Raw genomic sequence first — 113,226 nt, forward strand, 5'->3', positions numbered from 1 at the left:
CGGCAGCAGGCCGGACAGGTCGGCGCGCAGGCCGGAGGCGGCCACCCGGCCGGACCCGACGGCGTCTGCCCAGCTCAACTGTCCGCTGACCATCGCCAGCCAGGTGGCGGCGTCGCACTCGATGACGTTCGGCGGAGTGCCGCGGGTATGCCGCGGGCCTTCAACGCACTGCGTGACGCCGAACGGCGGAACCCGGACCTCCACAGAATTTCCGGGTGCCCGGGCGGTGACCTCCTCCAGGGAGTAGCGGACCGCCGTCGCAAGCGTGGCGCGCGGGACCGCGGTGCCGGGCTGCTGGCTGGCGGAATCCGGGCCAGGGGCTTGGGCCGCCTGCCATGCCGCGAGTGCTGCCCGGCCCTCGTCGACCGCTATTCGGCGTCGTTGAACAGCCATTGACTTGCCTCCTGACTCGCGCCGCGCCGACGCAACTGGTCCGCTGCGGATGGCCGCCAACCGCAGCCTCTTTCCACCCTACGTCACCGAAGAATTCACGGTGTGTTGAGACTTCTTGACAATTTTTCCGCTATCTCGGCCGTGAAATCGAGTAGTCCTCCGCTAGGTGCGTCCAAGTAATTCCCCGGGAAAATACAAGTACGATCGTCCGCTATTCACGTAGGCAAATCCCTAGCGAGCCGAGCCGCAGCAAGCCCATGCTCGAAGTGTGCCAAGCCGGAGAAACGGCAGCAAACGGACGGCGCGGAAGAGTCCAAGGGGCGGATCGTCGTGCGCGGCACAGGATATCTGGCCGGAAGAAACGGCAGTCAAATGCATCCGAACACCATTGGGGGTCATTAGCTTTTAGCGTCCCTTTTCTCTTGCGCAGCACAGTGAAGGTCCGATGATGCGTTCTTTGAATATCCCGCAGAATCAAACCCAAACAACATTCGACTGGTCCAGCCTCAGCGATTTCTACACCCAGGCAACACCGTATTTTCCGGTGGCAATCGCCGGGGCCATTGTCTGGGGCCTGTGGCTGTACCGCTTCATTCTCTCCCACCGGGCTCGCCCGTATGTGACTGATTTCGAGGCCACCACCTCGGTGATCGTCCCCTCATTCCATGAGGATCCCGACATCCTGATGAGCGCGCTGGAATCCTGGCGGCAACAGCGGCCCACCGAGATCATCATCGTGCTCGACGTCGAGGATCTCGAGGCGTACCGACGGATTGTCGCCCTGGGGGACAAGACGATCCGGCCGGTACTGTTCCATCACGTGGGCAAGCGGTCAGCGCTTGGAGCCGGGGTGCGGCTCGCGCAGTACGACATCTTGGTGCTCACGGACTCGGACACCTGGTGGATGCCGGGCCTGCTCCGGAATGTCCAGATGCCATTTGCGGACCCCATGGTGGGCGCCGTGGGCACGCACCAGAACGTTTACCAGCGGGACACAAGCATCTGGCGGCGGTTGGCGGACTGGATGGTCGATCTGCGGTACCTGGACTATGTGCCGGCGATGGGCAAAGCCGGGGCGGTGCCATGCATCTCGGGGCGTACCGCCGTCTACCGCCGGGACGCCGTTGTGCTGGTTCTGGACAATTTGGAAAATGAGTACTTCATGGGCCGCCGCTGCATCTCCGGCGACGACGGACGCCTGACCTGGCTGGTGCTGGCCTCCGGGTACAAGACGGTCCACCAGTCCACCGCGCGGGCGCTGTCGATGTTTCCCTCGAGCTTCGGAGCTTTCGTCAAGCAGCGTGTCCGCTGGAGCCGGAACTCGTACCGGTGCTACCTGACGGCGATCGCCATGGGTTGGCTGTGGCGTGTCCCGTTCATCACCAAGGTGACAGTGCTGCAGATCCTGCTGACCCCGGTGACCATGGGGCTGACCGTCTTCTACCTTGTCTTCAACCGGCTGGACCCCACTCCGCTGGGTTTCACGGCCGCGGCCTGCTGGCTGTTGCTGGGCCGGGGGATCCGCGGTATCTCCCATTTGCGCCGTGAGCCGAAGGACATCCTGATCCTTCCGGTTATGGCCCTGATCGTGATCCTCGTTGCCCTGCCCATCAAGGTCTATGCCTTTGCGACGATGAACAAGCAGGGCTGGCTGACCCGGCACGCGGACCAGACCGGCGGCGACGGCCAGGATGCCAAGACCGTGACGCCGGGGGCGGTCCCGTCATGAGACCCACCAGGCAGGGCCTGCTGGTCGTCCTTGCCGCCGTGCTGCTCGCGGGGTCAGGCACGCTCATTCTCCAGGCCGACAGGCTGTGGAACCAGCGGCCGCCGGATCCGGTCGGCCGGAACGAGATTGCCGCCAACGGCAACGTCCAGGGAGACATCTACCCGGGGGATCCGGTCCTGGAGGCGCAGCTCGTCGAGCGGGAGGACGAACGGCTCATCTACGTCCGGGCCGTCGCCTCGGCGGCCCGGTGGCGGGTGGAGGGGCTGTCCGGCGCCTACCGCCTGCGCACCGGCTCCGGCTACACGCTGGTCCTGCCGGCACGGCCCGAACCATACACCGTGGCCGATCTCGCGATGCTCACGCCCATGGCCTTCACCCGGCAGGGGGACGCCTCCTATCTCCTGTCCGAGAGTATTGTCGTCCTCCCCGGGGCCAACCTGTCCCTGCTCGCGCCGGACGGCCCGGAGGGGCTCGACATCCGGCTAGAGAGTACACCGGAGAACTTCGTTTCCATCGTCACCCTGGGCGGCTCCCTCACCGTGGCCGGTTCGGAGACGGCGGACGTTCGCCTCACCAGCTGGGACAGCGCCGAGCAGGCCGTTGACACGCGAACCGCCGACGGCCGAGCCTATGTCCGTATCCTGGGCGGGCATGCCTCCCTGGCCCGTGCCAACATTTCCAACCTGGGGTTCTGGAGCGGCAACACCGGAGGACTTTCACTGACCGGAACGGACGACGTCGCGGCCTTCCAAAGCGGTCCGCCCGCCGCGGAGCAGGCCGCAGAGTCAGCCGCCGGGGCAGCGCGCGTGCTGCCCGAGGAAGCGCTGGCCGCCTGGGCCGCCCGGACGGCGCAGGACTACAGCGTGGTGACTGCCGGCATCGACGATGTCACCGTCGACGGCAACGCGTTCGGCCTGTTCGTCTCCAACGCCCGGGACATCGTGATTGAGGACTCGGCCATCAGCGGAAGCCTCGTGGACGGCCTGGTCCTGCACCGTGCCGTCACGGACGCGCAGATCACCCGGACCCGCTCATCGGACAACGCGGTGGACGGCTTCTCGGTTGCCAGTTCCGCCACCCGCGTCCTGCTGGAGGGAGTGACGGCGGAGCGCAACGGCCGCAACGGCATTTCGCTCGACGGCCGGCCCCTCGCGGACGGGCCCAACGCCGTCGGGACGGCAGTAAAGGCCTATGGCGGCAACCGGGTGGCCGAAAGCACCGTGTCGGGCAATGCCCGGTACGGGATTGAGCTCAGCGGGGGCAGCAATCTGGCCATCGAGAGCAACCTGTTTGCCGGCAACGAGGTGGGAGTGGTGGTCAACCACGGCGCCGGCGGTGTGGGCATCAGCCGCAACAATTTCACGAACCAGCGGCTCCAGGCTGTAGCGGTCCGGGACGCCGGTGCCTCGGCTGCTGTGTACGGGAACACCATCAGCGGCGGGGATACCGGGATCTATGTCCGGAACGCGAAAGCGGACATCACCTCGAATGACCTGGTGGCGGTGTCAAACCATGGCATCACTCTGGTGGGGGACGTGGGCGGCACCGTCATCGCGGGCAATACCGTGGCCGGCGAGGGCAGCACGGCCATCCGGGCCGAGGAGTCCAGCGGTGCAGCCATTTTCGGGAACAACCTTTTGGGCTGGGCACCGGCCTACACCGTGGACAAGGCGGTCGGCTCCGTCTTCCAGCCGCTCAGCCTGGTCTGGATCGTGCTCGGCAGCCTGCTGCTGGTCACCGCCGTGGTCCGGAGGAAACGGACGGCGCTGATCCAGAGCCCCTATGCGGAACGTGTACCGCTGACCACTCTCAGCAAGGGATTCGCGGTCCCCGAAGACCTCGCCGGACAGCGGCGATGAGACCGCTGCAGGCTCCGGTCCGCCTGCTGGCCCTTGCCATGCTGACGGTTCTGGTGATCGGGGCAGTGGTCTGGCTCGCCGTCAACGCCGGCTCCGGCGGCGGTGAGGGCGGGCCCGGCGCCGGCGTCGGAACCGTGCCGCCGGGGCCGACGGAGGCCACAGCGCCGCCGGGCAGTGCTCCGCCGGGCACTGCGCCGGCAGCCGGCGGCGACTGCCCGCCGGCCACGGTCACCGTGGCCAGTGCAGCGGAACTGCAGGCGGCCCTCGCCAGCCCGGGGCCCGGAACGGTGATCAGGCTCAGCGAAGGCATCTATACGGGCAACTTCACCGCCACCGGGGATGGGGCCGAGGGCCGGCCGGTAACCCTCTGCGGCACCGGCGGCAGCATCCTCGACGGCGGCCAACTCGATGACGGCTACGTCCTTCACCTGGACCAGGCGTCGCACTGGGTGCTCCAGGGCTTCGCCGTGCGCAACGGACAAAAGGGCGTGATGGTCGACGAATCGACGCACAGCGTGCTGCGTGGCCTCACTGTCAGCAATACCGGTGATGAGGCCATCCATTTGCGCAGGTTCAGCACCGACAACATGGTGCTGGGAAATGCGATCAGCGACACCGGGCTGCGGAAAACGAAATTCGGCGAAGGGATTTATATCGGGACGGCGGAAAGCAACTGGTGCGATATCAGCGGCTGCCTGCCGGACCAGAGCGACCGCAACGTGGTCGCGGGAAATGACATCTCCGGCACGTCCGCGGAGTCCGTGGACATCAAGGAAGGAACATCCGGTGGCACCCTTCGTGACAACCGCTTCGACGGGTCCAGCATCGTCGGGGCCGACTCCTGGGTGGACGTGAAAGGCAATGATTGGATGATTGAGAACAATTCCGGGCGGAACTCGCCGCGGGACGGGTTTCAGACCCACGAAATTGTTGATGGCTGGGGAACCGGAAACGTGTTCCGGAACAACTCGGCCGAGCTGAATGGTCCGGGCTTCGGCTACTCGCTGACACCGGTGCTCGGCAACGTCGTCGAATGCAGCAACAGAGCCTCTCAAACGGGGAAGGGCGTCTCCAACGAGCCCTGCAGGACCGTCTAGAGGAAACGGCCGGGCGCGATTCACCGGCCACCCGCTCAGGTGCTTCCCATAGGAGAGAGAAACCAATGTGCGCCCTTCCGTCGTCCCCGATGCCCGCTCCGAGGATCACCGTCGTCGGCACCGGGTACCTCGGCGCGACGCACGCCATCTGCATGGCCATCATGGGCTTCGAGGTGCTCGGTGCCGACATCGACCCGAACAAGATCGAGCTGCTGCGGGACGGCCGGGTCCCGTTCTTCGAGCCCGGACTGCCGGAGAAGCTTGGCCAGGCACTGGCCTCCGGCCGACTGCGCTTCACGACCGACTTCGACGAGGTGGCGCACTTCGGGGACGTCCACTTCCTCTGCGTTGGCACCCCGCAGGCGGCAGGGTCCGGAGCCGCGGACCTGGGCTACGTCGAAGCAGCCTTCACCACCCTGGCGGCGCGCATTGCGCGCAGGGCCCTGCTCGTCGGCAAGTCCACCGTTCCGATCGGCACGGCCGCCCGGCTTACCCGCATGATCAGGGAGATTTCGCCGATCGGTTCCGAACTGGAGCTCGCGTGGAACCCCGAATTCCTTCGCGAGGGATTTGCCGTGCAGGACACCCTGCATCCGGACCGGCTGGTCTTCGGGGTCGAGTCCGAGTGGGCGGAATCCCAGCTTCGGGCGGTGTACGCCCCGATCCTCGGCACCGGCACCCCGTTGATCGTGGCGGACCTGGCCACCTCGGAACTGGTCAAGGTGGCGGCAAATTCCTTCCTGGCCACGAAGATCTCCTTTATCAACGCCATGGCCGAAGTCTGCGAAGCCACCGGCGCCGATGTGAGCCTGCTGGCCCAGGCACTGAGCCTTGACGACCGCATCGGCCGGCGGTTCCTCCAACCCGGCCTGGGATTCGGCGGCGGCTGCCTGCCCAAGGACATTCGGGCCTTCCGCCACCGCGCCGAGGAGCTGGGCGTGGGCCAGGCCGTCAGCTTCCTGGGCGAGGTGGATGCGATCAACAACCGCCGGCGCGTCCGCACGGTGGACCTGATCCGGGAACTCGCCGGCGGGAACCTCGCCGGCGTGCGGGTGGCGGCCCTCGGGGCGGCTTTCAAGCCGAACTCCGACGATGTGCGTGATGCCCCGGCGCTCGACGTGGCCCGGCTCCTGTACCTGGAGGGCGCGGTCGTGACCGTCTACGACCCCGAAGCCAATGCCAACGCCCACCGGCTCTACCCGGACCTCAACTATGCCGGTTCGATGGCGGAAGCCGTGGCCCAGGCTGATGTGGTGGCGCTGCTCACCGAATGGGAGGAGTTCCGGCAAGCTGACCCGGACTACCTCGCCGGGCTGGTCCGCCAGCGCCTCATCGTCGACGGACGGCATGCCCTCGATGCCAGCGACTACACCTCGAAAGGCTGGGAATACCGTGCCCTGGGCCACCCCTACCAGGCGCGGACGGTGCCGCTCCTGGAGGACGCACGAGACAGCGCCGCCGGCGATCCGGCCTGATCCGCCGTCCCCGGCCGCCGGCCGCGGTCAGGGCGTACACGGGACATTGGCCAGTCCGCGGCCCGCAGCGCTGGACTGGCACCGGACGGAGTTGCCCAGGCCCCCGGACTGGATCCAGACTTCGTAACCCGGCACGCCGCCCAGCACGGTATTGCCGGCGAAGACGTTGTCCCGGCCCCAGCCGTCCAGGACGTTGTGGACCTGCAGGGCGTCGAGCTTGGTTGTTGACCCGGAGTTGCCGGTCACGGTGTAGCCGTTGCCCTTGACGTCCACCCAGGAGTCGGCGGAGTTGTCGCCGGAGAGTCCCGCCTCGGAAAAGCTGTTTCCGGTGATCCTGCCGCCGGCGGTGCCTTCCTTGATGTCGATCCCCTCAGCGGAGGTGCGGGAGATGCGGTTGTTGCTGATCAGGACCCGGTCCGAACGGTCGGGGGTCGTGCCGGACCCCATCACCGTGTCCCAGTTGCTTTTGGCGCTGCCCACGTAGATGCCCTCCCCGAAGCCGGGCTGGGCCAGGCCGGTGTCGTGGATTTCGGAGTCCTGGATGGTGCAGTCGGTGCTGTTGGTGCGGAAGTGCACCGCCTCGCTGCCGATTTCACCGACGTCGAGCCGGTTCAGGACGGTGTGCGCGGATCCGTCCAGGACGATTCCCTTGGCGGACTTCGCAACGGACAGTCCCGCTACGTTCCAGTAGCTGCCGGTGATGTGCAGCCCGTAGCCGGATGTGAGGGATCCGGAGCTGAGCACAGCCGCGCGGGAGCCGGTCAGGGTGATGGGGGCCGCCTCGGTGCCGGTCGCAGCGGCCACGAACTTGCCGGTGTAGGCGCCGTCCTTGACCTGGATGGTCTGCCCCGGCTCTGCGGCCGCGAGGGCTGCGGCCAACCCGGCGGAGGTGGACACGGTCACGACGGCGGCCGGCATGGATGCTGCGGGCGGCGGGGGCGGCGCCGGCGGCGGGGGCGGCGGGGGCGTAGTGGGTGACGGCGCAGCGTCCGGCGCGGTGGCGGCGCCGGACGGGCCGGTTCCCTCGGCCGGCGTCGGGGGCTGCTGGGACTGGGCGGGGGCTGTCCGGGCGGCGGGCAGCGCGGCCGGGGAATCTCCGGACGAAGGCACCGTGGCGAGCACCACCAGCGTCAGGCCGGCGGCCAGCAGCGGCCAGAGCCGCGGCGCCCGGGGCGGGCCGGCAATCACCATGCTGCTCCCTTCGGTAGCAGGGGCCCGGACGTGTCAGCCGGAGTGCGACGTCGGTCTATCCAGACTGCCCGAGCCGCCGGCAGTAGTCCAGCAGACAGTCCGCGGACGTCCGCGCCGTCAGTCGAGCAGCGCCGAGACGGCGTGGCCGAGGCGGATTTTGCCCACCGGCCGGCCGCCGCCGAGCACGGGGGTGACGACTTTGTCCAGCACACTGGCCACTTCCGGGATGTCGACGGCGCCGGCGGCCGCCAGCAGGGTCAGCCCGACGAGCGTGGTGGCCCGGATGTTGCCGTCGAGGACCTTGATGGCGACGGAGGCGCCCGTGGGGGTGGCCATCACCAGCACGCCCTCGGCGCCGATCTTGGCGAGGATGCCCAGGTCGTCCATGACGATCGTGTTGCACTCGCCCTTGCCCTGCACCGCCCACGGGTAGTCCAGCATCGAGGTGGTGATCGTGGCGGCGCGGGCGTTGGAGTTCTTGTCCCCGGGGGCCTTGGCCAATTTGGAGAAGGCCCGGGCCAGTCCCGTCAGGGAGACCGCAGCCACGGGGGCGCCGCAGCCGTCGATGCCCAGGTGGGCGATGCTTTCGCCGGAGTACTCCTCGATCACGGACCGGATCCGCTGCTGCAGCGGGTGGTTGGGCTCGAGGTAGCTGTGGGTGTCCCAGCCGTTCTCGGTGCAGGCCCAGAGAAATGCGGCGTGCTTTCCGGAGCAGTTGAAGGCGAGCTTGGTTTTGCCCCGCTCGGAGCGCACCAGCCAGTTCCGCGCGGTCTCGTCCTCGGGCCAGGCCGCCGGGCACTGGAGCTGCTCCTCCGTGACGCCGGCCGCTTTGAGCATCCCCGCGACGACGTCCATGTGGTCCAGCGAGCCGACGTGGCTGCCGCAGGCAATTGCTGCCTGCGCGCCGCGCAGGGGGACGCCGGCTTGCATGGCGGCGAGGGCCTGCAGCGGCTTGAGCGTGGACCTGGCGTAGATCGGGGTGGTGACGTCGCCCAGTTCGGTGACAACGCTGCCGTCCCCGGCGATCAGGAGGGCGGAGCCGATGTGCCGGGACTCCACAAAGCCGCTGCGTTCAACGACGGCCAGTTCGACGGCGGACTCGACGGTGAAGGTGGCATGCGAATTGAGGGGCATGCAGCAATTCTAAGGTGTCCGGTGGGGATACCCCGGTTATTCCACGGTCACCATCATTGACTGCCAGCCCGAGGCGCCGTCGGGCACCGGGTCCGCACGCCGGTCGGTCTGGACCTCGCCGGTGCCGTCCGTGGCGCGGGCCTTGATGTAGTGCGGGCCCGGCGTGGCCTCCCAGTCGAAGGACCACTGCCGCCAGGTGATGAGGGAGGCTTCGTCGGAGAGTACCGCCGCGGTCCAGGGCCCGTTGTCGATCTGCACCTCAACTTTGGTGATGCCGCGGGTCTGGGCCCAGGCGGTGCCGCCGATCGCGACCCGCCCGGCCGGGACCTTGGCGAAGGATTTCGGGACTTCCACCCGGGCCATCGTCTTGATCGGGCCGCGCTCGGACCAGCCGCGCTGCGTCCAGTAGGCCTTGCTGTCCGCGAAACGGGTGACCTCGAGGTCCACGACCCATTTCGTGGCGGACACGAACCCGTACAGGCCGGGGACCACCATGCGCACCGGGTACCCGTGTTCCAGCGGCAGGGCCTCGCCGTTCATGCCGATCGCCAGCATCGCGTCGCGGTCGTCCTGGAGGACCTCGAGCGGGGTCGAGGCGCTGAAGCCGTCGATCGAGGTGGAGAGCACCATGTCCGCGCCGTCCTGGGGTCCGGCCATCTGGAGCACGTCGCGGATGGGCATGCCCAGCCATTTGGCGTTGCCGGCCAGGTTTCCGCCGACGGGGTTGGACACGCAGGTCAGTGCGACGTGGGATTCGATCAGCTTCGCGTCGACCAGGTCCTGGAACGTGAGCCGGACCTCGCGCTCGACCATGCCGTGGACGCGCAGCTCCCAGTCCTGGACATTGATTTCGGGCACGCTCAGGGCGGTGTCAATGCGGTAGAAGTCGTTGTTGGGCGTCAGCCACGGCGTGACCCCCGGGGCACCGGACTGCACTCCGGCGGGGACCCTCGGGGCCGGTTTCGCCGGCATCGGGAGCTGCAGGGCGTCGCGGGCCTGGGCCACGTTGCTGCGGGCCGCGCTGAGCAGGCGTCCGCCGGTCGCGGCGATGACTGAGGCCGCGGCGGTGACGCCGCTCGCAGCGAAAAAGGCGCGGCGGCTGGTGGCGGGACGGTCCGGGTCCGGGGTGGCCAGGTCCGAGTCCGGACCGGGCCACGGCTGGCTCCGCCGCAGTCTCGTGACCAGGAAGCGGAGCGCGATGAGCCCGGCCGCGGTGCCGCTCAGCGAGGGAATCGCATCCAGCGGCTTCACCCCGGCCCGGGTCACCACGCTCGCCACGATCACGGCCCCCATCAGCAGCACACCTGCGACGCCGAGGACCCACTTGCGGTACGCCACGACGCCCAGGACGCAGGCGAGCAGCACGATGGTGACGGCCATGCCGACGAACAGCGCCAGCTTGTCGTTGGTGCCGAAGGTGGCGATCGCGAAATCCTTCATCCACGACGGCGTGAAGTCGATGAAGGTCGAGCCGAGGGCGATCACCGGCGTCGCCCGCGCTGTGAAGAACGCGCCGACCAGTTCGGTGGCGGACAGGACGACGGCGGCCGCCACCACGCCGGCCAGCGCGGCAAGGGCGGTGGTACCGGCCGGCTGCTGGGCGCCGGTGTCTGCGCCGGGCTGCGTGCGGGCGGGCTTCCCCGGAGTGATTTCTTCCGGGCGGGGCGTCTGCGTGCTGGGCTTCTCCATGTCTGGTCTTCGTTGCGGCGCGGCCCCCGGATGGCCTCCCCGGGGGGACATGCCCTCCGCTGGGGTGGAGGGTTGGACATGGTGGCACTATGTCCCGTGGCCGCGGCAGGGGCTGGGCATGTCCCGTGGCGGCGGGGGCTGGCTTGGGGGGACATGCCCTCCGCTGGGGTGGAGGGTTGGACATGGTGGCAGTATGTCCTGTGGCCGCGGCAAGGGCTGGGCATGTGCCGGGGTGGAGGGTTGGGCCGAGGCCGAGTTCGTACGCCGCGCCCGCGATACCGGCCTGCTCATCCGCCCGCGGTACGCGAAGAACACCACCGACGTTATGGTCGGCTACGCCGTGAAATACCCATTATCGGCGTTTCCGCGCTTTTCGCGCTTATGTACATTTCAGCGCAAAACGTCTAAAGTTTGGTCATGAGTGAGATGACTGTGACTGACGCGCGGAAGCGGTTGTCTGAGGCAGTCGATACCGCGCGGGTGAGCCATGAACCGGTGTACCTGCTGCGCCGGGGTCGCCGCGTGGCGGCACTGATCGATGCCGAGGATCTCGCCACCCTGATCGAGGCCGCCGAGGATCTGGCGGACCTCCGCGCCGCGAACGCGGCGCGGACCGAAATGGAGGACACCGGCGAGGGTCCGGTGCCGTGGGAGGAAGTCAAGGCGGAACTGGGCCTGGTGTGAGTTATGCCGTGCAGGTCGCGCCGGCCGCCCTCCGGCAGTTGCGCAAGCTCCCGCCTGACGCCCGACGGCGGATCCAGGCCGCCATCGAACTACTGGCAGAGTCTCCGCGCCCGCCGGGGGCAATGAAGCTCTCCGGAAGCAGCGGCGAATGGCGTGTCCGAACGGGCGATTACCGGATCATCTACGAGATCCGGGACGCGCAGCTGATCGTCCTGGTGGTCGCCCTGGGCCACCGTCGGGACATCTACCAGCACTAGTAAGTAATAGACGACCCCGGCGCGTCAGGTGCTGTCAGGCTGCCTTGGACCAGCCGGCGAGGGCGCGGTTCACAGCATCATGGTCCAGAGAGTCCGGGTCGTACGGTTCTTCGGTACCCTCGACGTCGGCGACCCACTCTGGTCGAGCCAAAGGTCCAACAAAGGTCACGGATACGGTGGCCTCCATGCCACTTGCAGAATCCGGAGTGGACATCATCACGCTCGCCGGTCGGTGACACAACTATCACTTGAAAGGGCTTGCTGGCGTGGAGCGAATGATGGTTCACTCCTAGGGGTAAACGCATGTTCACAACGGTCGCTAACCCGCCCCACAGCTGAAAGCCGGAGATGCCGCGTTCCATAGCCATGACACCAGGACGGCCGTCCGCCTCCGCCATCACCGCAGTTCTGGCGCTCAGCGGCACCTTGGTTGCCCTGATGCAAACCCTGGTGGTTCCGCTGCTGCCGGATTTCCCCGGGATCCTGGGCGTAACGGCCGATGACGCTTCCTGGCTGGTGACGTCCACCTTGCTCGCCAGCGCCATTGCAACGCCCATCGTCTCCCGCAGCGCGGACATGTACGGCAAACGCAAGATGATGGTGGTGTGCCTGGCCATCATGGTGGCAGGTTCGGTGCTGGCGGCTGTGGGCGGTTCGTTCGTGTGGCTGATCATCGGGCGGACGCTCCAGGGCGTTGCCTCAGCCCTGATTCCGGTGGGCATCAGCATCATGCGCGATGAGCTGCCTAAGGAGAAGATGGGATCGGCGGTGGCATTGATGAGCGCCACCCTGGGCATCGGCAGTGCCATGGGTCTGCCTCTCGCTGGAGTCCTGTACGAAAGCCTGGGATGGGCCTCGATATTTTGGGTTTCCGCAGCCGCCGGCACGCTGCTGCTCGTTGCCGTGGTGCTGGTGGTCCCTGAGTCCAAGATCCGCACGCCGGGCCGCTTCGACTTTGCAGGCGCGCTGGTGTTGTCCGCGGCGTTGGCTGCCCTGTTGCTGGCCATCTCCAAAGGAGGCTCCTGGGGCTGGGGTTCGGAACCAGTGCTGCTTCTTTTCCTCAGCGCTGCGATACTGCTGGCCGTATGGGTCCCCTATGAGCTCAAGGTCAGCCAGCCGATGGTTGACCTGCGGACCTCGGCCCGCCGCCCCGTGCTGATGACCAACCTGGCGTCGCTGCTCATCGGCTTCGCCATGTTCGCCAACATGCTCCTGACCACCCAGCAGCTGCAGCTGCCCGCCTCCACCGGCTACGGTTTCGAGCTGAGCGTGATCACTGCCGGCCTGTGCATGGTCCCGTCCGGGCTCGCCATGGTGTTGTTCGCCCCCATTTCCGGGCGCATCATCCGGGTTTTCGGCGGGAAGACTGCTCTGATGACCGGGGCATCCGTCATGATTGTGGGCTACGTGGGCCGCGTCTTCTTCTACGACTCAATAATGTGGGTGATCATCGGTTCAACGGTGGTGAGCGTGGGCACAGCCATTGCATACGCGTCCATGCCGACACTGATCATGGGCGCGGTACCCATCACCGAAACTGCCTCCGCCAACGGGCTGAACAGCCTGGTCCGCTCCATCGGCACGTCGACATCGAGCGCCGCGGTGGCCGCTGTCCTCACTTCCGTCACCATCACGATCGGGGCCGAGAGCCTGCCGGCCTTCGAAGCCTTCGCCGATGTCTTCTGGATGGCCGCCCTGGCGGCGGCCGCTTCGATGCTGGCCGCGGTTTTCATCCCACGAGCCCCTGCCATCCAACGCCCGCCCTCGGCCGCCGCCGGCGAGCTCGTGGTTCAAGGACGCGTCCTGACCCCCGACCACCGCCCCCTCACTCCCGCCGTCGTCACCGTCCTCCACACCGGCGGCGAGCCGGTGGACTGGAGCCGCGTGGACACAGAGGGAAACTACTCCGTGGCCCTCCCCGGCGCGGGCAAATACCTCATGGTGGCCAACGCAGCCGGTTGGACGCCCACGGCCGAAGTCTTCGAGTTCGACGGCCGCACTCTGGAGCACAACTTCCTGCTGCAGGACCGGCTGACGATCCGCGGCACAATACGCGCGGGCGGCAAAACCATCGCCGGCGCGGCAGTGACCCTGCTGGAAGCCGGCGGCGGCCACGTTGCCACCACGCGGACGGACGACGACGGGGCGTATGCCTTCCCGCTGCCCCCCGCAGGCCGCTACGTCGTCACCATGCTTCATCCCTTGACGGAGCAAGCGATGGCGCAGAAGCTCGCGGTCGACAACGCCTCCGTCACCCTGGACCTCGCCGCGCCGCCTGCTGGCGCAAACTCCGATGAGCCGGTGGGAGCGTGAGCAGCCCGAGCCACGAAGCAATCCTCCGCTCGGCTTCCTACCTCTTCGGGGAACGCGGATACCGCGCGGTAACCGTGCGGGACATTGCAGCTAAGGCGGGCGTTTCGGCAGCTTTGGTCATAAAACAGTTTCGTTCCAAGGAAAAACTCTTTGCCGCCGTGCAGCCGGACGAGTCGACGCTCGCCGAACTGGACCTCCCGACGTCAGAGCTCGGCAGAGCCCTGGTGTTCCGCGTGCTGATGCGCCGCGAACGCGGGCTGCAGGAACCCTGGGCCACCATCCCGTTCGCGGTGCTGGAAGCGCCCAGCCCGGACGCTGCCCGGGCAGACATACGTGAGCGCTACCTAGCTGCCATCGCCGGCCTTATCGGAGACCGCTCGGCCGACCGCCGCTTCGCATCCACAGTGATCACACTGATGATCGGCTTCGGCGAGAGCATCCGCACCCTGGGCCTGTACGACGGCTGGAATTTTGACGACCTGGCGTCGCATTACGGAGCAGTCGTGCAGACCCAGATCGACGCCTGCATGGCGGCGACGTTAGCCTTGCAGCGTTCCCGCGTGGAGTGAGGATTTGAGAGGCGGACAAGATTGCATCAGACGAGTTATCACCTTATGGCCTGACGTAGCGGCCGCTATCGGTGCCTTGGAAGTCCCATGAAGCAGGGGAGGATGCGGCACTTGGGGGATTGCTGTTGTGGATCAGGCCGCCTGAGGAGTCACGACTTCCAAAGGGGCGGCATTGTCGGGGGCGAGGATGCTCAGCCTGTAGTCGGACTGGAGCGGATCGACACGGGCAGGCAGATGGTGGGACCGCGAGCAGGTCCGGAGTTCTTCCAACGCGTCGGGCTCGATCCGGGCCAGGGTCATATCGAGCTCCAGGGTCATGCCCGCAGTGAGCGAGTTGGCGCGCTTCATCACGTCGTACAGGCCGCGGACGCTCTTGGAAGTGACATGGCCCTGCGCGGAAACCTGGGCCGTTGCGCACTCGAGGTCCACCCGGACCAGTACTCGAAGCTTGTCTGTCGTCACGAAGTCTCTCCGCTCTAAGTCGGGTGCCACGACGCTGTGGCGCCCCGGACAACCATAGACTAAATGTGATCCAAGCAACACCTGCCGGTGTTGGTTTTGTGCCGCGACCCCGGATGTGGCCAGCCTGCCCCGATCCTTCTCCTCACACTGACCGGGATGCGGATCGGACAGCGTGCTTCTAAGCGGGGCCGGGACGGACAGTCGACTCCCTCGACCCTGATGCGACCACATCCTTCGACTGTCATAACGGCCGCTACCGGCCTATTGAAACGGATTCACGGACTTTGGTAGAAACAGACTTCCCCAGCCGGCTGCGAATGTTGGCGCCTGATCGAGGATGCTCCGGCGGCCGGCGTGCGTGCCGGGCTGGAAGTCCGGTCCGTTTGCGATAAATACCGGTTGGGCCCGTGCCATGGCGCGGGGACATGCCCTCCGCCGGGGTGGAGGGGTGGACATGGTGGCACCATGTCCTGTGGCCGCGGCAGGGGCTGGGCATGTCCCGTGGTGGTCACAGCTTAGGAGCCTGCCGGGTCCACAAAGTACCCTTGGGAACTGTGAAGGTACTAGTAATTGGCCCCGGCGGCCGCGAACACGCCATTGTCCGATCCCTGCTTGCTGACCCGAACGTGTCCGAGGTCCACGCGGCGCCGGGCAACGCCGGCATCGGCAAACTGGTCCCGACACACGCCATCGACGCGAATGATCCCGACGCCGTCGCGGCCCTGGCCACCAAGCTGGCCGTTGACCTCGTGGTTGTTGGCCCCGAGGCGCCGCTTGCCGCCGGGGTGTCCGACGCCGTCCGCGCCGCCGGCATCCCCGTGTTCGGCCCGAGCAAGGCCGCGGCCCAGCTCGAGGCCTCCAAGGCCTTCGCCAAGGAAGTCATGGCCGAGGCCGGTGTCCCCACGGCCATGGCCCGCGTGGCCGCCACCGCCGAGGAAGCCTCCGACGCGCTCGACACCTTCGGTGCCCCCTACGTGGTCAAGGACGACGGACTCGCCGCCGGCAAGGGCGTGGTTGTCACCAACAACCGGGACGAGGCGCTGGCGCACGCGCAGAGCTGCTTCGATGCCGGCGGCACGGTCGTGATCGAGGAATTCCTCGACGGGCCCGAGGTGTCCGTGTTTGTCCTCTGCGACGGCCGCAACACCGTGGCGCTCTCCCCGGCGCAGGACTTCAAACGGATCTTCGACAACGACGAGGGCCCCAACACCGGCGGCATGGGTGCCTACACGCCGCTGGAATGGGCACCCGAAGGCCTCGTCCAGGAAGTCCTCGACCGTGTCGCCCAGCCCACGGTCAACCAGATGGCGCACCGCGGCACCCCGTTTGTCGGTGTGCTGTTCGTCGGACTGGCGCTGACCTCCCGCGGCACCCGCGTGATCGAATTCAACGTCCGCTTCGGCGACCCGGAGACCCAGGCCGTCCTCGCCCGCCTCAAGACCCCCCTCGGCGGGCTGCTGATGGCGGCTGCCAAGGGCGAACTGGACAAGGTCCAGCCGCTGCGCTGGTCCAGGGAGACCGCGGTCGCCGTCGTCGTCGCCGCCGAAAACTATCCGGACACGCCGCGGACCGGCGACCGGATCCGCGGGCTCAAGAAAGTTGAGTCGATCGAGGGCGTCCACGTGATCCACGCCGGCACCAAGCTCGACGACGAAGGCAAGGTTGTCTCCGCCGGCGGCCGTGTCCTCGCCGTGGTGGCGCTGGGCACCGACCTCGTCGAGGCCCGGGAACGGGCCTACGACGGCGTCGAACTCGTCCAGCTGGACGGCGGCCAGTTCCGCACCGACATCGGGGGCAAGGCGGCCCGCGGCGAGATCAAGGTGAAGACGCCCGGCGCCCCCGCCGCCACGAAAGCGAAGGCCTGAGCATGCGCACCCCTGATTCCTCCGTGCCGGAAACCCCGGACGCCGCTGGACCGGCCGCGTCCGCGCCGAAGGCCGGCCTGGACACCGCGACGCTGGACCTTCCCGGCTGGACGCACATCTACTCCGGGAAAGTCCGTGACCTGTATGTCCCGGCGGACCCGTCGATCACCGAGCGCATCGGCCAGGAGTGTGTCCTCGTCGTCGCCAGCGACCGGATCAGCGCCTACGACCATGTCCTCGCCAGTGAGATCCCGGACAAGGGCCGCATCCTGACCCAGCTGAGCCTGTGGTGGTTCGAGCAGCTTGGCGTGGAGCACCACGTGCTGGCGTCCACAATAGAGGCCGGCGTGCCCGCGGCCGTCGCGGGCCGGGCAATGATCTGCAAGAAGCTGGATATGTTCCCGGTCGAATGCATCGCCCGCGGCTACCTCACCGGCTCCGGGCTCCTCGAGTACCGGCAGTCCGGCACCGTCTGCAGCATCCCCCTGCCGGACGGCCTCGTGGACGGGTCCCGGCTTCAGGAGGCCATCTTCACCCCCTCCGCGAAAGCCGAAGTGGGCGAGCACGACGAGAACATCACCTACGGCGCCGTCGTGGAGACCGTCGGCGAGGACATCGCCTCCCGGCTGCGCGAGCTCACCCTGGCGATCTACACCAGGGCCGAGGAGATCGCGCGCGGCCGCGGCATCATCCTCGCCGACACCAAGGTGGAATTCGGCTTCGACGCCGCCACCGGCGTCATCACGCTCGGGGATGAGGTGCTCACGCCGGATTCTTCACGGTTCTGGGACGCCTCCACCTACGAGCCGGGCAAGTCCCAGCCCTCCTATGACAAGCAGTACGTCCGCGACTGGCTGACCTCGGCCGAATCCGGCTGGGACAAGTCCTCGGACCTGCCGCCGCCGGCGCTGCCGGCCGACGTCGTCGCCCGCACCCGCAGCCGCTACGTGGAGGCCTACGAGAAACTCACCGGGCGCCCGTTCGGCCCGGTCTCCGCGGAGCAGACCGCTTAGGGGCCGGTTGAGGCGGCTGCCTGCGCGCGGCGCTGCGCCAGCCGGATTTCCAGCACGGCGTCCATTGACTGCTGGACCCGGTCCGAGGCGCCGGCCGCGCTGAATTCCCGCTGCGCTTCCTCCAGGTAGACGAGGGCCTCGTCGGATTCGCCGGCGGCCTTGAGCGCCTTGCCGAGCAGCAGGGCCACCTCGCCGGCGACGTGTTTGGCGAGGGCGTCCTTTTCGGCGTGGATCTCGCGCAGTTTCTGGATTGCGGCGACGATGTCGCCGGTGAGGTAGAGCCAGCGCGCGCGGATGAACGCCACCTCGAGCTGGTCCGTCTTGTTGCCCCCCACAATGGAGAGCGCCAGTTCGGCACGTTCGATCGAGGTCAGCGTCTCGGGCTCGACGATCCCGGAGGACAACCGGACGGCGGCCGAGGCTTTGTTAAACCGGGCCCAGAGGTCAATGTCGTTCGCGGGGGAGAGCAGCTGCGCCGCCCGCTCGTGGTACTTGATGCCCTCCTGGTAGTCGTGGCGCATGAAAGCGACGTTGCCGATCACCCAGGCGACCTCGCCGGCGAGCTGGGTCATCGAATGGTCATCCATCTGCGCGTTCATGTCCTGACAGTACTTCCAGGCCTCATCGAGCCGGCCGCTTTCGGCCAGCGCACCGATCAGGGCGCGCAGCGCGCCAATAATCAGGGTGGATCCCTTGGGCAGTTCGGCGCAGAGCCGCACTGCTTCCTGCGCATGCCCGACGGCGATAGCCAGCTGGCCCTGGCCATGGCACACGGCCGCGAGCATCTGTCTGGCACGAACCCCCAGGCCCGCCGACTCGGCGGCCATCGGGTGGTCCAGCAGGCGCTGCACCAGCTCCTGGCATTCCTTTAGCTGTCCCTGCTTCATCAGGCACTCCGCCTGCATGTAGCTCATGTTCCACCAGGCGCTGGTGTTCTTAGCCTCCAGGGCGATCTGGGCCGCAGCCCGCGCGTGGCTCGCCGCCAGCTGGTAATCCCGCAGGTCCCAGGCCTGGCGGGCGTAGAGGCCAGCCAGCACGTATTCGGCGTCGCTCACGGACACCGGCTGGCTCCATGCTTCCAGGGCCTTGGGGGCGAGTTCCAGCCGCCGCGCCAGCTCCTCAATCACATCCGCGGTTGGCTCGCGGCGTCCAGTTTCCAACAGTGAGATGTAGCTGGGCGAGTACAGGTCGCGGCCAAGTTCCGCCTGCGTAAGGCCGCGTTCCAGCCGTTCTGCTCGGAGTTTTTCCCCGAATCCGTTCCCCACGGAAGCCTCCTAATTCCGGACAGTCTTTGTACTAAATGCTTGACAGTCTCTGTGGAAGCCATTTTACAATGTATGTCAACAAGGGCTCTGCTGGCTTTGTAAAGTGTCCGACTCGTGTTTCCGACTCGTATTGAGGAACCCACATGATCAAGAAGATTGCAGCTTCTGTCGCCTTGGCCGGGGCGCTGGCCCTTTCCGCGGCGGCTCCCGCAGTCCTGTCTGTACATGCCATTGGTAACTGGCCGGATCCCATGGGCGCCACACTGGCGATCGGCAACTGGCCGGATCCCATGAGTTCCAACCAGGGAAGCCTCTCGGCCATTGGGAACTGGCCGGACCCGATGACGTACTCCACCAACATCGGCAACTGGCCGGATCCGATGTAAACGAAGCGGGCGCAAAGAAAGAGGACCTTCCAGCTGGAAGGTCCTCTTTCTTTATTGGTCGAGGTCCTTGCAGGTTACTCCAAGCAGGGCCTCCACAAAATGGATCAGCTCATGACGATCGCGGCTTGGATAGAGCGAATGGATGCTGGCCACATCAAGCCGCGCCCATCGCTATCTCCTCCAAAGACTCAGCGTTACCGCATCACCGATCGCTTCACGGTTGACGAGCTGGCCGAGCTTGTTGCCCGATACCAAGCCGGCGAGATGAGTACGACATTGGCTCGCGAAAACGGCATCGCGAAGTCAACCTTCCTTCGCCTCCTGGCCGAACATGGTGTGGGTGCTAGGCATCGTGGCTTGACGCCCGCCAAAGAGGAAGAGATTCTCCGCCTCCGGGGGCAGGGCATGATCATTCGGAAGATCGCCAAACAGGTTGGTTGCAGCTACGACACGGCCCGTATCTTCTTGCTAGGCGAGAAGGAACCTTGGCCTAGTTCTGCACATAGGTGACGAGGCGCTTATGCCAGCCATCGATGCGGGCGAGCTCCACCTCCATCTCATCAACAGTTGGTGCAACGAAATTAACTTCCTCGCTCTTGTCGTGGCGTGGGGCCCACTTGGAAACCTGACTGTATGCGCTCTGAAACTCGTCGTTATCCGCGGTAGTGATCTGCGCCAAGAGCTTGACCATCTTGGGGCGGACTTCAGTAGTTCCTCGATCAACAACTTTGCCAACGATGTCGTTTCGTACGATTCGTTCCCATGTTTCGGAGAGAAGGCCCGCCCAGAGTTGTACGCGATTCTCGTACTCTTCTGGCGTCATATCCTTTGCATCCTTCTTGAGCCTAGCCAAGTCTGTACGCAGGTCACCGATCCGCTTTTTCGCATCCTTTGCCTTCCAGGGATGTGTCTCCAGTACGCGACCAGGAACACGTGCATTGTCCTTGGCGATTGACCGCTCCTGTAGAGCTACCCCTGCTTCATCTGCAGCCCGGATGAGATCCCCTAGGAAAGTAAGGTCGTGGGTAAAGACAATGACTTGACGCTTCGAGGCTAGTGCGGCGATTCGCCGAGATACCTTCTCGCGCCGTCCATGGTCTAGTGAGTTGATGGGGTCGTCGAGGACAAGCGCAGACTCTGACTCATCGAAGTTAATCTCAGTGAAGAGGCCAGCGAGACCGAGTGCAGTCTGCTCACCCTCACTGAGCACGTCTCGAACAGTCTTAGTAGCGAGCGTGGCACCGAGCAAAGCCGGTTTATGACGAAGCTTTCCCTTGCCTCCGCCCTTATCGTCTAGCTTGACGTGTTCGAGACCCAGCCGGTCTGACTCGCGTGAGAACCGATCATTGACGACCTCGTTCACGTGCGTACGAGTCAGGGCAATCGACTGCTTGGTGATCGGCTGAGTCGAGATGGCATTCCGGATTGCCGTGATGTCCCGAGCCGTTCTTCGACGCTCTACATCCTTTTTCAGGGCCCCAGCGTGCTCGGCAAGGTCGATCTTATCCTTCAACTGCAGCTTGGCATGTGTCGCTGCTTTCAGTTGGGTCGCGAATGCCGTTTCGTCGACCTTTGCTGCACGTTCACGAACTGTGATCGCCTCCGCACGGAGGGCGCCCGAATCTACTGCGGCGAGTGCAACTGGTTGTTCCTCGGACTCACCACGAAGACGCTCGCCAATGCGCTTCTTTGCATCTGCGGCGGTATCGAGTGCTGCCCTAAGTTCGGAGGCAAGTTTAGGACTCTCTGCCTCCACGAAGGCCAAAGCGTTGGTGGTTTCTACGGTCACAACCTCAAGCTGCTTCAAGGCATCGACACTACGTTTCGCCAGGCCTTCGGCAGACTTGGCCTTCTTGGCGGTGTCATCATGCACGAACGCCTTGAAGCGGCCCAGCCTGTTAGCTGCGTCCGCTCCCAACTCCTGCTGACAGAGGGGGCACCTAGCATCGGTTTCGGTATGCGGGAAGTCATGGTCCGGGTACACCTCTGCTTGTGAGTATGCCTCAGCAGCCTCCCAAAGCGCTCGCCACGTTTCCGTGCCCACGCCGTCTAGTGGTTCTTCCGTGAAACTAGTCTTCGACGCCAAGTCTGCGGCCATGCGAAGCGATCGCGACGTGCTGAGCTTTTGCTCAATGTCCTGGCAAGCTTTCGGGCTGAGCAAGCCCTCTAGTGAGTCAAAGTGCTGTGCGAGGCTGTCTAGTCCTTTAGCCCCGTTAGCGAGGCGCGTCTTCTCCTTAGCCGGGTTGGTGGATAGTAGTCGCGCCTCGTTTTGTACGAGCGTAGCGAGTTCGGTCTCCGCATCGTCGGGCAGTTTTGTGGCTTCGTCGATCTGGTCATCAGTAGTGTCTGGACTGACAGAGGCTGCGAATAGCCCTGCGTTCGTCGAAGCTTGCAGTCCTGGAACTGCATACTTCGCCGTGTCGACTTTTCCAAGTTCGCAATCGACTGCCGCTCGAAGTGCGTCGGTTGCTGTAATGAGTTTGTCGAACAGGGTCAGTGCTGGTGGACGGTAGCTCAGCTCGGTGTCGTTAACAAGATAATGATCACCACAAGGCTCGTCGTGGAAGTGAACTTGCCGCAGTTCTGGATCTACATCGTCGGGCCATGCCAGCGAACGGTCTTGGCCGTTGACACGATAGGTGATTACAGCGGCTTGCTTTTTCGGTGCGCCAGGATTGAACGCGTTGGGTAGTATCTCGTCGCGATGCCTCGCCCCCACAACGTCCTTGACTAGGCGGGCATATCCAGACTTTCCGCTGCCATTATCACCGTAGATGACCGTGAGCCCTGTGCTGCCGAAGTTGAGGGTTCCTCCGTCGGCAAGAGCGTTGACGTTCAATAGCCCGCTCACACTCGTCAGCTCTACACGGGAGCCGGTGCTGGCTGAAGTTGGAAGATCCTTCACGACAAACGGCGCGGGAACTTGCAGCTCCTTTTTCCCCACGAGGTCCGATGCGAGCGACTCTACGAAGGCATCATCGACATCGTGGCCAGCAAGCAACTGGCCTGTAAGTACCTTCATCCAGCCAGATCGTGAGTTGAGCCAAGATACGATTTCTTCTTCAATTGCCGGCATTTATTTCCCCCAAGTTTCTATATTCGTTTTTTGCATTATTCGCTCACATCGTTCTGGGTGATCTTGCCGCTTAGCACCTCTTGAACCTCCTTCTCAAGGTTCGGGTTGCCATTTTCACCCAGCTCGTTCATGAAACGGACCGCATCCCGCTCGAGCTGTTCATCTCCGGCGCTCATTGCCCTGGCGATAACCATCGGCACAGCATTGCGGGTAAGGTCCCAAGCCGGCATACCCATGCCTTCTCGGTTCTTTAGCAGCACCTCTGTGGCCTCCAATGCTCCTCGCGGGTCCAAGTCAGCTGAGCCTGCGATCTGCTTGCCTAGCATGAAGCGTTCACCCGCCAGATCAGGATCGAGCTCTACCGCTTCCTTCAGTCGAGGCAGCCACCACGAAATTTCGAATTTGTCGCTCCTTACAAACCAGTAGAACTCGTTGAGCTCGTGTTTATCTCCCGGGTGCTCGCGGACATGTTGTACTCGCGCGTCCCAGAGGTCGGCGAACCGATCTCGGATCTTGTCATCAACAGCTTTGACGTGCATGAATGACCATGCGATGCGACCGACAGCAGCCCCCCGAACCTTGGGTTCTGCTGTACTGAAAAATGCTTGAGCGACGGGATCTTCAAGTGTCTTGTGGCCACGGATGATGGCGTCAACTACCCACTCACCGATGCGTTGCATTGGCTCAGACTGTCCCTGCCAACCTGCGATGAGAGGCTCGGGAGAGCTAATGGCCGCAATCATGGCCGGGGCCAAAAGGTCGTAAACGTCCGAGTGATAGTGATGAACTGCCATGGCCGTCGTCAGTGCAATTTGCTGGGAGGGGGATAGGCTGTCCGCAGATCCAAACAGCTCCGCAATTCTTGGTCTGAGCCAGTCGGGGTCAACATTCAGTAATCGTCCGAACTCCTGGCCGACGACCGCTCGTGAGGCGCCTCGCCTATCTACTCGCTCCAGTTCGCGCTCGAGAGCTGACTTTGCACTGGCATACCAGGCAGTCTCTTTGCCGTGCAAAACTAGATTGAGCAGGCCTCGCACCCGAGTTGGCCACTGCCAGTTGAGGGAGAGGGTAAGGGGATCCATGCCGCTGTCGGAATCGTCAGCATCGTAGTCCTCCCAAGCGCTTTCGCTATCTGTCTCAGTGATCAGGAGATGGGCAAAACGTTGCTGTGCCTCAGACGGTATGGATGGCGTCTCCCGTTTCTGGGCGAGTTCTTCAAGAAGGTCTACTGCCGCTCGTTTTGTGCTGATGAAGTCAGCGTCGTCATCGAAATTGCGGCCTTCTTGTGGAAATCGGGACGCGTCGCTGTGAACCAGCACTTGGTGGATCAGGTCTGCCGCGTATTGCCAGTCGAGCGCGATGCCTGCCTTTACGGATGCTTCCCAACCCTGGAGGGTGGCGCGTAGGTAGGTAGGCCGTAACTTGTCGACAAGGCCTTCAACCCCATCGAGGGCCCTCGGATTCGTTGTGATTAGCGCTGAGAGTTCCCGTCCTTGACCTTCGTGTGATGGTCGGGGCCCCCACTTATCGCCAGTGTCCTGCCAGCTTGAAAGATGCGCCACGAGCTCAGCAGGACTCATGACGGACATCTCGTCCTGAGAAATTGGGCTGTTTGGTCCGGTCCAACTCGTCATTTTGTTCAAAGCAGCTAGAGGTGAATCGATAACTCCGCGTTTTGCATCGAGCTCCTCCAATGCAACCTTGAGCGCAGCCGGTAATGCCTCATTGCCAACCGCAGAGAGCCACCGATGCTTCCAAGTGTCAACCACATCATCAATTCGTCTGTCCAGGTCCTCGGGAGATTCATCTTCACCTATCTGTAGGCGTTCTCGCAGCTGCTCTCTGCTTAGAGGCCCTGCAGCGATGAATTCGGTAAGTGGATCTAGTGCGGACGGCGAGAGCGGTGCCACTTCACGCGCAAGTTCGCCGAATTCAATTCGACACGACTCATCCTGAAACTTCTTATCCGCGACAAGCTCTGCGGCGACGGCTAGGAGCTCATCGGTTTCAGCCTCAGGCTGAGCACTGGTATGTCGGAGGGCTTCCGTAGCCGCATAGAGGGTGATCTTGCGAGCAAGATTCATAGGACTTTTAGCTAGGGTGGCCGCCGCTGTCCTCGGATTCCGTACCATCGCAGCAGATGCCAGGTCTCGGACTGCGTCAATCAGCGAGTGCTCAATGGAAGGGTAGTGGTCACTTCTAGCACGGATCGATTCGCGCGATATGTCTGTCATATCGAACGTATCGGTAAACCGCTTCGACTGACGTTCGTATTCTTCCAGCCACGGTAGGACGGTCTTAAGGCCGTCGTCTCCAAGAGCCTCAACGACGCGCGGTAAGCCGTCTTGGTACCAGTAGTCGTCTAGTGCGAGGGCTGGCTTGTGGTTCTCGGATTCAGTGGGCCGAAACAGGAAATTGGCCATCCACTTGCCAGCCTTTAACTGCCCGCCCTGAAGTAAGTTGACTGCGAAACCGACCATATCGCGAGGGTCAATGCGCCAGCCGAATCCGCTTTCACCCCACGATTTCACTATCGGTTTGAGCCTTACCGCTTCGGCAGCTGGTACTGAAGCACCGATCGTAAATATGGCTCGGCGCACCCACGCATTGTTGCTACCAGAAAGTTTGAGTAGAACTTCAACAACTGCCCTGGGCGCTTTAGGTGCGACTCGAATGAGATAGTCAATTTCAGGCCAATAATGATCCGCAACGAGACCTTCGCCGGTTTTTTCCGGCTCGGGCGGGTTATCGAACATACCGGCAGTCGCTAGGGGCTCTACCCACATCGGATTTTTTAGTCGCTCAAAGAACACCCGACGAAGTGATGGGGTCGGTATGCGGCGCAAGACCTCGTTTACCTGCTCTGGGCTGGGTGTCTTATGCTCTGCCATTACTCGGTTTCCTCATCCACGTTGTTGATCTCGGCCAATAGGTCCTCGATCGCGTGGAGGTTCTCAAAGAAGAGGGCGCTTCGCACTTCGATGACGTCCTCAACGATACGAATCATTGCTAGAAGATCTTCGTCACTTGGGAGTGGTCTTTCCTGATCGTGATTACGGTCGAGGTGAGTCCAGCTCAGAAAGAACTGGTAAGCGGCAAGCCACTGCCCGATTGCCGGGTGGTTAGCGTCTGAGTCTCCCGTCACCAGTGCTGCAGTATTGGCGCGGTTGCGTCCCTCTTCTTGGGTAACAGCGCTGACGAGAGATGCGAGCACACGCGCGACTGCTCGCGGAACTGGCACAAGATCTTGATCGAGTCTTAGGTCGGCGTCTGGGTGTGCAGCCAGTAGCCCCGGAAGTTGCTTCATCAAGGAGCCGGATGACGGATTCGGCCGGTCGATGGATATGTCCGACATGACGGCGGGGAGGCCAGACATTAGCTCGCGCATGCAGTGACAAATGGTCGAAATCCGTGCGGACTCGCAACCGTGCACGGCCTCCTCGGCAGTTAGAGTCAGAGCCGTTCGGTACATGCCCGCCAGTCTGGGGCTCCGGTTGACGAGAGCCTCCAGAACACGTTCCTGACGCTCATCCATCAGGCCCCCATCCTGCACTATTCGCGACCTCCATCGCTCAGACCAAAGAACCGCTCGAAGAAGGCGCCTAGCTTCTCAAGCACACGCTGCTTCTTCTCACCATGGCCCCCCGTGGCTGAGAATCGGGAGACCGGAGGCAGTACTTTTGTGATCGCCGTACCGGTCGTCTGGATACTGCCGTCGCGGAAGGCGGTATCGACAAACACCCGGGTTTCGTCTGGGCGCAGGCCTTCAGACTCGATGATGGCATCGAGTTCGGTTTCTCGGCGTCCGGCGATGAACGCGCGCCATTCCTCGTCAACTTCTCCGGTAATGGAGACAGAATCGACGAACGCTTCGATGAGATCCTTCTTGTTACGCAGGCTCGGGCTGGCATCGATGGCACGCGTAATCTCGGCCCTGATTTCTTTGTCATCGCCGTCACCACGCTGATCACGATATTTCTGAACGAGCATGAGGATGTAGTCGACGTTGATCTCAACCTGCTTGATGAGCTCGATCTCAAAGACGACATCATCATTTATCGACTCCTTGTCCGAGTCCTTGTCACGGCGGAACTCTGCGTAAAGGTCAAGGTAAACGCTGCGGTAGTCCTGGCCTTGTCGAACCGTCAGAATCTCTTGGCCGGCAAAGTCGTCAAAAGACGTCAGGATGTTCTGGAGTCGAAGGATGGTGCCGAAGAGGGCGATAAACGCCTTCTGTGCCGCCTCGCCAACGATCGGCGTACCGAGCGGGAAGTTATCCAACAACTCAGTGACCTTGTCGGCGTACTCGTCGTAGTACTCGCCGTATGGCTTGAGGATCACGATGCCCTGGGCATTCTTGTTACCAAAGAGCGCGATGGCGTCGTTGGTCTCTTCCTCGAGATCGCGGAAGGTGATGATGTTGCCGTAGGTCTTGACTGAGTTGAGGATGCGGTTTGTTCGCGAATACGCCTGGATGAGACCATGCGCCCGCAGGTTCTTGTCAACGAACAACGTGTTTAGCGTCGTGGCGTCGAAGCCGGTGAGGAACATGTTTACGACGATGACGACGTCGATCTCTCGCTGCTTGAGGCGCAGCGAGAGATCCTTGTAGTAGTTCTGGAACTTGTCAGCAGACGTGTCAAAGCTGGTGCCGAACATGTCGTTGTAGTCCTGGATTGCATCCTCCAGGAAGTCGCGCGACGATGCATCGAGTGCGGTTGTTTCGAAGCCCTCCTCGTCGAGTGCGCCGTCCTCTACTGCTTCGTTCGCTGCGTAGGAGTAGATAAGACCAACTTTTAGCTGACGAGCCGGCGGGAGGTCACGTTGCTGTATGAAGAACTGATTGTAGTAGCGTTTGGCGGCCTCAATCGAGGCGGTCGCAAATAGCGCATTGAAACCATGCACGCGCTTGCCAGCGAGCGAGTAGTGCTGAGCTCGCTTAGTCTTCTGGTCGAAGTGCTCAAGTATGTAGGCGGTGACCTGCCGCAGCCGCTCCGGTGCAAGCAGGGCCTGTTCCGTGTCGATGGCGGACACCTGTTTGTCTGTGAGACCTTCCGGGAGCTTGATGGTGTTGACGTAGTCGATACGGAACGGCAGAACATTCTTATCGGTGATCGCGTCGACGATCGTGTAGGTGTGCAACTTGTCGCCAAAAGCCTGCTCGGTAGTCTTTAGCTGCGGGTTACCACCGCTGCCGGCATTTGCGGCGAAAATTGGCGTGCCGGTGAATCCGAAGAGGTTATATCGCTTGAACGCCTTAGTGATCGCGGTATGCATATCGCCGAACTGTGAACGGTGGCATTCGTCGAAGATGATCACAACATGACCGGAGTAGATCTCGTGGCCCGTGTTCGCCTTGATGAACGTCGCAAGTTTCTGGATCGTTGTGATGATGATCTTTGCCTGGGGGTTCTCGAGCTGCTTCTTGAGCACTGACGTTGAAGTGTTCGAGTTGGCGGCGCCCTTCTCGAACCGGTCGTACTCGCGCATCGTCTGATAGTCGAGGTCCTTGCGGTCGACGACGAACAGCACCTTGTTTACGCTCGGGAGTTTAGACGCAAGCTGCGCGGTCTTGAAGCTCGTCAGTGTCTTGCCCGAGCCCGTGGTGTGCCATACATAGCCGCCCGCGGCGACGGAGCCCAGCTGCTTATAGTTGACGGAGATGTCGATCTTCTGCAAGATCCGCTCGGTGGCAACAATCTGGTAGGGCCGCATGACGAGCAGCATCCGGTCAGCGGTCAGGACGCAATACTTCGTGAGGATGTTCAGAAGGGTGTGCTTTGCGAAGAAGGTCTTAGCAAACGCCGTCAGGTCCTGGACCGGTTTGTTCTGAGCGTCGGCCCACCATGAGGTGAATTCAAATGAGTTTGACGTCTTACGCGCCTTCTTCAAGCCCGCTCCATCGGCCAAGTGCTGACGACGAGTCGTGTTGGAGTAATACTTCGTCAGCGTCCCGTTGCTGATGACGAACAGCTGAACGTACTCGAATAGGCCAGACCCAGCCCAAAAGCTGTCGCGCTGGTAGCGGTCGATCTGGTTGAACGCTTCGCGGATATCGACACCACGACGCTTCAGCTCGATGTGCACCATAGGAAGGCCGTTGACCAGTACGGTCACGTCGTAGCGCGTAGCGTGCTTTGCGCCGCCCTCATTCTGATCCATCTCGTACTGGTTGATGACTTGCAGTCGGTTGTTATGGATATTCGCCTTGTCGATCAAGCTGACGTTCTTCGTCGATCCATCGTCACGCTTTAAGAGCTGAACGTGGTCTTCCTGAAAGCGCAGGGTTTTCTCCGCTATGCCATCATTAGCGCCGATGATTCGCTCGCTGAAGAAGGTTTCCCATTCGCTGTCGCTAAATGTGATGCCGTTGAGTAATTCAAGCTGTGTGCGGAGGTTGGCAATCAGTTGCGGCTCGCTCGTGACTGGCAAGTACTCGTAGGCCTGAGACCGCAGGAGCTGGATAAATTCACGCTCTAGATCTGCCTCGGATTGATACGACGCTTCACTCGCGGCATCTGGTACATACTCGGCGACGACCGTGCTCTCGCTGCTGACAGCAATAGGGTCGTACTTGCGCGTCGTCACCTCACTCATGCCGTTTTCTCCCCGAACGTCAGCAGCTTGACGCGGTAGTGCTCGAACTGCTTGCGACGGGCAGCGATTTCCCCGGGAAGGACGACGCTAAGGTCGCCTATGAGCGCGTCTAGCTTATCGAGTACATCTACGATCTGCTCCTGCTTATCTAGCGATGGAATTGGAATGGAAACGGACCCCATTGCATTCGCCATTAACTTCGGGTTTCCCATCCCTGCACTAACGTAAGACTTTGCATGTTTCCCAAGCTGATGGTACAAGTACTTCGACGAAAGAAAATTAGGAGACTTCACTTTCAGCAGGCCACAAACATTCGTAATGCTGAACTGCTCATCATTGTGGTAAAAAACGGAGCCTGCATTTGCGCCATCTGTGGTCCATGTTACAGACTCGAAATCATATTCGAATGTATCCACGTAACCGAAAATACCCCGATTTTGAGTCTGAGACGAATACACGGGAAAGGTGCCCTGATGATCACGCAAGTAATTCTTCGAGATGACCCGCCCGCGAGATATGTCGCAAACATCTCTTAGGGTGAAGGAGGGGACAGTGTCATCGAAGGATAGAAGCGAATCGCGGTAGTGGGATAGCTGTTGCTGCCGAGCCTCCAATTCAGCCTCCAATTCAGCTTCCAATTCTTCTTCCAACTCGCTGAATTTCTTCAAGATGTTCACAATCTCCCGCTGTACCTCCATAGGTGGCACTGGTACAGGATATTTGAGAATCGCATCTTTGCTGCCGCGAGGCATCTTCGCACCCTTGGCGTGCTGCATGTTGTACGCAAAAAAGTTATCGGAAGATAGCACTTGGTAGAGAAACTCGGGGAGGAAGAGGTCCCGATACTCGTCAGAAATGCGTATGGCTAGTACGTCGCCGCTACAACCGCCTATTCCCGTGGCCAACCAGATCTTCTTTAGATATGGGCGGATGTTGCCAATGAGAATGTCACCGGTCTCATAGCGCGTCAGGCGTGCCGTGTTGGGAAGGTAGGTTGCATCGGTCTTGCCGCCCTTGTTTGACAGCAAGTTATCAACACCGATGAAGTTCGTCTCATCGAGCTTGTGTGCATCTATCCGGGTGTCGGAGTAGGAGGCCACCTGCGACAGCAATACGTGGTTCACCCCGTTAGGAGCCAGATCCACAATCAGATCGTCAATCCGACTCACGACAGGTCTTCCAGGTCGGCCACGATCGCATCTATTGATTCACGGAGCTCGTGCTGACGTGCGACAATGCGGGCAATCTCGGCATTTAGCTCGGTGAGGTCGATCACCTCGCGCGTATCCTCCCCATCGACATGGGAAGAGACCGTGATGTTGTAGTTATTTTGAGCGATTTCCTCATTAGAGACGAGGCGCGAGAAGTGCTCAGCATTTCCTCGGGCAGTGTAAGCATCGAGAATTTTCTGCTGGTTGTCGTCGGTGAGCTTGTTCTTGTTTCCACCGCGAACGGACTCATCGGAAGCGTCGATAAAAAGAACCGAGTTGTCCTTCTTTGACTTCTTCAGCACGATGATGCAGGTCGCGATTGTCGTCCCGAAGAAGAGGTCCGGTGGAAGCTGGATCACGGCGTCGACGTAGTTATTGTCGATCAGGTATTTGCGGATCTTCTGCTCGGCTCCGCCGCGGTAAAGCACTCCTGGGAACTCAACGATCGCGGCTGTCCCGTTTACGGCTAGCCAGGACAGAATATGCATCGTAAAGGCCAGGTCAGCTTTCGACTTCGGCGCCAAGACGCCGGCTGGTGCGAAGCGAGGGTCGTTGATGAGGAGCGGGTTGCTGTCCCCATCCCACCTGATTGAGTAAGGCGGATTGGAGACGATCGCGTCGAATGGCTCGTCGTCCCAATGGGCGGGGTCGATCAGTGTGTCGCCGTGGGCGAGGTTGAACTGCTCGTAGTTTATGTCGTGTAGGAACATGTTAATTCGCGCGAGGTTGTATGTGGTCAGGTTGATTTCCTGGCCGTAGAATCCTTGGCGCACGTTCTCTTTGCCCAGCACTTTGGCGAACTTCAAAAGCAATGATCCCGAGCCGCAGGCAGGATCGTAGACCTTGTTCACCGATGTCTTGCCGACAACCGTGAGGCGGGCGAGCAACTCTGAGACCTCTTGGGGAGTGTAGTACTCACCCCCGGATTTGCCCGCAGCCGACGCATACATTTGCATCAGGTACTCATAGGCGTCACCGAAGGCATCGATCGTGTGGTCGGCAAAATTGCCCAACGTAAGATCACCGATCGCGTGGAGAAGCTTGACGAGTTTTTCATTTCGCTTAGCGACCGTATGGCCGAGCTTGCTTGAGTTGACGTCGAGGTCATCGAATAGACCCTTGAGGTCATCCTCGGCGTCAGTGCCGACGGCTGAGCCCTCGATGTTCTTGAAGACCTGCGCAAGCGTCTCGTTTAGGTTCTCGTCGTCCTCGGCCCGTTTACGTACGTTGGCAAAGAGTTCGGACGGGAGGATGTACACACCCTTCTCCGCGACTGTTTCTTTGCGTCCAAATTCAGCTTCGGAGTCCGCTAGCTTCGCGTAGTCGAAGTCCAGGTGACCAGCCTTCCGCTCGCCCTCGTTGATGTAGGCCGTGAGGTTCTCTGAGATGTAGCGGTAGAAGAGGATCCCGAGCACGTAGCTCTTGAAGTCCCAACCGTCGACGCTTCCGCGCAGGTCATTCGCGATCCGCCAGATCGTCTTGTGTAGCTCGGCGCGTTGCGCTTCCTTGGTTGTTCCAGCCATCTCGGTTTGTGTACTCCTTGCGCACGGCGCGCTTATGTTGGTCCCCCTGGGGCGATGCTCTCAACTTAGCAGCCGCCACTGACATTGCCGGGGAACAGCGCGGTGCCGTCCATGGCATTACGAGGGGGTGATTTGCGTCCTGGTGAGTCATCTCAAAACAAGGCGTATCATCTGCCTTATTTATAACACAATTTTAGATATAATTTAAGCTTCAACCTGCGTGTGCGTCCCCATAAATATGAATTGAAAGACCTACGTGAATTAGTTGACTGCGCCGCCAATAAATTACGTGACATATTCAAAGCCGAGGTCTCATTAGAAGCGATGAGCTTTGAAATATCAGCGACTCCAGGTGGCAAAGAAATTACCATTGCCACGCAATGCCATTAAAGAGGCCTCCATATAGGTCGCGATAGCTTGCACGAACGGTGCTGCCATCGTCGAATGTCAGGATGTTGCTCCGTGTGGGATCCCCCGGGCGTTCGAAGTGGGTGAGCCGCTCCACTCGCCAGATTATTGAGGGTTTAGCACCGAGAAAGATGGCTTCAAATGACGCGGTAAGGGTTCGCTCGTGGAATGCGCGACTCTCTTCGAGGATGACGCCTGGCTCTCCGTAGTCGGTATCCGGGGTGAGCGTGAACCGGAGGTCGTAGCTGTGACCACGCCGCATTGGCGTCTTGTGCCAGAACTGATGAGTAAAGCTGTTGCCGATCTCCTTGGTTCGCACAGTGAAGTCTCCTTCCGGAATCGGCTTACCCGGAAAGGAAGTGCTGATGGCGATGTAGTCGGCTTCGTCAAACGCGGCAAAGAACCGGTAGTGCTCGCGGGTCTCTTGCCATCGTCTGTCCTTGATGACCGTAATGACGTTTACTGCTTCTTGGACGACGCCATTGTGGAGTTCTGGCAAGCGGGCCGTGAGCGGTGAGGCCGGGTACCACCCTGTCAGCAGTTGGGCGCGAAGGCCCTCGAGTGCGGCGTCCTCGAGGGCCGCCACGGTGTCAGTTCCGCGGTTGATGAGGGCTCCGTAGTACTTCCGACGCTCCATGAGAGTCTTCAACTCGGCGGTCGCGGCAGAAAGCCCAAACGCAGCCAGCAATAGGTCGGGCGCAGGGTCATGCAGTGAGTTGATGGCGGACACGAAGCGCTCGCGCAGCCTTTCGAACGGTTCCTGGTCTCCGCCGAGGACGTGCCGAAGGGTACCCGCGTCTGCGATGCGCGTCGGCGTGAATCCTCGGTTCTTCCGCATGAAGAGCAGATCAGCATGGAGGTCCTCGATGGTTCCGCGAGGCCTACTCATGGTGGGCACCCCTGCTCATGAATCCTGCTTTCTCGGATTTTCCGTTTTTGTTCTGGTTTTCCCCGCTGCTCTACCGCAACTTCTAACTTTGAGGACAAGCCAACCACACCGGTTGGACACCACACTAAGGAAGGACGGTCATGACAGACCTCACTCCCCGCCCGGGCGGCAAGATCAGCCCCTTCAGCGCCCCGGAGGGGTTCTCGCGTTCCGAGGGCAAGTCTCTCCAGCGCCGCCAGAACGCCGAAGTGGCCAATGGCCTCGTCACGGCGGCGCGTGTCCAGGCCGCCGGCTATGTCGCCGCAACAGGTATGCACCTGACCGGCATGCTGAGCCGCGAGGCGCAGTTCCAGTCCGACGGCGACCCGCGCACATCGGAGCGGCTCAACTACATCGCAGATTCCTTCGCCGAGTACGCGGCGTGGGAAGTTCGCCGGTTCCAGCGGTAGCGGGGCAGCCATGAAGCACGAATTTGTAAATCCGTTGAAGCCCATTGGCTACGTGGAGCCCGAAGTGCTGCAGCACGAGACTGCTGTCCGTCTCTTTATCGGGCGGGTCGCGGCGCTGGTGGATGAGCTGGACTCCGTGGCAAGGACCGTCAAGGCTGACTCGCCCGCGACAGCGCGGCATTTGCGACTGGTTTCGCAGCAAATGTCGGCCATGGCTCTGACGGCGCTGGAAACTTGGCCGAAGGGGCCGCAGCGGTCATGACTGCCATCTTCTGGATTGCCGTCATGATCACCTGCGCAGCTTCCGTTGCTGCCGCATACCTCGTCGTTGCTGAGTACTGGCGCGACCGGACGGCCCACTCTCGGGATCAGATTTTCGACATCACCGAGGACGCTCACGAAACGGTTAGCCGCCTCGATGCGGCGTATCAACAAGCCCTGCGCGACATTCGCCGCCGACAGTAGCGGCTCGCCCTAACTTCGCTGGCTCGGCCGGCCCACTTCAAACATGCCTCTAGAAAGGGGTTATTTGTCATGCCCGAATCATTTACCTCAACGGAGCTGGTCGCAGCGCAAAAGCGACTCGCTGACTATGTCCTCGACCAGGCTCACAAGATTGAGCGCCGCCTGTACTTCGGGTGGGAGCCAGCCGGTGACGCGCCGGAAAAGTACAAGGATCTGTGCCATGCCTTTGCCGCCTCGCAGAAGGATGGACACCCGCTACCTGTCTCCAACGAGAACAGCAGCAGCGTGGTTTTCGGTTCACCAGACGTCAATATGGCCTACCGCTACGTTCACGATGTTGCCCACGTTGAACAGGGTTTGAGCTTTTCGTCGCCCGATGAGTTCGAACTGGCTCGCTGGCTGATGCGGCGATTCGAACGCGCAGGCTTCAGCCGAAATGACCTCGAATGGCATCTCTTCGAAGCTGACGCGCTAGGCCAAGTCATGTTCTATGCCGTCACGAAGCAGTACGTCGGGGACCAACTGCAGTTCGCACTCGACTGCGTGCGGCACGGTTTGAACACCGGCATTTACTTGGAAATGGAGCGCCAGCGGTGAGTGTCGATCCCGGTCCCAGATCATGGTTTGAGCGGGCGATTGGCGCGTGCATGTCGGTCCTGCTGGCCGTAGTGGCCCTCTACTGCGCGACTCAAGTCCTGCAATCGATCCTGCCGTTTCTGATCGCCTGCGTCGGTGTCGTTGCCATCATCTGGGCGGTATGGGCAGTCATCCAATACCGCCGAAACAGGTACTAAATCCATCGCCGCAACGCGGCAACTACAGCTCTTCCAGTCGGTGTTGTGGTTTGCGCAAACATGCTTGAACGTTCAACTTATTGAACGCATACTAAGCCTCAGACATCGTTCAATTTGTTGAACGTTTGCCGCAAATCACAACACCGAAGGAAGGAGGGAATCAACTATGTCTACTAGCAACAAACGTCCTAATCGGAGCCGCCAGGCGCGACCACGAAGGGACGGCCGGATCATCGTCAGGGGAGTCGAGCGCGATCGTCCTGACCTCCGAAAGCTGAGCCGCGCCGTCATCGCCATGGCTCAGGCGGAAGCCGAGCGGGAAGCCCAAATTCAGCACGAACAGAAAGACGTCAAGCGTACTTCGGAGGATACGAGCGATGAATAATTCCGAGCCCATCCTTCGACAATTGGTGTGGCAGGAGATTTTCTGGCCCCGCCCACTCGACGATGAGCAGGCCATCAACCTGCTACGCGTTTGGAGTTCGCAGAGTCACGCCCCGCAAATCATTCTGGAGGCCCGATCGGATAAACAGGGCATCCGCTACATCGTCGGCACGCAGCGACGGCATGCATCTGCTGTCCGCCGCGACATCGAACGTCTGGTCGTTGGAGCCATCGTTGTCGCCGATGAGGCTGACCGGCTACCGGCCCAGTCTGCCCGCCGGGTTTCCGTCAACACGCCTGCACAACCTCTGGAGCCTCGGTATCCGGAAGGTTCAACACGAGCTCTCTTGGCCAGCCTGACGGCGGTCCACGGAAATGAAAGCCTGGTGGTCCAGATCATATTGGGGCCAAGGTTCATACCTCAACTGACTCCTCATGCTGTTGCCCAAGTCGATCAGGGAATCACGTCGCTTATCCTCACTGGCGTGCAGCCGGAGCGGCGTCGGGCGATCAGCCGGCGAATCGAGGGAAAGCAAGGCGACCATGGCTTCGCTACCTTCGTTCGCATAGGAGTCAGCGCCTCCGAGGAAGATCGTCGGCGAGCCCTAATCAGCGGGGTGGTCAATGCATTTCGTTCGATGGTGGCCCCAGGGCTCCGCTTTCGTGTCCACCTTGATCAGACCCATAAGCTGAACAACCCTAGTCCAGAGTGGCCGCGCTTCGCTTCTGGCCAGCGACTGTCCGCCGTCGAGGTGGGAATGCTCAGCGCTTGGCCGGTTGGTGAGGGTAAGACTGCCTACCCGGGACAGCCGCCAGCTCATCCGCGGCAGATCCGACCCTCCTTTGCAGTGTCGGATGCAGATCGCATTGTGGGTCGGGCGACGGCCCCCGGTGCCAGCGATGCCCGGCTGGGCCTAGCACCAGAGGATAGCTGCCACCATCTGTGGACGATGGGACCGACCGGCGTGGGCAAGAGTTCCATGCTCCTATCGCTCATCATCGGTGACATGGAAGCTGGGCGCAGTTGTGTCGTCGTCGAGCCCAAAGACCTGATTCGCGATGTACTAAAGCACGTTCCCCTGGAGCGTCAGGCTGATGTCGTCCTTCTGGATCCGCTGGATGACTTGCCTGTGGGGATCAATCCACTCGATGGTCACGGGCGGAGTCCGGCTCTCGTTGCCGACCAGCTGTTCGGTACCTTCCATGCTCTTTACGGCGACCAGCTCGGGCCTCGAAGCTCGGACATCCTGCGGCACTCCCTCTTAGCACTCGCTCAGCGGGAGGACGCCAGCTTGGCCATGCTGCCCATTCTGCTCAATAACAGAAAGTTCCGGCAGTCGGTCACCCGCCAGATCGCGGGCGATGATCCATTTTCAGCCGGACCTTTCTGGCACTGGTACGACCAACTATCCCCGGAGGCCAGTGCGCAGGTGACGGCACCGCTGATGAATAAGCTGCGCCCGTTGCTTGATCCGCATCTTCGTCACGTTTTGGCACAGCCCACTCCACGTTTCAATCTTCGCCAAGTGCTGACGGAACGGAAGATTCTGCTCGTCCCACTCCAGAAAGGGGTGATCGGCCCCGAGGCTGCTCAACTGCTAGGAGCCATGGTTGTCGCGGAACTGTGGCAGGCCATCCAGGAGCGCGCCAGCATTGCCGCCAAGAACCGCCACCCGGTCATGATCTACCTCGATGAGGTGCAGGAGTACCTGCGTCTACCGACCGATATAGGCGATGCGCTGGCCACTTCGCGCAGTCTTGGCGCTGGGTTCCATGTGGCGCACCAGTACCTCGACCAATTGCCCCAAAGCATGCGCACGGCGTTCGAGGCCAACTGTCGATCCCGAGTCTTCTTTCAACTCGCATCCAGGGACGCCAAGGCGGCCGCCGCCATGGCACCTGGTCTTGAACCGGAAGACTTCATGGCGTTGCCGTCGCGTCACATCTACGCGCAGCTCGTCCGCAAGAGCGCGGTGACTGACTGGGCGTCCGGCGTCACTTTAGACATCCCGAAGCAGACCTCGTCACCGGACAAGATCCGGGCACTGAGCCGCAGCCAGTTCGGTCAATCAAAAGACGTCATCGAACGTGGGCTCCGAAGCATTCTGACTCCTTCTCCTGAAACTGGCGCAGCTGATGGTCGCCGTAGAAGGAGCCAGTCATGACTATCGAGCGAACTCTACCGACCGGCTACCCGCCCGCGTCGATGCTATCGAATGCATCTGCGCAGGTCAGCGAAGAATTAGCTCCAATTGGGGCGCCGAATACCGGTGCTGTACCTAGCACCGGAGCCCATACTGGCCCGCGAATAAGTCGGCGTCGCTTGAACGATATTGAAGGCCGGCTCAGTGAACGCGATCGCGCTGTCCTGTCGTCTGTGGAGCGCTATCGCTTCTTGACGGCACGTCACATTGAAACTTTGCATTTTGCAGAGCACGCGACAGCAGAATCGGGTGCTCGAACCTGCCGCCGAGTCTTGGCAAGACTACGAAGCCATCGCATTTTGGGCGTCCTAAATCGGCGGATCGGTGGTGTCCGGGCAGGTTCGGAGGGGCTGGTTTACTTCATCGATACAGCAGGGGAACGCATTCAACGGAACCAGGAGTCGACTCGCCGACGTAAGCGCTTCGACGAACCATCGTCGCGATTCCTTGATCACACTCTGGCCATAGCCGACGTTGCTGTCAGCATCATCGCCGTTGCATCCGAGTCGGGTGCAGAGGTCGTGAAGCTGGCTCCGGAGGGCGAGGCTCGTCGCCACTACACGGATCGCCTAGGTGTCGGTCAGGTGCTTCGACCAGACCTGTATGTTGAGCTCGCTGCCCATCCCGGGGATCAGGAAGTTGAGGCGTTCTTCGTTGAAGTGGACCTTGGTCACGAGAGCCTCCCTACCGTCCTCGGCAAGTGCCTGTTATACGAGGAATATCTCGAAACCGGCATCGAACAGCGTGAATTTGGCGGCTTTCCAAAGGTCGTCTGGGCGATGGATGCCTACCGCCCAAACGTGGCCGAGCGCCGCCGCCAGGCATTTCTGGCGGCAATGCAACGGAACGCTCGGGTGACCCCTGGGCTCTACCGCATCAGTGCCTTGGAGGAGGTTGCGGCTCAGCTCGTCCGGGAGGTTCGCCATGACTGAGCCGGTCAACATCCTGTACGTCGGGGACGCTTTAGACCAGCTCCGAAAGCTCCCGGCCGGGTCGGTGGACATGTGCCTGACGAGTCCACCGTACTTCCGATTGCGTGACTATGACGCCGACGGTCAGATAGGGCTCGAAGCAGATGTGGAGGCGTGGGCTGGCGTGATTCGGGCCGTTGCACGCGAGATTGATCGCGTATTAGTTCCGACTGGCACCTTCTGGCTTAATCTCGGTGATACGTACGCCAACCATCCTCGGCAAGGCGCGCCGTCCAAGAGCCTGCTTCTGGCACCGGAACGCGTAGCTCAGCTACTGCAGGAGGATGGATGGATAGTCCGCAACAAGATCATCTGGGCAAAGCCGAACCCGATGCCAACCAGCGTGCGCGATCGGCTGACGGCGGCCCATGAGGTGATCTACCTGTTCGCGAAGCAGGAACGCTACTACTTCGACCTCGACGCCATTCGCGTGCCGCATCGTTCGAAGCCTGGTCGCCCGCCTCGTGCCTCATCCCGCCGTCCCGCCAAGGAGGGGTGGCGGGGGCCGAACGCCGATTCGACGACGGGTCTCGCGGCCATGAAGGCTCGTGGAATTATCGGCCATCCGCTCGGCAAGAACCCTGGGGACGTGTGGACAATCGCCACGGCCGCTGGCAAGGGCAGTCACCACGCCACATTTCCTGAACCGCTTGCTATCCGATGTATTCAAGCCGGAACCCCCGAAGCACGTTGCATTATCTGCCGTGCCCCGTGGCGACGACCAATTCGCAGGCTAGGGCAGACCGCCACGCGCCTGGCACTTCAAGCGGGCTGCGGTCACGATGGTGATCCAGAGCCCGGCATCGTCCTTGACCCCTTCATCGGCAGTGGCTCGACCGCCGTCGTCGCAGAATCGCTCGGCCGCAATTGGTTGGGTATCGAGCTGAACCCCACCTTTGCCCGGGAAGCGCAAGATCGGATCACAGCAGCTCGTCCGCGTTCACCACCAAGCGCATAGTACGCGGACAGCTCGTCGGTGTACTGCTGCCGGTGACGAGGATTCCATCCCGGAATCTCGCCGGTCGCACACACCGAGGAGTTGTCATGACGAAACCCATCGCTGGCGAGGACCGCCAGAATACAGCAGGGGTGAAGACTCTTGCTGTCCGGCTCGAACCGGACGTTCACACGCAGCTGGTGCTTATCGCGCAGTTGCGGAGCAGCACCATCACGGACGAGATCAGAAAAGCCTTGGCGGCGCACATCGCCGGCATCAAGGAAAACACTGATCTGGCATCTCAAGCCGAATCCGCCATCGCGGAAATCGACCGGGAAGCTGCCGCCCGACGTGAGGCCATCGCCCATCTGTTCGGCAACGATCAGGAAGCGGCCAAGCCTCGCACGGCACGCGGACGCTAGTTCGAGTATCACCGGCAGGGACGGCGTGAGCAGCGCTCGATTGAGAGCGCCTCCGCCGTCCTTGCCACCCACCCATCTGCATAAGTGAAAGGAGGACATATGAACCACGAACAACTACCCGAGCCCACTCCGGAACGAGAGAAGCGCACGGCCCCTGCCATCTACGTCGCGTCGCTGGCTGACTATAACGACGGGCGACTGCTCGGCACCTGGATAGACGCCACTATAGGCGCGGACGCCATTTACGAGCAGATCTATGCCATGCTGGCGCAATCTCGTGAACCCGCGCCGGAAGAATGGGCCATCCATGACTACGAAGGCTTTGGCAGTAAGCAGCTCAGTGAGTTCGAACGTATCGAGGAAGTCGCTGCACTCGCCGAAGGCATCGCCAAATATGGTCCCGCCTTCGCTGCATGGGTGGACTACTCCGGCTTAGATGCCGAAGATTGGCACTACTTCGAGGAGGCCTACCTCGGCGAATACCCGACGCTGGAGGCTTACGCCGATCGGATCATCGATGACATGGGATGGCAGCAGGAAGTTGACGCGCACCTGCCAGAGTCGCTGAAGCCGTACGCCAAGATTGACGCGGAATCGATGGGGGAGGACTTGAGACTCAGCGGTGAGATTTACGTGATCGAATCTGACTCCGGAATCTACGTCTTCCATAGCCGTATTTGACCTTCCGGAATATTAGGAAGGCCTTCCTACCTTGACGAAGTTTCTGTTGTGGAATTCGCTTAAATCGTTGAAGGAATTGAACGATGGATTCATAATACAAACAGAAATTGGAGACAGAATAAATGCAGGAAAAAGACATTCAAGGCTTAGCCGAAACAATCCGGAAGCAGCGCCAGAAGCTGGGTCTTTCCGCGAGCGAAGTCGCCCGACAAGCTGGGGTCGCGAAGGGAACGATCACCCGGCTAGAGCTGGGACAGATTGCCAATCCCCGCATGGATAATCTTCGCGCCATCGCCGACGTCCTCCAGCTTCCACTGACCGACATCCTGGCCGAATCGAGCATGCTGCGCGGCTCTGACTTACCAACGCTCAATCCGTACCTGCGCACGAAATTCAAAGGTATGCCGGACAGCGCAGTGCGGGAGATTGAAGAGCACTTTCGCGACGTCGCCGCCCGGCACGGCATCAATATAAATACCGGCCCCGCACCCGGCGAGGACGAATAACCAACGACTTCTCAGAAAGGAGAAAGCCATGACCAACGAACATATCACCACATATATCGAACGGAGCGTCCTGGCTACTCTCCGCGCGCTCATCCCTAACCGAGAGGTTCGTTCCCACTCTGAGGCAAGGCAAGTGGCCGAGCACCAAGCTATCCGACTCTTGGAGCTGCACGGCATCGAGGACGGGCCAGTGCCGGTTGAATTCATCGCCGACCTGCCCAAGATTGAAATTGAGATGGTCGACGCTCCGGTCTCAGGGGCTAGCTTCTGGAACGGGAGCAATTGGATCATCCAGCTGAACAAGCATGAGAGTTACAGCCGTCAGCGGTTCACGCTCGCCCATGAGTACAAGCACATTGTCGACCACAATCGTGCCGACGCCCTATATATCGGAACCCGCGATGTATCTCCTGCCGAACAGGCCGAGCAAGCTGCCGACTACTTCGCCGGGTGCCTGCTCGTTCCTAAAAAGCTTCTCAAGCGCGCCTACTACGGTGGCATGCAGCGAACGGCCGATCTCGCAGCACACTTTCAAGTATCCGAAGCTGCGATGACCGTGCGACTGCGCCAAACAGGCATCGCCGAGCCCGCCCCGCGTTGCACACCCCGAAGCGCGCCGTTCTCCCGTTCATGGCAGTACCGCATGAATCACCGCACCCAAACACAAGGAGTATGACTATGACCATCGAGGAAATCGAGGCATTGAAACCGCGCAAGGCAGTTCTGTATCTACGCGTATCGAGCAAGAAGCAGACCGAAACAGCCATCGACATCGACAAGGATGGCAACTCAATAGCTACCCAGCGCGATATCTGCGGGCAGAAGGCAGTAGCCGTCAACGCCGACATCGTGGAGGAATTCGTGGAGCCAGGTGTGTCGGCGCAAACGATCGAGAAGCGCCCGGTCTTTCAGGCCTTGCTTAAGTTTTTGCAGGACCACCGAGACGTTGACTACGTCATCGTCTACGCTCGCTCACGCGCGTTTCGCAATTTCACTGACGCGGCCATCACGCGACGACATCTCGACAAGATGGGCGTGCGCTTGCTTTCCGCCCGTGAGGACTTCGGCGAAGGCACATACGCGGAAGCGATGGAAGCCGTCACCGACATCATGAACCAGGTGCAGAACCAGCTCAGCGGTGAAGACATCCGTATCAAAATGCGCAACAAGGCTATCAACGGCGGCACAGTCGGTAAGGCCAAGATTGGGTACCTCAACATCCGCAAGGATATCGACGGGCGCATGATCAACAGTGTCGGCCTGGATGAAACGAGAGCGCCGCTCGTGCTCAAGGCCTTTGAACTGTACGCCACCGGGAAATACTCCATCGAGCGGCTGGAGGCGACGATGGCGGACCTCGGATTGACGAGCCGTCGGACAGCTCGATACCCGGAGAAGCCAGTCTCCGCGAGCAGGCTGCATCAGATTCTCAAAGATCCTTACTACGTCGGTTATGTCGTCTACAAGGGGGATGCTTACCCGGGACGTCACGAGCCGATCATCGGACAAGACCTTTTCGATGAGGTCCAGGAGATCATGAGCTCGCGCAGTGGATCAGGCACCAGGGATCGCATTCATAATCACTTCCTCAAGGGGATGATCTACTGCGGCAAATGTCATCGGCAGGGTCGGGAAAGCCGCGTCATCTACACCCAGGCGAAAGGACGCGGAGGCACGGTGCACGAGTACTTCTTCTGTCGTGCTCGGCAGGAAGGAAAGTGCGATCTTCCGTATCTACCTGCCTATCTCGTCGAAGATAGTGTTGCCGAATCCTACGCTCAGCTCGTGCTGGACAAGGACTTCGCGGAGGACATTCGCGCCAGACTCGAAGAAGCCCTTGTTGGTGAACGGCAGGACATAAAGGAGATGTACGCGAAGTACAGGAATCAGCTCAAAGAAGTTGAGGCCAAGGAGAGCCGGCTCGTTGACATTGCGGCCGATGGCATCCTGCCGCAGTCGAAGGTCCGGGAGAAAATGCATGAGCTGCGTGTCCAACGTTCTCGCATCGAAGCCAGCCTGGCGAACATCGGCGAGCAGATCGCGGTAGGGGGTCAGCTTCTGGCCAAGGCGATTGATCAGATCGCCGACCCGAAGTCGTACTACGACAAGGCAACGGACAAGGTCCGACGCCTACTCAATGAATCCTTTTATCACCGCTTCTTTGTGGACCAGGAAGGCTCCGTAGGCACGGACCTCAATCAACCCTTTGCCGACATCTTCGCGGCCCAGGCGGCCTACCGGTCGATCCAACCCGCGTTGGCGATGTCCGTCCATGGATCGACCCAATCGTCCGAACAAGGGGCCATTTTGGGCGTTTCAGGCGTACTTTCCACCCAGTTCCCGGATACCAAAAATGGCGCCGATTTCTCGACGCCATCTCTGTTGTGTCAACTAAAGTCGATCTATTTGAACCATGGTTCAAATAAAGCGACTCTGGTCGGGATGACAGGATTTGAACCTGCGACCTCGTCGTCCCGAACGACGCGCGCTACCAAGCTGCGCCACATCCCGATCCGTTACTTCAAAAGCAACTTCACAAGAGTATCGGATGTCGGCCCGGATGCGAAATCGGGGTTCAGACCAGCGAATCCATCCACGCCCCGTGCAGCTGCGCGAAGCGGCCTCCGCCGCCGATCAGCTGGGCCGGGGTGCCGTCCTCGACGATCCGACCGTCGTGGACCACGAGGACCCGGTCCGCGGTCTCCACCGTGGACAGGCGGTGCGCGATGATGAGGGCGGTCCGGCCGGCGTCGCTGCCGGCACCCTTCAGCAGCCGCGCGAGGCCGGCCTGGACGAGCCGTTCGGAGGGGATGTCCAGCGAGGATGTGGCCTCGTCCAGGATCAGCACGGCAGGCCGGGCCAGGAAGGCCCGGGCGAAGCTGATCAGCTGGCGCTGCCCGGCGGACACCCGGCCGCCGCGCTTGTTGACGTCCGTGTCGTAGCCTTCGGGGAGCGCCCGGATGAACCCGTGCGCGCCCACCGCCGCGGCGGCAGCCTCGATCGCATCGCGGGAGGCCCCGGGCCGGCCGAGCGCGATGTTGTCCGCCACGGTGCCGCTGAACAGGAACGCCTCCTGGGTGACCATCACGACGTTCCGGCGCAGGTCCGCCGTCGCAAGCTCGCGCAGGTCAACGCCGTCGAGCGTGAGGGAGCCGGCCGAGACGTCGTAGAAGCGGGCGATCAGCTTGGCGAACGTGGACTTGCCGGCGCCGGTCTGGCCCACCAGCGCCACCGTCTGGCCGGCAGGGATGTGCAGGTCCATGGTGGGGATGACCACCGGGCCGTCGCCGTAGCGGAATTCGACGCCCTTGAAGTCGAGGGTTCCCTTCGCATCGTGCAGGGCCACCGGGTTCCCGGGCGGCCGGACGGTGGGGACCTCCTGCAGCAGCCCGGAGACCTTCTCCAGCGCCGTCTGGGCGCTCTGGAAGGAGTTGTAGAACATGGCCATCTGGTCCACGGGCTGGAAGAAGCGTTTGGCGGACAGGATCAGGGCCAGCAGCACGCCCACGGCGAGGTCACCGCTGAGCACCCGGAAACCGCCCAAGAGCAACACGACGGCGACGCAGACGTTGCCGATCAGCACCAGGCCGGGCTGGAAGATGCCGTTCAGGTTGATGGAGCGGACCGTTGCCCTGCGGTAGTCCTCGGCGAGGCCGGCATAGCGTGCGCCGTTTTCGGGTTCCCTGCGGAAGGCCTTGACCGCTCGGATGCCGGTCATGGTTTCGACGAAGTGCACGATCAGCCGGGCCGAGACGACCCGGGATTCGCGGAACGCGATCTGCGAGCGCTTCTGGTACCAGCGGGCCAGGAGGTACATCGGCACGCCGGCGGCCAGCAGCAGGAGCCCGCTGCGCCAGTCCAGGGCGAACACCGTCGCGGCGGTCAGCACCATAAACAGCATGCCGGAGGCCAGCGAGCTGATCCCGGAGTCCAGGAGTTCGCGCAGCGTCTCAAGATCCGAGGTCTGCCGGGCGATGATGCGCCCCGAGGTGTACTTTTCGTGGAAGTCCAGGCTGAGCCGCTGGGTGTGCCGGAAGACCCGGACCCGCAGGTCCAGCAGCATCGCCTGGCTCAGCCTCGCCGTCGACGTCACATACAGGGCGGTGAGGCCCGCCGTCGCGACGGCGGCCGCGAGGTAGGCGGCGCCGGTGAGCAGCAGCGGGAGGTTGTCGCCGGCGCTCACGGCGGGCAGGGCCCGGTCGATGCCGAAGGCGATCAGCGCCGGCCCCGCGACCCGAGCCGCCTGGGACAGCACGACGGCGGCAATGGTCAGCCAGAACCGCCGGCGGACCGGGCGGATGAGCGAACCGAGCAGGGCCAGGGAGCGGCGCCGGACGGCCTTGCTCTCGCTCCGGGACAGGTGTGCGTTGTCCTCGTTCGCGGTGCCGAAGGTTGTGCTGCTCATCGGGAGACCTCCTCGGCGCCGAGGCCTGACAGTTCCGAGTCCAGCAGATCGGAGTCAAGGTCGCGCGGCTCCGGATCGAGGCTGGCGATGACATGGCGGTAGTGACGGTTCGCCGCGAGCAGTTCGGTGTGCGTGCCGACCGCGGTGATCCGGCCGCCCTCCAGCAGTGCCACCCGGTCCGCCATTGCCACGGTGGACGGCCGGTGCGCCACGATCAGGGTCGTGGTGTCGGCGAGCACCTCCCGCAGCCTGGTCTCGATACGTTCCTCGGTGTGGACATCCAGGGCCGAGAGCGGGTCGTCCAGGACAAGGACACGGGGACGGGCGGCGATGGCACGGGCCAGGGCGATGCGCTGGCGCTGGCCGCCGGACAGGCTGAGCCCCTCCTCGCCGATCAGCGTGTCCGGGCCGTCCGGCAGCGAGTACGCGAAGTGGGCCTGGGCGACGTCGAGCGTCTGCTCAAAGGACGCCTCGCGTTCCTCGGCCGGCAGGCCGGCCGGGGCGCCGAGCATCACGTTCTCGCGGACCGAGCTGGAGAACAGCGTGGTGTCTTCAAACGCGACGGCGACAACCGTGCGGAGCTCCTCGACGCTGAACTCGCGCAGGTCCACCCCGTCAATGGTGATGGCCCCCTCGGTGACATCGTAGAGCCGGGGAACCAGCTGGAGCAGCGCACTCTTGCCGCTGCCCGTGATGCCCACCAGGGCCATGGTCTCGCCGGGCTCGACCGCCAGGCTGATGCCCTTGACGATCGGTTTGTCCGGGGCGTCCTCGTAGGCGAAGGTGACGCTGTTGAAGCTGAGGGCACCCTTCAGTTCGGCGGGGCGGCGCGGCTGTGCGGGGCTGGTGATGGTGTTCACCGAGTCCATTACCTCGAAGTGCCGGTCCAGCACGGACTTGGCGTTGAGCGCCATGGCCAGCAGCAAGCCGGAAAACTCGACCGGCGTGGCAATCACGGCGGCGGTGGCGAAGAACGCCACGAGGGCGCCGATGCTCAGCTCGCCGGTCGAGGCCAGCAGGACGCCGACGACGAGACCGGCACCGAGGGCCAGCTCGGGCAGGAGGGTGACGACCAGGCTGAAGGTGGCCAGGTGCTTGGCCTTGACGATCTCGGTCCGGCGGAGTTCCTCGGCCTGTCCGTTGAAGTTCTCCAGCGCCTCGCGGCTGCGGCCGAAGGCCTTGAGCACACGGATCCCGTGAACCGATTCCTCGACCGTGGTGGCGAGGTCACCGGCCTGGTCCTGGCTGCGGCGGGCCACCTTGCTGAAGCGGGTGCGGAAGCGGAAGCCATAGACCATGATCGGCACCGCGGCGGCGAGGAAGATCAGCGCGAGCTGCCAGCTCATCGTGAACATCACGACGACGCCGATCACCACGGTCAGGGTGGTGACCACGAGCATGATGGCGCCGAAGGCCATCCAGCGGCGCAGGAAGTTCAGGTCCGTCATGGCGCGGGAGAGCAGCTGGCCGGAGCCCCAGCGGTCGTGGAAGGAGACGGTCAGGTCCTGCAGATGGTCGTAGAGGGACACCCGCATCCGGGTCTCGACCGTGGTGGCGGGATTGATCACGAACTGCCGGCGCAGCGCCACGAGGCCGGCCTCGGTGACGCCGAGGCCCAGAATCACGAGGGAGGCGGTCCAGACCGCGTCCGCGCTGCCGCCGGGCCGGAGCGACTCGTTGACCAACACCCGCAGCACCTGGGGGATGGTCAGGGCCACCACGCTGGCGAGCAAGGCGCTGAGCAGCCCCATGACAAGCCGCGGAAGGATCGGCCGGACGTGGGGATAGAGACGGCTGATGGAGGAGAAAAATGAGGTCTGCTTGGCCATGCCCACTTCTTAAAACTCGGCTGCGAAGGTCGCACGCAGCCGGATGTCCTTTCCTGTAGCAACTACCCTAGGCCATCGGGTGACCTGGTTCACGTGCGGCGTGAGACATCCGCCGGCGCCGGGGGGACATGCCCACCCTCAGGCCCGGGACATGCCCACCCCTGGGCGCGGGGCATGGGCATAATGCCACTATGTCCAGCCGTGGAACCGGGGGGAGGGCATGTCCCGCGGTGGCCGGGGGCCGGACGGGGCGGCGCGGGCGGCCGGGCGGACTCAGGGGCGCGGCGTGAGCGTGAGCAGCACGGCCTCGGGCTTGCAGGCGATCCGGACCGGGGCAAAGCGTGAGGTGCCGATGCCGCCGGAGACGTTCACCGGCGTCGTGCGTCCCTTGCTGTCCCAGTCGTGCAGGCCCTGGGCGCGCCAGGTCGGCAGGTCGCAGTTGGCCACGAGGGCACCGAAGCCCGGGATGCAGATCTGGCCGCCGTGGGTGTGCCCGGCGAGCAGCAGGTCGGCGCCGTCCTCGGTGAAGTGGTCCAGGACGCGCTGGTACGGGGCGTGGATGACGGCGACGCGGAGGTGCGGTCTGCTGTCCTGGCCCTTGGTGCCCCGCGGCCAGCCGGCGTACCGTTCGAGGCCCAGGTGCGGATCATCGACGCCGGAGAAGTCAACGCGCAGGCCCCTGATGATCAGCGACTGGCAGCGGTTGGTCAGGTCCACCCAGCCGCCCATGCCAAAGCTGGCACGGAGCCGCGGCCAGTCCAGCTTGGCGGGGTCCTTGGGCCTTCTGGATGGTCCCAGGAAGTACGACGCCGGGTTCTTCAGCCGCGGGGCGAAGTAGTCGTTCGAGCCGGGGACGAAGACGCCCGGGAACTTCAGCAGCGGGCCCAGCGACTCCAGCAGGGGTTCCACCGCCTGGACGTGGCTGAGGTTGTCGCCGGTGTTGACCACCAGGTCCGGTTCCAGCCCGGCGAGCGAGGACAGCCACGCGGCCTTCCGGTGCTGTCCGGGCACGAAGTGGATGTCGCTCAGGTGCAGTACCCGGATCGGGCCGAAGCCGGCCGGGAGGATCGGCAGGGTCTCCTCGCGCAGGACGAACTGGTTCTTCTCCCACAGCCCGTATCCGGTGGCGGCGGCGCCCGTCACCGCGCCGGCGGCGGCCGCTACGGCGAAGCCGCGCCCGATGCTTCGGACGCGGCTTGCCAGCGGGGTGTTTCCGGTCACGGGTTGGGCTTGTCGCTGTTGCCGGGCTTGTCCGAGGACGTCGGCTCAGGGGCCGGACTGGTCGGCTCGGTCGTCGACTGCGTCGTCGGCCTGGGCGCCGGTGTGGGAGCGGGACCGTTCACCAGGTTCGACGGCGCGGCCGGGAACGGATCAGTGCCGTAGGCCGGCGCCACCTGGGTCATGTAGTTCGAGAACTGCGGGCCCGCGATCATGTAGCCGTCGATGGCCTTGTAGAACTGGCCGTTCAAGGTCAGGTTGCGTCCCGGACGGTCCTGGCCGCCCAGCGCATCGCCAAACCAGGACGCCGTTGCCAGGCCGCTGGTGAAGCCGACCACCCAGGTGGAGTTGTTCGGGTCATTGGTACCGGTCTTGGCGGCAATCGGGAAGCTGGTCCGGGTGGAGATCCGCGGCTTGATCAGGGAGCCGGAACCACGGTTCAGGACTTCCTGCAGCGCGAAGCTCACACCGCGGGCAACTTCCGGCTTGATTGCATCGCGGCAGCTTGTGGCCTGGGCCGGCAGCTGGGCGCCGCTCGCGTCGGTCACCGACTCAATGGCGATCGGCTCGCAGTACGTGCCGTCGTTGGCGAAGGTGGCGAACGCGCTGGCCATGGTCAGCGGCGAGGTCTGGGTCGCGCCGATCAGGTTGGACAGCCGCGTCATGGGAACGGGCTCGTTGGTCTGGCCCGCGTGGATTCCCGCGGCGTCGACGATTTTCTGGATGCCGCAGAGGTCAACCCCCGCCGCCGTGGCGAACGTCATCGTGTTGATGGAGTTCGCCAGGCCGTCAACGACGCTCATGTTCTTGTAGTAGCCCTCTTCGGCGTTCTGCAGGTCGTCGGCGGCGCCGAGCCGCTTTTCCGCCGTGTTGTAGGCGCCGTCCACCGGGGTGGGGCAGGTGTTCTTCCACCGGTAGTTCAGCGGGTACCGGCGGACGGACCCGTTCAAGACGGTGTTCATGGACTTGCCTTCATTGAGCCACGCGGCGAAGGTAAACGGCTTCATCGTGGAACCGGGCTGGAAGCCGCCCAGGCCGCCGAGGTCATTGCCCTGGGCGTCCCGCATGTCGACGTTGAAGTTGATGACGTTGTTGAACTTTCCTTCGGCCTCAAGGAACTGGGTGTTCTGGGCCATCGAGATGATCTTGCCCGAGCCCGGCTGCACGGACACCAGCGAGGCGCCCCACTTGTCCGGGTTCGCCCCGGCGGAGCCTTCAACCTGGGCCTGGGCCACGGCCTGGGCGTTCGGGTCCAGCGTGGTCTTGATGGTCAGGCCGCCGCGGAACACGGTCCGCTCGCGTTCCTTCGCGTCCGCGCCGTAGGCCGGGTTGTTCAGCAGCAGGTGCAGCACGTAGTCGCAGAAGTACGGGGCCGTCGTCGAGTAGGCGCAGCCCTGGCGCGCCGGCGTGACCTTTGTTTCCACCGGAGTGGCCACGGCGGCGTCGTACTCGGCCTGCTGGATCTTGCCCTGGGTCACCATGGACTGGAGCACCAGGTCGCGGCGTTCCTTGGCGTTCTCCGGGTTGTTGATCGGGTCGAAGAACGACGGGCTGTTGACCAGGCCGGCCAGCAGCGCGGCCTGCGGCAGGGTCAGGTCCTTGGCGGTGGTGCTGAAGAAGAATTTGGAGGCGGCCTCGATGCCGTAGGCGTCACGGTTGAAGAACACGATGTTGAGGTAGCCCTCGAGGATCTGTTCCTTGGTGAACTTTTTCTCCAGCGCGATGGCGAGCTTCATCTCCCGAAGTTTGTCGCCGACGCCCTTGTTGACGCCGTTCAGGAGGACCTGGTCGCTCTTGCCCTCGGCCTCGAGGGAGGAGTTGATGACGTTGTTCACGTACTGCTGGGTGATGGTCGACGCACCCTGCCGGTTGCCGCGGGCGGTGCTGACCAGGGCGCGCATGATGCCGGTGGTGTCCACACCGCCGTGCTCGTAGAAGCGGCTGTCCTCAATGGCGATGACCGCGTCCTTGATGTACGGAGACATCTGGTCGAGGGAAACCCTGGTGCGGTTCTCCGCGTAGAGGTTGGCGATCACGCTGCCGTCGGAGGCCAGGATCGACGTCGACTGGCTCGGCGGATCCACCTGCAGCTCGGCCGGCAGGGTCTCGAAAAACTTGATCGATCCGCTGGCGGAGCTGCCGGTGACAGCGGCCGCTGGGACCAGGAGCCCCGCCACCAGGACGCCACAAATGGCGCTCACGCCCAGGAAAAGAAAGATCTTTCCGAGGGTGGTGGCCGTGTCAAATAAAGGGTTCTTACCAGTCGCCATGTTTTCCACTTTACCGGCAACGACTAGGCTTTAGCTCATGACCAAATGGGAGTACGCCACGATTCCGCTCATTATCCACGCCACAAAGCAGATTTTGGACCAGTGGGGTGACGACGGCTGGGAGCTGGTCCAGGTTGTCCCCGGCCCCGATGGAAACGGCCTCGTTGCCTACCTGAAGCGGGAGAAGCAGTAGACATGAGCACCCCCGCATCTGCTGTTCCGGGCGCGTCCGCAGCGTCCGGAACTCCTGCCAACAGCAGCGCCGGAACCGGCGCGTCGTCCGCCGTCGAGCAGCGCCTCGCCGAGCTGGGCCTGGGCCTGCCCGAGGTGGCCGCGCCGGTGGCCGCCTACGTTCCCGCCGTGATCTCCGGGAACCACGTGTACACCTCCGGCCAGTTGCCGTTCATCGACGGCCAGCTTGAGGCGACCGGAAAGGTGTCCTCCGGCACCGAGGGCGCGTCGGACGAGGCCACGGTCTCACCGGAAGCGGCCAAGCAGTACGCCGCCGTGTGCGCCGTCAACGCCCTGGCCGCCGTAAAGAGTGTCATCGGGGACCTGGACCGGATCACGCGGATCGTCAAGGTTGTCGGCTTTGTGTCCTCGGACCCGTCCTTCACCGGCCAGCCTGGGGTCATCAACGGCGCGTCCGAACTGCTCGGCAAGGTTCTCGGCGACGCCGGCCAGCACGCAAGGTCCGCCGTCGGCGTGGCCGTACTCCCGCTCGACTCCCCGGTTGAAGTCGAACTGATCGTCGAATTCGCCTAGAGGGCAGGTCAGTTTCCCTTGCCTCAGTTAGCCCGACGCCTGTTTGCCCTTCCCTCGGATCTTGAGGGGGCGGCCCGCAGCTGGATTGAACACGGCGAGCGGACCCCCCGCAAGCCCCGCCTCGCTTCCTCGGTGGTGCTGCTGCGTGACTCGCCCACGGGTCTGGAGACCTGGCTGGGATACCGGCCCGGCTCGTCACCGCTGGGTGTTCTCGCCTTTCCGGGCGGATCCCTCGAGGCGTCCGACGACGACGCCGTCGGCTGGCTGGGCGCCCCGCCGCAGCATTGGGCCGAGCAGATGGGGACCGCCGACGTCGGGCTGGCCCGCCGCCATGTGGTGGGTGCCATCCGTGAACTGTTCGAGGAAACCGGCATCCTGCTGGCCGGACCGGACCTGTCCACCACAGTGGAGGCGACCTCCACGGCGGAGTGGATGCGGGCCCGGGTGGCGGTGGCGGAGCAGGAGAAGTCCTTCACCGAGGTGCTCGCCAAGCGCGGGCTCTCGGTGCGGACCGACCTGCTCAAGCCCCTGGTCAACTGGCTCAGCCCGGACTTCGCGCACCGCCGCTTCAACACCCGCTATTTCGCGGCGACGGTACCGATGAACCAGCAGCCGTCGCTGCTGGCGACCAAGGGTGTCTGGGGCCGCTGGGTCTGCGCCCGCAAGGTCATCGATGAACGGAACACCACTGCGCTCGGCGACGAGGTGGGCCAGGAGAACACGGTCGGGCGCACGCTGGGTGAGCTCCTCGTGCCCGGCTCCGAGATCATGCTCGAGAAGATGGCCGTGGCGAACGGCTGCATCGCCTACCTGAGCTACAAGCGCAAGGCCCACGTCTACCAGCCGAAGCTTGTCGAGGAACACGGCCAGCTGATGCTCGAGGTCGAGGCGGCCAAGACCGTCGCCGGAGACCCCCAGCGCGAACGCTGACCCCTGCTGGGCCCGCCCCGCCCCGCCCGCTGGACATGCCCAGCGCTGGCACGGACGGTTGGACATGATGGCCTTGTGTTCACTCCTTGACGCGACGGGTGGGCATGTCCCGTGGCCCGCGGGTTCGGGAACGAACATACCCTCCGCTCATCCCGTGCTGCCGCCGGACATGCCCAGCGCTGGCCCGCGCGGTTGGACATGATGGCCTTGTGTCCACTCCTTGGCCCGGGGACTGGGCATGTCCCGCGGGGGGAGCCCAGGCGCCGGGAACGCACATGCCCTCCGCTCATCTAATGCTTCCACCGGACATGCCCAGCGCTGGCCCGCGCGCTTGGACATGATGGCCTTGTGTCCACTCGCTGGCGCGGGGACTGAGCAAGTCCCGCGGGGGGAGCCGGGCGCCAGGCACGCTTAAACAAGGCACGCTTAAACACCGAAGGCCGGCACCGTTTTCACGGGGACGGCCTTCGGTGTGCTGCCAAACGGGCTTAGCGGGAGCGCTGGCGGAGGCGCTGCATGTCGAGGATGACGACGGCGCGGGCCTCCAGGCGCAGCCAGCCGCGCTGCACGAATTCGGCGAGGGCCTTGTTGACGGTTTCGCGGGATGCCCCGACCAGCTGGGCCAGTTCCTCCTGGGTCAGCTCGTGGGCCACCAGGACGCCGTCGGTCGCGGGACGGCCGAAGCGGTCCGCCAGATCCAGCAGCGCCTTGGCTACTCGGCCGGGAACGTCGGAGAAGACGAGGTCGGAAAGGGAATCGTTGGTGCGGCGCAGGCGGCGGGCCAGGGCCTGCAACAGCTGCGCGGAAACCTCCGGGCGGGTGCGCAGCAGGGCATTGAGGCTCTCGTTCTTCAGCCCGGCCAGGCGCGTTTCCGACACGGCCGTTGCCGTGGCCGTGCGCGGGCTCGGATCAAACAGGGCCATTTCGCCGAACAGCTCGCCCGGGCCTAGGATGGCGAGCAATGACTCCCGGCCGTCCGGGGACGTGCGTCCGAGCTTAACCTTGCCGGAGACGATGAAGTAGAGCTGGTCGCCCTGGTCGCCTTCCCGGAATACCGAGGCTCCGCGTGAGAGGTCCACTTCGGTGAGTTCGTCCGTCAGCAAACGGAACGCCTCGTCGTCGAGCGTGGCGAAAAGGGGTGCGCGGCGCAATACCTCGATATCCATGAAAACTCCTGACTAACTGTGTCGGCTGGGGCGCTTCAGCCATTGTTTCAGAATTTTGGAGCTTCTGTGACGCACTTGGCACCGAAACGCGGCAAACGTCGTGGTCGGGCGGGAGTATGCCCAGCTGCCGCCGCCGCCCGCGCTCGGCAAACTGTCAGCCGGCGCCGGTAGAATTGGGGCTTACCTGCCACTCAAGGAGCACTGGTGTTCGGCTTGACCATCTTGGACCTCGTGTTGATTCTGACGCTGCTGTCCTACCTGTTCCATGGCCTGCGCAACGGCTTCCTGGTCACCGTCGGCGGTATCGCCGGGTTTGCGGCAGGCGCCGTGGCCGCGTTCGTGTCCGTCCCGATTGTCAGCGGCCTCGTGGAGGACAGCGGCTGGCGCCTCACCGCGATCATCGCCACCACCGTGCTGCTGATGGTGCTGGGGCACGGGCTGGGCACAGCGATCGGCCGCCGCGTCCGCAGCGTGGTTAAGATCAGGCCGCTCCGGTCCATGGACCGGGTCGCCGGCGGAGGTGTCAACGTGGTGGTCTCCGCCCTGGTCATGTCGATGCTGGCGTTCAGCCTCGGTGCGCTCGGCGTTCCCTTCGTGTCCCAGCCGCTCGCCGATTCCAAGGTAATCCGTTTCATTGACGGTGTGACCCCCGTGCCGGTGAAAGCGTCGATGGCCGAGCTGCGGTCCGCCGTGATCGGCGGGGGCATCCCGACCCTGTTCGAGGGTATCGGCCAGGGCCAGCCGGTGGCTGTCCCGGATGCCAGCACTGACACTCCTGCCCTGAACAAGGCCGCGGCTTCGGTCCTGAAGATCGCCGGGACGGCCTACCAGTGCGGACAGAACCAGACCGGAACGGGTTTCGTGGTGTCGCCCGGCCGGGTTGTGACAAACGCCCATGTGGTCGCCGGCGTTCCCGAACCGGTCGTGGAGATCCCCGGCGGCGGCGCCCTGCCCGGGCGTGTAGTGTACTTCGACAGCCAGCATGACCTCGCCGTCGTGGCAGTGGACGGTCTCCGCGCCGCCCCGCTGCCGCTCAGCGCCGACCTGCCCGGCGGCAGTCCGGCCGCGTTCGCCGGCTACCCGCACGGCGGCCCGTTCCAGTCCAAACCCGCCACCGTGCAGGACATTGCGACCGTGCTGGTGCCGGACATCTACGGCAGCAACCCCGCCCCTGAGGACGTGTACCGAATTGCCGGGGACGTCCAGCCGGGCAACTCGGGCGGCCCGCTGCTGACCACCGACGGCCAGGTCGCGGGCGTGATCTTCGCCAAGGCCACGGAGGAAGCGTCGCTGGGCTACGCCATCACCATGACGGACCTGGGACCCGTGGCCGCCCAGGCCGCGGGCCTCGGCCGTGCCGTCTCCCCGGGCCAGTGCATCCAGAAATAGCAGAGCCGAAGGACCCGGCCCGGCAGCTTGGGGGGTGGCCGGCTAGAGCCATTCCAGGCTCTGGCCGTGCGGGCCGGTGATCGCGGCGGGCCGGCCGTTGTGCAGCAGCAGGAAACGGCCGCGGAGCCGGGAGTCGTCCATTTCGGGGACCACGCTGGAGCCATCCGGCTGGATGATTACTGTGTGCCCTTCGTTGGAGAGCCAGTGGCAGCCGCGTTCGGCGGCGAGCCGCGACATCGTGGCGCGGAACTGGTCCCTGGCCTCCGCGTCGAGGTAGCCCAGAACAGCGCTGTGGAAAACCACCAGCGTCGCGTCCGACGGCGCCTGCGCGGCGAGGGCGGGGAGCCGGTCATTGAGGTCCCCGGCCACCAGGAGCGGCGGTTCAGCCCGGGCGATGGCGATCGCCTGGCGCAGCCGTTCGCGGCGGAAGTCCTGCTCCGGCCAGACCAGCGCTTCGAGCCAGGCGACGTCGTCGGGATTCCCGACGTCGAGCGGGTTTAGGTCGATCCCGGCACGCCACACCACCTGCGGGAGTTCCGCCGGGAGCGGGACCGGGCCGGTGACCGCACAGCCCAGAACCGGGTAACTTCCGGGGGCAGCGCCGGCCGGGGCCAGCCGCGTGGCCTCGGCGCCGGCGTCGTACTCATAGCCGTAGCGGTCCGGAAAGAGGGCGAGCCCGGCGGAGGCCCCGACCTCGAGGAGCGCGAGCGGGCGCCCGTCGGCGGCGATCTGCGCCAGGGACGGCAGCAGGGTGGCGCAGCGCCCGGCCTCGTTGGTCTGGGTGGCGCGGCTGAGCACGATCCGCGAGACGTCGTCCCAGTGTGCGTCCAGGAACTCCCGGAAGTCCGGGTACGGGCTGATCCGTGCGCCAAGGAAGCGGGCGGCCGCGAGCATCAGCAGGGGCTGGCGCTTGGTGTACGGCCACTGGTCGATCCGCCGGATCAGCTCCGGGTCATCCGCGATGCGCACCGACCATTCCGCGTAACACGCGGAATTCCCCGGTGCGTCGACGGTGCCGAAGTGCCGGTACCACTCATCGGTGGCCGATTCCCCGGTGGCCGGTTCCCCGCCGCCGGGATCAGCGCCGCCGCGATCAACGGGGGACATGCTCAGTCCCGGCTGGCCTGCAGGCCGGCGAGATACTCGATTGCGAACCGGTAGCCCAGGATCCCTGCGCCGGCAATCACCGCCTTGCTGATGTCCGAGAGGTACGAATGGTGCCGGAACTCCTCGCGGGCATGGACATTCGTGATGTGGACCTCGACGGCGGGCAGTTGCACCGCGGAGATGGCGTCCCGGATGGCGACCGAGGTGTGCGTGTAGGCACCGGCGTTGATGACGATGCCGAGGGCCGTGCCGCGGGCGGCATGGATGGCGTCCACAAGCGCGCCCTCATGGTTCGACTGGAAACACTCGACGTCCAGACCGTGCGCGGCACCGGTGTCCTTGGCGAGCTGTTCGACGTCGGCCAGGGTGGCGGTCCCGTATTTCTCGGGTTCGCGCGTGCCGAGCAGGTTCAGGTTGGGTCCGTTGAGGACCAGGATGGTGCCGCGGCCGGCGCCGTCGGTGGTGGCTTCGCTCATGCCTGCCAATGTATCGCGTTGCGTTGCGGGCTGCGCCCCGGCCGCCGAAACGGCGCGCAGATGACAGCCCGGAGCAGCCCGCCGGCTCTGGAACGCACACGCTGCCCTGCCTAGACTGAAAGGACCATCGTGCGGAGCTCCCGTACTGGTGAGCCCGCGCGGAAAGCCCGATCTCGGAGCACATCATGCGCAACATTCATGCAGGAAAATCAATCCGCCGGCTCGCCGTGGGAATCATCGCCCTTGGGGCGTTTCTCGTGCCGGCGCCTCTGGCCACCGCATCCGGAGCGGACCGGGATGGCCGGTCCCCGGTGATCACGCTGCCCGGCGCCACCGGTGCCGAGGGCATCGCCGCAGCCGGCGGCAGCACGTTTTTCGCCGGCGACTTGCTCAACGGCAACATCTTCCGGGGAGATATCGACGAAGGCAAGGCAAAACTGTTTATCGAAGCGCCGGCCGGCCGGGCCGCCGTCGGGATGAAGGTCGACCGGGACAACGATCTTCTCTTCGTCGCCGGCGGCGCCACCGGCCAGGCCTATGTGTACGACCTGGAGACGAAGAAAACCGTACAGGTCTACGATCTCGCCCCGGCCGGAGCCAGCTTCATCAACGACGTCACCCTGACCCGCGACGGTGCGTGGTTCACGAACTCCCGCGCCGGTGAACTCTACCGGATTCCGGTCAGCCGCGACGGGACGCCGGGCGACATCCGGACCCTGGCGCTCGACGCCCCCGCCGGCACCGTGGACGAGGGATTCAACCTCAACGGCATCGCCGCCGCCGATGACGGCGGCACGCTGATTGTCGGCCACTTCGGCCGCGGAGCGCTGTACGCCGTGGACCCGGACGACGGATCGAACAAGGCCATTGACGTCACGGACTCCTCCGGGGCCCCGGTCACCGTGACGAACGTGGACGGCATCGTCATCCGGGACAACACCCTTTGGGCCGTGCAGAACTTCCTGAACCAGGTCAGCAGGATTGACCTGAACGGGTCGCTGGGCCAGGGCGAGGTGCAGGAAGTCATCACGAGCCCGTACTTCGACATCCCGACGACGGCGGCGCTGTTCGGCGATACGCTCGCTCTCGTCAACGCTAAGTTCACGACGCCGGCAGCAACCAGCTTCGAGGCGGTCCTCGTCAGGGCCTGCTCCGGCGGCTGAGAACCCGGGCTCAGCTGAAACGCGTCAGCTGAGCCCGGGCTAACCGACGCTGCTACTTCCGGAGCGACTGCGCGATCTGGGCCATCACGGTGTTGTCGGCCAGGGTGGTGGCGTCGCCGACCTCGCGGCCTTCCGCGACGTCCTTGAGCAGGCGGCGCATGATCTTGCCGGAGCGGGTCTTGGGCAGTTCGGGCACCACGAGGATGGTCCTGGGCTTGGCGATCGGCCCGATCTCCTTGCCGACGTGGTTCCGGAGTTCCTGCACGATCGCGTCGCCGGTGTCCACTGCGTCGCCGCGCAGGATCACGAACGCGACGACGGCCTGCCCGGTGGTCTCGTCCGCGGCGCCGACGACGGCGGCCTCGGCGACCGCGGGGTGGGACACGAGGGCGGATTCGATTTCGGCGGTGGAGAGGCGGTGGCCGGAAATGTTCATCACGTCATCGACCCGGCCGAGCAGCCAGATGTCGCCGTCCTCGTCCTTCTTGGCGCCGTCCCCGGCGAAGTACATGGTCTCGAAGCGGGACCAGTAGGTTTCCTTGAACCGCTCCGGGTCGCCCCAGATGCCGCGCAGCATGGCCGGCCACGGCTCGCGGATCACGAGGTAGCCGCCGGAGCCGTTGGGCACCGACTCGCCGGCTTCGTCCACCACGTCCACGGCGATGCCGGGCAAGGGGACCTGGGCCGAACCGGGTTTCGTGGCCGTGACGCCGGGCAGCGGGGCGATCATCTGCGCGCCGGTTTCGGTCTGCCACCAGGTGTCCACGATCGGGGCCGGGGTTTCCTTCCGCTCACCGTTCTTGCCGGCGTTGCCGCCGATGACCTCGCGGTACCACATCCACGCTTCGGGGTTGATGGGTTCGCCGACGGAGCCCAGGACGCGGATCGAGGAGAGGTCCGATTTCGCCGGGATCTCCTTGCCCCACTTCATGAACGTCCGGATGGCCGTGGGGGCGGTGTAGAGGATGGAGACCTTGTACTTCTCCACGATCTCCCACCAGCGGCCCTGGTGCGGGGAGTCCGGGGTGCCTTCGTACATCACCTGGGTGGCGCCGTTGATCAGCGGGGCGTAGGCGACGTACGAGTGCCCGGTGATCCAGCCGACGTCGGCCGTGCACCAGTAGACGTCGGTTTCTGGGTGCAAGTCGAAGACGGCCTTGTGGGTGTAGGCGGTCTGGGTGAGGTAGCCGCCGGTGGTGTGCAGGATGCCCTTGGGCGTGCCGGTGGTCCCGGAGGTGTAAAGGATAAAGAGCGGGTGCTCGGAGTCGTGCCCGACGGCGGCGTGCTCGGCGGAGGCGGTCCCGACCGTGTCCGCCCACCAGTGGTCGCGGCCGTCATGCCAGTCGACGTCCTGGCCGTTGCGCTTGACGACGACGACGTTCTGCACCGTGTGGCCGCTGCCGTTGCCCTCGTGGGACAACGCCTCGTCGACGGCGGATTTGAGCGCACTGGGCTTGCCGCGGCGGTAGGTGCCGTCGGCGGTGACAACCAGCTTGGCTTCGGCGTCGTCGATCCGGGAGCGGAGCGCCTCGGCGGAGAAGCCGCCGAAGACCACCGAGTGGATCGCGCCGATCCGGGCGCAGGCCAGCAGCGTGATGACGGCCTCCGGAATCATCGGCAGATACACGGCCACCCGGTCGCCCTTGGCGACACCGAGGGACTCGAAGGCGTTGGCGGCCTTCTTGACCTCCTCGGTGAGCTGGGCGTACGTGTAGGTGCGGGTATCGCCCGGTTCGCCCTCGAAGTAGATCGCCACGCGGTCGCCGTGGCCGTTTTCGACGTGGCGGTCCAGCGCGTTGTAGGCGGCGTTGACCTCGCCACCGACGAACCACTTCGCGAACGGCGGCGTGGACCAGTCCAGCGCCTGGCTGAAGTCCTTGCTCCAGCTCAGCAGCTCGCGGGCCTGCTTCGCCCAGAAGGCGGGCCGGTCGGCGTCGGCCTCGGCGTAGTCCGCGGCGGTGACCACCGCGTTGGCGGCGAACTCGGGAGAAGGGGCGAACTTACGGTTCTCCTGCGACAGGTTTTCGAAGGCATCGCGCTGGAGAGCCTGCGCCGTCGTGGAGCCGGGGGTCTGCTGGGACATGGTGAACCTCATCATTCATCGATCCGTGCTGCGCGGGGCATCCGTTCCGCCGCAGCGCCGGGCCGCTTGCGCGTCGTCGGGCATCGGCTGGTCACGGACGTACCGCAAAGAGCTGTTCCGAAATACACACTAACGCCTGTGCAGCATCCGACGTGTGCCGCGTCACACAGTGAACCGTGAGCGGTGTTTGTTAAGCGCCGAATGGTTGTTGGGCGCCCTGCCGGGGCTCTGGTGCTGGCGACCCTACTTCGTCACAATGGGGCCAAGGCTACGCAACCGCATAGGGGGAAAGGGCCGTGAGACTTTGGGGCCGGGCGCCGGATAACCACTGGCCGGATGGCATGTCCATCCGGGTGGAGGACACCCCGCACCATCGATCCCTTGATTCCGCCGTTCTGGCAGGCGGAGTACGGCTGGGGGCGTTGCGGGCAACAGCCGGCACCAGGCCGTCGCAGGCAACCGGCGAGTCATGAACCAGCCCTCAGGAAAACGACGGCGGATGCGGGCGCTGGCCTGCATCCTTGCGACCGGCGTCGTGCTCGGTGCGGCGGGCTGCGCCGGCCCGCCGAGCGCGGCCGACCGCAGCTACCGCGGAGTGGTGGCGTCGCCCTCCGTCACGCCGGGCGCCTCCCCTGACCCCTCGACGACGGCGGTCCCCGGGCCGCCGGGTCTCGGGACCCCGCTGGCGGCCTGGCTGGAGAAGCCCCGGCGGTTCGGCGTCACCCTGTGGGGAAGCTCCAGCTGCCCGGCCGTCCCGACCCGGATCGAGGCGACCGCCCGCGATCGGGTGACCATCAGCTTCGAACAGGCCGGGGACAAGGCCTGCACCGCTGACCTTGCGCCAATGACGCATGAGTTCACGGTTCCGACCGGCGCGGACACGGTTCCGCTGACGCTGATCCTTGTCGACGGCCAGGGTATGACGATGCACACATTCGTGCTGGAATGACGGGGTTGGGGGCGCCGGCACAGGAAATCCCGGGCCCCCACTTCGTGCCCCTGTCCCCGGCTTGTCAGCTAGTGATCGGCCTGCCACTTGACTAGGCTGAGATGAAGTTGTGACATCCGATGGAGGCGACGGGACCGCTCGCGGTCCCCGCTCGGCCTGCTGTTAGACGGTGCTGTCCAGAGTGCCGCCATGCTAAGGAGAACCGAATGAACGAGCACACAAACGGGCAGCCCCGGCCGCCCGCCCAAAGCCAGGGCAACGGCAGCGCGAACCAGCCTGCCGGCTACGGGGAAGCCCCCCGTTTCACGGTGGACAAGGCAAACGGCCGGACGGCCGGCAAGAAGAACGAGGCGGTCCTCGGTCCGTTCACCGTCCGCGATCTCACGGTTTTCGGCTCGACGCTTATTCTGTTTATTGCCTCGCTGATCCCGATGTTTGCCGTCCGCTACAACCTGTGGAACCTTGGCAGCTTGTTCTTCCTGGGGCTCGGAATCCTGCTGCCGGTGGTCGTGGCGGCACTGTTCGTGGCGCGCCGGCTCAGCCCCGAAACGAAGCTTCGGATCGGCTCCCTGTCGGTGGACCAGTTCGGTTCCGTGGTGGCGTCGTTCGCCGTCGCGTTCTTCTTCCTGGCCGTCGCGGGCGCCTATGTTCCCAGCATGTTGCTGGCCCTCGTCGGAGCGCTCGGGCTTTTGGCGGCCACCGTGCTGGGCCGCCTGATCCCCTTTTTCGCCGGTGATTTCCTGGACCGCGCCGAGGTCCCTGCCCATGTCGTGGCCCGTGAGTCGGCGGTCCCCGCCCGCAAGCCCCACGCCCCGAAGGCAGCGAAGGAAGCCAAGGATGAACATGCCCCGAAGGCTGCCGGCACCAACCCGGTGTCGGGCTGGGCGAAGCGGATGACCGCGGGCGGAAAGTCCGACGCCGCAGGCTCGGCGGGTGCCGCCGGTGCAGCTTCAGTGGCGGGTGCCGCAGCTTCGGACGCCGCAGCAGCGGCAGGCCGCCCTGCAGCATCGACGCCGGCCGCAGCACCGGAGACTCCGGCCCGCACTGCCGCGCCCACCCCGGTCGTCGGTTCCCCGGAAACCCAGGCCGCGGGCATCGTGCCCGCCGCGTCTGCAGCGGCGGCACCGTCCGCCGCCGAGCAGACCCAGGCCGCCGCCTTCGTGCCTCCGGCCGGGACTGCGTCCGCAGAGAAAGCCCCGGCCAACGGGCAGGTTCCTCAGGCGCAGGCCCGGGCCGCCGCGGCGGCTGAGGACACCCGCGCCGCCGAAGTCCCTGCGCCCTCGGGCTATGCCCCCACCACGGTGAACCCCCAGGTGCGCCAGCAGGAGCCGATCGGCGCCACCGTCGACCCGGCCAGCCGCCCCGAGGAACATGAGGTCCAGACCGTCCACGAGGCATTCTGGTTCGCCGTCGCCCAGCCCCGCACGGCCGTGGACGAGCACAGCGGCGCACCGGCCTTCGTGATTGAGCCCGGCGGCTGGGTGCTCGCTCTCGAGGACCGGGGACACGAGTTCCTGGTCCAGCACACCGACGGCCGGGTGGGCCTGCTCCGCGATCTCAGCAACATCGAACGCGGTTAGCCAGCCCCGTGGCCATCGAGTCCAGCAATCCGGCAACCCGCAGCACCCCGGGTGCCCATAGTGCCGGTCCCCAAGGAGCAGGTGCCAAAAGAACAGGTGCCAAAAGCGCCGGTCCCAAAAGCGCCGGTCCCAGGAGCGTGGGCGCGGGGGCCGCCGGGGAGTCGCTGCTGGGCCTGAAACGCCGCGCCCGCCGGATCAACCGGGCGCTTGCGGAACAGTACCCCTATGCCCACGCGGAGCTCGATTTCCGCAGCCCGTTCGAGCTGGTGGTGGCCACGGTGTTGTCCGCGCAGACCACGGACGTCACCGTCAACCAGATCACGCCCCTGCTGTTCACCCGCTATCCGGACGCGCGGAGCATGGCGGAGGCGGACCCGGCCGAGCTGGAAACCATCATCAAACCCACCGGATTCTTCCGCGCCAAGACCAGGAACCTGATGGCGTTGTGCAACCGGCTCGTGGATGAGTACAACGGCGAAGTGCCGGGCCGGCTGGCCGATCTGGTGACGCTTCCCGGCGTCGGGCGGAAAACCGCGAACGTGGTGCTCGGGAACGCGTTCGGCGTCCCCGGGATCACCGTGGATACGCACTTTGGCCGGCTCGCGAACCGGTTTGGCTGGACCGAGTCAGATGATCCGGTGAAGATCGAAGCCGACGTCGGCGAGCTGTTCGAGCCGAAGGACTGGACCATGCTCTCGCACCGGGTGGTGTTCCACGGCCGGCGCGTGTGCCATTCCCGGAAGCCGGCCTGCGGCGCCTGTGCGGTGGCGAACTGGTGCCCGAGCTACGGGATGGGGGAGACAGACCCGGAAAAGGCGAAGAAACTGCTGAAGTACGAGCTGGCCCCGGGGCAGGAGGAGCTGCTGTCAAAGCTTCTCGCGGAAACGCATCGTGCCGCGGAAATCCGGATGGAATCCCAGAGGAGGCCGCTGTGACGGCCCGTCAGGACCTCATCGACCTGGTGGCCGCCGTGGAAGCCGGAACGGCGCCGTCGCCCGACCCGCGCTGGCGGGAACTCGTCGTCGAGCCCGGGGAACGGGTCCGCCGGGCGGCCGTCCTGATGCTGTTCGGCTCCCTCGACGCCGTCCCGGCGACCTCAGTCAAACTCCTCGCCCCGGCTGATCTGGATGTCCTGCTGCTGCAGCGGGCCCAGACCCTGGATGACCATCCGGGCCAGGTCGCCTTCCCTGGCGGCGGCATCGACCCGGGGGAATCCGTCATCGGCGCCGCCCTGCGGGAAGCGGAAGAAGAAACCGGGCTGGATCCGACTGGTGTCGAGGTCCTCGGCGTAATGCCGGAACTCGCCCTTCCCCGCGGCAACTTCCTGGTGACGCCGGTTCTGGGCTGGTGGGCGTCCCAGTCCCCGGTGCGTGTCGTGGACTACGGCGAGTCCGCCCAGGTTTTCCGCGTCCCGGTCCGGGACCTGCTCGACCCGGACAACCGCGTGATGGCCACCGTGACCCGGGCCGGGCAGACGTTCCAGAGCCCCGCTTTTACCGTCAACGACGTGGTGGTCTGGGGCTTCACCGGGATGATCCTCAACCAGCTTTTCGACCAGCTGGGGTGGGCAGTCCCGTGGGACCGCACCAGCCTGCTCGATGTCGACACCTGGAGCAGGCTTGACGGCTGAGCCGGAAGGTCCGGGCCTTGCCGTTGGACCCTCCGCCTAAACCCTGGTCCTAACTGGTAGCCAGCCTGGCGGCCGGCCGCTTGGTGCGTCCCTTGGACGTGTCGACGACCAGCCCGGTCGCGGCGTTCTCCCGCACGGCCTTGATGCCCGCGGCAGCCGCCTTGATGGTGTTGAACAGTGGTGAAACGGCGACTACCGTTCCGTCGGATGCCGTCAGCTTGAAGAAGTACTTCTTCTCGCCGGCCTCGGCGATCTCAAAAATTCCAGCCAATGTATTGCCTCCCCAAGGAATATGCGTCTTTGCATGGCCAGCAAGGTATCGGATCACTGGCCGGCCTTTCCGAGAGTAACCGCCGTCACACGGTCGCGCAACGCTACCGGCAGGTAGGTTACGGCGGGCGATGCGGGACGACTATTTAGCGTGGTCGTACGAGTCCACGACGGCGACGCTCACCGGGAATTCCACCGGGATTTTGCCGAACAGCAGTTCCTTGGCGGCATTCGCGGCTTCCTCGATGGCGCGCACGCAGGCGGTCACGGCGGCCTCGGGGCAGTGCACCATGACTTCGTCGTGCAGGAAGAAGACCAGTTCCCCGGCGGGGGTGCCGTCCGCACGCAGGGCGCGCAGCCGGCGTCGAAGTTCCGCCAGCCAGCAGGCCGCCCAGTCCGCCGCGGAACCCTGGACCACGAAGTTGCGGGTGAACCTGCCCCGGGAGCGGGCGATCGAGTCGGCTCGGCGCTGTTCCTCGGCGCTGGTCGACTGCTGGCTTTGCAGCCAGCGGTCGGACGGCGGAGGGCTGCTACGGCCCAGCCGTGACGTGACCGTCCTGCCAGCCTCGCCTTCGCGGGCCGCATGTTCCACGAAACCGACCGCCCGCGGATAGGTGCGGGTCAGCTGGGGCATCAGGCGCCCGGACTCGCCGGTCGTTGCCCCGTAGATCGCCCCGAGCAGCGCCACCTTCGCCTTGGCGCGGTCGCCGCCGAAACCCTGCGCGGCGATGCCGGCATACAGGTCCTTGTCCCGTGCGGCTTCGGCCATTCTGGCGTCCTGGGCCAGCGCCACGAGCACGCGGGGCTCAAGCTGCGAGGCGTCGGCGACGATCAGCTTGTGCCCCGGATCGGCGTGCACGGCGCCGCGGATCTGCCGCGGAATCTGCAGCGCCCCGCCGCCGCGGGAAGCCCAGCGGCCGGAGACCACGCCGCCCACCACATACTCCGGCTGGAACCGGCCGTTCTTCACCCACGCATCCAGCCACACCCAGCCGTTGGCGGCATGCAGGCGGGAGAGTTTCTTGAAGGCCAGCAGCGGCTCGATCGCCGGGTGGCTGGATTCCTTCAATTCCCACTGCCGCGTGGTCTTCACTTCGATGCCGTTCCGGTGCAGGGCGCGCATCAGCTCCTGCGGCGAATCCGGGTTCAGCGAGGGGGAATCCAGCAGCTGCCGCAGTTCGGCGGTGAGTGCCTCCAGCTTCGCCGGACGGTGGCCAGCGGCAGGCCGAGGACCGAGGTAGCCGGCCAGGATCTGCTCATGCAGTTCCTCGCGCCACGGCACGCCGGTGTGCTGCATTTCGGCCGCGATCATGGCCCCGGCGGACTCGGCCGCGAGCAGCAGCTGCAGGCGCTGCCTGCGGTTCCCGCCGTGGCGTTCGGCGCCGGGACCTTCCGCCTGACTCAGGGCCTCCTGCTGGGCGGCGTACTCCGCGCGGAGATCCTCGGGGCTGTGCCGGGGTGTTTTGCGCAGGCCGGGATCGTCGAACAGGGCGCCCTGGTCAGCCGGCGGGGGAGGCGGCTGCAGCGCCCGCGGGGGCTGCAGCTCCTCGTCCTGGGTCAGTTTCTCTGCGTTCTGCGCATACGCGGTGTGGGCGGTGAACTCCGAGTGCGCCAGGATCGCGCCGCACAGGGTCAGGTCATAGCAGCGTTCCAGCTCGACGCCGGCGGCCAGCAGCGCTGGGTACCAGTTCTGTGTGCGGTGCCAGATCCAGCGCGGCCGCCGCTGCTCGAGGCCACGCACGACGCCGGTCAGCTCGGCGGAGCTGACGATCCGCGGTACGGGCGTTGCCGGGTGCGGCGTGCCGTCCGCAGTGAGTTCCTGGAGGGCTGCGCCGTCGGCGTGGGCGGCGAGCAGCAGGTACATAGGGTCAATTCTGCCCTGCCGGGCGGGTTTAGTAAGTCATGGGCCGGCCATGTGCTGGCCGCCTGCGTGGCGGGTGCTGGTGCACGGCTTGTCCACATAGCGGCCGGCGCGGGTTATGGCCGGTTCCCGGGGCGGGAAGAGTGGCCACATGAGCAGGCACCAGCTATCGACCTCCGGCCCTGATCCCCGAGCCGGCCTCCTGCCGGGAGCGGCGGAGGCCGGGGGATTGGGCGGCGGGTTGGGCAGCGGCCCGGACGCCGCGCCGGGGGCTGCGCGATGGCTGCCGGAGGAGTCCTCGGAGACGCTGTTGGTTACGGGTTCCGAGGAGCTGCGCGGTGAAGTGGAACGTGTGGTGGCGGCGTCCGGCGGCGGCCTGCGCACGGTGCGGAACATCCGGGAGGCGGCGCCGTTTTGGGACACGGCGGCGGTGGTCCTGCTCGGCAGCGACATCCCCGACGTGCCGCCGCGGGGGCGATCGCCGGCCGTCCTCGTGGGCCTCCAGGGGGACGGCGACGGTCTGTGGCACCTGGCGGCGGCCCTTGGGGCTGAACGGGTCGCCGTGTTGCCCGATGCCGCGTCCTGGCTCGCCGAGTACCTCACCCGCTCCCGCACGCCTGAGTCCGGCGGAACAGTCCTCGGCATTGTCGGGGGCTGTGGCGGCGCGGGGGCCAGCACGGCCGCGGTCTGGCTTGCCCACGCTGCCGCCCGGGAGGGAATGCGCGTCCTGCTCGTGGACGGCGACCCGTGGGGCGGGGGTCTGGAGCTGGTGCTCGCCGCCGAGGAAACCCCCGGTCTCCGCTGGCCGGACCTGGCTGACGCGAGCGGCATGATCGATCCCCGCCAGCTCGCTGATTCCCTGCCCCTCGCCGGCGGGTTCCCCTTCCTTTCCTGGCCCGGGAACAAGGAACGCCACCACGGAGTGGATCACGCCGTCGTCGCCGGCGTCCTGGACGCCGGCCGGCGCGGCTTCGAGCTCGTCCTCGTGGACATCGGCCGGGGACGGGAAGCGCTAAGGACATTCGCCTGGGACTGCGACCGGATCGTTGTCGTCGCGCCCGCGCTGCTGCGCGCGGCCGTGGCAACGGCCCGGCTCCTGCAGGACCTTCCCGCGGTGGATACCGTGCTGGTGGTGCGGGGCAAACCAGGGTCCGCGCTGGACGCCGGGTTGATTGCCGAGTCCGTCGGGTTGCCGCTGGCCGGGATGGTTCCGGACGTCAGGCGTGCCGCCGCCGCGACGGAACTCGGGCGCCTGCTGGACACCTCGCGGCAGCGTAATGTGCGGCGGTTCACCGGAAGCGTGCTGGACTTCGGTGCGGGTGCCTCAGGATGAGCGCCCATTCCGCACCGGGCCCCCCGGACGGTGCTGCTGGTCCGCGCTTCCGGCCGCCGGCCCGCGCCTCCGTCGACGCGCGGCTGCTGGAATCCGTCCGCGAATCGGTGATGTCCGACGCCGGGCCGGTGACGCCGTCGCGCGTGGCCGCCGCCGTGCAGGCGAGCGGACGACTGCTGGGGACCGCGGGCGCCCTGGCCGCGGTCGAGGGGATCAGCGCGGAACTGAACGGTCTCGGACCCCTGCAGGTGCTGGTCCGGGACCCGGCCGTGACAGACATCTTCGTCAACGGCCCCGGGTCCGTCTGGCTGGACCGCGGCGGCGGACTCGAGCGGGCACCCGTGGCGTTTTCCGGTGAACCGCAGGTCCGGGCGCTGGCGGCCCGGCTGGTGTCCGCCGGCGGGCGGCGCCTGGACGACGGTTCACCCTGCGTCGATATCAGGCTCGACGGCGGCTTCCGGGTCCACGCCGTCCTGCCGCCGATCTCCACGACGGGGACACTCCTGAGCATCAGGATCCGGCGGGAACGGGTCTTCTCGATGGACGAGCTCGGGCGGGGCGGGATGTTCGGGTCATTCGTGCGGACCGTGCTGGAAAGGATGGTTGAGCGCCGTTTGAGTTTCCTGATCAGCGGAGCCACTGGCTCGGGGAAGACAACCCTGCTCGCTACGCTCCTTGGCCTGTGTTCGCCGGGCGAGCGGCTGGTGCTGATTGAGGACGCCTCGGAGCTGAACCCGGTCCACCCGCACGTCGTTTCGCTGGAGGCCAGGCACGGAAACCTGGAAGGCGGCGGCGTTGTGGATTTGGGCGAGCTCGTGCGGCAGTCGCTGCGGATGCGGCCGGACCGGCTGGTGGTGGGGGAGTGCCGCGGAGCCGAGGTGCGCGAGCTGCTGGCTGCCATGAACACCGGTCACAGCGGAGGAGGCGGAACCATCCACGCCAACACGGCCGCCGACGTGCCGGCCAGATTAACGGCGTTGGGGGCGCTGGCCGGGATGGGGCAGGACGCCGTCCGGCTGCAGGCGGTCAGCGCCCTCGACACGGTGGTCCACGTGGAAAGGCTCAACGGCGCCCGGACCGTGGCCTGCATCGGTGTCCTGGACGACAGCCCGGCGGGCCTGGTCGTCGGCTCCGCACTGGACATTTGTGCCGGGGACGTCCGTGTCGGGCCGGCCTGGCCCCGGCTGGCCGTCCGTCTTGGATTGGACCCCGGCGCGGGGGACCCGGCGTGACCGCCCTGCTCCTTGGCCTCCTGGTCCTCGCCGTGTTCCTGGCGCTGGCGCCCGCGGGGGCGCCGCGCCGCCGGATTCGAGCGGCGCTGGCTGCCGGGCGGGGTGTTCCGGCCGCCGCTTCCCCGGCGGGCCCTGCCGGGCTGCCCGGATGCCGGCGCCGGAACGCGCCGACGGTTTCGATGACCCTCCTTGTGCAGCAGATGGCGGCTTTGCTCAAGGGCGGCCGTACTGCAGCGCGGCTCTGGGATGAGCTGTGGCTCCTGCATGTGGGCGACCGCTCCGGGTTGTGGCCCGGAGTACTGACTGGGATCCCGGGGGCGATGCCCGGGGACGGACCTTCCGGCCGCAGCCCGGGGCTGGCGCCAGGATCGGTGCGGCGGCTGGCTGCCGCCCGCGGGGCAGCCATGCGGGGTTCTCCCGTCGCGGCCGCAATCCGCTCCGGTGCCGCCGACGTGTCCGGCGGAACCGGTGCCCGGCCGCCCGGGGACAGCGAGTCCGGCGAGGATCTGCGCGAGCGGCGCGTCTGGTTTCAGCTCGCCGCGTGCTTTGACGTTGCCGAGGCCAGCGGTTGCCCGCTCGCGGACGTGTTGACCCGCTTCGCCGCCCAGCTCGAGGCCGAGGACGACGCGGAGGCCGCCCGCCAGACGGCGCTCGCCGGGCCCCGCGCCACCGTGCGGCTGCTGACGTGGCTTCCGTTCCTGGGCCTGGGCTTGGGGGTGCTGCTGGGTGTGGATCCTGTCGAGACCCTGCTGGGAACCCCCTGGGGTGTGTCGGCGCTCGCCGCAGGCCTTGCGCTGACCGCGGCCGGCCGGATTTGGTCGGCCCGGCTCGTCCGGGCGGCCGCGGGACTGCAGCCATGACGGTGGAAACCGGGGGCCTTGCGGTGCTCGCGGTACTGGCGGCCGCGGCCGTGACCGCGTTTTCGGACCGTGGCACCGCCAGGCGGAGACTGCGACTCCAGACGCGGCCTGCCCCGGACGCCGCAGGCTCGGGCTCCTCAAAATACGCCGACACGCCGGCGGGGGAGGCCGGCGAACCCGGCCTCGGTGATACGGCCATGATGCTGGAACTGATCGGCGCGATGCTCGAGGCGGGAGCCGGGCTTGGCCGAGCCCTTGGGCTCGTCGCCGAGCTGGCAACCCCGGAAGTCCGTGGTCCGCTGCGGCCGGTCGTCGCTGCGCTCGCCATTGGCGCCGACTGGGACACCGCGTGGCGCAGCGCCGACGTCCGGTCGCCGGGACTTCTCGCCCTGCGCCAGGCGCTGGGATTTGCCGCGCTCACCGGCGCCCCGTCTTCAGCGATCCTCTACGCCCAGGCGGCACGCATGCGCCGCGCGCGGTTCCGGTCCGCGGAGAAACAGGCCGCGGCGCTGGGAGTGAAGTTGGTCGTGCCGCTGGGCCTGTGTTCACTGCCGGCCTTCGTCTGCCTGGGTGTCGTGCCGGTGCTGCTGGCGATGCTGCCGCGCTGACCCCGGAATCGCCGGGCCGTGCTGAAGAGCATTCCTCCACAGCCCGTGTGGCGGGGCAGTTTTCCACTTGGCTGAAGGAATGCCTTACGCCTCGCCTGCCCGGCCGGAAGAGTCGAAGAACAGCCGGCGGTCCCGCCGGAAACCAAAGAAAGGTCCTTCAATGTCAGCCCATCACGTTCCACCCGTCGGCCTGCGCAACGCCCGGCACGTACACCCCCAGCTGGAGGATGCCGAGGTCCATGAGATCTATCCGGGCGCCACCGCCGCCGGCCCCCAGCGGGCGCAAAAGCGGCGAAGGCTGTTCGGCTCCGAAGGCGGAATGGCGACGGCAGAATACGCCATAGCCACGCTCGCCGCGGTGGGGTTTGCCGGCATCCTCGTGTTCATCATGCGCAGTGACGAGGTCCGGGGATTTCTGCTGAACCTCATCCGCACGGCGCTCGCCTTGCCATGAGCTGCAGATGGCAGTCCGGAGGAGTGAAGCGGACAGCGTCTTTCCCCCGCGCTGCCACGGCCGCCCGGTGGCGGCCGGGCCGGAGGGCCGGCGCAAGCCGCGGCGCGGTCACGGCTGAATTCGCGGTCACGCTGCCCGCCGTGCTGCTCCTGCTCGGACTGCTGCTGGCCGGCTCGGCGGCGGGCGTGACCCAGTTGCGGTTGGAGGAAGCCGCACGGGCCGGCGCCCGCGCCCTGGCCCGGGGCGAGGACGCCGGCGCCGTGGACATGATCGTCCGCCGGCTTGCCGGAGACTCGGCAGATGCGGCCGTGGCGTCCGACGGCGAATGGCTCACCGTGACGGTCTCCGGCAGGGTTCCCGGTGCCGTCGGGTCGCTTCTTCCCTGGACTTTCTCGGCCCGCGCCTGGGCCCGCGGGGAAACGTCCGAACCGTCAGCCGCGGCCGTCGGAGCCCCGAGCCGGCGCCACCAGCTGCAGGGTCTCGCGGCATGAGCCCGCCGACGCGGGTGACCGCTCCAGGCGGGCACGCGGAGCACCCGGAGTACCTCGAGCACCCGGAGCGCGGCGCCGGAACCGTGCTGGCGCTCGGGCTGGGGCTGCTGGTTGTCCTCGCAGCGGTCCTGGTCGTGCTGCTGGCACAGTCGGCTGCGATGGCGGCCCGGGCGGCGGCCGCCGCAGATCTGGCGGCACTCGCTGCGGCGGATGCTGCCCGGGGAATCACCCCCGGAGAGCCATGTGCCGTCGCCGCGGACGTCGCACGCCGGAACAACGCCAGGGTCCTCAGCTGCGCGGAAGGCGCCGGAAACACGGTCCAGGTCCGTACCGAGCTCGAGGTCCGCACACCCGTGGGGGCGGCCACCGGGCTGGCCAGGGCAGGGCCGCCGCCGTGAGCCGGCGGCCGCGGCTACGCCTGCAGCGGTGTGGCGACCTGGTCCGGCTGCCCGGTGCTCATCCGGTCTGTCGCGTCCTTGAGCAGCACGTTGATGAGCGTGACGGCCGCGTCCTTGTCGAGGGGGTTGTTCTTGTTGCCGCACTTGGGCGACTGCACACAGGACGGGCAGCCCGACTCGCATTCGCAGGCCTTGATCGCGTCGCGGGTGGCGGCGAGCCAGACCAGGGCCTTGTCGTAGCCGCGCTCGGCGAAGCCCGCCCCGCCGGGGTGGCCGTCATACACGAAAATGGTCGGCACCCCCGTGTCCGCATGAATGGCCGTGGACACGCCGCCGATGTCCCAGCGGTCGCTGGAGGCAACCAGGGGCAGGAGCCCGATCGCCGCGTGTTCCGCGGCGTGCAGGGCACCCGGGAACTGGGCCTCGATCAGCCCGGCACCAGTCAGCGAGCGGTTGTCCACGACAAACCACACCGCCTTCGTGAACAGGTCCCGGGCACCCAGCTGCAACGGCTCCTCACCGAGGATTTCATTGGAAATCAGTGCCTTGCGCTGAAAAGAGACCACCTGTGTGGTGACTTTCACGTCTCCGAAATGCACGGCCACATCGCCCCACTGCGTGGTGCGCTGCGTTTCGAGCACCTCGATCTGAGTCACGTCGCGGGCGGTGGTGTAGTAGTCCGGGTTCGCCCGGCGCACCATCACGCAGTGATCGTCCTCGTTCAGGTCCTCCACCACGTAGCTCTCGCCCTGATGGACGTAGATGGCACCCGTGTGGGCCTGGTAATGCGTTTGCGGCGAATCCATGGTCCCGAGCAGGGATCCAGTGTCGGCGTCCACGATGCTCACCGGGCCGCCGCCGTCGGCCCTCAGGTTCACCATGGCCGCGGCGCTTTGCGGGTGGGTCCAGAACCACCCCGCGGGGCGCCGGCGCAGGTATCCCCGGGCCACGAGCTGGTCCAGGAGTTTCTCGGACGTGGCACCGAACAGGTCCAGCTCGGCGTACCCGAGCGGCAGTTCGGCGGCGGCGGCACACAGGTGAGGACCCAGCACATAGGGGTTGGCGGGATCGAAGACGGTGGCCTCCACGGAGACGTCGAAGATCGCCTCGGGATGGTTCACCAGGTAGGTGTCCAGCGGATCATCGCTGGCGACGAAAGCGGCAATGGCGTCCTGCCCGGCCCGGCCGGCCCGGCCGATCTGCTGGAACAACGACGCGCGCGTTCCCGGCCAGCCGGCGACCAGCACGGCGTCGAGGCCGGAGATGTCGATTCCCAGTTCCAGGGCCGAGGTACTGGAAACACCCAGCAGCTCGCCGGAACGCAGCGCTCTCTCCAGTGCCCGGCGCTCCTCCGGCAGGTAGCCCGAACGGTAGGCCGCGACCCGCTGCGGCAGGCTGGGATCGACCTCGTCGAGGAGGCGCTTGGTGATGGAGGCGATCGTTTCGGCGCCGCGCCGGGACTTGATGAAGGCAATGGTCCGCACCCGCGAGGACACCAGGTTGGCCAGCAGTTCCGCGGTTTCCGCCACGGCCGTACGTCGTTCCTTGGCACCGTTCTCGCCGCGGAGCTCGGTCAGGGCGGGCTCCCAGAACGCGACGGTGGTGGAGCCGTGGGGCGAGGAATCCTCGGACACGGCACGGACCGGAGCGCCGATGAGCCGTCCGAAGGAGGTTTCGGGCTCCGACGCTGTGGCCGAGGCGGCGATGAACACCGGCCCGGACCCGTCCGGGCTGTAGTAGGCGCAGATCCGGCGCAGCCGTCGCATCAGATTGGCCACGTGGGATCCGAAGACGCCACGGTAGCTGTGCGCCTCGTCGACGACCACGTAGCGCAGCCGGCGGAAGAACCGCGCCCACCACGCGTGGTTGGGGAGGATCCCGAAGTGCAGCATGTCAGGGTTCGCCAGAATGAAGTTGGCGTGGTCTCGGATCCACCGGCGGGATGCGGGGTCCGTGTCGCCGTCGTAGGTTTCGGCCCGGACGGTTGGGAGCTTGAGCGCCCGGATGGCGGCCAGCTGGTCGGCCGCCAGGGCCTTCGTGGGCGACAAATAAAGGGTGACCGCACCGTCGTCGTGGATCTTGCCCGGATCGGCAAGGACCCGTAGCTCGGAGCGGTGGATCGCGTCCAGCGCCGGCAGCTGGTAGGCCAGCGATTTTCCGGAGGCCGTACCGGTGGCGATCACCACGTGCTCGCCGTCGTGGGCGAGTTCGGCGGCATCGATCTGGTGGCGGTAGGGCTCGTGAATGCCGAGCGAAGCGTAGGCGTCCACCAGATCGGCGTGGGCCCACTCGGGCCACGGCGCGTGCACGGCCCGGCGGGCGGCGATGGTGCGCACATGACGGAGCTGTTCCGGGTCCGGGCCGCGGCCCAGCAACGGAATCAGGGAATCATGGGGGTTCACTCGTCCATTCTTTCACCCGGCCTCAAATCGTCCGGGGCACGGGACCCGCCGTCACCGGGACCCGCGGGCACGGGTCCTCAGCCCACGGACAAGTCCGAGCCCTCGTCAGAGGTTGAGAGCATCAGTACATGGCAGACGGTGGTCCAGCCGAGGTGCGAGTACAACTTCTGCCCGTCGAGGGACGCGAGCAGCAGCCCGTTTTCCACGTCATGCTCGAAAGCCTGGGCGGCGAGTGCCCGCATGATGAAGCTGCCCAGGCCCCGGCGCAGGAATCCTGGTTCCGTGATGATCTTGTCGAAGATTGCCGTGTGGTCCACGACCAGCACGCGCCCGCTCGCCGCCACCTCGTCCCCGGCATAGACCACGGCGTGGTGCACTCCGTCCGAGCGGGACTGGGTCCACCGGAGATCATCATCAGGAAGCCAGGGGTCCTCGGAGTCCTGCGTCTCCATGTCCACGATCATCATCGTCTGCGAGGCCGACGTGACGTTGAGCCCGTGCCGCTGGGCGAGGAATGAGTACCGGGCGACGTCATTAGTGAGGATTGTGAGGACCCGGGCGGGTACCTCAGCTGTGGCGGCGGCGAGTGCCGCAAGCTCCGCCTCGGAGGGGTCATGGGCGAAGTATTCCCATTCGTGGGTGGTGTCGGCCCTGAAGGCAGCAGGGAACCGGCCCTCCCGGCGTGTTTCATATCCCCGGCAGCCGGCCCAGCCGGTGACCCAGATTTCCAGCAGATGCGTGGTGTCTGCAACCATGGCCTCAAGACTCATGAGACGAGCGTATTCCAGCCCCGCCGCTAGCAACAGGGGGGCCGGGTGCGGGAACATCCGTGCTTACCCAATTGTGACCGGACGGCCCCCCGCCGGACCCGGCGCGGGGGCGGACCACGGACGCGGGCCGGACAACGCCCTCCCCGGGGCCACGGCGTGGCCGGGCTGTTGGTCCACCCAGTACCCTTAAAACGTGGCTTTGAACAGAATTGTGCTTTTTTACGGCTTTACCCCCCTCGCGGACCCGGACGCCGTCCGGCTCTGGCAGCGGGCCCTTTGCGAGAAACTCGGGCTGACGGGCCGCATCATCATCTCGAAGGACGGCATCAACGCGACCGTCGGCGGCGAGCTGAACGCGGTCAAGCAGTACGTGAAGACCACGCGCGAATACAAGGGCTTCCACGGTATCGACGTGAAGTGGTCCGACGGCGGCGCCGCGGACTTCCCCCGGCTGAGCGTTAAAGTCCGCGACGAGATTGTGTCCTTTGGGGCCCCCGGGGAGCTCAAGGTCGATGCGAACGGCGTCGTGGGAGGCGGCATGCACCTCAAGCCCGAGGAACTCCACCGACTCGTCGAAGCGCGCAGGGAATCCGGGGAGGAGGTTGTCTTCTTCGACGGACGCAACGGCTTCGAGGCCCAGATCGGCAAGTTCAAGGACGCGGTCGTCCCGGACGTGGCAACCACCCACGACTTCATCAAGGAACTTGACTCCGGCAAGTACGACGCACTCAAAGACAAGCCGGTCGTCACCTACTGCACCGGCGGGATCCGCTGCGAAGTGCTGTCCAGCCTGATGGTCAACCGCGGCTTCAAGGAGGTCTACCAGCTCGACGGGGGGATCGTCCGCTACGGCGAAACCTTCAAGGACCAGGGCCTATGGGAGGGCTCCCTCTACGTTTTCGACAAGCGCATGCACCTGGAATTCAGCGGCGAGGCGAAGACCATCGGCGAATGCGTCCGCTGCTCGGCGCCCACGAGCAAGTTTGAGAACTGCTCCAACGCGTCCTGCCGCACGCTCACGCTGTACTGCTCGGACTGCGCCGCCAGCCCCGAGACGCTCCGCTGCCCGGACGGCTGCGCAGCCTGATAAGCCCCCGCTCCGCCCGCCCGCGCCCGCTCGCCCCGGCTTGCGCCACGACTCCCCGCACGGCGCGGCACTTCAGATCCGGCTCACCCGGTAGGCAAAATTGGCGCCCGCTTTAGCCTCCACCTTGATGTGGAGCACGACGTCGGCGGGCAGAAAGACCACGTTCACCCGTGACGTCCCGCAACGCAGGCTCAGGTCCACGAGTTCCGTGTCGGCATGGCCCACGCTGAACGACACCCGCCGCGGGCTGCGGCAGGCCAGGGTAACGGCGTAGCTGCCCTCGGGCAGGTTCGCGGTGGTCTCCTCCCGTTCCTCCGCGGCAGCGAGCGTGCCGTAATTGCTGTGGAACACCTGCCCCTCGGCCTCGGGCAGCGCCTCCGCCACCCACGCGTCCAGTTCGGCACCGGTGACGGGCTGGTTGAACATGGGGTCCCGGGGCAAGGCCGCGTCGGTGAAGGCCGGGGCGGATGCGGATTCCGTACCGCTGGCAAAACCATCGTCGTATTCATAGGCGCAGCCGGCCAGGACCGTTCCGAGCACCAGCGCGATCAGGAGTCCCACGGCAGGCGCCGTGCGACTCCGGGGCACGCTCGACGGCATGCCCGACAGCGGAACTGTGGGCATGTGCTGACTGTAACCCCGCGGGTGCGCCGGCGCCAGAGTCCTTCGGTTCCCGCAAAACGCAGGCCCCGCTCTTACTGCGCGGGGCCGCTGAAGCTGATCCGGATCCCGGCGACGGCACCCGTCCCGGGCCCCGGGACGCCGCCGTACCTGGCGAGGTGGGCAGATACCCTCCCCGGTTCCAGGTCAACCAGCGCTTCCGCTGCGCTGCCGCAGTCGAGGTCGAGCTCCAGGAGTGTGCCGCCCTGACGGGCGCCCTGGATGACGGACAGGTGGGCGTCCGGAGCCCCGACGCAGGCTGCGGTGACCTTGTACCGGCCATTCCGTGTGACGGTGCCGAGGCCGAGAATCCGCTGCTGCTGGTGTTACCGATCCCGCCCGATCCGCCGAACAGCAGCCCGTCCGGTGTCCCGAGGACGGCCTCGAGCGCCGACAGATTGCGGGATTCGGCGGCGGCGACTTCCGGATCCCGGATCGGAAGCCGCGCCTGTGCGGGGTACGAACGGGACGCCGGGCCGGAAGCGGCCGGCGAGTCCCCGGCGTCGTCGGCGTATTCACACCCGGCCAGTCCCGCGGCAGCGGCGGCCACAGCCAGCACCAGTGCTGCCCGGACCGTCCGGCGCATCCCCCCAGTAGCAGACATGCACCGAGCCTAACGGCGCGGGCCTCGGCCGCACGTCACGCCGGCGCTGCCGTGTCGCCGTCCCGGCAGCTACGCCGCGGGGACCACCTGGTAGGCGTAAATGAGCGGGGCATCAACGCTTGAGGCGCTGATCCGGAGCGTGCCGGCGGCGGGAACCTTGATGCGTGCCGTTTCGCGGCTGCCGTTGCAGGCCGCCCCGGCCTCGCTCAGCCGGGCGCCGTCAAGGGAGGCCTCGAAGAAGGCCTTGCCGCCGCCGTCGCAGCTGATGGTCAGGACGTAGGTGCCGGCGCCGACTCCGGCTGCGGATTTGGCGATCGGATCCCGGTTGAGGATTTTTCCGGCGTCCTCGAGCACTATCCCGTCGGCCGAGGGAAGCGCCGTGGCCTTCCACGCCGGCACATCGGCCGATTCGATGGAACCGGCCGGTGAGCACGCCGCCGCGGACAGGACGACGGCGGCGCCCGCCGCAACGCCGAGGGCGGCGCGCCCGATGGGCCGGGCGGCGCGCCCGAGGGTGTTCCGGGCACGCAGGGGTCCGGGGAGCAGGAAAGGCATGCCTCCAACTTACCGCCGTTGCCCGGGCCGCCGGTTCCCCGGCTGTCCGGGACCGCGCGTGGCCCGACGCAGCCGCCCCGGCCCCGGACCTATCCGGCGATCAGTTCCAGCACCCGTCCCCGGTGCAGGGCGAGGTACACACGGTCTCGCAGGACGTTGGCTTCTTCGTCCGTCAGCGTCCGGTCGAGTGGTTGCAGCACCAGCCGCAGCAGCACATTCACCTGGTCCCCGGTGAGCCGGAGCCGTTCGACCGCGGCGGCCGGCGGCCCCGACGCCGGGGTGACGGGCCTGATCTCCAAAGCGGCCAGCAGGTCGGCGTCCGCATGTCGCGGAGGCCTTGCGCAGCATCAGTGCGCGGTCCAGCCCCAGTCCCAGGGCGAGGCCGGTCCAGCGGCGCGGCCCGGAGCCGCGGAGGACCTGCGCGGCGACGAGGCCGCATTCGGCCAGTTCCAGCCATTCCCTGCTGCCGTCAGGCTGGGTGACGAGCACGTCGAGCTGCCTGCCCGTGTCCGTGTAGCTGTGCGTTGCCGGGGTCGCGCGCCACTGCACGTCCGGGCACTGGGATGCGGGAAGGACGGCGTCCACGACGGCGGCCATCATCTGCTCCATTTCGGCGCCACCCAGCAGGCCGCGGGCTTTGAGTCTCCAGAGATCCACCTGATGCGGTGCGCCCACGTGGGTGCGGTCGATCGAGTCCCTCCGGTACACCAGGCCGGGCAGCGCATGCAGCCGGTCATAGGGGCCCATTTCCCTGCGCAGCGAGTCCAGCAGGGCCGGCATGCCTGACGACGTGTGGCTCCGCAGCATCACGGTGGAGCTGACGTGCCGTGAGTAGCGCGAATTACGGGTGACGTCGTCGGGGGAGTAGCCCAGCCGGTCGTAGTTTGTCGGCGGTGGCGACGAGCGGGCTGAGCCGGTGGGTCTCGACGTCGCCAGCCCGCCGGAGTCCCGGCTGACCGCCCGCACCGCCGCCCTTGACCTTGACGTGGCGTCAAGCTCTAGCATCGGGTTACGGCCCGGACGCGGCCGGTGCCGAATTGGAAAGGGGTAGCCACGTGGAATGGTCCGTGCAGCAGATCGCCAGGGCCGCCGGGACGACGAGCCGGACGCTGCGTCACTATGACAGCATCGGCCTACTCAAACCCAGCCGCACCGGCGGGAACGGGTACCGGTTCTACGACCAGGCCTGCCTCGTCCGGCTGCAGCGCATCCTGCTCCTGCGCGATCTCGGGCTGGGGCTTCCGGCCATCGCCGCGGTCCTTGACCACGAGCCAGATGCCGCACGCGCCCTGGGGCGGCACCTGGAGTGGCTGGGGCAGGAACAGGACCGGCTGGGGCGGCAGATCGCCTCGGTCCGGCAGACGATTGAAGCATTGACAGCAGGAGGAGAAATCATGGCGGAGAAGATGTTCGACGGTTTCGACCACACCCAGTACCAGGACGAGGTGGAGGAGCGCTGGGGCAAGGACGCGTACGCGAAAAGCGATGCCTGGTGGCGCGGGATGAGCGCGGCCGAGAAGGGCGCCTGGAAGGAGCGTTCCCGGCAGCTGGGCAGCGACTGGATCGCCGCAGCGGAGGCGGGCCTCGCGGCGGACGGCGCCGAGGCGCAGGAGCTGGCCCGGCGGCAGGTCGAGTGGCTCGCCGGAATTCCGGGCACCCCTGCATCGGCGGCAGCCACCGGCGGTATGACAGGCGGCACGAATGGCGGGCTGAAGGCCTACATCACCGGGCTCGGCGAGCTGTACGTCGCCGATCCGCGCTTCGCCGCGAACTACGGCGGCGAGGCCGGGGCGGCCTTCGTCCGCGACGCCCTGCGGATCTACGCCGCGAAGCACCTCTAGGACCCGCGCCCGGGCGGCCCCGGGGCCGCCGGGGCGCGGTCTAAAGACGCGGACTAAGCTTGTCCGGTGACTCCCTCAACGCATTTCACGGCCGGCAATACCCCCGATGCCCCCCGCAGCGACCTTCCCGGCCAGCTCGAATCCCTGGCCGCGGACCTGCGCAGCATCGGCTACACCGTGGACGGTGTCGCCGAACTGCTCGGCGCGGCCGCACACGGCGCACTGAGCCGCGACCAGCTGGTTCCCGCGCTGATCGTCACCGAGACCGCCAGCAGCGGGGAGCCGACGACGGCGGCGCTCGCCGCCGTCGTCCGTTTCTGGCTGCTGGCCGAACCGCAGTCCGCCGCAACACTCGATGCGGCCCTGCCCGGCATCCGGACGGCGGGCCTGCTGGAACTGGGCCTCGTGGAGCCCGCCGCGGAGGGCCTGGTTCAGGCGAAGGTCGATCTGCGGCCGTACGGCTGGGAGAAAAATGACGACGGCAGCGGCGGCGCGGAGCTCTGGGTGGCCAGCGATCTCGCCGCGCACCAGCGCCCCGGTGTGCTGCGCCACGACCACGTGCTCGGAATCGGGCAGGCATCCACCACGCTGGTGCAGGTCACCACCCGCCGCCACGTGGCCCGGGCCCTGGACCTCGGCACCGGCTGCGGCATCCAGACCTTCCACCTGCTGCACCACGCCGAGCACGTGACCGCCACCGATATTTCCGGCCGTGCCCTGGCCTTCACCCGCTTCAACCTGCTGCTTAATGCCGGCCAGCTGCACTTGGACGCCCTGGATCTGGAAGCCCGCGTGAGCCTGCGCCGGGGTTCCCTGCTCGATCCGGTGGCGGGCGAGGAATTTGAGCTGGTGGTCTCCAACCCGCCGTTCGTGATCACGCCGCGCAGCCCGGGTGAGGCCGCCGCGGACCAGTTCACCTACCGTGACGGCGGCCTGCCGGGCGATGACATCGTCGCCGCACTGGTCCGGGCCCTCCCGTCTGTCCTCACCCCCGCCGGAACCGCCCAGCTGCTGGGCAACTGGGAGATCCCGGCGGGCGGGGCCTGGGACGAACGGCCGCGCGGCTGGGCCAGCCCGGACGCGGACGTCTGGTTCATCCAGCGCGAGCAGGTCAGCCCGGAACAGTACGCCGAAACGTGGCTGCAGGACGCCTCCGAGGCCCGCGACCGGCGGCTCTACCAGGACTCGTACGCCGCCTACCTGGACGATTTCGCCTCCCGCCACGTCGAGGCCATCGGCTTCGGGATGATCTGGCTGCGGCGGCCCGCCAACGGCGCCAGGCCGGTGCTGAGGCGCTTCGAGGAGATCACCTATCCGATCGAGCAGCCCGTCGGCCCGCACCTCGGCGCCGCCTTGGAGCGCGCCGATTGGCTGGCCGCCCATGACCTGTCGGCCGCGCACCTGCTCGTGGCCGAGGATGTCACCGAGGAGCGGCACCAGCGCCCCGGCGCTGAACACCCCGGCGTGATCCTGCTGCGCCAGGGTGCCGGGCTCCGCCGCACCAACCTGCTGAGCACCGAGCTGGCCGGCTTTGTCTCAGCGTGCGATGGTGACCTGTCCGTCGGGCAGATCATCGGAGCCCTCGAGGCGCTGCTGGGCGGGGGCGAGGACTGGGACAGCGGAACCTTCCGCAGCGGGCTCCTCACCGAGGTGGGAAACCTGGTCCGGGACGGCTTCCTGCTGCCCGCCTGACGCGGCTGGTCGTGCCGCGCCCTCGCTGCCGAAACGCGGCAGGACATACGCGGCGAGGGCCAGGGCCGCCACGACCCCGCCCGCTCCGGCGACCAAAAAGCTCATCCGGATCGGGAGCAGGGCGCCGAGCAGCCCGCCCAGTGCCAGGGCGCCGATGGACACTGCCCGGGTCAGGCCGCCGATGATCGCCATCGCCTGGCCCCGGCCGGATTCCGGGATCCGCAGGATCACAATCGCCCCGAAGCAGGCGTTCAGCACCCCGCAGGCGGCCCCCATCGCTGTGTAGGCCACGAACAACAGTTCCATGTTCGGCACCTGCGCCATGATCCCCAGAAAGGCCGAAGTCAGGGCCATCGAGGCCAGCAGCGCGCGCAGGCGGGCTTGAGGAGTCCTGATCCGGCTGGCCAGCGCCGCGCCGGAGGCCATGCCCAGACCAAACGACGCGGCCAGCAGCCCGTACTGCATTTCGCTCGCGCCGAGCTCGTCGCGGGCCAGGAACACCTCGAGGACGTTGGTCGCCTCGCCGACGGTGATGAAGAACAGCGCGCCAAGGACCAGCGCCCAGACCAGGCCGTCCCGCCGGAGGTGGCGCAGTCCGTCCAGCAGGGCGGGATGCTCCTTGCCGGCCCGTTCGGCCGCCGTGCCGCGGCGGGTCCGGATCAGCATGGCACCCACGGCCATCGCCAGGTAGCAGCCGGTGGCGACGGCAAAGACCAGGCCGGATCCGCCCCAGCCGCTGAGCAGCCCGCCGGCTGCCGGTCCCACCATGCCGGCGATCATGATGGTGGCCTGCATCGTGCCCAGGGCCCGCGGGGTCCGTTCCTCGCCCACGATCCTGGGCAGCAGGGCCTGCCAGGTGGGCCCGGCCACGGCCTGGGCCGTGTCGAGGAGGAAAGTCATGGCGAACAGCACCGGCAGGTAGTTGTCCAGGTTCTGCATTCCCAGGCCCATGCCGGCGACGGCGGCGGCACTGACCACGGACGACGCCGTCGCGAGCGTCCGCGAATCCCGGGTGTCCGCCAGCCGGCCCGCCCACGGGGCCAGCAGTACCAGGGGCAGGGCCGAGCAGAGCAGATAGGCCGCCACGAGCCAGGGCCCGGCAACAGCCGTCTGGCCGGCGGCGGCCAGGTTCTGCAAGTGCAGCATGACGCTGATGATGACGGCGCCCAGGCCCGCCGTGGCGATGAAGCGGGCACTGCCGGCGAGCACGAAATCGTGGTTGCGCCAGAGCGGCTGCGCGGCCACGGCTTCCTCCGGCGCATTATGAAATGCCTGTTTCATAAGCAGCAAACTACCCCGCGGCGGAATTGAGTGTCAAGCATTTGTTTCATAGTTTGCCGGCGCTCGGTAGAATGGGGGAGTGACTACAGAAACCCCAGCGGCGGAGCCACCGGTGCCCCCGGCCCCCAAACGCCGGCAGCGCGCGGAAAAGAAAGTGGAAATCACCGACCCGAAGGCGATCCGGGCGCTGGCCCACGCCGCCCGGCTGGAAGTCATTTCCGAGCTGTATTCCACCCAGGTAAGCCGGACCGCCACCGAACTCGCCGCGCAGACCGGCCTCACGCCGAGCGCCATGAGCTACCACCTGCGCGCCCTGCAGAAATGGGGCATTGTGGTGCCCGCCGCCACCGCCGGAGACGCCCGGGAACGCCGCTGGAAAGCCGCGGGCACTGACTTCACGATCAACTCCGGCGGAGGCGTGGCGAGCCCCGAATTCGCCGTGCTCGATCTCGAACTGGACGCCTACCGCCGCCGTGTCAACGCCTACGCCAGGACCCGCGACGGGCAGCGCCGGCGCGGCGAGGCAGTGGACGGACCCTCCTCCGTGGTGCTGGCCAGCAATCTGCTGTATTTAACGCCGGACCAGCGTGCGGACCTGAATCACCGGATCTTCGAGCTGCTTCGGGACTACGAACTGGAGGACCCGGACCACATCCCCGAGGGTGCGGAGCGGATGGCGACCATGTGGTCGATGATCCCGGATGACCGCGGAACGGCCCAGGGGAACCCCGGTGCCGGCCCCGCCTGACAGGCTCCGTGCCGGCGCCGCCGCACCGGCCGAAAGCGTACCGCAGGGAGGGTTTCTTACGCCCGGATGCCGTGTCCGGGACCCCGTAGTTTCAGGCGGAATGCGCGGGAATCCGCAAAATATGGTGAACTAGGCGGGTATGGGCGCATCTGCCCGAGCAACCTTTTTCTGTAGGAGCACCGTGCCAAGTAAGGCCAAAACCGGTAAGAAACTCGTGATTGTGGAGTCTCCCGCCAAGAGCAAAACCATCGCCAAGTACCTCGGCGAGGGCTTCATTGTTGAGGCCTCCATTGGTCACATCCGCGACCTCCCGCAGCCTTCGGAACTGCCGGCGGAACTGAAGAAGACCGCGGTGGGCAAGTTCGCCGTCGACATTGATAACGACTTCAAGCCGTACTACGTGGTGTCCCCGGACAAGAAGAAAAAGGTCGCCGAACTCAAGGCCCAGCTCAAAGACGCTGACGCTCTCTATCTCGCAACCGATGGGGACCGCGAGGGCGAGGCCATCGCGTGGCACCTGCTGGAAGTGCTCAAGCCCAAGGTTCCGGTCTACCGGATGACCTTCGGTGAAATCACCAAGGAAGCCATCCACCGCGCCATGGACAACCTGCGCGACGTCGACCAGGACCTCGTGGACGCGCAGGAAACCCGCCGTGTGCTCGACCGGCTCTACGGCTACGAGATCTCCCCGGTGCTCTGGCGCAAGGTGGCCCGCGGCCTCTCCGCCGGCCGTGTGCAGTCCGTGGTGACCCGCATGGTCGTGGACCGCGAGCGTGAGCGGATGGCCTTCAAGTCGGCGTCCTACTGGGACCTGACCGGCCAGTTCGGCGCAGGTTCCGGCTCCTTCAAGGCCAAACTCGCCATGGTCGACGGCGCCAAGGTCGCCAGCGGCCGCGACTTCAACGACAACGGTGAGCTCACCTCGCGCAACGCCGTGCACCTCAACGAGGATCTGGCCACCTCCCTCGCCGCGGGCCTGCAGGACGCCGATTTCCGCGTCCGCTCCGTCGACACCAAGCCCTACACGCGCCGCCCGGCCGCACCGTTCACCACCTCGACGCTCCAGCAGGAGGCCGGCCGCAAGCTGCGCTTCTCCTCCAAGAGCACCATGCAGGTGGCCCAGCGGCTGTACGAAAACGGCTACATCACCTATATGCGTACGGACTCCTCCGCGCTGAGCAACGAGGCCGTCACGGCCGCGCGGCGCCAGGCCTCCGAGCTGTACGGCCCGGAATACATCCCCGCGTCCCCGCGCGTCTACAGCGGCAAGGCAGCCAACGCGCAGGAGGCCCACGAGGCCATCCGTCCCGCCGGCGACTCCTTCCGCACGCCGGCCCAGGTGGCCAAACAGCTGTCCGGCGACGAGTTCCGCCTCTACGAGCTGATCTGGAAGCGCACCGTCGCCTCGCAGATGGCCGACGCCAAGGGCTCCACCGCCACGATCCGCCTCGGCGCCATTGCTGCCGACGGCCGCGACGCCGAATTCTCGGCCTCCGGCACCGTCATCACCTTCCCCGGCTTCCTCGCCGCCTACGAAGAAGGCAAAGACGAAAGCCGCGGCGACGACGAGTCCGAGGAAGCCCGCCGGCTGCCCAACGTGGCCAAGGACGACGCGCTCACCGCCTCGGAGATCGTTGCCGTCGGGCACGAGACGTCCCCGCCGCCGCGTTACACCGAAGCGTCGCTGACCGCCGAGCTGGAAAAGAAGGGCATCGGCCGGCCGTCCACCTACGCCTCCACGATCTCCACCATCCAGGACCGAGGCTACGTCCGGAAGCAGGGCTCCGCGCTGGTCCCGAGCTGGATCGCGTTCTCCGTGATCCGGCTGCTCGAACAGCACTTCCACGACTACGTGGACTACGAATTCACGGCCGACATGGAAGCCGACCTCGACAAAATCGCCAACGGCCAGGCCGAGGGACCCGCGTGGCTCAAGCACTTCTACTTCGGCGAGGATTCCGAGCCCGGACTGCTGAGCATCGTCAACAACCTGGGTGAGATCGACGCCCGCGAAATCAACTCCATTCCGATCACCGAGGGCATCACGCTGCGGGTCGGGAAGTTCGGCCCGTACCTGGAAAGCTCGGTCCCGACGGTCGATCCAAAGACCGGCGAAGTCGTGGAGGCCGCCCGCGCCAATGTCCCCGAGGATCTGGCACCGGATGAGCTCACCGCGGCCAAGGCCGTCGAGCTGATGGAAACCGCCGCCCCCGAAGAGCGTGTGCTCGGCGCGGACCCGCACACCGGGCATACCGTCGTGGCCAAGAACGGCCGCTACGGCGCCTATGTCACCGAGGTCATCCCGGAAATGACCGAGGAGCAGCTCGCAAACCAGCCGGTGGAATACTACAAGAACGGCAAGCCCAAGCCGCCGAAGAAGCCCGTCAAGGCCAAGCCCCGCACCGGGTCGCTGTTCGCCTCGATGAGCGTGGAAACCATCTCCCTGGACGAGGCCCTGCAGCTCATGAGCCTGCCCCGGGTGCTCGGCCAGGACGCCGACGGCAACCCGATCACCGTGCAGAACGGCCGCTTCGGCCCGTACCTGAAGAAGGGCACGGACTCCCGGTCCATCGGCTCGGAGGAGGAAATCTTCACGATCACCCTCGAGCAGGCGCTGGAGATCTACTCCCAGCCGAAGCAGCGCGGCGCCCGTGCCGCCGTCCCGCCGCTGGCGGAATTCGGCCCGGACCCGGTTTCGGAGAAGAACATTGTGGTGAAGGAAGGCCGCTTCGGCCCGTACATCACCGACGGCATCACCAACATCACGGTGCCGCGATCCACCGCGCTGGAGGAGCTCACCCGCGAACAGGCCGTCGAACTCCTCGCGGAGAAGCGTGCCAAGGGACCGGTCAAGCGCACGACGACGGCCCGGAAGGCCCCGGCCCGCAAGGCCGCCGCCAAGAAGTAGCCCAGCCACACCGAAGTCGCCGGAACCTCGATCGGGCTGCCACCTCGAGGTCGCCGGAAACGTGCGGGTTCGCCGGAAGTTCCGGCGACTTCGCAGGCTTCCGGCGATCTCGCGTTTGCGGACCCGGGCGCAACGTGATCGAGTAGGGATATGACTGAACAGCCCGATCACTTGGACCTCCAGCCGCTGAACGACCTCGAAGAGAAGCTTGCCCGCGGGGAGGAACCCGACGCCAACCCCGTTGACGTCATCCTCGCGTTCCTGAACAACGAGGTCTACATCGTCAGCGCCGATGCCCTCGAAGGAGCCGATTCCCAGGTCGAGCCGCTCGTGCTGGCCAACTCCGCCGGGAAGCCTGTCCTGGCCGTGTTCTCCCACCCGAGCCGCGTTACCGAGCAGTACCTGGCCGCCGCGCCCAACGTGCTCGGCACCCAGGGCGCCGCGATCCTCGGCAACCTCGGCGACGACCTCGGCATGGTCATCAATCCCGGTGCAGCCTTCGGCTTCGAGATCGATCCGGAAGGCGTGGCGAACATCCGCCGGGACTTCAAGCCGGCAGACGAGGACGATGACACCGCCGGCGAGGTCGGCCAGCCCTAAGCGGGCTGGCACCGCGGCCGCCGGTCCGTTAGGCGGGCCGCGTTCCCCGGGGGAATAATGGCACCATGCGTCTTGGCGTCCTCGATATTGGTTCAAACACCGTCCACCTCCTGCTCGTGGATGCCCACCCTGGTGCGCGGCCGGTGCCTTTCGCCTCGCACAAACGCCCGCTGTCCCTCGTGCAGTTCCTCGAGAGCGACGGCAGCATCAACGACGCCGGGCAGCATGAGCTGATCGAGTTCGTCCTCGAAGCATGGGAATTCGCGGCCAAGCACAAGGCCGAGGACTTGCTGGCGTTCTGTACCTCCGCGATCCGCGAGGCAACCAATGGGGCTGCTGTCCTGGCCCGCGTCAAGCACGAGACCACTGTGACGCTGCGGGAGCTGACCGGCAGCGAGGAAGCCTCGATGACGTTCTTCGCCGTCCGCCGCTGGTACGGCTGGGGCGCCGGACCCATGCTGAACCTGGATATCGGCGGCGGGTCCTTCGAAATGGCCTACGGGGAGGACGAACTCCCCGAACTCGCGACTTCCGTCCCGCTCGGAGCGAGCCGGCTCACCCGGGACTGGCTGCAGCACGACCCGCCGTCGGCCAAGAGCGTCAAGGACCTGCGGCGCTATATCCGGGCCACGCTGAAGCCCGTCGTGCGTGACTTCACGAAGCTGGGCAAGGCGAACCACGTGGCGGGCACGTCCAAGACCTTCCGCTCGCTGGCCCGCATCGCCGGGGCCGCGCCGAGCGGTGCCGGCCCTTACGTCAAGCGGGAGCTGTTCGCCACGGATCTGGGCCTCTGGGCGCAGCGCATCTCGGCCATGGAGGTCGAGGACCGGCTCAACCTTCCCGGTGTCTCGGAAGCCCGCGCCCCTCAACTGCTGGCAGGGGCCCTGGTGGCCGAAGCCGCCCTCGAAATGTTTGAGTTTCCCAGCATGGAGATCTGCCCCTGGGCCCTCCGCGAGGGCCTGATCCTCCGCCGGCTGGATCAGCTGGTCTTCGAGGGTCCGCTGCAGCCGGCCCCCCACGTGACCCAGACCGACCACCCCTCCGAGCCGCAGACGCCCGACGCCGAGGAGCCCGAGTCAACGTAGGGCTCCGCCCGGCGGACGCCCGGTGAGCGTTTCCCCCGGCCTGATGTCAGGCGGCCGTCTGTCGATCCGGGGGCAGGCCGTTCGTCTAGTAGGTGAGAGGCCGGCAGGGAGCCGGCCGCTTAGTCAAGGAGGACAGCACCATGGCACAGTACCTGCTCAGTGTTTACCAGCCCGTTGGCCCGGCCCCGGCCCCGGACGTTCTCGAACCCATCATGCGGGACGTCGAGGCCCTGAACCGCGAAATGAAGGACGCCGGCGTCTGGGTTTTTGGCGCCGGCCTGCATCCCACCGACACCGCCACTGTTGTGCGGCAGCAGGGCACCGAGGTGCTGATCACGGACGGTCCCTTCGCCGAAGCCAAGGAGCACCTCGGCGGTTTCTCCGTCATCGAGGCGGCGGACCTCGACGTTGCCCTCGGCTGGGCCGGCAAGCTGGCCCGCGCCACCACCCTACCCATCGAAGTGCGGCCTATCCAGCACTAGGCACCACCCGGACCAGGCAGCACCGGGACCAGGGACCACCGGGAATGGCCCGCGAACCAGCGTCCGCCGCGCCGCCGCCGGAGCCCGCACCGCCGCCGCCGGCCCCTGGGGCGCCGGCGGCGGGGGACTTCGCCCGCGTCTTCCGGGAGGAGTACGGGCGTGCCGTCGCCGTGCTGACCCGTGTTCTGGGGGATATCGACGAGGCCGAGGACGCCGTCCAGGATGCCTTCACGCTCGCGCTCCGGCACTGGCCGTCCGCCGGCATCCCGCGAAGCACGGCGGCCTGGATCATCACCACGGCCCGGAACCGGGCGATCGACCGGCTGCGCCGGGAAGCCGGGCGCGAGGACAAACAGCTCAGGGCGGCACGGCTGGAGGCGGCGCGTGCCGCCGTACCGCGGACGCCCGAGGAGCAGGTCGTCGCGGAACTCTCGAAGGAGGGCACGGTGGACGATGACCGTTTGCGGCTGATATTCACGTGCTGCCACCCGGCCCTGGCCACCAATGTCCAGGTGGCCCTGACACTCCGGCTGCTGGGTGGACTCACGACGGCGGAAATCGCCCGCGCTTTCCTGGTGCCGGAATCGACCATGGCCCAGCGCCTGGTCCGGGCCAAGGCCAAAATCCGGGATGCCAGGATTCCGTACCGGGTGCCTCCGGGTGCGGAGCTTCCGGCGCGCCTGCCGGCGGTGCTCGCGGTGGTGTACCTCATCTTCAACGAGGGCTACAGTTCCAGCTCCGGCGGGCCCCTGATCCGGGCCGACCTCTGCCGGGAGGCGATCAGGCTGGGCCGCCTGCTGGCGGCGCTGATGCCGGACGAACCCGAGGTCAGCGGGCTGCTGGCCCTCATGCTGCTGACCGAATCACGGCGCGGCGCGAGGCAAGCCTACGGCGGCCTGGTGCTCCTGGCGGATCAGGACCGCCGCCTGTGGGACCGTGCCCTGATCGCCGAAGGCCAGGCGCTGGTTCGTCGCTGTTTGCGGCGGAACCAGCCGGGACCATACCAGTTGCAGGCCGCGATCAACGCCGTGCACAGCGCCGCACCCGAGGCCGCAGCAACGGACTGGCGGCAGGTCCTCCGGCTCTACGACCAGCTCCTCGAGGTCGCGCCCGGGCCGGTTGTGGAGCTCAACCGGGCCGTGGCCCTCGCCGAGGTCGAAGGCCCGGAAGCTGCGCTGCGCCTCGCCGACGCGCTCGGCCTGGAGAACTACAGTCCGTTCCACGCTGTCCGCGCCGATTTCCTCGTCCGGCTGGGCCGCCTTGATGAGGCCGTGGCAGCGTACACCTCCGCCCTGAGGCTGGTCCGGAACGCTGCCGACCGGAGATTCCTGGAAGCCCGCCTGCGTGACGTCGGCCCGCGGGCCGCGAACTCTGCTGCGGGCCCGGGCCCGGGACCATCTCCCGGAGAAGGAGACCCCTCCTAACGGAGAAAGGCACCGGCGGTCAGCTGCGGGAAAATGGGGGAAAACCCGCTGCAGACCACCGGTGCCGGGCAGACATCCGCACGCCTGCCGCATCACTCGCACCCTCAATGAGGTAACCACTACGTTACGCACGGAGTTTGTGAAGACCCTGACCCCGGGATGTGAGCTGGCTGTGAATCGGGCCGGACTGCAATGATGGGGGCATGAGCAACCGAATCGCATTCCTGGGCTGTGGATCAATGAACGAGGCCATCATGACCGGCCTGATCGCGGGCGGCGCTGACCCGGCGGACATCATCGCCACGGTCCGCCGTGCCGAACGGGCCGACGAACTGGCCAAACGGCACCACGGCATTACGGCCATCGCCGGCGAGGAAGAGCCGGAGAACAACAAACAGGCGGCCACCGGCGCCGACGTCGTCATCCTGGGCGTCAAGCCCGTCGGCATCGCCGACCTCGCCCGTGAAATCGGCGATTCGCTGGCACCGGGCACGATCGTCATCAGCGTCGCGGCCGCCGTGTCGCTCGAGCAGCTGGAAGCGGCCCTGCCGGCCGGCCAGCCCGTCATCCGGAGCATGCCCAACACCCCCGCGCAGCTGGGCCGCGGCGTCGTGTCCGTGTCGCCGGGCACGCACTGCACCCCGGCGCAGCTCCAGCGGGCCAAGAACGTCCTGGCCGCCGCGGGCACCGTCGTCGAAATCCCCGAACACCAGGTCGACGCGCTGTCCGCGATCAGCGGCTCGGGCCCGGCATACGCGTTCTACCTGGCCGAAGCGATGGCGGACGCCGGCGTCGAACTGGGACTCGACCCCGAGCTGTCGCTGCTGATTGCCCGTGAAACCGTCGCCGGGGCCGGCTTTATGCTGGCTGAGCCGGGCGCGGATCCGGTGGCGCTGCGCAGGGCCGTCACCAGCCCCAACGGCACGACCGAACGCGCCATCGCGAGCTTTGACGCGAGCGGACTGCCCGCGATCATCGCCGAGGGCGCCCGCGCTGCCTCCGCGCGGTCCGCGGAAATCACCCAGCAGCTCGGCTAGCGGCAGACGCGGGCGCAGCCCATGACGCAGACCGGACCGGGTGGCAGGATGGGACCCATGGAACTGCACATCACAGGGGACCCCGCGGCGGACAAACTACTCAGCGACGACGCGTTTGCGCTGCTCACCGGCATGCTGCTTGACCAACAGGTGACCATGGAATCGGCCTTTGCCGGTCCGGAAAAAATCCGGACGCGCATCGGTTCCATGGATCCAGCCGCGATCGCCGACTACGATCCGCAAAAGTTCGTGGAGATGTTTAAAGAGCGTCCGGCCGTCCACCGGTTCCCCGGATCAATGGCCGGCCGCGTCCAATCCCTTGCTGAGACGGTGCACCAAGACTGGAACGGCGACGCTACTGCCATCTGGACGCTTGGTGAGCCCGACGGGCAGGAGGTGCTGCGCCGGCTCAAGGCATTGCCGGGATTTGGCGAGCAAAAAGCGATGATCTTTTTGGCGCTGCTGGGGAAGCAGTGTGGCCTCCAGGCTGAAGGCTGGCGCGAGGCCGCCGGCCACTATGGTCAGGAGGATGCCTTCCTGTCCGTCGCTGACATTGTGGATCCGGAGTCGCTGAGCAAGGTGCGGGCCAGCAAGCAGGCGGCCAAGGCCGCCGCGAAGGCTGCGAAGACCGCCGGGCCCTGATAGTGCCTCAGCTGGTGCCCCGGATGTCACCGCTTCCACCCCGCCGGGAAGTCCCGGCGGAGCCGCTACGGCCGGGCGGCGAACCGCTCCAGCAGGTCCACGTGCCCGGAAACGATGAGCATGTCCCGGGAGGAAACCTTCGTCTCCGGACGGGCGTAGGTGAAGTCCTCGCCCGGTGATTTCACGCCCACAATCGTGACGCCGTACTTGGAACGGACCTTGGATTCGTCCAGGGTGAAACCCACCGTCTCGCGCGGCGGATACATCTTTACGATCGCGAAGTCGTCGTCGAACTCGATGAAGTCCAGCATGCGGCCGGAGACCAGGTGCGCGGCCCGGACGCCGGCGTCGGCCTCCGGGTAGATCACGTGGTTGGCTCCGATCCGGGTCAGGATCTTGCCGTGCGAGGGCGTGATCGCCTTGACCCAAAGGTGCTCGATGCCGAGGTCCACGAGGTTCACCGTGATCAGCACGGAGGATTCAATCGAGGTGCCCACACCCACGACGGCGGAGCTGAACTCCTGCGCGCCGAGCTGGCGGAGCGCGTCGATATTGGTCGCGTCGGCCTCGACGACATGGGTCAGCACGCTGGCCCACTTCTGCACCAGCGACCGGTCGCGTTCGATCGCCAGCACCTCGCGGCCCTGTTTGACGAGCTGCTCGGCCGTGGATGCGCCGAAGCGGCCCAGCCCGATCACCAGCACGGGGGCGTTGTGGGCGGGGCGGTTGACGGCGCCTGAGGAACTAGCCAATGATCGGTCTCTCTTCCGGGTAGTGGTACAGCTGGCTGCGCTGGCGCAGCGCCAGGGCGGCGGCGAGGGTGACAGTCCCGACGCGCCCGGCGAACATCAGGGCGGCGAGGACGTAAACGCCCGACGGCGGCAGTTCGGCACTCAGGTTCGTGCTCAGGCCCACCGTGGCGAAGGCGGAAATGGTTTCAAAGAGCACCCGGTCCAGTGACGCCCCGCTGATGTGGAGCAGCAGCATGGCCGACACGGCGACGAGCGTGGCGCCTGCGACGATGACCGAGATCGCCACCCGCATGGTGCCCTCGGGGATGGTGCGGCCGTAGACCTTCACATCGGAGTCGCCGCGGGCCTCTGCCGCGATCGCCAGGAACATCACCGCGATGGTGGTGACCTTGATGCCGCCCGCCGTCGACGCCGAACCGCCGCCGGCAAACATCAGGGCGTCGGTCAGGAGCATGGTGGTGGAGTCCATTGCGTTCTGGTCCACCAGGTTGAAGCCGCCGGAGCGGGTCATCACGGACGCGAAGAGCGAATGCGTGACCTTGTCGCCGACGGTCATGCCGCCGATGGTCAGGAGATTGTTCCACTCCATCAGCCCCCACAGCACGGTCCCGGACACCAGCAGAACCAGCGAGACCTGGATGGTCAGCTTGGTGTGCAGGTTCCATTTCTTCCAGTTGAAGCCGTTCTGCTGCAGCACCATCACCACCGGGAAACCCAGGCTGCCGAGGAAGACGCCGAGCATCAGCGGGACGAGGATCCACAAATCAGTCTCGTACGGCACGATGCCGTCCGAGTGCGGCGTGAACCCGGCGTTGTTGAACGAGGAAATGGAATAGAAAACCCCATGCCAGACCGACTGGCCGAAGCTTTCGCCCAGCATCAGGAACCGCGGGATCAGCGCCAGCGCCAGTGCTGCCTCGATCACCACCGAGGTGACGATGACGATCCGCAGCAGGGTGCCCACTTCACCGAGGCGGCCTGCATTCATGGCCTCCTGGGCAATCAGCTTGCCGCGGACGCCCAGCTTCTTGCTCACCATGAGGGCCAGCAGCGAGGCCAGGGTCAGGGTGCCCAGGCCGCCCACGAAGATGCCGATGAGGATGACGAGCTGGCCGAAGAATGACCAGTGCACCGCCGTGGACACCACGGTCAGACCCGTCACGCAGACGGCGGACACGGCAGTGAACAGCGACTGGTACAGAGGCGTGGATTCGCCGGTGGCGGAGGAAACCGGCAGGGACAGCAAACCAGTGAAGACCAGGATCACGATGCCGAACGCGGACAGCGCGAGCCGGGCCGGGGAGGTGTTGGCAATGTTGTCGATGAAGTCGCGGAGGCGTGTGAAGATCCACAGGCCTTCCCGCTCCGGAGCGCCCGGGTGCCAGCTGGCCGGGCTCTTGGACCTCGACTGGCTCTGCGTCATGTGTCGCTTATCCTCGCTTGAAACTGCTTCCTTCAGTAGTAAACCACTAAACCCCGCGCAATGACTGGGGAACGGGCCACCATGCTCGGGTAGCCTGTGATTGATGACATACCTGCCGGGGCTCGCAAAGACCGCACTGCCAACGACGGTGGTGTGGGATCCTGCCATGACCGCCTACAACTTCGGCCACAGCCACCCGATGGCCCCGGAGCGGATGGAGCTCACGGCGAAGCTGGCCGGAAGCCTCGGTCTGCTGGACCTGGAGAACGTCACCGTCTCGGCGCCGGACGTCGCCAGTGACGCGGAGCTGAGCACCGTCCACAGCCCGGAGTTCGTTGCCGCCGTGCGGCGCGTCAGCGCGGATCCGGAGACCCCTGACCTCGAGCGCGGGCTTGGCACCGAGGATGATCCGGCCTTCGCCGGCATGCACGAGGCCAGTGCCCGGCTGGCCGGCGGCTCGCTGCTGGCCGCCGCCGCGGTCCTGGACGGCACGGCTGTCCGGGCAGTGAACTTCGGCGGTGGCATGCACCACGCATCCCGCGAACGCGCGAGCGGTTTCTGCATCTACAACGACGCGGCCCTCGCCATCCAGCGGCTGCTCGACGGCGGCGTCCAGCGAGTGGCGTATGTCGACATCGACGCCCACCACGGCGACGGAACCCAGAGCATCTTCTGGGACGATCCGCGCGTGCTGACGATCTCCCTGCACGAGACGGGGCTGACCCTGTTCCCGGGCACCGGCTACGCCAACGAAATCGGCGGGCCCAATGCGCAGGGCAGTGCCGTGAACGTGGCCCTGCCGGCGGGCACCGGGGACGGGGGCTGGCTCCGCGCCTTCCACGCCGTGGTGCCGCAGCTCGTCGGCGCCTTCAACCCCGAGGTCATCGTGAGCCAGCACGGCTGCGACTCGCACCGGCTGGACCCGCTCACGCACCTGAACATCAGCGTCGACGGCCAGCGGGAGGCCGCCACCGCCATCGGCAACCTCGCGGCCCGCTACTGCGAGAACCGCTGGATCTCCACCGGCGGAGGGGGCTACAACGTCATCACCGTGGTGCCGCGGTCCTGGAGCCACCTGATCGCCATTGCGGCCGGCCGGCCGGTCCCGCTCCGCACCCCCGTGCCGGAGGACTGGCGCCGCTATGTCAAGGAAAAGTACGGGGCCAAGTACGGGGTCGCCGCACCCGAGCTGATGGGCGACGACGTCGACCTCTGGTGGCGCTCCTGGGAAGTCGGCTTCGATCCGAACGACGACGTGGACCGGACCGTGATGGCGACCCGCAAGGAAGTCTTCCCGCTGTACGGGCTGGATCCCTGGTTCGACTAGGACCGGTTCGGCGGGGACTGGTTCGGTGGGGACCGGTCCGGCGGGCAGCCGGCTAACCGGCTGTGGAAGGCTGGGTGTTTGGCTTCTCGGTCTGGAACACGACCCCGGCCGCGCCGATGATCCAGCCCAGCAGCGAGAGCGAGAACGCCCCGATCAGGTCGGTGGAGGCGGTACCCTTCACCAGCCAGACGCCCAGCACCAGCAGCCCGATCACGAGGTAGACCATCAACGCCGCGATAATCCGGCCGGACAGCTTGCTGGTGATGCCGCTGGTGTCCACGATACCTGCCCGGGCCTGAACGGCGGCCTCTCCGCCTGCAGCCTGCTCCTCGCGGCGCACCTCTGCAATGGTGAAGCCCATGGCGGAGGCGGTCAGTGAACTCAGTGAGGTGGAGAGCGCCCCGGCGGCGCAGACGACGGCGCCGTTGAGGTCGGGCGCGGTCCCCGGAATCTTCGGTATGAACACCCAGACCTGGAACAGCACGCTGCCCCAGACGATCACGAACAGGGCCAGGAACACGACGGCGATGATGTTGAAAAGCTGATTCCGGAAGAAGTCCCCCATGGTCGTCCACTCCTCTGCGTCAGTAGGGCTGCGGCCTTTCCTGCCGGGCAGGCGGTGTGTCCGTTCTAGCACCGCGCCCGGTCCGGGGCAATGCCCGGTGGCTATCCGCCGGGGCGCCAACTAGTGGATGCCATCCGGCGTATATGTCGCTAGTGTTGAGGGCATGGTGACAGACGACGTATTTGCCGTCATTGCTGAGGCAACCCGGCGTGACATTCTGGTATCCCTCCGCAAGGGGGACAAAGCAGTGGGGGAGCTGGTCCAGGAGCTCGCGGCCAGCCAGCCAACCATTTCCAAGCACCTGAAGGTACTCCGCGAAGCGGACCTGGTGAGTATGCGAGCCCAGGGCCAGAAACGCTACTACACGCTCAATCCCAAGCCGCTGGCCGGAATCGCCAGCTGGCTGGAGACCTTCGACGTCGCCGCAGCCCCCGCGCCGGAACCGGCGCGGACCGCGGGACCCCGGATCCTGCCCGTCCCCGCCCCCGACACCCTCGCCGCTGCCGCCGCCGCTCCGGCCGCAGCGGCTGAGGCCCCGCAAGCCACCCCGCCCGCCGCCGCACTCCAGCCGGCCGCGGCACTGGCCGGACGGCCCGCCGGCAGCCCGCTGAGTCCCGCCGTCGTCCTCCCGGTCGGCACGGCAGGCGAGGACCGGATGCCGCAGCAGATCGGCCGTACCGTCGGCCGGGCGGCCACCAGGGCCGCTGATCTGCTGGCCAGCCTGCCGAAGTTCGGCCGCCGGAAGTAACGCGCGGGACATAGCACAGCGGAAGTCGCCCGGGCAGTTTGTGTCCCTCGCCACGCCGTTTTTGTCACACGGGGCGCCCTGCCGTGCTCGAATAGAAATCCCTTCCGCACGGTGCAACCATGGAAAGGCTTGTTTTTCACGCCCACCGAGGGCGCCAAGGTTTAGGGAGTTGCAATGGACGCACGGCTTGAAGCCATCCGGGACACGGTGCTGGCACGGAATCCCGGCGAAGCGGAGTTCCACCAGGCCGTCACCGAGGTCTTCGAAAGCCTCGGACCGGTGCACGACCGCCACCCGGAGTTCCTCGAAGGCGCAGTGCTCGAACGGCTCTGCGAGCCCGAACGGCAGATCATCTTCCGGGTCCCGTGGGTCGACGGGGCCGGGCGCGTCCAGATCAACCGCGGTTTCCGGGTCGAGTTCAACTCCGCCCTGGGCCCCTTCAAGGGCGGCCTGCGGTTCCACCCTTCGGTGAACCTGGGAATCGTGAAGTTCCTCGGCTTCGAACAGATCTTCAAGAATGCCCTGACCGGCATGCCAATCGGCGGCGGCAAGGGCGGCTCCGACTTCGACCCCCGCGGCCGCTCGGACGCCGAGATCATGCGGTTCTGCCAGTCTTTTATGACCGAGCTGTACCGCCACATCGGCGAGTACACCGACGTGCCGGCCGGTGACATCGGCGTCGGCGGCCGCGAGATCGGCTACCTCTTCGGGCAGTACAAGCGGATCACCAACCGCTACGAATCCGGCGTCCTCACCGGCAAGGGCATCTCCTGGGGCGGCTCGCTGGTACGCCCCGAAGCCACCGGCTACGGCACCGTGATCTTTACCGAGGAAATGCTCAAGACCCGCGGCCGGTCCTTCGACGGCCAGCGCGTGGTGGTCTCCGGCTCGGGCAACGTCGCCATCAACGCGATCGCCAAGGCCCAGACACTCGGCGCCACCGTCGTCGCCTGCTCCGATTCCTCGGGCTACGTCGTCGACGAGGCCGGCATCGACGTCGCGCTGCTGCGCCAGATCAAGGAGGTCGAGCGCGGGCGGCTCAAGGACTACGAGGCCCGGCGCTCCGCCGTCTCCTACGTGGAAGGCGGCTCCGTCTGGGACGTCGACGCGACCGTCGCGCTGCCGTGTGCCACGCAGAACGAGCTCGACGGCGACGCTGCCGCCCGGCTGGTCCGCAACGGACTGCTGGCGGTGGGTGAGGGCGCCAACATGCCCTCGACCCGTGAAGCCGTCGCCGTCTTCCAGGAAGCCGGCATCCTGTTCGGGCCGGGCAAGGCTGCGAACGCGGGCGGCGTGGCCACCTCCGCGCTGGAAATGCAGCAGAACGCGAGCCGCGACTCCTGGACCTTCGCGCACACCGAGGAACGGCTCACCGAGATCATGATCGGGATCCACGACCGCTGCGCAGCCACTGCGGACGAGTACGGCGACCCGGGAAACTACGTGCTGGGCGCGAACATCGGCGGCTTCGTGAAGGTGGCGGACGCGATGCTCGCCCAGGGACTCATCTAGGGCCGGACCCCCCGGACTTCTCCCGCACCCCCTCCCGCACCAAGTTGGCAGTTCGCGGCAATGTTCCTGACGGACACTGCCGCGAACTGCCCACTCGGGGAGCTGCGGGCTATTTCGTGAGCAGTCGCACGTGGTCCGGGGTTAGCTCCGAGATCCGGCTGACGCCGAGCAGGGCCATGGTGCGGAGCATGTCCTTTTCCAGGATCTCGAGGGCCCGGTCCACGCCGGCCCGGCCGCCGGCCATGAGCCCGTACAGGTAGGCGCGTCCGATCAGCGTAAAGTCGGCGCCCAGGGCCAGGGCGGCGATGATGTCCGCCCCGCTCATGATGCCGGTGTCCAGGATGACCGCGGCGTCGCTGTTGTCCGCCTTGAGCGCTGCCGAGACCTCAGGCAGCAGATGGAACGGGATGGGGGCGCGGTCCAGCTGGCGGCCGCCGTGGTTGGACAGGACCACGCCGTCGGCCCCGTGGTCCGCCACCCTGCGGGCGTCCTCGACGGTCTGGATGCCCTTGACCACGAGCTTGCCCTTCCAGGTCGCGCGCAGCCAGTCGAGGTCCTCGAACGTCAAGGTGGGGTCGAACATCGAGTTGATCAGGTCCGCGACCGTGCCGGTGTAGCGGGAGAGCGACGCGAAGGTCAGCGGCTCGTGGGTGAGGAAGTTGAACCACCACGCCGGCCGGTAGGAGGCGTCCAGTACGGTCTTGATGGTCAGGGCCGGCGGGATCGTCATGCCGTTGCGGACGTCGCGCAGCCGGGCCCCGGCGACGGCGGTGTCCACCGTGACCATGAGGGTGTCGTTGCCGGCCTTCGCGGCGCGTTCGATCAGCTCCAGCGAGCGGTCCCGGTCGGTCCAAAGGTAGAGCTGGAACCAGTTGCGGCCGTCCGGTGCGGCGGCGGCCACATCCTCGATGGACGCCGTGCCCATCGTGGAGAGCGTGTACGGGATGCCGGCGGCCGCGGCGGCCTGGGACCCGGCGTACTCGCCTTCGGACTGCATCATCCGGGTGAATCCGGTCGGTGCGATGCCCACCGGGAGCCGGGACGGTTTCCCCAGGATGTCGGTGCTGAGGTCGATACTGGAGACGTCGCGCAGGATGCCGGGCCGGAACTCGATGTCCAGGAACGCCTGGCGGGCGCGGCGCAGGGTGATCTCGGCTTCGGCAGCGCCGTCGGTGTAGTCGAACGGGGCCTGCGGTGTGCGGCGCTTGGCCATCTCCCGGAGCTCCCAGATGGTGCTGGCGCGGCGCAGCCGGGCGGCGCGGCTGAACTCGGGCTTCTTGAACTGCATCAGGGGGGCGAGGTCCGCGTACTTGGGGACGCGGCGCCTGAGCGCGGCGGGAACGATTCCCGGGGTGGCCGCGGCCGGGTGGCGGCCCGTGCCGGTGTCTTCTGCCTGGGTGGGCGCCTCGGGGTTGCCGGGGTCAATCGTCTGCGTCATTGCTGCCTCCTTGGCGTGGGACTGTGCCGACTCTGTGGCCTAACCACACTGTAGGGGATACGGTCAGGCCGTCTTCCGCGCCAGCTTGGGCCTGCGCCACGCGAGGAGGCACTACGCGGCAATGCTCGGCCCGGGCATTGCCGCGAAGTGTCTTCTCGGTGCCGCGGGACAACGGGGGTGCCGGCGAAATGTTACGCGGCCGGTTTTGCCGCTCGCCGGGCGCCGGGGCTATCGTCAAAACATGACAAACCGTTGGTATGCGTATTTTTCGTTGGCTCTGGAGGGGCCCGCGTCTAGCTGACACGCATCCAACCTTCCTTCAGAGCCAACAGGGCAGAGACCATTCTCTGCCCTTCGCCATTTCCCGGCGGGTTCTGATCAGGGCCCGCTCCGCATCCGGAACAGGACCCGCACATGAGCATCGAAGCAGCCCCCGAATCCAAGCAGTCCACCTCTAACCTGCGTATCAGCGAGTTCACTCCGCTGCCGACCCCGCAGGACATGCTCGCGGAACTGCCGCTGGACGACCGCCTTGCCGGGGTCGTTGCACGGGGCCGGGACGAGGTCCGGGCCATCATGGACGGGGTCGATGACCGCCTGCTCGTGATCGTGGGCCCCTGCTCGATCCACGATCCCAAAGCCGGCCTCGAATACGCCCGCCGGCTGGTCAGCCAGGCCGAGCAGCACAAGGAAGACCTGCTGATCGTGATGCGGGCCTACTTCGAAAAGCCCCGCACCACGGTGGGCTGGAAGGGCCTGATCAACGACCCGCGGCTCGACGGCAGCCACGACATCGCGTCCGGGCTGCACGCCGCCCGCCGCTTCCTGCAGCAGGTCACCGCGCTCGGCCTCCCCGCCGGCACCGAGTTCCTGGAACCCATCAGCCCGCAGTACATGGCGGACCTGGTCTCCTGGGGCGCCATCGGTGCCCGCACCACGGAAAGCCAGATCCACCGGCAGCTGGCGTCCGGGCTGTCCATGCCGATCGGGTTCAAGAACGGGACCGACGGCGATCTGCAGGTTGCGCTCGACGCGTGCAGCGCCGCCGGGGCAGCCCAGGCGTTCCTCGGCATCGACGGCGAGGGCCGGGCCGCCCTGGTCGCCACGGCCGGAAACCCGGACACGCACATCATCCTTCGCGGCGGACGCAAGGGCCCCAACTACTCCGCCCCCGACGTCGAGGCCGCCACCGCCAAGCTTGCCGCGAAGCAGCTCAACCCGCGTCTGATCGTTGACGCGAGCCACGCCAACAGCGGCAAGAGCCACCACCGGCAGGCGGAAGTCGCCCTCGAGATCGGTTCAGAGCTGGAGAGCGGAGGCGCCGCGGCGGGTGCCATCGCCGGTGTCATGCTGGAGAGCTTCCTCGTGGGCGGGGCGCAGAACCTGGACGTCGTCGAGCACGCCGCCGGAACGGACACGCTCGTCTACGGCCAGAGCGTGACGGACGCCTGCATGGACTGGGACGTCACGGCCTCGGTGTTGGCGCAGCTGGCGGCCTCGGCGCGCATCCGCCGGACCCGGGGCTAGGCCGGGCCGAGGGGGCGCGGAGCCGGACAAATCCGCGTCCCCGGCCAGTGGAATCCCTCGCTGGTCTTTCACAGGGGCACCATCAGCCCCTACAGTATCTAGTACATGGTTGTTTGATGACTCAGCATCGGCGCACCGCCATGTCGTTCCGATGGGGCTGCCGTTCGCTTGAGTAAAGGAATAGGGAAATGTCTTCGGAGGCTAACTTCTCCAACGCACGCTTTTTGACCGTGGCCGAAGTCGCGGAGCTGATGCGGGTGTCGAAAATGACCGTGTACCGTCTTGTTCATTCCGGCGAGATGCCGGCTGTCCGGTTCGGGCGCTCTTACCGGGTGCCGCAGTCCGCCGTCGAAAAGTACCTCAAAGGTGCTGTCGTGGACGGGAACACGGAAACAGGCTGAGTTTCCGGCGACTTCTAAGGCCGGAATAAGAATCTGCAGGGCCCCGGATGGCCCCTGCGGTCGTGGGGCGCCCCCGTTAGGCGGTACCCTGTTAAGGAACGTTTTACGTCATTGTAAGAACCTGTCAGTTGTACAGTCTGCTGCTTAGCCCGCGGACCCTTTCCAACAGGCAGGTACTGCATCTAGCCGGTAAGGAACTTTCGTGGGTTCAGTTATTAAGAAGCGTCGCAAGCGTATGGCCAAGAAGAAGCACCGCAAGCTGCTTCGCAAGACGCGCCACCAGCGTCGCAATAAGAAGTAGAGATACTTCACCTCATGTGAATGCCCGTTGCCTATCCGGCAGCGGGCATTTTCTTTGGCGTTTCCGCGCCTGTTTCGGACGGGTGACTCGGATTCGGACGGGCGCGGCCCGGATCCGCGTAGCGCGCGTCCGGAAGCGTAGCGGAATGCGCTGCGCGTCCCGTAAGCGGTGGTTGCCTCAGACCGGAGTGCCCGCCAGCAGGAGAACCCGCGGCAGAGCGTCTCGCCGGCGGTGGTTGCCTCAGACCGGAGTGCCCGCCAGGACCCAGTTTCCGCGCCTGTTTCGGACGGGTGACTCGGATTCGGACGGGTGCGGCCCGGATCCGCGTAGCGCGCGTCCGAAAGCGTAGCGGAACGTGCGGCGCGTCCCGCCTCGGGTGCCTCGGCAGAGGAGAACCCGTGGCAGAGCGTCCCGTAAGCGGTGGTTGCCTCAGACCGGAGTGCCCGCCAGGATCCCGTTTCCGCGCCTGTTTCGGACGGGTGACTCGGATCCGGACGGCGGCGGCCCGGATCCGCGTAGCCCGCGTCCGGAAGCGTAGCGGAACGTGCTGCGCGTCCCGCCGTGGGTGCCTCGGCAGCAGGAGAACCCGTGGCAGAGCGTCCCGCCGGCGGTGGTTGCCTCAGACCGGAGTGCCCGCCAGGACCCAGTTTCCGCGCCTGTTTCGGACGGGTGACTCGGATTCGGACGGCGGCGGCCCGGATCCGCGTAGCGCGCGTCCGGAAGCGTAGCGGAACGTGCGGCGCGTCAGACGCGGGGGCCGCGGAAGCGGGAAAACCCGCGCCAGAGGCCGTAGATCGCCCCGCCGGCGGTGGCGGCCTTGAGCCCCAGGGTGGCCGCGCGCCGTCCGGAGCGGAAGTCGTAGACCGGCCAGTTGTGTTCGCGGGCGTGGCGGCGGAGCCGTGCGTCGGGGTTGATGGCCACCGGGTGCCCCACCATGCTCAGCAGCGGGATGTCGTTGTGCGAATCGCTGTACGCCCAGCAGCGAGCCAGGTCCAGCCCCTCGGCCTCGGCCACCGCACTCACCGCAACGGCCTTGGCGGGGCCGTGCAGGATCTCGCCGACCAGCCGCCCGGTGTAGCAGCCGTCCAGAATTTCGCCCACAGTGCCCAAAGCGCCGGTGAGTCCCAGCCTGCTCGAAATGACGGTGGCCACCTCGATGGGCGTCGCCGTCACCAGCCACACCTTCCGGCCCACCCGGAGATGCTGCTCGGCAAGGGCCTTGGCCCCCGGCCAGATCCGGGATTCAATCATTTCGTCATACACTTCTTCGCCGAGGGCCTCGACGTCCTCAACGGTGAAACCGGCGCCGAGGGCCAGGGCGGTGTCGCGGACGGAGTGTACGTCGTCGAGCTTCTCCCCGCGGAGCACAAACATCAGCTGCTTCCAGGCGAAACCGGCCGCCTGCGGAATTGTGAACGCCCCGCGCTGGTGCATCTTGCGGGCCACATGGAACAGGCTGGCGCCCCGCATCAGGGTGTTGTCGACGTCGAAGAACGCGGCTTCGCCGTGCTGCGGTGCTGCAACAGGCTCGGCGACCACAGCGACGTACTTCTCTTCGGGCATGCCACGAGTCTAGTCAAAGGCGCGACCGGTTCCCGTCCCCGGGCCGCGGCGGCGCCGGATGTGTCCGTCGCGTCGACGGCGGACCGGCGGCCGGGCTACCGTGGAGCCATGCCAACCCCCGACGTCGTCCTCCTCACCAAAGCTGACTGCCATCTCTGCTCGGCGGCGCGCTCCGCCGTCGACCGCGTCACCACGAGCCTCGGCATCGGCTGGCGGGAGCAGCCGGTGGATGACGACGCCGAATTGCGGGAACGCTTTGCGGAAGAAATTCCGGTACTGCTGGTGGACGGCGTCCAGCGGGACTTCTGGAAGATCGACGAAGTCCGGCTGGAGCGGACGCTGCGGCGGGCGCTGGGCCAGCAGGCCTGAGCGGCCGGGAGCGCCGGCTTTGTTCGCGGAACTGCCGGGGCCATAGAGTGGAAGTCACAACGCGACTTAATGGAGCAGATAGTGACTTCGCTGGATTCATCCCCGGGCGCGATTCCCGAGGGAGCAGGGGCTGCCGCCAAGCAGATTCCGCCTGCGGCCGTGGCCCGGCTGACCATCTATCTGCGCGCCCTGACGACCCTTCTCTCCGAGGGCGTTGACCGGGTCTCCTCCGAATCCCTGGCCGAGGCCTCCGGTGTGAGCTCCTCTACCCTCCGCAAGGACCTTTCCTATGTGGGCTCGTACGGGACGCGCGGCGTCGGCTACGAAGTGCAGTACCTCAACCGTCATATTGCCGCGGCCCTGGGCCTGACGCACGACTGGAAGGTCGCCATCGTCGGTGCCGGCAACCTGGGCAAGGCGCTGGCCCGGTACGGCGGGTTCGAGTCCCGGGGCTTTGACATTGTTGCGATTTTTGACGCGGACCAAATGGTGGTGGGCAGCGAGGTGGGCTGGCTGCGGGTCAGCGACGCCGCCGACCTTGAGCCGGTGCTGCAACGGACCGGAGCCAACATGGTCGTGCTGGCCCTGCCGGCCGCCGTGGCGCAGGAAGTCTGCGACCGCGTGGTGGCCGCCGGGGTGCGGAGCATCCTGAGTTTTGCCCCGGTGATGCTGCAGGTGCCGCCCGGGGTCAACCTGCGCAAAGTGGATATGGCCACCGAGCTCCAGATCCTCGCCTATCACGCACAAAGGGCGCAGGATCCGGAGGATGCTGACTAGCTTCAGTCAGCCCGTCCGGCTCCCGCGCCCTCTGCGCCGGCGCCCGGCTGCTGGGTACGAATTGCCTTAGTGCGGAGTTGCCTTAGTACGGCTTGCCCGGCTGGCCGTACGGGTTGGCGAACGGCTGCCGCTTGCTGAAGTACGGCGACGTTGCCGGCAGGTACAGCATCACGATGCCGGCGATGCCAAGGAGAACCGCCAGGGTGCCGAGGCTGACCGGGTAGAGGCTGAAGATCGACAGGGCGGCGAAGACGGTTCCAAGGATCCGCGCCCAGTTCCTGCCTTTGCGGACGTTCAAGGCCACGAGCGCGTAGAGTCCGGCGCCGATCACGGCGAAGACCACGATGCTGCCAACCAGGAATCCCCTGATGTCTTCGAACCTGATGTCGGCGCCGCCGGCGGCCATCTGCTGTTCGAACGTGTCGCGCATGACGGGGGAGTCGATCATGCCGATCGCCAGCAGGAGGGACAGGACCCAGACCGCGCCGGACGCGACAATGAGCCAGAAGGCCGTGTTAACCAGCTTGGGCATGCCCGCCTGGCCCGCCGTGGCCTGCGGCTGGTCGGAGGGGAACTGGCCGTAGGCGGACTGGCCATAGGGAGACTGGCCGAAGCCGGGCTGGCCCGACGGCGGCGTCTGCTGGTTGTACCCGGGCTGGTTGTACTGCGGCGGGTTCTGGCCGTACTGGGGAAGCTGCGGGGCGTTCTGCCCGTACTGCGGCGCCTGCTGGCCGTACTGCGGGGCGGACGGGGCCTGGCCGTACTGCGGCGCGGCGGGTGGGGTCTGGCCATACTGCGGCGCGGACGGCGGCTGCTGGCCGTACTGCGGCGCGGCTGGAGGCTGCTGGCTGTACTCGGGTGCGTTCTGGCCGTAGCGGGGTGCCGGCTGTTCACCGGGCTCGGGGGCGTCCGGGTTCGATGGCGGGACTGGCGGGATGCTCATGGGCGTTCCTTTGCGTGGCGGTCTGATTTCGGATACCGGAAACAGCTTCCTGCCCTGCCCCCAGCATGGTTTACGTCCACCGTACCGCGCGTCGCCGCCCGCGCGGATCATTCCGGAGAGGTATTCTCGCCGCGTTCGCGGCGCCCGGGCTTTCGGACTCCGGCGTCTGTCAGTTCAGGTTCAGCTGCGGCCCCGCAGCGAGGCGAACCATGCCTGCGAGTTGGGCATCCACATCAGCACAACCGCCGCCAGGCTGACGATGAAGCTCGGCCAACTGCCGCCTCCGCGGCCTTCAGCGGCGCTGGCGTTAAGAATGGCCAGCAGCAGGGAGATCCCGGCGACGATCGTGAGGGCGAAGCGTGCCCATTCGCGCCCTTCCTTCATTTTCATGCTCAGGATGACCTGGGCCGCGGCGAGTGCGAGGGCCACCAGCACCAGCAGGAACACCACGAATCCCAGGCCCGGAGCGACCGCCAGGAGCACGAACGAGCCGAAGAGGCCGATCACACCGCCGAGCAGGCCCAACAGTCCACCGATGAGCCAGATCCAGTAGGAGACTTTGAGCTCTGTGGGCATCCCGGTGACGGTAAACATGCCGGAGAACCCGCCGCGGGGCATCGCGTCGTTGAAATTCTGCGGCCGGTCCGTCGGCATCTCGAAGCGGAATCCGCCCCGCGGCCGCCCCGCGGCCTGGTAATCCGGCGTCGTCTGGTAATCCGGCGGTGGCTGGTAACCCTGCGGACCCTGGTAGGCAGGCGGCTGTCCGGCGCCGGGCTGCGGTTCGTAGCCCTGCGGCGGGTACCCCTGGCCCTCCTGCTGGGGCGGGGCCTGGTACCCCGGCACGTCGTACCCCCCGGGCGCGGGCGGCGTGACCCCGGGCGGCTCGGAACCTGACGGCGGCACGTTGCCCGCCGTCGGGGGCTGGGCACCTGGCTGCTGCGGACGAGGTACCTCATTAGGGTTGCTCATGGCTCTCACTGTAGACCGCGGCTGTGCCGGTATCTAGGGAATCTGAGCGTGTTGCGGAGCATGTCGGCACGCCGCCGGGGCGGGCCGACATGCCGCTGCTTGCGGCGCTGCGGGGGCCCCTGGTGCAGCCTCGACGGCACACCGGGGGTTAACCAAAACACCCCGCTCCATCACGGGGATGGAGCGGGGTGCGGGCGGCTGGAGGCCGGGCCGGCCAGGTCCGGGGGACCGGCCGGCGGAACGTGTTGTGGCTAGGCTGCGGGAGCGATGAAGGCCAGTTCGAGGTTGACGGCAACCTTGTCGCTGACGAGCACGCCGCCGGCGTCGAGGACTGCGTTCCAGGTCAGGCCGAAGTCCTTGCGGCTGATCGTGGTCTCGGCGGACAGGCCGGCGCGGGTCATGCCGAACGGGTCGACAGCAACGCCATTGAATTCAGTCTCGAGGGACACCGGACGGGAAACGCCCTTGATGGTGAGCTCGCCCTGCAGTTCGTAGGCGTCACCCTTGGCGACGATGCTGCTGGAGACGAAGGAGATTTCCGGGAACTTCTCGACGTCGAAGAAATCTTCGCCGCGGACGTGGCCGTCGCGGTTGACATCGCCGGAGTCGAAGCTCGCGGTCTTGATCGTGGCGCTGACCTTGGAGTCGGCCACGTTCTCGGAGAGGTCCAGCGTGGCTTCCGCATCCTTGAACTGGCCGCGGACCTTGCTGATGCCCGCGTGGCGGACGGTGAAGGCAATTTCGCTGTGTGAGTTGTCGAGGGTCCAGAGGCCGGTGGTGACGTTGGCGGGAAGAGCCATGGTGTTTCTCCTTGTGTCGGGCGGGTCGTGCACTCGTCTGATCGTCGACCGGGGCTCCATTTATTGAAGTCTCAACCAACTGCATACCAATGTAAACATGCATTTGCATCCTTTATTCCAACTCCAGGGAACATTTCTGAAAACTCTTGAGTTCTACTTCCTGTAGAAGATTTCGTCATTGCCCCTGCCCTTTGAGAAACTGGTACACATGCCCCAAGCCACTGTTCATTTGCTCCGCCACGGCGAGGTCAGTAATCCCGACGGCGTCCTGTACGGCAGGCTGCCCGAGTTCCACCTCTCCGAGCTCGGCCGGGAAATGGCCCGGACCCTTGCGGAGCACTTCAGCGAGCGGTCCAGGCAGGGTGCGAAGATCGTCCATCTCGTGGCCTCGCCGCTGACCCGCGCGCAGGAAACAGCAGAGCCCATCGCCGAGGCCCTCAGCCTTGCCATCACCACCGAGGCCCGGATCATCGAGGCCGCCAACTACTTCGAGGGTCTTCACGTCGACAAGGGGGAGATCCTCAAACCAAAGCACTGGCCCATGCTGCGCAACCCGTTCCGGCCGTCCTGGGGCGAGCCGTACAAGGAACAGGCTGCCCGGGTGATCGCCGCGGTCCAGGACGCCCGCCTGCGCGCCATCGAACTCGGCGGCGACGGTGCCGAAGCGATCCTCGTCAGCCACCAGCTGCCGATCTGGGCCACCCGTCTCAGCGCCGAGGGCAGGCCGCTGTGGCATGATCCGCGCAAACGCGAATGCACGCTCACCTCGATCACGTCCCTGGTGTTCGACGACGCCGGGAACATCCTGCGGGTCGACTACAGCGAGCCTGCAGCCGCCCTTCTTCCCGGTGCTTCCAGCACCCCCGGAGCCTGAGCATGAGCGGAAACCTCGGAAAGACGTCACCCCTGAGCCGCCGCAGCGTCCTGATGGCGGGCGGTGCCGGGCTCGCCGTCGTGCTGGGTCTCTCCGGCTGCGCCCAGGAGGATGCCCTGGCCCAGCAGGCCAGGGCCGGCGACAACAAGAACTACGTGGCCGGCGACGGTTCGGTGACGGAATTCGCCGTCGCGGACCGCAAGAGCCCCGTTGCCATCAAGGGCACGCTCTTCGACGGCACCGCAGTGACGGCCCAGGCCTTCCAGGGCCAGGTCACCGTGCTCAACTTCTGGTTCGCCGCCTGCGCGCCGTGCCGGGTGGAGGCGCCCTCGCTGGAGGCCCTGCACCAGGAGTTCAAGAGCCAGGGCGTGCAGTTCTTCGGCGTCAACCTCCGCGATGAGAAGGCCACGGCGGAAGCGTTCGACAAGACCTTCAACCTGACGTACCCGAGCTTCAATGACAAGGACGGCGCCGTTCTGCTGGCCGTTTCCGGCCTGGTGCCCCCGGGAGCCGTCCCCACCACGCTCGTGCTCGACAAGCAGGGCCGCGTGGCGTCCCGTGTCCTTGGTGAAATCCAAAAGGGCACGCTCAAGTCCCTCATCGCCGCTGCCGTGGCCGAGTAGCGGACAGGCCAGCCATCGTGAACAGCCCCTTCGCCGAAGCCATCCTGAGCGGTTCGCTGCTGCTTGCCATCCCGGTGGCACTGCTCGCCGGCTTCGTCTCCTTCCTGTCGCCCTGCGTGCTGCCGCTCGTGCCGGGCTATCTGGGCTACGTCACGGGACTGACCGGCGTCGACCTCCAAAAGCAGAAGCGCGGCCGCATGCTGGCGGGCATCGGGCTGTTTGTGCTGGGTTTCTCGGTGATCTTTGTGCTGCTCGGCGGGGCGTTCGGGCAGCTTGGGACGCTGATCACCGGCTCGCAGAACGCCTGGATCACCCAGCTGCTGGGCGTCCTCGTGATCATCATGGGTGTGGTGTTCATGGGCGGGTTCGGCTGGCTGCAGCGCGACGCCAAGATCCAGTCCAGGCCGCCGGCCGGGCTGTGGGGTGCGCCGCTGCTGGGCATCACCTTCGGCCTCGGCTGGGCGCCCTGCATCGGCCCGACCTATTCCGCGGTCCAGCTGCTGAGCCTTTCCGGGGGATCCTCGGCGGCCAAGGGTGCGTTCCTGGCCTTTGTCTATAGCCTTGGGCTGGGCATCCCCTTCCTGCTGATCGCCCTGGCCGTGCGCCGCGGCATCGGCGTGATGTCCTTCTTCCGCAAACACCGGCTCGCCATCCAGCGCATCGGCGGCGGAATCCTGGTGGGACTGGGCCTGCTGATGGCCAGCGGAGTGTGGGGCACCTGGGTGTCCGAATTGCAGTACTGGTTCCAAACCGATGTGAAATTGCCGATCTGATGAGCGAGCGAGTGAACGTAAAGAAGAAGTCCCCGGCCCCCGGGACAAAGTCCGGCAGCAAGTTCGGGACCAAGTCCGGCAGTGCCGGCCCGGTCGCGGCCGCGAAGGCTGAGGCTGTCCTCCCGGCGCTGGGCCCGATGGGCATGCTCCGCTGGGCCTGGACCCAGCTGACCAGCATGCGCACCGCGCTGTTCCTGCTGCTGATGCTGGCGGTGGCCGCGGTGCCCGGTTCGCTCTTCCCGCAGCGGCCCGCGAACCCCTCGATCGTCACGCAGTACATCAAGGACAACCCCGACTACGGCAAGATCCTCGACTCGCTCCAGCTCTACGATGTGTACTCCTCGGCGTGGTTCTCCGCCATCTACATCCTGCTGTTCATCTCGCTGATCGGCTGCGTGGTCCCGCGCGCCATCGCGCACTACAAGGCGATGCGGTCCCAGCCGCCGCGGACGCCCGCCCGGCTGTCGCGGCTGCCCGAATACGGCACGCTCGTGATTCCCGCCGACGCCGGGATCCCGGCGTCGCGCGCCATTGCCGACGCCGCCGGGGTGCTGAAAAAGCGCGGCTACCGCGTGGACATCCGCGACCGCGACGGGGCCCGGCCCTCGGTGGGCGCGGAACGCGGCTTCCTGCGCGAAGTCGGCAACCTCGTCTTCCACACCTCGCTGATCGGCGTGCTCGTGTCCGTTGCGGTCGGCGGGCTGTTCGGCTACAGCGGGCAGCGGATCCTCGTGGAGGGCGACACCTTCGTCAACACCCTCGTCGGCTACGACCAGTTCACCCCGGGCACCAACTTCCAGAGCAGCCAGCTGCAGCCGTACTCGGTCCAGCTGGACAAGTTCCAGATCACTTTCGACCGCGAGTCCCAGGGCAAGAACGGCCAGCCCATCGACTTCAAGGCCGACGTGACCACGAAGGAAACCCCGGACGCCCCTGCCAAGCAGGAAGTGCTCAAGGTCAACGACCCGCTCACGCTGGGCGGCACCAGCATGTACCTCACCGGCAACGGCTACGCCCCGGTCGTCACCATCCGCGACGGCGCCGGGAACATCGCCATGCAGGGCCCCGTGGTGGCCAAGCTGCAGGGCGACAACTACTACTCCTCCGCGGTCATCAAGGTTCCGGATGCCAAACCCGAGCAGCTCGCCTTTGCCGGCTTCTTCCTGCCCACCGCCTTCATCACGGAGGAAGGCGTGTCCTTCAGCGGCGATCCGGAACTGTTCAACCCGCAGCTGAGCCTGAACTCGTACTACGGCGATCTGGGCCTGGACGACGGCGCCCCGCAGAACGTTTTCGAGCTCGACGTCGAGAAGCTCACCCCGCTCAACGCCCGCAACCTCGACGCCGGCGGCATCACGCTCTCGCCGGGCGCCAGCTACACCCTGCCGGACGGCAAGGGCTCCATCAGCTTCGACGGCGTGAAGCGCTACATCGGCGTCGACATCCACCACAATCCGGGCCAGCTTTACGCCCTGATCTTCGCGCTCCTGGCGGTGGCCGGCCTGGTCACCTCGCTGTACGTGAACCGCCGCCGCGTCTGGGTCCGAACCGGGACCCACGAGGACGGCCGCACCATGGTCGAATACGGGCTCCTGGCCCGCGGCGAGGACCACCGGCTTGCCGGCGAAGCAACTGCGGTCCGCAGACTGCTCGCGGAAGCCTGGGATCTCGACGGCAGCTCCCAGTCGGCTCCCAGCGGGGGAGTGGATAATGGCCGGGCGGATACCAAGCTGTCCGGCGCCAGTGCCGAGCAGGCCTCCCCGGACCACCCCACAGCAGACTTCATCCAGTCCACAGCAGGCTCTTCCGAGTCAAAGAAGGATCAGTAATGCTCCCCATCAACGAAACCATGGGCCAGTACAGCGAGCTGTTCATGCTCCTCGCGGCGGGCACCTATACGGTGGCGTTCATCGCCTTCGCGTGGGATCTGGCCAAGAGCAGCAAAATGCTGCGCGCGGTGGACCTCAAGGCCGCCGAGCTCGCGGGCGCCGAGTCCGCCCGCGTTCCGGTGGCTGCCGGCGTCGGAGCCTCTTCCGGGACCGCCACCGGGGCTCATGACCGGGCCGACTCGGACGTGGCCGGACCTGTCGGCCGGGCCGAGCGCCCGACGTCGTCCGTGGCGCGTGCTGGGGCCGGGAATGCCGCCGGCATCGGCCAAACCGCCGATGGCGCCATGCGCTACTCGGCCGAGCGCCGTGCTCCCGCAAGGGTGGCTGTGGCCCTGACGGTTCTGGGTGTCGCCATCCACGCGGCCGGCGTCATCACCAGGGCCATCGGCGCGGGGCGGGTGCCGTGGGGCAACATGTACGAGTTCCTGACCACCGGCGCGTTCGTGGCCGTGGCCGTCTTCCTGCTGGTCCTGATCCGGCGCGACCTGCGCTTCCTCGGCACTTTCGTGGTGGGTCTCGCGATCATCATGCTCGTGGCTGCCTCCGTGGCGTACTGGACGCCGGTGGGACACCTCGTTCCCGCGCTGCAGAGCTACTGGCTGATCATCCACGTCTCGATCGCCGTGCTGTCCTCCGCGCTGTTCACCCTGACGTTCGCGATGTCGGCCCTGCAGCTGGTCCAATCACACCGGCAGAAGACCGTCGCTGCCGGCGGTGCCGACAAGCTGGGCTTCATGCGCCTCGTGCCGTCCGCGTTGAGCCTCGAGAACCTCTCCTACCGAATCAACGCCATCGCGTTCGTCGGCTGGACCTTTACGCTGATGTTCGGCGCCATCTGGGCCGAGAAGGCCTGGGGACGCTTCTGGGGCTGGGACACCAAGGAAGTCTGGACCTTCGTGATCTGGGTCGTCTACGCCGGCTACCTGCACGCCCGCGCCACCCGGGGCTGGACCGGAACCCGCGCGGCCTGGCTCTCGATCGTCGGCTACCTCTGCGTGGTCTTCAACTTCACGATCGTGAACCAGTTCTTCAACGGACTGCACTCCTACTCGGGGCTGTAGCCCGCACCTGGTGCGCCGGCCCATCCCGCGCCCGAGCCCCAGCCCATCGATTCGCCACAGATGGCCGCTAAGCCACGCCGCTTAGCGGCCATCCGTGTCAGTTGGGCGCGGCGTTGGGGGAGGGGTCGGGCGTGTTCTCCGGTCTGGCTCCATCGATTCTTCACGAACGGCCGCTAAACCACTCGCTCTGCGCCGAATCGCCACAGTTGGCCGCTATTCCGACCCTCTTGGCGGCCATTCGTGTCAGATGGGTGGCCGGGTGTCCTGGGTGGCGGCCATTTGCGTCAGATGCGTGACCGGACGGTGGCGGTGCTCCGCTTTAGAACAGGGGTGGCCTCCGAGCGGTGCCTTTCAGGACCCGCCGGCCCACGCACTCCATCGATTCGCCACGAACGGCCGCTAAGCCAATTCGCTCAGCGCCGATTCGCCACAGCTGGCCGCTATTCCGACCCTCTTGGCGACCATTCGTGTCAGACGGGGGATCGGGTGTCCTGGGTGGCGACCATTCGTGTCATGTGGGTGGCAGGTTCCCTGGATAGTAGCCTTTCAACTCATTCGGGTGCCGGGCGGAGACCGGTACGCCTCTGACTCCGGCGCGGTTCGGGTGTCCAGCCGCGCTCCGCCAGCGCCGCCCGCACGCGGGTCACGGCCGTCGGATCCATGCCGGATGCCAACGGGTCCAGGTCCCGCTGCGTCAATACGACGACTCGCCACCCGGCATCCCGGGCGCTCTCATCTCTGAAGACGTCGCTGCGACGCTGCGCCGGATCGGCATGGTGCCCGCCGTCGTACTGGATGGCCACTTTTTCTTGTCCATAGGACAGATCGGGGTCCTGGATCCAACCGCCGGTCGCGTCGAAGATCGGGACGTTGACTCCGGGCTCCGGAAGACCATGACGGATCAGAAGCATCCGCAGTTCGGTCTCTTTGGGGGAGTCAGTGTTGGGGCGCATCAGTGCCCGGGCACGCATGGCGCGCCGGTAGCCGGGCCTGCCGCGTTTCCCGGCGAGAAAAGCGTCCAGCGCCACGATCGTGGTCAGCGGGTTCCTCCGGCGCAAAAGGAAGTCGCCAGCAATCACCAAATCGTCGTGGCTCAGTATGCCGGCGAGGTCGAACCATGTCCGCAGCGGGGAGGTGCAGCTCACCCAGGCCCCGGCTACGATCTCTTCCGGTTCGAGTGTCTGCTGATGGCCCACGACATCCTTATAACGCACTGCCCTCTTGCTCGGCTCACTCGTCAGATGGACGACGGTCAAGTTCTCCAGTGCCTTCGGCAGGGGAAAGCCCCAGAGCACTGCTGCCGACAGGTGGCTCACGACAGCGCCGGTGACAGCGGCCAGAGCGCGCAGACGGTCCAGCAAACCGTCCTGCGTGGTCGCCACGGCACGCACTCCGTGGCAGGGGCTGA

Annotated in this window: 103 protein-coding genes, 1 tRNA gene and 3 pseudogenes (1 of these 107 running past the window's edge); 66 read left to right on the forward strand and 41 right to left on the reverse strand. The window is 66.0% G+C overall.

Features of this window, described 5'->3' with window-relative positions; genetic code table 11:
* Positions 1 to 393, reverse strand: partial view of a sterol carrier family protein gene (locus tag J2X01_RS09045; RefSeq protein ID WP_310055916.1) — the 5' portion only. Its footprint begins 6 nt before the window's first position; only the first 393 of its 399 coding nucleotides appear in the window; it begins with the start codon at positions 391 to 393; its stop codon lies beyond the left edge, outside the window.
* A gap of 448 nt (positions 394 to 841) precedes the next feature.
* Here J2X01_RS09045 and J2X01_RS09050 point away from each other — a divergent pair, with 448 nt between their 5' ends.
* The 4 genes from J2X01_RS09050 (at position 842) to J2X01_RS09065 (ending at position 6,553) form a co-directional block, all read left to right on the forward strand.
* The gene (locus J2X01_RS09050; RefSeq protein ID WP_310055920.1) at positions 842 to 2,122 is read left to right on the forward strand and encodes a glycosyltransferase; all 1,281 of its coding nucleotides are present in this window, start codon (positions 842 to 844) and stop codon (positions 2,120 to 2,122) included.
* Positions 2,119 to 3,981, forward strand: a complete 1,863-nt coding sequence (locus tag J2X01_RS09055) for a right-handed parallel beta-helix repeat-containing protein (RefSeq protein WP_310055922.1) — start codon at positions 2,119 to 2,121, stop codon at positions 3,979 to 3,981. The genes J2X01_RS09050 and J2X01_RS09055 overlap by 4 nt, the downstream gene beginning before the upstream one ends.
* The gene (locus tag J2X01_RS09060; RefSeq protein WP_310055926.1) at positions 3,978 to 5,078 is read left to right on the forward strand and encodes a right-handed parallel beta-helix repeat-containing protein; all 1,101 of its coding nucleotides are present in this window, start codon (positions 3,978 to 3,980) and stop codon (positions 5,076 to 5,078) included. Before J2X01_RS09055 ends, J2X01_RS09060 begins: the two co-directional genes overlap by 4 nt.
* A gap of 65 nt (positions 5,079 to 5,143) precedes the next feature.
* Positions 5,144 to 6,553, forward strand: coding sequence for a UDP-glucose dehydrogenase family protein (locus J2X01_RS09065; protein ID WP_310055928.1), 1,410 nt, complete (start codon positions 5,144 to 5,146; stop codon positions 6,551 to 6,553).
* Between the two features lie 27 nt (positions 6,554 to 6,580).
* Here J2X01_RS09065 and J2X01_RS09070 read toward each other — a convergent pair whose 3' ends face one another.
* The 3 genes from J2X01_RS09070 to J2X01_RS09080 form a co-directional block, all read right to left on the reverse strand.
* On the reverse strand, positions 6,581 to 7,744 hold the full coding sequence (locus J2X01_RS09070; protein WP_310055932.1) for a right-handed parallel beta-helix repeat-containing protein: 1,164 nt from the start codon (positions 7,742 to 7,744) through the stop codon (positions 6,581 to 6,583).
* Positions 7,745 to 7,861: 117 nt separating this feature from the next.
* Positions 7,862 to 8,878 (reverse strand): asparaginase, encoded by a 1,017-nt coding sequence (locus J2X01_RS09075; protein WP_310055935.1) that lies wholly within the window; start codon positions 8,876 to 8,878, stop codon positions 7,862 to 7,864.
* A 36-nt stretch (positions 8,879 to 8,914) separates the two neighbouring features.
* Entirely contained in the window at positions 8,915 to 10,567 is a 1,653-nt protein-coding gene (locus J2X01_RS09080) for a molybdopterin-dependent oxidoreductase (RefSeq protein WP_310055938.1), read from the reverse strand.
* A gap of 417 nt (positions 10,568 to 10,984) precedes the next feature.
* Here J2X01_RS09080 and J2X01_RS09085 point away from each other — a divergent pair, with 417 nt between their 5' ends.
* Positions 10,985 to 11,251: a type II toxin-antitoxin system Phd/YefM family antitoxin gene (locus J2X01_RS09085; RefSeq protein WP_310055941.1), complete on the forward strand. Its 267-nt coding sequence runs from the start codon at positions 10,985 to 10,987 to the stop codon at positions 11,249 to 11,251.
* Positions 11,248 to 11,508: a type II toxin-antitoxin system RelE family toxin gene (locus J2X01_RS09090; protein WP_310055944.1), complete on the forward strand. Its 261-nt coding sequence runs from the start codon at positions 11,248 to 11,250 to the stop codon at positions 11,506 to 11,508. The genes J2X01_RS09085 and J2X01_RS09090 overlap by 4 nt, the downstream gene beginning before the upstream one ends.
* A 34-nt stretch (positions 11,509 to 11,542) precedes the next feature.
* On the opposite strand, the gene J2X01_RS09095 is transcribed toward J2X01_RS09090, so the two are convergent.
* Positions 11,543 to 11,695 (reverse strand): hypothetical protein, encoded by a 153-nt coding sequence (locus J2X01_RS09095; protein WP_310055947.1) that lies wholly within the window; start codon positions 11,693 to 11,695, stop codon positions 11,543 to 11,545.
* Positions 11,696 to 11,874: 179 nt separating this feature from the next.
* Here J2X01_RS09095 and J2X01_RS09100 point away from each other — a divergent pair, with 179 nt between their 5' ends.
* On the forward strand, positions 11,875 to 13,821 hold the full coding sequence (locus J2X01_RS09100; RefSeq protein ID WP_310055950.1) for an MFS transporter: 1,947 nt from the start codon (positions 11,875 to 11,877) through the stop codon (positions 13,819 to 13,821).
* The gene (locus J2X01_RS09105; RefSeq protein ID WP_310055952.1) at positions 13,818 to 14,390 is read left to right on the forward strand and encodes a TetR/AcrR family transcriptional regulator; all 573 of its coding nucleotides are present in this window, start codon (positions 13,818 to 13,820) and stop codon (positions 14,388 to 14,390) included. Before J2X01_RS09100 ends, J2X01_RS09105 begins: the two co-directional genes overlap by 4 nt.
* A gap of 132 nt (positions 14,391 to 14,522) precedes the next feature.
* Here the strand turns inward: J2X01_RS09105 and J2X01_RS09110 are convergent, their stop codons facing one another.
* Positions 14,523 to 14,852, reverse strand: a complete 330-nt coding sequence (locus tag J2X01_RS09110) for a hypothetical protein (protein ID WP_310055955.1) — start codon at positions 14,850 to 14,852, stop codon at positions 14,523 to 14,525.
* Between the two features lie 554 nt (positions 14,853 to 15,406).
* On the opposite strand from J2X01_RS09110, the gene purD reads away from it, so the two are divergent.
* Positions 15,407 to 16,717 carry a phosphoribosylamine--glycine ligase gene (gene purD / locus J2X01_RS09115; protein ID WP_310055959.1) on the forward strand — a complete coding sequence of 437 codons (1,311 nt, stop codon included), beginning with the start codon at positions 15,407 to 15,409 and terminating at the stop codon, positions 16,715 to 16,717.
* Positions 16,718 to 16,719: 2 nt separating this feature from the next.
* Positions 16,720 to 17,730 carry a phosphoribosylaminoimidazolesuccinocarboxamide synthase gene (locus tag J2X01_RS09120; protein ID WP_310055962.1) on the forward strand — a complete coding sequence of 337 codons (1,011 nt, stop codon included), beginning with the start codon at positions 16,720 to 16,722 and terminating at the stop codon, positions 17,728 to 17,730.
* Here the strand turns inward: J2X01_RS09120 and J2X01_RS09125 are convergent.
* Positions 17,727 to 18,995, reverse strand: coding sequence for a helix-turn-helix domain-containing protein (locus J2X01_RS09125; RefSeq protein ID WP_310055965.1), 1,269 nt, complete (start codon positions 18,993 to 18,995; stop codon positions 17,727 to 17,729). The genes J2X01_RS09120 and J2X01_RS09125 overlap by 4 nt on opposite strands.
* Before the next feature lie 143 nt (positions 18,996 to 19,138).
* Between J2X01_RS09125 and J2X01_RS09130 the strand changes: the two genes are divergently transcribed.
* Complete coding sequence (locus J2X01_RS09130) at positions 19,139 to 19,381, forward strand: hypothetical protein (protein ID WP_310055967.1); 243 nt, start codon at positions 19,139 to 19,141, stop codon at positions 19,379 to 19,381.
* 111 nt (positions 19,382 to 19,492) lie between these two features.
* Entirely contained in the window at positions 19,493 to 19,891 is a 399-nt protein-coding gene (locus tag J2X01_RS09135; protein WP_310055969.1) for a hypothetical protein, read from the forward strand.
* On the opposite strand, the gene J2X01_RS09140 is transcribed toward J2X01_RS09135, so the two are convergent.
* From J2X01_RS09140 to J2X01_RS09165, 6 genes are all read right to left on the reverse strand, one after another.
* Positions 19,872 to 22,457, reverse strand: a complete 2,586-nt coding sequence (locus tag J2X01_RS09140; RefSeq protein WP_310055972.1) for an AAA family ATPase — start codon at positions 22,455 to 22,457, stop codon at positions 19,872 to 19,874. The genes J2X01_RS09135 and J2X01_RS09140 overlap by 20 nt on opposite strands.
* Before the next feature lie 35 nt (positions 22,458 to 22,492).
* On the reverse strand, positions 22,493 to 25,348 hold the full coding sequence (locus tag J2X01_RS09145) for a hypothetical protein (protein WP_310055975.1): 2,856 nt from the start codon (positions 25,346 to 25,348) through the stop codon (positions 22,493 to 22,495).
* A gap of 661 nt (positions 25,349 to 26,009) precedes the next feature.
* Positions 26,010 to 29,054, reverse strand: coding sequence for a type I restriction endonuclease subunit R (locus J2X01_RS09150; RefSeq protein WP_310055978.1), 3,045 nt, complete (start codon positions 29,052 to 29,054; stop codon positions 26,010 to 26,012).
* Entirely contained in the window at positions 29,051 to 30,223 is a 1,173-nt protein-coding gene (locus J2X01_RS09155) for a restriction endonuclease subunit S (protein WP_310055980.1), read from the reverse strand. The genes J2X01_RS09150 and J2X01_RS09155 overlap by 4 nt, the downstream gene beginning before the upstream one ends.
* Positions 30,220 to 31,788, reverse strand: coding sequence for a type I restriction-modification system subunit M (locus J2X01_RS09160; RefSeq protein WP_310055982.1), 1,569 nt, complete (start codon positions 31,786 to 31,788; stop codon positions 30,220 to 30,222). Before J2X01_RS09160 ends, J2X01_RS09155 begins: the two co-directional genes overlap by 4 nt.
* Before the next feature lie 364 nt (positions 31,789 to 32,152).
* Positions 32,153 to 33,085: a hypothetical protein gene (locus J2X01_RS09165; RefSeq protein WP_310055985.1), complete on the reverse strand. Its 933-nt coding sequence runs from the start codon at positions 33,083 to 33,085 to the stop codon at positions 32,153 to 32,155.
* A gap of 140 nt (positions 33,086 to 33,225) precedes the next feature.
* Between J2X01_RS09165 and J2X01_RS09170 the strand changes: the two genes are divergently transcribed.
* The 14 genes and pseudogenes from J2X01_RS09170 to J2X01_RS22000 form a co-directional block, all read left to right on the forward strand.
* A complete protein-coding gene (locus J2X01_RS09170; protein WP_310055986.1) occupies positions 33,226 to 33,534 on the forward strand; it encodes a hypothetical protein in 309 nt (102 codons plus the stop codon).
* Positions 33,535 to 33,544: 10 nt separating this feature from the next.
* A complete protein-coding gene (locus J2X01_RS09175; protein WP_310055989.1) occupies positions 33,545 to 33,796 on the forward strand; it encodes a hypothetical protein in 252 nt (83 codons plus the stop codon).
* Complete coding sequence (locus J2X01_RS09180) at positions 33,793 to 33,999, forward strand: hypothetical protein (RefSeq protein WP_310055992.1); 207 nt, start codon at positions 33,793 to 33,795, stop codon at positions 33,997 to 33,999. Before J2X01_RS09175 ends, J2X01_RS09180 begins: the two co-directional genes overlap by 4 nt.
* 69 nt (positions 34,000 to 34,068) lie before the next feature.
* Positions 34,069 to 34,596 (forward strand): hypothetical protein, encoded by a 528-nt coding sequence (locus J2X01_RS09185; protein WP_310055995.1) that lies wholly within the window; start codon positions 34,069 to 34,071, stop codon positions 34,594 to 34,596.
* Positions 34,593 to 34,793, forward strand: a complete 201-nt coding sequence (locus J2X01_RS09190) for a hypothetical protein (RefSeq protein WP_310055998.1) — start codon at positions 34,593 to 34,595, stop codon at positions 34,791 to 34,793. Before J2X01_RS09185 ends, J2X01_RS09190 begins: the two co-directional genes overlap by 4 nt.
* 166 nt (positions 34,794 to 34,959) lie before the next feature.
* Positions 34,960 to 35,178, forward strand: coding sequence for a hypothetical protein (locus J2X01_RS09195; protein ID WP_310056000.1), 219 nt, complete (start codon positions 34,960 to 34,962; stop codon positions 35,176 to 35,178).
* Complete coding sequence (locus tag J2X01_RS09200) at positions 35,171 to 37,342, forward strand: type IV secretory system conjugative DNA transfer family protein (protein WP_310056002.1); 2,172 nt, start codon at positions 35,171 to 35,173, stop codon at positions 37,340 to 37,342. The genes J2X01_RS09195 and J2X01_RS09200 overlap by 8 nt, the downstream gene beginning before the upstream one ends.
* Entirely contained in the window at positions 37,339 to 38,313 is a 975-nt protein-coding gene (locus J2X01_RS09205; protein ID WP_310056005.1) for a replication-relaxation family protein, read from the forward strand. Before J2X01_RS09200 ends, J2X01_RS09205 begins: the two co-directional genes overlap by 4 nt.
* Positions 38,306 to 39,310, forward strand: a complete 1,005-nt coding sequence (locus tag J2X01_RS09210) for a DNA-methyltransferase (RefSeq protein ID WP_310056008.1) — start codon at positions 38,306 to 38,308, stop codon at positions 39,308 to 39,310. The genes J2X01_RS09205 and J2X01_RS09210 overlap by 8 nt, the downstream gene beginning before the upstream one ends.
* Before the next feature lie 86 nt (positions 39,311 to 39,396).
* Positions 39,397 to 39,711 (forward strand): hypothetical protein, encoded by a 315-nt coding sequence (locus J2X01_RS09215; RefSeq protein ID WP_310056011.1) that lies wholly within the window; start codon positions 39,397 to 39,399, stop codon positions 39,709 to 39,711.
* 99 nt (positions 39,712 to 39,810) lie between these two features.
* On the forward strand, positions 39,811 to 40,392 hold the full coding sequence (locus tag J2X01_RS09220) for an antirestriction protein ArdA (protein ID WP_310056014.1): 582 nt from the start codon (positions 39,811 to 39,813) through the stop codon (positions 40,390 to 40,392).
* Positions 40,393 to 40,514: 122 nt separating this feature from the next.
* On the forward strand, positions 40,515 to 40,898 hold the full coding sequence (locus J2X01_RS09225; RefSeq protein WP_310056017.1) for a helix-turn-helix domain-containing protein: 384 nt from the start codon (positions 40,515 to 40,517) through the stop codon (positions 40,896 to 40,898).
* A 28-nt stretch (positions 40,899 to 40,926) separates the two neighbouring features.
* The gene (locus J2X01_RS09230) at positions 40,927 to 41,574 is read left to right on the forward strand and encodes an ImmA/IrrE family metallo-endopeptidase (RefSeq protein ID WP_310056020.1); all 648 of its coding nucleotides are present in this window, start codon (positions 40,927 to 40,929) and stop codon (positions 41,572 to 41,574) included.
* A 2-nt stretch (positions 41,575 to 41,576) separates the two neighbouring features.
* A pseudogene (locus J2X01_RS22000) lies at positions 41,577 to 42,386 on the forward strand (recombinase family protein); the annotation flags it as partial.
* Between the two features lie 246 nt (positions 42,387 to 42,632).
* Here J2X01_RS22000 and J2X01_RS09240 read toward each other — a convergent pair.
* From J2X01_RS09240 to J2X01_RS09265, 6 genes are all read right to left on the reverse strand, one after another.
* Positions 42,633 to 42,878 (reverse strand): hypothetical protein, encoded by a 246-nt coding sequence (locus tag J2X01_RS09240; protein WP_310056025.1) that lies wholly within the window; start codon positions 42,876 to 42,878, stop codon positions 42,633 to 42,635.
* Between the two features lie 454 nt (positions 42,879 to 43,332).
* Positions 43,333 to 43,409, reverse strand: a tRNA-Pro gene (locus J2X01_RS09245).
* Positions 43,410 to 43,473: 64 nt separating this feature from the next.
* On the reverse strand, positions 43,474 to 45,303 hold the full coding sequence (locus tag J2X01_RS09250) for an ABC transporter ATP-binding protein (protein ID WP_310056028.1): 1,830 nt from the start codon (positions 45,301 to 45,303) through the stop codon (positions 43,474 to 43,476).
* Complete coding sequence (locus J2X01_RS09255; RefSeq protein WP_310056031.1) at positions 45,300 to 47,132, reverse strand: ABC transporter ATP-binding protein; 1,833 nt, start codon at positions 47,130 to 47,132, stop codon at positions 45,300 to 45,302. Before J2X01_RS09255 ends, J2X01_RS09250 begins: the two co-directional genes overlap by 4 nt.
* 273 nt (positions 47,133 to 47,405) lie before the next feature.
* Positions 47,406 to 48,353 (reverse strand): metallophosphoesterase, encoded by a 948-nt coding sequence (locus J2X01_RS09260; protein WP_310056033.1) that lies wholly within the window; start codon positions 48,351 to 48,353, stop codon positions 47,406 to 47,408.
* On the reverse strand, positions 48,350 to 50,620 hold the full coding sequence (locus J2X01_RS09265; RefSeq protein ID WP_310056035.1) for a transglycosylase domain-containing protein: 2,271 nt from the start codon (positions 50,618 to 50,620) through the stop codon (positions 48,350 to 48,352). Before J2X01_RS09265 ends, J2X01_RS09260 begins: the two co-directional genes overlap by 4 nt.
* 37 nt (positions 50,621 to 50,657) lie before the next feature.
* Between J2X01_RS09265 and sp36 the strand changes: the two genes are divergently transcribed.
* From sp36 to J2X01_RS09280, 3 genes are read left to right on the forward strand one after another with little or no spacing between them, the layout of a single operon-like run.
* A complete protein-coding gene (gene sp36, locus J2X01_RS09270) occupies positions 50,658 to 50,813 on the forward strand; it encodes a Sp36 family protein (protein WP_003797879.1) in 156 nt (51 codons plus the stop codon).
* 2 nt (positions 50,814 to 50,815) lie between these two features.
* Positions 50,816 to 51,385, forward strand: coding sequence for a RidA family protein (locus tag J2X01_RS09275; protein WP_310056052.1), 570 nt, complete (start codon positions 50,816 to 50,818; stop codon positions 51,383 to 51,385).
* Between the two features lie 18 nt (positions 51,386 to 51,403).
* Complete coding sequence (locus J2X01_RS09280) at positions 51,404 to 52,315, forward strand: NUDIX hydrolase (protein ID WP_310056055.1); 912 nt, start codon at positions 51,404 to 51,406, stop codon at positions 52,313 to 52,315.
* 488 nt (positions 52,316 to 52,803) lie between these two features.
* On the opposite strand, the gene J2X01_RS09285 is transcribed toward J2X01_RS09280, so the two are convergent.
* Positions 52,804 to 53,481, reverse strand: coding sequence for a Crp/Fnr family transcriptional regulator (locus J2X01_RS09285; RefSeq protein WP_011693220.1), 678 nt, complete (start codon positions 53,479 to 53,481; stop codon positions 52,804 to 52,806).
* Positions 53,482 to 53,685: 204 nt separating this feature from the next.
* Here J2X01_RS09285 and J2X01_RS09290 point away from each other — a divergent pair, with 204 nt between their 5' ends.
* Positions 53,686 to 54,870 carry a MarP family serine protease gene (locus tag J2X01_RS09290; protein ID WP_310056058.1) on the forward strand — a complete coding sequence of 395 codons (1,185 nt, stop codon included), beginning with the start codon at positions 53,686 to 53,688 and terminating at the stop codon, positions 54,868 to 54,870.
* Between the two features lie 42 nt (positions 54,871 to 54,912).
* Here J2X01_RS09290 and J2X01_RS09295 read toward each other — a convergent pair whose 3' ends face one another.
* Positions 54,913 to 55,977: a DUF2332 domain-containing protein gene (locus J2X01_RS09295; RefSeq protein WP_310056062.1), complete on the reverse strand. Its 1,065-nt coding sequence runs from the start codon at positions 55,975 to 55,977 to the stop codon at positions 54,913 to 54,915.
* 2 nt (positions 55,978 to 55,979) lie between these two features.
* Positions 55,980 to 56,453, reverse strand: a complete 474-nt coding sequence (gene aroQ, locus J2X01_RS09300) for a type II 3-dehydroquinate dehydratase (RefSeq protein ID WP_310056065.1) — start codon at positions 56,451 to 56,453, stop codon at positions 55,980 to 55,982.
* A gap of 185 nt (positions 56,454 to 56,638) precedes the next feature.
* Here aroQ and J2X01_RS09305 point away from each other — a divergent pair, with 185 nt between their 5' ends.
* Complete coding sequence (locus tag J2X01_RS09305) at positions 56,639 to 57,616, forward strand: SMP-30/gluconolactonase/LRE family protein (RefSeq protein ID WP_310056067.1); 978 nt, start codon at positions 56,639 to 56,641, stop codon at positions 57,614 to 57,616.
* Positions 57,617 to 57,668: 52 nt separating this feature from the next.
* Here J2X01_RS09305 and acs read toward each other — a convergent pair whose 3' ends face one another.
* Positions 57,669 to 59,699, reverse strand: coding sequence for an acetate--CoA ligase (acs, locus tag J2X01_RS09310; RefSeq protein WP_310056070.1), 2,031 nt, complete (start codon positions 59,697 to 59,699; stop codon positions 57,669 to 57,671).
* A 469-nt stretch (positions 59,700 to 60,168) separates the two neighbouring features.
* Here acs and J2X01_RS09315 point away from each other — a divergent pair, with 469 nt between their 5' ends.
* The 4 genes from J2X01_RS09315 to J2X01_RS09330 all read left to right on the forward strand — a co-directional run bounded on the left by J2X01_RS09315 (position 60,169) and on the right by J2X01_RS09330 (position 63,858).
* Positions 60,169 to 60,648 (forward strand): hypothetical protein, encoded by a 480-nt coding sequence (locus J2X01_RS09315; protein ID WP_310056071.1) that lies wholly within the window; start codon positions 60,169 to 60,171, stop codon positions 60,646 to 60,648.
* Positions 60,649 to 60,854: 206 nt separating this feature from the next.
* The gene (locus tag J2X01_RS09320; protein WP_310056075.1) at positions 60,855 to 62,228 is read left to right on the forward strand and encodes a hypothetical protein; all 1,374 of its coding nucleotides are present in this window, start codon (positions 60,855 to 60,857) and stop codon (positions 62,226 to 62,228) included.
* 137 nt (positions 62,229 to 62,365) lie between these two features.
* Entirely contained in the window at positions 62,366 to 63,163 is a 798-nt protein-coding gene (gene nth / locus J2X01_RS09325; RefSeq protein ID WP_310056077.1) for an endonuclease III, read from the forward strand.
* Positions 63,160 to 63,858 carry an NUDIX hydrolase gene (locus tag J2X01_RS09330; protein ID WP_310056080.1) on the forward strand — a complete coding sequence of 233 codons (699 nt, stop codon included), beginning with the start codon at positions 63,160 to 63,162 and terminating at the stop codon, positions 63,856 to 63,858. Before nth ends, J2X01_RS09330 begins: the two co-directional genes overlap by 4 nt.
* 49 nt (positions 63,859 to 63,907) lie before the next feature.
* On the opposite strand, the gene J2X01_RS09335 is transcribed toward J2X01_RS09330, so the two are convergent.
* Together J2X01_RS09335 and J2X01_RS09340 are read right to left on the reverse strand one after the other, a co-directional pair.
* Complete coding sequence (locus J2X01_RS09335) at positions 63,908 to 64,129, reverse strand: DUF1508 domain-containing protein (protein ID WP_310056082.1); 222 nt, start codon at positions 64,127 to 64,129, stop codon at positions 63,908 to 63,910.
* A gap of 141 nt (positions 64,130 to 64,270) precedes the next feature.
* Entirely contained in the window at positions 64,271 to 65,992 is a 1,722-nt protein-coding gene (locus J2X01_RS09340; RefSeq protein ID WP_310056084.1) for a bifunctional 3'-5' exonuclease/DNA polymerase, read from the reverse strand.
* Positions 65,993 to 66,140: 148 nt separating this feature from the next.
* Here J2X01_RS09340 and ssd point away from each other — a divergent pair, with 148 nt between their 5' ends.
* From ssd to J2X01_RS09375, 7 genes are all read left to right on the forward strand, one after another.
* Positions 66,141 to 67,322, forward strand: a complete 1,182-nt coding sequence (gene ssd, locus J2X01_RS09345; protein ID WP_310056086.1) for a septum site-determining protein Ssd — start codon at positions 66,141 to 66,143, stop codon at positions 67,320 to 67,322.
* Complete coding sequence (locus J2X01_RS09350; RefSeq protein WP_310056089.1) at positions 67,319 to 68,554, forward strand: TadA family conjugal transfer-associated ATPase; 1,236 nt, start codon at positions 67,319 to 67,321, stop codon at positions 68,552 to 68,554. Before ssd ends, J2X01_RS09350 begins: the two co-directional genes overlap by 4 nt.
* The gene (locus tag J2X01_RS09355) at positions 68,551 to 69,414 is read left to right on the forward strand and encodes a hypothetical protein (protein ID WP_310056092.1); all 864 of its coding nucleotides are present in this window, start codon (positions 68,551 to 68,553) and stop codon (positions 69,412 to 69,414) included. The genes J2X01_RS09350 and J2X01_RS09355 overlap by 4 nt, the downstream gene beginning before the upstream one ends.
* A complete protein-coding gene (locus tag J2X01_RS09360) occupies positions 69,411 to 70,022 on the forward strand; it encodes a type II secretion system F family protein (protein WP_310056095.1) in 612 nt (203 codons plus the stop codon). The genes J2X01_RS09355 and J2X01_RS09360 overlap by 4 nt, the downstream gene beginning before the upstream one ends.
* A 160-nt stretch (positions 70,023 to 70,182) precedes the next feature.
* Positions 70,183 to 70,476, forward strand: coding sequence for a DUF4244 domain-containing protein (locus J2X01_RS09365; RefSeq protein ID WP_310056098.1), 294 nt, complete (start codon positions 70,183 to 70,185; stop codon positions 70,474 to 70,476).
* Positions 70,477 to 70,499: 23 nt separating this feature from the next.
* Positions 70,500 to 70,967 carry a TadE family type IV pilus minor pilin gene (locus tag J2X01_RS09370; RefSeq protein WP_310056101.1) on the forward strand — a complete coding sequence of 156 codons (468 nt, stop codon included), beginning with the start codon at positions 70,500 to 70,502 and terminating at the stop codon, positions 70,965 to 70,967.
* On the forward strand, positions 70,964 to 71,365 hold the full coding sequence (locus tag J2X01_RS09375; RefSeq protein WP_310056104.1) for an Rv3654c family TadE-like protein: 402 nt from the start codon (positions 70,964 to 70,966) through the stop codon (positions 71,363 to 71,365). The genes J2X01_RS09370 and J2X01_RS09375 overlap by 4 nt, the downstream gene beginning before the upstream one ends.
* Positions 71,366 to 71,379: 14 nt before the next feature.
* On the opposite strand, the gene sftH is transcribed toward J2X01_RS09375, so the two are convergent.
* Both sftH and J2X01_RS09385 read right to left on the reverse strand, forming a co-directional pair.
* The gene (sftH, locus tag J2X01_RS09380) at positions 71,380 to 73,767 is read right to left on the reverse strand and encodes a DNA 3'-5' helicase SftH (protein ID WP_310056106.1); all 2,388 of its coding nucleotides are present in this window, start codon (positions 73,765 to 73,767) and stop codon (positions 71,380 to 71,382) included.
* Between the two features lie 77 nt (positions 73,768 to 73,844).
* Positions 73,845 to 74,537 (reverse strand): GNAT family N-acetyltransferase, encoded by a 693-nt coding sequence (locus J2X01_RS09385; RefSeq protein ID WP_310056109.1) that lies wholly within the window; start codon positions 74,535 to 74,537, stop codon positions 73,845 to 73,847.
* Between the two features lie 193 nt (positions 74,538 to 74,730).
* On the opposite strand from J2X01_RS09385, the gene trhO reads away from it, so the two are divergent.
* A complete protein-coding gene (gene trhO, locus J2X01_RS09390; RefSeq protein ID WP_310056112.1) occupies positions 74,731 to 75,624 on the forward strand; it encodes an oxygen-dependent tRNA uridine(34) hydroxylase TrhO in 894 nt (297 codons plus the stop codon).
* Between the two features lie 72 nt (positions 75,625 to 75,696).
* On the opposite strand, the gene J2X01_RS09395 is transcribed toward trhO, so the two are convergent.
* The 4 genes and pseudogenes from J2X01_RS09395 to J2X01_RS09410 form a co-directional block, all read right to left on the reverse strand.
* Positions 75,697 to 76,248, reverse strand: a complete 552-nt coding sequence (locus J2X01_RS09395) for a DUF6023 family protein (RefSeq protein ID WP_310056114.1) — start codon at positions 76,246 to 76,248, stop codon at positions 75,697 to 75,699.
* A gap of 709 nt (positions 76,249 to 76,957) precedes the next feature.
* On the reverse strand, positions 76,958 to 77,443 hold the full coding sequence (locus J2X01_RS09400; RefSeq protein WP_310056117.1) for a DUF6023 family protein: 486 nt from the start codon (positions 77,441 to 77,443) through the stop codon (positions 76,958 to 76,960).
* A gap of 89 nt (positions 77,444 to 77,532) precedes the next feature.
* The gene (locus J2X01_RS09405) at positions 77,533 to 77,742 is read right to left on the reverse strand and encodes a hypothetical protein (protein WP_310056347.1); all 210 of its coding nucleotides are present in this window, start codon (positions 77,740 to 77,742) and stop codon (positions 77,533 to 77,535) included.
* A 100-nt stretch (positions 77,743 to 77,842) separates the two neighbouring features.
* Positions 77,843 to 78,448: pseudogene (locus J2X01_RS09410) on the reverse strand (tRNA ligase subunit PheS family protein); the annotation flags it as partial.
* 50 nt (positions 78,449 to 78,498) lie between these two features.
* On the opposite strand from J2X01_RS09410, the gene J2X01_RS09415 reads away from it, so the two are divergent.
* Together J2X01_RS09415 and J2X01_RS09420 are read left to right on the forward strand one after the other, a co-directional pair.
* On the forward strand, positions 78,499 to 79,284 hold the full coding sequence (locus tag J2X01_RS09415; RefSeq protein WP_310056120.1) for a MerR family transcriptional regulator: 786 nt from the start codon (positions 78,499 to 78,501) through the stop codon (positions 79,282 to 79,284).
* Between the two features lie 66 nt (positions 79,285 to 79,350).
* Positions 79,351 to 80,976, forward strand: coding sequence for a DUF7059 domain-containing protein (locus J2X01_RS09420; protein WP_310056123.1), 1,626 nt, complete (start codon positions 79,351 to 79,353; stop codon positions 80,974 to 80,976).
* Between the two features lie 36 nt (positions 80,977 to 81,012).
* Here the strand turns inward: J2X01_RS09420 and J2X01_RS09425 are convergent.
* Positions 81,013 to 82,257: pseudogene (locus J2X01_RS09425) on the reverse strand (MFS transporter); the annotation flags it as partial.
* 79 nt (positions 82,258 to 82,336) lie between these two features.
* On the opposite strand from J2X01_RS09425, the gene J2X01_RS09430 reads away from it, so the two are divergent.
* The 8 genes from J2X01_RS09430 to J2X01_RS09465 all read left to right on the forward strand — a co-directional run bounded on the left by J2X01_RS09430 (position 82,337) and on the right by J2X01_RS09465 (position 91,183).
* The gene (locus J2X01_RS09430; protein WP_310056126.1) at positions 82,337 to 83,005 is read left to right on the forward strand and encodes an ArsR/SmtB family transcription factor; all 669 of its coding nucleotides are present in this window, start codon (positions 82,337 to 82,339) and stop codon (positions 83,003 to 83,005) included.
* Positions 83,006 to 83,186: 181 nt separating this feature from the next.
* Positions 83,187 to 85,913 (forward strand): type I DNA topoisomerase, encoded by a 2,727-nt coding sequence (gene topA, locus J2X01_RS09435; RefSeq protein ID WP_310056130.1) that lies wholly within the window; start codon positions 83,187 to 83,189, stop codon positions 85,911 to 85,913.
* A gap of 150 nt (positions 85,914 to 86,063) precedes the next feature.
* Positions 86,064 to 86,513: an SseB family protein gene (locus J2X01_RS09440; protein ID WP_310056132.1), complete on the forward strand. Its 450-nt coding sequence runs from the start codon at positions 86,064 to 86,066 to the stop codon at positions 86,511 to 86,513.
* Positions 86,514 to 86,578: 65 nt separating this feature from the next.
* The gene (locus J2X01_RS09445; RefSeq protein WP_310056135.1) at positions 86,579 to 87,598 is read left to right on the forward strand and encodes a Ppx/GppA phosphatase family protein; all 1,020 of its coding nucleotides are present in this window, start codon (positions 86,579 to 86,581) and stop codon (positions 87,596 to 87,598) included.
* Between the two features lie 140 nt (positions 87,599 to 87,738).
* Complete coding sequence (locus J2X01_RS09450; RefSeq protein WP_310056138.1) at positions 87,739 to 88,080, forward strand: YciI family protein; 342 nt, start codon at positions 87,739 to 87,741, stop codon at positions 88,078 to 88,080.
* Positions 88,081 to 88,124: 44 nt separating this feature from the next.
* A complete protein-coding gene (locus J2X01_RS09455) occupies positions 88,125 to 89,504 on the forward strand; it encodes an RNA polymerase sigma factor (protein ID WP_310056140.1) in 1,380 nt (459 codons plus the stop codon).
* Between the two features lie 203 nt (positions 89,505 to 89,707).
* Positions 89,708 to 90,541 carry a pyrroline-5-carboxylate reductase gene (gene proC / locus J2X01_RS09460; RefSeq protein ID WP_310056143.1) on the forward strand — a complete coding sequence of 278 codons (834 nt, stop codon included), beginning with the start codon at positions 89,708 to 89,710 and terminating at the stop codon, positions 90,539 to 90,541.
* A 57-nt stretch (positions 90,542 to 90,598) separates the two neighbouring features.
* Entirely contained in the window at positions 90,599 to 91,183 is a 585-nt protein-coding gene (locus tag J2X01_RS09465; RefSeq protein ID WP_310056145.1) for an HhH-GPD-type base excision DNA repair protein, read from the forward strand.
* Positions 91,184 to 91,248: 65 nt separating this feature from the next.
* On the opposite strand, the gene J2X01_RS09470 is transcribed toward J2X01_RS09465, so the two are convergent.
* Both J2X01_RS09470 and J2X01_RS09475 read right to left on the reverse strand, forming a co-directional pair.
* Positions 91,249 to 91,887 carry a potassium channel family protein gene (locus J2X01_RS09470; protein WP_028277721.1) on the reverse strand — a complete coding sequence of 213 codons (639 nt, stop codon included), beginning with the start codon at positions 91,885 to 91,887 and terminating at the stop codon, positions 91,249 to 91,251.
* Positions 91,888 to 91,927: 40 nt separating this feature from the next.
* Positions 91,928 to 93,358: a TrkH family potassium uptake protein gene (locus J2X01_RS09475; RefSeq protein ID WP_310056152.1), complete on the reverse strand. Its 1,431-nt coding sequence runs from the start codon at positions 93,356 to 93,358 to the stop codon at positions 91,928 to 91,930.
* 103 nt (positions 93,359 to 93,461) lie between these two features.
* Here J2X01_RS09475 and J2X01_RS09480 point away from each other — a divergent pair, with 103 nt between their 5' ends.
* The gene (locus J2X01_RS09480; RefSeq protein WP_310056157.1) at positions 93,462 to 94,685 is read left to right on the forward strand and encodes an acetoin utilization protein AcuC; all 1,224 of its coding nucleotides are present in this window, start codon (positions 93,462 to 93,464) and stop codon (positions 94,683 to 94,685) included.
* 52 nt (positions 94,686 to 94,737) lie between these two features.
* On the opposite strand, the gene J2X01_RS09485 is transcribed toward J2X01_RS09480, so the two are convergent.
* Positions 94,738 to 95,250 (reverse strand): hypothetical protein, encoded by a 513-nt coding sequence (locus J2X01_RS09485; protein ID WP_310056160.1) that lies wholly within the window; start codon positions 95,248 to 95,250, stop codon positions 94,738 to 94,740.
* A gap of 163 nt (positions 95,251 to 95,413) precedes the next feature.
* Here J2X01_RS09485 and J2X01_RS09490 point away from each other — a divergent pair, with 163 nt between their 5' ends.
* Positions 95,414 to 95,998 (forward strand): ArsR/SmtB family transcription factor, encoded by a 585-nt coding sequence (locus J2X01_RS09490; RefSeq protein ID WP_310056163.1) that lies wholly within the window; start codon positions 95,414 to 95,416, stop codon positions 95,996 to 95,998.
* Between the two features lie 174 nt (positions 95,999 to 96,172).
* Complete coding sequence (gene gdhA, locus J2X01_RS09495; RefSeq protein WP_310056166.1) at positions 96,173 to 97,510, forward strand: NADP-specific glutamate dehydrogenase; 1,338 nt, start codon at positions 96,173 to 96,175, stop codon at positions 97,508 to 97,510.
* A 109-nt stretch (positions 97,511 to 97,619) separates the two neighbouring features.
* Here gdhA and J2X01_RS09500 read toward each other — a convergent pair whose 3' ends face one another.
* Positions 97,620 to 98,948, reverse strand: coding sequence for an alpha-hydroxy acid oxidase (locus J2X01_RS09500; RefSeq protein ID WP_310056170.1), 1,329 nt, complete (start codon positions 98,946 to 98,948; stop codon positions 97,620 to 97,622).
* Positions 98,949 to 99,362: 414 nt separating this feature from the next.
* On the opposite strand from J2X01_RS09500, the gene J2X01_RS09505 reads away from it, so the two are divergent.
* The 3 genes from J2X01_RS09505 (at position 99,363) to J2X01_RS09515 (ending at position 101,177) form a co-directional block, all read left to right on the forward strand.
* On the forward strand, positions 99,363 to 100,475 hold the full coding sequence (locus tag J2X01_RS09505; protein ID WP_310056172.1) for a 3-deoxy-7-phosphoheptulonate synthase: 1,113 nt from the start codon (positions 99,363 to 99,365) through the stop codon (positions 100,473 to 100,475).
* Positions 100,476 to 100,663: 188 nt separating this feature from the next.
* The gene (locus J2X01_RS09510) at positions 100,664 to 100,876 is read left to right on the forward strand and encodes a helix-turn-helix domain-containing protein (protein ID WP_310056174.1); all 213 of its coding nucleotides are present in this window, start codon (positions 100,664 to 100,666) and stop codon (positions 100,874 to 100,876) included.
* 202 nt (positions 100,877 to 101,078) lie between these two features.
* Entirely contained in the window at positions 101,079 to 101,177 is a 99-nt protein-coding gene (locus J2X01_RS09515) for a 30S ribosomal protein bS22 (protein WP_003792170.1), read from the forward strand.
* A 744-nt stretch (positions 101,178 to 101,921) separates the two neighbouring features.
* Here J2X01_RS09515 and J2X01_RS09520 read toward each other — a convergent pair.
* A complete protein-coding gene (locus tag J2X01_RS09520) occupies positions 101,922 to 102,740 on the reverse strand; it encodes an HAD family hydrolase (protein WP_310056178.1) in 819 nt (272 codons plus the stop codon).
* A gap of 108 nt (positions 102,741 to 102,848) precedes the next feature.
* Between J2X01_RS09520 and J2X01_RS09525 the strand changes: the two genes are divergently transcribed.
* Both J2X01_RS09525 and J2X01_RS09530 read left to right on the forward strand, forming a co-directional pair.
* Complete coding sequence (locus J2X01_RS09525) at positions 102,849 to 103,109, forward strand: glutaredoxin family protein (RefSeq protein WP_310056182.1); 261 nt, start codon at positions 102,849 to 102,851, stop codon at positions 103,107 to 103,109.
* An 81-nt stretch (positions 103,110 to 103,190) separates the two neighbouring features.
* Positions 103,191 to 103,886, forward strand: a complete 696-nt coding sequence (locus J2X01_RS09530; protein WP_310056184.1) for a redox-sensing transcriptional repressor Rex — start codon at positions 103,191 to 103,193, stop codon at positions 103,884 to 103,886.
* A gap of 82 nt (positions 103,887 to 103,968) precedes the next feature.
* Here the strand turns inward: J2X01_RS09530 and J2X01_RS09535 are convergent, their stop codons facing one another.
* The 3 genes from J2X01_RS09535 to J2X01_RS09545 form a co-directional block, all read right to left on the reverse strand.
* Positions 103,969 to 104,829 (reverse strand): hypothetical protein, encoded by an 861-nt coding sequence (locus J2X01_RS09535; protein ID WP_310056187.1) that lies wholly within the window; start codon positions 104,827 to 104,829, stop codon positions 103,969 to 103,971.
* A 180-nt stretch (positions 104,830 to 105,009) separates the two neighbouring features.
* Positions 105,010 to 105,798, reverse strand: coding sequence for a hypothetical protein (locus J2X01_RS09540; protein ID WP_310056190.1), 789 nt, complete (start codon positions 105,796 to 105,798; stop codon positions 105,010 to 105,012).
* Between the two features lie 251 nt (positions 105,799 to 106,049).
* Entirely contained in the window at positions 106,050 to 106,598 is a 549-nt protein-coding gene (locus J2X01_RS09545) for a YceI family protein (protein ID WP_310056194.1), read from the reverse strand.
* Positions 106,599 to 106,806: 208 nt separating this feature from the next.
* Here J2X01_RS09545 and J2X01_RS09550 point away from each other — a divergent pair, with 208 nt between their 5' ends.
* The 5 genes from J2X01_RS09550 to ccsB are packed head-to-tail and all read left to right on the forward strand — an operon-like array spanning position 106,807 to position 111,818.
* Positions 106,807 to 107,472 (forward strand): histidine phosphatase family protein, encoded by a 666-nt coding sequence (locus tag J2X01_RS09550; RefSeq protein ID WP_310056196.1) that lies wholly within the window; start codon positions 106,807 to 106,809, stop codon positions 107,470 to 107,472.
* A 2-nt stretch (positions 107,473 to 107,474) separates the two neighbouring features.
* A complete protein-coding gene (locus J2X01_RS09555) occupies positions 107,475 to 108,095 on the forward strand; it encodes a TlpA family protein disulfide reductase (RefSeq protein ID WP_310056201.1) in 621 nt (206 codons plus the stop codon).
* Positions 108,096 to 108,112: 17 nt separating this feature from the next.
* Entirely contained in the window at positions 108,113 to 108,868 is a 756-nt protein-coding gene (locus tag J2X01_RS09560; RefSeq protein WP_310056204.1) for a cytochrome c biogenesis CcdA family protein, read from the forward strand.
* Positions 108,868 to 110,697: a cytochrome c biogenesis protein ResB gene (resB, locus tag J2X01_RS09565; protein ID WP_310056206.1), complete on the forward strand. Its 1,830-nt coding sequence runs from the start codon at positions 108,868 to 108,870 to the stop codon at positions 110,695 to 110,697. Before J2X01_RS09560 ends, resB begins: the two co-directional genes overlap by 1 nt.
* Positions 110,697 to 111,818: a c-type cytochrome biogenesis protein CcsB gene (gene ccsB / locus J2X01_RS09570; RefSeq protein ID WP_310056208.1), complete on the forward strand. Its 1,122-nt coding sequence runs from the start codon at positions 110,697 to 110,699 to the stop codon at positions 111,816 to 111,818. The genes resB and ccsB overlap by 1 nt, the downstream gene beginning before the upstream one ends.
* 551 nt (positions 111,819 to 112,369) lie before the next feature.
* On the opposite strand, the gene J2X01_RS09575 is transcribed toward ccsB, so the two are convergent.
* Entirely contained in the window at positions 112,370 to 113,200 is an 831-nt protein-coding gene (locus tag J2X01_RS09575) for a putative endonuclease domain-containing protein (protein WP_310056211.1), read from the reverse strand.
* Positions 113,201 to 113,226 lie beyond the last annotated feature (26 nt).

Origin of the sequence: Arthrobacter ginsengisoli (genome assembly GCF_031456935.1) — a bacterium.
GTDB classification, from domain to species: Bacteria; Actinomycetota; Actinomycetes; order Actinomycetales; family Micrococcaceae; genus Arthrobacter; species Arthrobacter ginsengisoli.

What these genes read in the sequence shown, in the direction of transcription:
- J2X01_RS09130 (WP_310055967.1), top strand. Translation starts at nt 19,139, where the DNA reads ATGATCAAGAAGATTGCAGCTTCTGTCGCCTTGGCCGGGGCGCTGGCC.
- J2X01_RS09490 (WP_310056163.1), top strand. Translation starts at nt 95,414, where the DNA reads ATGGTGACAGACGACGTATTTGCCGTCATTGCTGAGGCAACCCGGCGT.
- J2X01_RS09475 (WP_310056152.1), bottom strand. Translation starts at nt 93,358, where the DNA reads ATGACGCAGAGCCAGTCGAGGTCCAAGAGCCCGGCCAGCTGGCACCCG.
- J2X01_RS09250 (WP_310056028.1), bottom strand. Translation starts at nt 45,303, where the DNA reads ATGAGCAGCACAACCTTCGGCACCGCGAACGAGGACAACGCACACCTG.
- J2X01_RS09455 (WP_310056140.1), top strand. Translation starts at nt 88,125, where the DNA reads ATGGCCCGCGAACCAGCGTCCGCCGCGCCGCCGCCGGAGCCCGCACCG.
- J2X01_RS09165 (WP_310055985.1), bottom strand. Translation starts at nt 33,085, where the DNA reads ATGAGTAGGCCTCGCGGAACCATCGAGGACCTCCATGCTGATCTGCTC.
- J2X01_RS09160 (WP_310055982.1), bottom strand. Translation starts at nt 31,788, where the DNA reads ATGGCTGGAACAACCAAGGAAGCGCAACGCGCCGAGCTACACAAGACG.
- J2X01_RS09210 (WP_310056008.1), top strand. Translation starts at nt 38,306, where the DNA reads ATGACTGAGCCGGTCAACATCCTGTACGTCGGGGACGCTTTAGACCAG.
- J2X01_RS09275 (WP_310056052.1), top strand. Translation starts at nt 50,816, where the DNA reads ATGAGCACCCCCGCATCTGCTGTTCCGGGCGCGTCCGCAGCGTCCGGA.
- J2X01_RS09180 (WP_310055992.1), top strand. Translation starts at nt 33,793, where the DNA reads ATGACTGCCATCTTCTGGATTGCCGTCATGATCACCTGCGCAGCTTCC.
- J2X01_RS09065 (WP_310055928.1), top strand. Translation starts at nt 5,144, where the DNA reads ATGTGCGCCCTTCCGTCGTCCCCGATGCCCGCTCCGAGGATCACCGTC.
- J2X01_RS09520 (WP_310056178.1), bottom strand. Translation starts at nt 102,740, where the DNA reads ATGCCCGAAGAGAAGTACGTCGCTGTGGTCGCCGAGCCTGTTGCAGCA.
- J2X01_RS09265 (WP_310056035.1), bottom strand. Translation starts at nt 50,620, where the DNA reads ATGGCGACTGGTAAGAACCCTTTATTTGACACGGCCACCACCCTCGGA.
- J2X01_RS09535 (WP_310056187.1), bottom strand. Translation starts at nt 104,829, where the DNA reads ATGAGCATCCCGCCAGTCCCGCCATCGAACCCGGACGCCCCCGAGCCC.
- J2X01_RS09225 (WP_310056017.1), top strand. Translation starts at nt 40,515, where the DNA reads ATGCAGGAAAAAGACATTCAAGGCTTAGCCGAAACAATCCGGAAGCAG.
- ssd (WP_310056086.1), top strand. Translation starts at nt 66,141, where the DNA reads ATGAGCAGGCACCAGCTATCGACCTCCGGCCCTGATCCCCGAGCCGGC.
- J2X01_RS09340 (WP_310056084.1), bottom strand. Translation starts at nt 65,992, where the DNA reads ATGTACCTGCTGCTCGCCGCCCACGCCGACGGCGCAGCCCTCCAGGAA.
- J2X01_RS09440 (WP_310056132.1), top strand. Translation starts at nt 86,064, where the DNA reads ATGACTGAACAGCCCGATCACTTGGACCTCCAGCCGCTGAACGACCTC.
- J2X01_RS09120 (WP_310055962.1), top strand. Translation starts at nt 16,720, where the DNA reads ATGCGCACCCCTGATTCCTCCGTGCCGGAAACCCCGGACGCCGCTGGA.
- sp36 (WP_003797879.1), top strand. Translation starts at nt 50,658, where the DNA reads ATGACCAAATGGGAGTACGCCACGATTCCGCTCATTATCCACGCCACA.
- J2X01_RS09375 (WP_310056104.1), top strand. Translation starts at nt 70,964, where the DNA reads ATGAGCCCGCCGACGCGGGTGACCGCTCCAGGCGGGCACGCGGAGCAC.
- J2X01_RS09230 (WP_310056020.1), top strand. Translation starts at nt 40,927, where the DNA reads ATGACCAACGAACATATCACCACATATATCGAACGGAGCGTCCTGGCT.
- J2X01_RS09550 (WP_310056196.1), top strand. Translation starts at nt 106,807, where the DNA reads ATGCCCCAAGCCACTGTTCATTTGCTCCGCCACGGCGAGGTCAGTAAT.
- J2X01_RS09305 (WP_310056067.1), top strand. Translation starts at nt 56,639, where the DNA reads ATGCGCAACATTCATGCAGGAAAATCAATCCGCCGGCTCGCCGTGGGA.
- J2X01_RS09195 (WP_310056000.1), top strand. Translation starts at nt 34,960, where the DNA reads ATGTCTACTAGCAACAAACGTCCTAATCGGAGCCGCCAGGCGCGACCA.
- J2X01_RS09450 (WP_310056138.1), top strand. Translation starts at nt 87,739, where the DNA reads ATGGCACAGTACCTGCTCAGTGTTTACCAGCCCGTTGGCCCGGCCCCG.
- J2X01_RS09295 (WP_310056062.1), bottom strand. Translation starts at nt 55,977, where the DNA reads ATGTCCCCCGTTGATCGCGGCGGCGCTGATCCCGGCGGCGGGGAACCG.
- J2X01_RS09070 (WP_310055932.1), bottom strand. Translation starts at nt 7,744, where the DNA reads ATGGTGATTGCCGGCCCGCCCCGGGCGCCGCGGCTCTGGCCGCTGCTG.
- J2X01_RS09510 (WP_310056174.1), top strand. Translation starts at nt 100,664, where the DNA reads ATGTCTTCGGAGGCTAACTTCTCCAACGCACGCTTTTTGACCGTGGCC.
- J2X01_RS09500 (WP_310056170.1), bottom strand. Translation starts at nt 98,948, where the DNA reads ATGACGCAGACGATTGACCCCGGCAACCCCGAGGCGCCCACCCAGGCA.
- J2X01_RS09135 (WP_310055969.1), top strand. Translation starts at nt 19,493, where the DNA reads ATGACGATCGCGGCTTGGATAGAGCGAATGGATGCTGGCCACATCAAG.
- proC (WP_310056143.1), top strand. Translation starts at nt 89,708, where the DNA reads ATGAGCAACCGAATCGCATTCCTGGGCTGTGGATCAATGAACGAGGCC.
- J2X01_RS09050 (WP_310055920.1), top strand. Translation starts at nt 842, where the DNA reads ATGCGTTCTTTGAATATCCCGCAGAATCAAACCCAAACAACATTCGAC.
- J2X01_RS09060 (WP_310055926.1), top strand. Translation starts at nt 3,978, where the DNA reads ATGAGACCGCTGCAGGCTCCGGTCCGCCTGCTGGCCCTTGCCATGCTG.
- J2X01_RS09215 (WP_310056011.1), top strand. Translation starts at nt 39,397, where the DNA reads ATGACGAAACCCATCGCTGGCGAGGACCGCCAGAATACAGCAGGGGTG.
- J2X01_RS09555 (WP_310056201.1), top strand. Translation starts at nt 107,475, where the DNA reads ATGAGCGGAAACCTCGGAAAGACGTCACCCCTGAGCCGCCGCAGCGTC.
- J2X01_RS09545 (WP_310056194.1), bottom strand. Translation starts at nt 106,598, where the DNA reads ATGGCTCTTCCCGCCAACGTCACCACCGGCCTCTGGACCCTCGACAAC.
- J2X01_RS09200 (WP_310056002.1), top strand. Translation starts at nt 35,171, where the DNA reads ATGAATAATTCCGAGCCCATCCTTCGACAATTGGTGTGGCAGGAGATT.
- J2X01_RS09350 (WP_310056089.1), top strand. Translation starts at nt 67,319, where the DNA reads ATGAGCGCCCATTCCGCACCGGGCCCCCCGGACGGTGCTGCTGGTCCG.
- J2X01_RS09540 (WP_310056190.1), bottom strand. Translation starts at nt 105,798, where the DNA reads ATGAGCAACCCTAATGAGGTACCTCGTCCGCAGCAGCCAGGTGCCCAG.
- gdhA (WP_310056166.1), top strand. Translation starts at nt 96,173, where the DNA reads ATGGACGCACGGCTTGAAGCCATCCGGGACACGGTGCTGGCACGGAAT.
- J2X01_RS09480 (WP_310056157.1), top strand. Translation starts at nt 93,462, where the DNA reads ATGACATACCTGCCGGGGCTCGCAAAGACCGCACTGCCAACGACGGTG.
- J2X01_RS09170 (WP_310055986.1), top strand. Translation starts at nt 33,226, where the DNA reads ATGACAGACCTCACTCCCCGCCCGGGCGGCAAGATCAGCCCCTTCAGC.
- J2X01_RS09080 (WP_310055938.1), bottom strand. Translation starts at nt 10,567, where the DNA reads ATGGAGAAGCCCAGCACGCAGACGCCCCGCCCGGAAGAAATCACTCCG.
- J2X01_RS09315 (WP_310056071.1), top strand. Translation starts at nt 60,169, where the DNA reads ATGAACCAGCCCTCAGGAAAACGACGGCGGATGCGGGCGCTGGCCTGC.
- J2X01_RS09175 (WP_310055989.1), top strand. Translation starts at nt 33,545, where the DNA reads ATGAAGCACGAATTTGTAAATCCGTTGAAGCCCATTGGCTACGTGGAG.
- resB (WP_310056206.1), top strand. Translation starts at nt 108,868, where the DNA reads ATGAGCGAGCGAGTGAACGTAAAGAAGAAGTCCCCGGCCCCCGGGACA.
- J2X01_RS09095 (WP_310055947.1), bottom strand. Translation starts at nt 11,695, where the DNA reads ATGGAGGCCACCGTATCCGTGACCTTTGTTGGACCTTTGGCTCGACCA.
- J2X01_RS09205 (WP_310056005.1), top strand. Translation starts at nt 37,339, where the DNA reads ATGACTATCGAGCGAACTCTACCGACCGGCTACCCGCCCGCGTCGATG.
- J2X01_RS09465 (WP_310056145.1), top strand. Translation starts at nt 90,599, where the DNA reads ATGGAACTGCACATCACAGGGGACCCCGCGGCGGACAAACTACTCAGC.
- J2X01_RS09150 (WP_310055978.1), bottom strand. Translation starts at nt 29,054, where the DNA reads ATGAGTGAGGTGACGACGCGCAAGTACGACCCTATTGCTGTCAGCAGC.
- J2X01_RS09395 (WP_310056114.1), bottom strand. Translation starts at nt 76,248, where the DNA reads ATGCCCACAGTTCCGCTGTCGGGCATGCCGTCGAGCGTGCCCCGGAGT.
- aroQ (WP_310056065.1), bottom strand. Translation starts at nt 56,453, where the DNA reads ATGAGCGAAGCCACCACCGACGGCGCCGGCCGCGGCACCATCCTGGTC.
- J2X01_RS09385 (WP_310056109.1), bottom strand. Translation starts at nt 74,537, where the DNA reads ATGAGTCTTGAGGCCATGGTTGCAGACACCACGCATCTGCTGGAAATC.
- J2X01_RS09320 (WP_310056075.1), top strand. Translation starts at nt 60,855, where the DNA reads ATGAACGAGCACACAAACGGGCAGCCCCGGCCGCCCGCCCAAAGCCAG.
- J2X01_RS09445 (WP_310056135.1), top strand. Translation starts at nt 86,579, where the DNA reads ATGCGTCTTGGCGTCCTCGATATTGGTTCAAACACCGTCCACCTCCTG.
- J2X01_RS09525 (WP_310056182.1), top strand. Translation starts at nt 102,849, where the DNA reads ATGCCAACCCCCGACGTCGTCCTCCTCACCAAAGCTGACTGCCATCTC.
- J2X01_RS09085 (WP_310055941.1), top strand. Translation starts at nt 10,985, where the DNA reads ATGAGTGAGATGACTGTGACTGACGCGCGGAAGCGGTTGTCTGAGGCA.
- J2X01_RS09505 (WP_310056172.1), top strand. Translation starts at nt 99,363, where the DNA reads ATGAGCATCGAAGCAGCCCCCGAATCCAAGCAGTCCACCTCTAACCTG.
- J2X01_RS09285 (WP_011693220.1), bottom strand. Translation starts at nt 53,481, where the DNA reads ATGGATATCGAGGTATTGCGCCGCGCACCCCTTTTCGCCACGCTCGAC.
- J2X01_RS09255 (WP_310056031.1), bottom strand. Translation starts at nt 47,132, where the DNA reads ATGGCCAAGCAGACCTCATTTTTCTCCTCCATCAGCCGTCTCTATCCC.
- J2X01_RS09400 (WP_310056117.1), bottom strand. Translation starts at nt 77,443, where the DNA reads ATGCCTTTCCTGCTCCCCGGACCCCTGCGTGCCCGGAACACCCTCGGG.
- J2X01_RS09055 (WP_310055922.1), top strand. Translation starts at nt 2,119, where the DNA reads ATGAGACCCACCAGGCAGGGCCTGCTGGTCGTCCTTGCCGCCGTGCTG.
- J2X01_RS09075 (WP_310055935.1), bottom strand. Translation starts at nt 8,878, where the DNA reads ATGCCCCTCAATTCGCATGCCACCTTCACCGTCGAGTCCGCCGTCGAA.
- J2X01_RS09485 (WP_310056160.1), bottom strand. Translation starts at nt 95,250, where the DNA reads ATGGGGGACTTCTTCCGGAATCAGCTTTTCAACATCATCGCCGTCGTG.
- ccsB (WP_310056208.1), top strand. Translation starts at nt 110,697, where the DNA reads ATGCTCCCCATCAACGAAACCATGGGCCAGTACAGCGAGCTGTTCATG.
- J2X01_RS09145 (WP_310055975.1), bottom strand. Translation starts at nt 25,348, where the DNA reads ATGGCAGAGCATAAGACACCCAGCCCAGAGCAGGTAAACGAGGTCTTG.
- J2X01_RS09185 (WP_310055995.1), top strand. Translation starts at nt 34,069, where the DNA reads ATGCCCGAATCATTTACCTCAACGGAGCTGGTCGCAGCGCAAAAGCGA.
- J2X01_RS09360 (WP_310056095.1), top strand. Translation starts at nt 69,411, where the DNA reads ATGACGGTGGAAACCGGGGGCCTTGCGGTGCTCGCGGTACTGGCGGCC.
- acs (WP_310056070.1), bottom strand. Translation starts at nt 59,699, where the DNA reads ATGTCCCAGCAGACCCCCGGCTCCACGACGGCGCAGGCTCTCCAGCGC.
- J2X01_RS09100 (WP_310055950.1), top strand. Translation starts at nt 11,875, where the DNA reads ATGACACCAGGACGGCCGTCCGCCTCCGCCATCACCGCAGTTCTGGCG.
- J2X01_RS09140 (WP_310055972.1), bottom strand. Translation starts at nt 22,457, where the DNA reads ATGCCGGCAATTGAAGAAGAAATCGTATCTTGGCTCAACTCACGATCT.
- J2X01_RS09365 (WP_310056098.1), top strand. Translation starts at nt 70,183, where the DNA reads ATGTCAGCCCATCACGTTCCACCCGTCGGCCTGCGCAACGCCCGGCAC.
- J2X01_RS09220 (WP_310056014.1), top strand. Translation starts at nt 39,811, where the DNA reads ATGAACCACGAACAACTACCCGAGCCCACTCCGGAACGAGAGAAGCGC.
- J2X01_RS09240 (WP_310056025.1), bottom strand. Translation starts at nt 42,878, where the DNA reads ATGCATTTTCTCCCGGACCTTCGACTGCGGCAGGATGCCATCGGCCGC.